This window comes from Streptomyces sp. NPDC058051, assembly GCF_042885475.1.
Lineage (GTDB): Bacteria > Actinomycetota > Actinomycetes > Streptomycetales > Streptomycetaceae > Streptomyces.
Genome location: NZ_JBHVRW010000011.1, coordinates 1 through 110,311, shown reverse-complemented (window position 1 = coordinate 110,311; position 110,311 = coordinate 1). Strand labels below are relative to the sequence as shown.

Annotated in this window: 110 protein-coding genes and 4 tRNA genes (1 of these 114 cut by a window edge); 73 read left to right on the top strand and 41 right to left on the bottom strand. The window is 69.3% G+C overall.

All coding sequences use genetic code 11. From position 1 onward, the window contains the following. Positions 1–207 carry the beginning of a TetR/AcrR family transcriptional regulator gene (locus ACFVUT_RS19175; RefSeq protein WP_389652475.1) on the bottom strand. It extends 396 nt beyond the left edge of the window, so only the first 207 of its 603 coding nucleotides appear in the window; its start codon is at positions 205–207; its stop codon lies off the left edge, out of view. Positions 208–290: 83 nt separating this feature from the next. Between ACFVUT_RS19175 and ACFVUT_RS19170 the strand changes: the two genes are divergently transcribed. Then, on the top strand, positions 291–1,028 hold the full coding sequence (locus ACFVUT_RS19170) for an SDR family NAD(P)-dependent oxidoreductase (protein WP_389652473.1): 738 nt from the start codon (positions 291–293) through the stop codon (positions 1,026–1,028). Between the two features lie 103 nt (positions 1,029–1,131). After that, entirely contained in the window at positions 1,132–1,611 is a 480-nt protein-coding gene (locus ACFVUT_RS19165; protein ID WP_389652470.1) for a hypothetical protein, read from the top strand. A gap of 210 nt (positions 1,612–1,821) precedes the next feature. On the opposite strand, the gene ACFVUT_RS19160 is transcribed toward ACFVUT_RS19165, so the two are convergent. From ACFVUT_RS19160 to rarD, 8 genes are all read right to left on the bottom strand, one after another. After that, positions 1,822–2,616 (bottom strand): ABC transporter permease, encoded by a 795-nt coding sequence (locus ACFVUT_RS19160; protein ID WP_389652467.1) that lies wholly within the window; start codon positions 2,614–2,616, stop codon positions 1,822–1,824. Beyond that, entirely contained in the window at positions 2,613–3,659 is a 1,047-nt protein-coding gene (locus tag ACFVUT_RS19155) for an ATP-binding cassette domain-containing protein (protein ID WP_389652947.1), read from the bottom strand. Before ACFVUT_RS19155 ends, ACFVUT_RS19160 begins: the two co-directional genes overlap by 4 nt. Positions 3,660–3,740: 81 nt before the next feature. Beyond that, on the bottom strand, positions 3,741–4,586 hold the full coding sequence (locus ACFVUT_RS19150) for a DUF4097 domain-containing protein (RefSeq protein ID WP_389652464.1): 846 nt from the start codon (positions 4,584–4,586) through the stop codon (positions 3,741–3,743). 82 nt (positions 4,587–4,668) lie between these two features. Next, positions 4,669–5,208: a hypothetical protein gene (locus tag ACFVUT_RS19145; protein ID WP_389652461.1), complete on the bottom strand. Its 540-nt coding sequence runs from the start codon at positions 5,206–5,208 to the stop codon at positions 4,669–4,671. 499 nt (positions 5,209–5,707) lie between these two features. After that, the gene (locus ACFVUT_RS19140) at positions 5,708–6,157 is read right to left on the bottom strand and encodes a VOC family protein (RefSeq protein ID WP_389652458.1); all 450 of its coding nucleotides are present in this window, start codon (positions 6,155–6,157) and stop codon (positions 5,708–5,710) included. Positions 6,158–6,343: 186 nt separating this feature from the next. Further along, the gene (locus ACFVUT_RS19135) at positions 6,344–6,589 is read right to left on the bottom strand and encodes a hypothetical protein (protein WP_389652456.1); all 246 of its coding nucleotides are present in this window, start codon (positions 6,587–6,589) and stop codon (positions 6,344–6,346) included. A gap of 58 nt (positions 6,590–6,647) precedes the next feature. Then, positions 6,648–8,285 carry an FAD-dependent monooxygenase gene (locus tag ACFVUT_RS19130; protein WP_389652453.1) on the bottom strand — a complete coding sequence of 546 codons (1,638 nt, stop codon included), beginning with the start codon at positions 8,283–8,285 and terminating at the stop codon, positions 6,648–6,650. A 131-nt stretch (positions 8,286–8,416) separates the two neighbouring features. Continuing rightward, a complete protein-coding gene (gene rarD, locus ACFVUT_RS19125; protein ID WP_389652450.1) occupies positions 8,417–9,556 on the bottom strand; it encodes an EamA family transporter RarD in 1,140 nt (379 codons plus the stop codon). Between the two features lie 387 nt (positions 9,557–9,943). On the opposite strand from rarD, the gene ACFVUT_RS19120 reads away from it, so the two are divergent. Next, positions 9,944–10,480, top strand: a complete 537-nt coding sequence (locus ACFVUT_RS19120) for a protein kinase (protein WP_389652447.1) — start codon at positions 9,944–9,946, stop codon at positions 10,478–10,480. Between the two features lie 90 nt (positions 10,481–10,570). Here ACFVUT_RS19120 and ACFVUT_RS19115 read toward each other — a convergent pair whose 3' ends face one another. Then, positions 10,571–11,431: an SDR family oxidoreductase gene (locus ACFVUT_RS19115; protein WP_389652444.1), complete on the bottom strand. Its 861-nt coding sequence runs from the start codon at positions 11,429–11,431 to the stop codon at positions 10,571–10,573. Positions 11,432–11,537: 106 nt separating this feature from the next. On the opposite strand from ACFVUT_RS19115, the gene ACFVUT_RS19110 reads away from it, so the two are divergent. Continuing rightward, on the top strand, positions 11,538–11,936 hold the full coding sequence (locus ACFVUT_RS19110; RefSeq protein ID WP_389652441.1) for a winged helix-turn-helix transcriptional regulator: 399 nt from the start codon (positions 11,538–11,540) through the stop codon (positions 11,934–11,936). Here ACFVUT_RS19110 and ACFVUT_RS19105 read toward each other — a convergent pair. The 6 genes from ACFVUT_RS19105 to ACFVUT_RS19080 all read right to left on the bottom strand — a co-directional run bounded on the left by ACFVUT_RS19105 (position 11,924) and on the right by ACFVUT_RS19080 (position 21,151). Beyond that, complete coding sequence (locus ACFVUT_RS19105; RefSeq protein WP_389652438.1) at positions 11,924–13,879, bottom strand: APC family permease; 1,956 nt, start codon at positions 13,877–13,879, stop codon at positions 11,924–11,926. The genes ACFVUT_RS19110 and ACFVUT_RS19105 overlap by 13 nt on opposite strands. Before the next feature lie 127 nt (positions 13,880–14,006). Continuing rightward, positions 14,007–15,065, bottom strand: coding sequence for a 2-oxoacid:ferredoxin oxidoreductase subunit beta (locus tag ACFVUT_RS19100; protein WP_389652435.1), 1,059 nt, complete (start codon positions 15,063–15,065; stop codon positions 14,007–14,009). Next, entirely contained in the window at positions 15,058–17,019 is a 1,962-nt protein-coding gene (locus ACFVUT_RS19095) for a 2-oxoacid:acceptor oxidoreductase subunit alpha (protein ID WP_389652433.1), read from the bottom strand. The genes ACFVUT_RS19100 and ACFVUT_RS19095 overlap by 8 nt, the downstream gene beginning before the upstream one ends. 318 nt (positions 17,020–17,337) lie before the next feature. Beyond that, the gene (locus ACFVUT_RS19090) at positions 17,338–18,012 is read right to left on the bottom strand and encodes a LuxR C-terminal-related transcriptional regulator (RefSeq protein WP_389652430.1); all 675 of its coding nucleotides are present in this window, start codon (positions 18,010–18,012) and stop codon (positions 17,338–17,340) included. A gap of 184 nt (positions 18,013–18,196) precedes the next feature. Further along, entirely contained in the window at positions 18,197–19,552 is a 1,356-nt protein-coding gene (locus ACFVUT_RS19085; RefSeq protein ID WP_389652427.1) for a sensor histidine kinase, read from the bottom strand. A 315-nt stretch (positions 19,553–19,867) separates the two neighbouring features. Beyond that, complete coding sequence (locus ACFVUT_RS19080; protein WP_389652424.1) at positions 19,868–21,151, bottom strand: sensor histidine kinase; 1,284 nt, start codon at positions 21,149–21,151, stop codon at positions 19,868–19,870. Positions 21,152–21,320: 169 nt separating this feature from the next. Here ACFVUT_RS19080 and ACFVUT_RS19075 point away from each other — a divergent pair, with 169 nt between their 5' ends. The 12 genes from ACFVUT_RS19075 (at position 21,321) to htpX (ending at position 33,190) form a co-directional block, all read left to right on the top strand. Next, positions 21,321–21,722, top strand: a complete 402-nt coding sequence (locus tag ACFVUT_RS19075) for an NADH-quinone oxidoreductase subunit A (protein WP_389652422.1) — start codon at positions 21,321–21,323, stop codon at positions 21,720–21,722. Then, complete coding sequence (locus ACFVUT_RS19070) at positions 21,713–22,459, top strand: NADH-quinone oxidoreductase subunit B (RefSeq protein WP_389652419.1); 747 nt, start codon at positions 21,713–21,715, stop codon at positions 22,457–22,459. Before ACFVUT_RS19075 ends, ACFVUT_RS19070 begins: the two co-directional genes overlap by 10 nt. Next, positions 22,456–23,709: an NADH-quinone oxidoreductase subunit C gene (locus tag ACFVUT_RS19065; RefSeq protein WP_389652417.1), complete on the top strand. Its 1,254-nt coding sequence runs from the start codon at positions 22,456–22,458 to the stop codon at positions 23,707–23,709. The genes ACFVUT_RS19070 and ACFVUT_RS19065 overlap by 4 nt, the downstream gene beginning before the upstream one ends. After that, complete coding sequence (locus ACFVUT_RS19060; protein ID WP_389652415.1) at positions 23,706–24,674, top strand: NADH-quinone oxidoreductase subunit H; 969 nt, start codon at positions 23,706–23,708, stop codon at positions 24,672–24,674. Before ACFVUT_RS19065 ends, ACFVUT_RS19060 begins: the two co-directional genes overlap by 4 nt. Next, a complete protein-coding gene (locus ACFVUT_RS19055) occupies positions 24,674–25,396 on the top strand; it encodes a NuoI/complex I 23 kDa subunit family protein (RefSeq protein WP_389652412.1) in 723 nt (240 codons plus the stop codon). Before ACFVUT_RS19060 ends, ACFVUT_RS19055 begins: the two co-directional genes overlap by 1 nt. Further along, positions 25,393–25,956 (top strand): NADH-quinone oxidoreductase subunit J, encoded by a 564-nt coding sequence (locus ACFVUT_RS19050; protein ID WP_389652409.1) that lies wholly within the window; start codon positions 25,393–25,395, stop codon positions 25,954–25,956. Before ACFVUT_RS19055 ends, ACFVUT_RS19050 begins: the two co-directional genes overlap by 4 nt. After that, entirely contained in the window at positions 25,956–26,369 is a 414-nt protein-coding gene (gene nuoK / locus ACFVUT_RS19045; RefSeq protein ID WP_389652406.1) for an NADH-quinone oxidoreductase subunit NuoK, read from the top strand. The genes ACFVUT_RS19050 and nuoK overlap by 1 nt, the downstream gene beginning before the upstream one ends. Then, positions 26,366–28,366, top strand: coding sequence for an NADH-quinone oxidoreductase subunit L (locus ACFVUT_RS19040; RefSeq protein ID WP_389652403.1), 2,001 nt, complete (start codon positions 26,366–26,368; stop codon positions 28,364–28,366). Before nuoK ends, ACFVUT_RS19040 begins: the two co-directional genes overlap by 4 nt. A 27-nt stretch (positions 28,367–28,393) precedes the next feature. Then, positions 28,394–29,944: a NuoM family protein gene (locus tag ACFVUT_RS19035; protein WP_389652944.1), complete on the top strand. Its 1,551-nt coding sequence runs from the start codon at positions 28,394–28,396 to the stop codon at positions 29,942–29,944. Next, positions 29,941–31,572: an NADH-quinone oxidoreductase subunit N gene (locus tag ACFVUT_RS19030; protein WP_389652400.1), complete on the top strand. Its 1,632-nt coding sequence runs from the start codon at positions 29,941–29,943 to the stop codon at positions 31,570–31,572. The genes ACFVUT_RS19035 and ACFVUT_RS19030 overlap by 4 nt, the downstream gene beginning before the upstream one ends. A gap of 97 nt (positions 31,573–31,669) precedes the next feature. Further along, positions 31,670–32,134: an MscL family protein gene (locus ACFVUT_RS19025; protein ID WP_389652397.1), complete on the top strand. Its 465-nt coding sequence runs from the start codon at positions 31,670–31,672 to the stop codon at positions 32,132–32,134. 192 nt (positions 32,135–32,326) lie between these two features. Further along, complete coding sequence (htpX, locus tag ACFVUT_RS19020; RefSeq protein ID WP_389652394.1) at positions 32,327–33,190, top strand: zinc metalloprotease HtpX; 864 nt, start codon at positions 32,327–32,329, stop codon at positions 33,188–33,190. A gap of 350 nt (positions 33,191–33,540) precedes the next feature. Here the strand turns inward: htpX and ACFVUT_RS19015 are convergent, their stop codons facing one another. Further along, complete coding sequence (locus ACFVUT_RS19015) at positions 33,541–33,942, bottom strand: YccF domain-containing protein (RefSeq protein WP_389652391.1); 402 nt, start codon at positions 33,940–33,942, stop codon at positions 33,541–33,543. A gap of 157 nt (positions 33,943–34,099) precedes the next feature. On the opposite strand from ACFVUT_RS19015, the gene ACFVUT_RS19010 reads away from it, so the two are divergent. Both ACFVUT_RS19010 and ACFVUT_RS19005 read left to right on the top strand, forming a co-directional pair. Then, positions 34,100–34,390, top strand: coding sequence for a hypothetical protein (locus tag ACFVUT_RS19010; RefSeq protein WP_389652388.1), 291 nt, complete (start codon positions 34,100–34,102; stop codon positions 34,388–34,390). 106 nt (positions 34,391–34,496) lie between these two features. Continuing rightward, positions 34,497–34,769, top strand: a complete 273-nt coding sequence (locus tag ACFVUT_RS19005) for a GlsB/YeaQ/YmgE family stress response membrane protein (protein WP_389652385.1) — start codon at positions 34,497–34,499, stop codon at positions 34,767–34,769. 50 nt (positions 34,770–34,819) lie between these two features. Here the strand turns inward: ACFVUT_RS19005 and ACFVUT_RS19000 are convergent, their stop codons facing one another. The 3 genes from ACFVUT_RS19000 to ACFVUT_RS18990 form a co-directional block, all read right to left on the bottom strand. Further along, positions 34,820–35,494: an alpha-ketoglutarate-dependent dioxygenase AlkB family protein gene (locus ACFVUT_RS19000; protein WP_389652382.1), complete on the bottom strand. Its 675-nt coding sequence runs from the start codon at positions 35,492–35,494 to the stop codon at positions 34,820–34,822. 1 nt (position 35,495) lies between these two features. Further along, complete coding sequence (locus ACFVUT_RS18995) at positions 35,496–36,005, bottom strand: methylated-DNA--[protein]-cysteine S-methyltransferase (protein ID WP_389652379.1); 510 nt, start codon at positions 36,003–36,005, stop codon at positions 35,496–35,498. A 355-nt stretch (positions 36,006–36,360) separates the two neighbouring features. Next, positions 36,361–36,564, bottom strand: coding sequence for a hypothetical protein (locus tag ACFVUT_RS18990; protein ID WP_389652376.1), 204 nt, complete (start codon positions 36,562–36,564; stop codon positions 36,361–36,363). Between the two features lie 454 nt (positions 36,565–37,018). On the opposite strand from ACFVUT_RS18990, the gene ACFVUT_RS18985 reads away from it, so the two are divergent. Beyond that, a complete protein-coding gene (locus ACFVUT_RS18985) occupies positions 37,019–37,762 on the top strand; it encodes a hypothetical protein (protein WP_389652373.1) in 744 nt (247 codons plus the stop codon). An 11-nt stretch (positions 37,763–37,773) separates the two neighbouring features. After that, positions 37,774–38,328, top strand: coding sequence for a GNAT family N-acetyltransferase (locus ACFVUT_RS18980; protein ID WP_389652369.1), 555 nt, complete (start codon positions 37,774–37,776; stop codon positions 38,326–38,328). A gap of 176 nt (positions 38,329–38,504) precedes the next feature. Here the strand turns inward: ACFVUT_RS18980 and ACFVUT_RS18975 are convergent, their stop codons facing one another. After that, positions 38,505–38,993, bottom strand: a complete 489-nt coding sequence (locus ACFVUT_RS18975) for a YajQ family cyclic di-GMP-binding protein (protein WP_389652366.1) — start codon at positions 38,991–38,993, stop codon at positions 38,505–38,507. 215 nt (positions 38,994–39,208) lie between these two features. Between ACFVUT_RS18975 and ACFVUT_RS18970 the strand changes: the two genes are divergently transcribed. Together ACFVUT_RS18970 and ACFVUT_RS18965 are read left to right on the top strand one after the other, a co-directional pair. Beyond that, a tRNA-Tyr gene (locus ACFVUT_RS18970) sits at positions 39,209–39,290 on the top strand. 93 nt (positions 39,291–39,383) lie between these two features. Continuing rightward, positions 39,384–39,833: a DUF523 domain-containing protein gene (locus ACFVUT_RS18965; RefSeq protein WP_389652363.1), complete on the top strand. Its 450-nt coding sequence runs from the start codon at positions 39,384–39,386 to the stop codon at positions 39,831–39,833. A gap of 83 nt (positions 39,834–39,916) precedes the next feature. On the opposite strand, the gene ACFVUT_RS18960 is transcribed toward ACFVUT_RS18965, so the two are convergent. Both ACFVUT_RS18960 and ACFVUT_RS18955 read right to left on the bottom strand, forming a co-directional pair. Beyond that, positions 39,917–40,573 carry an SDR family oxidoreductase gene (locus ACFVUT_RS18960; protein WP_389652360.1) on the bottom strand — a complete coding sequence of 219 codons (657 nt, stop codon included), beginning with the start codon at positions 40,571–40,573 and terminating at the stop codon, positions 39,917–39,919. A 34-nt stretch (positions 40,574–40,607) separates the two neighbouring features. Further along, entirely contained in the window at positions 40,608–41,903 is a 1,296-nt protein-coding gene (locus ACFVUT_RS18955) for an amidohydrolase family protein (protein ID WP_389652358.1), read from the bottom strand. A gap of 318 nt (positions 41,904–42,221) precedes the next feature. Between ACFVUT_RS18955 and ACFVUT_RS18950 the strand changes: the two genes are divergently transcribed. The 8 genes from ACFVUT_RS18950 (at position 42,222) to ACFVUT_RS18915 (ending at position 47,110) form a co-directional block, all read left to right on the top strand. After that, a tRNA-Thr gene (locus ACFVUT_RS18950) sits at positions 42,222–42,294 on the top strand. A gap of 45 nt (positions 42,295–42,339) precedes the next feature. Further along, a tRNA-Met gene (locus tag ACFVUT_RS18945) sits at positions 42,340–42,412 on the top strand. An 89-nt stretch (positions 42,413–42,501) separates the two neighbouring features. Beyond that, positions 42,502–42,666: a 50S ribosomal protein L33 gene (gene rpmG / locus ACFVUT_RS18940; RefSeq protein ID WP_003956487.1), complete on the top strand. Its 165-nt coding sequence runs from the start codon at positions 42,502–42,504 to the stop codon at positions 42,664–42,666. Between the two features lie 103 nt (positions 42,667–42,769). Continuing rightward, positions 42,770–43,222, top strand: a complete 453-nt coding sequence (locus tag ACFVUT_RS18935) for a MaoC family dehydratase N-terminal domain-containing protein (protein WP_389652355.1) — start codon at positions 42,770–42,772, stop codon at positions 43,220–43,222. After that, on the top strand, positions 43,222–43,650 hold the full coding sequence (locus tag ACFVUT_RS18930) for a MaoC family dehydratase (RefSeq protein WP_389652352.1): 429 nt from the start codon (positions 43,222–43,224) through the stop codon (positions 43,648–43,650). Before ACFVUT_RS18935 ends, ACFVUT_RS18930 begins: the two co-directional genes overlap by 1 nt. 204 nt (positions 43,651–43,854) lie before the next feature. Then, entirely contained in the window at positions 43,855–44,403 is a 549-nt protein-coding gene (locus ACFVUT_RS18925; protein ID WP_389652349.1) for a TetR/AcrR family transcriptional regulator, read from the top strand. 74 nt (positions 44,404–44,477) lie between these two features. After that, positions 44,478–45,908, top strand: a complete 1,431-nt coding sequence (locus ACFVUT_RS18920; RefSeq protein ID WP_389652346.1) for a DHA2 family efflux MFS transporter permease subunit — start codon at positions 44,478–44,480, stop codon at positions 45,906–45,908. 146 nt (positions 45,909–46,054) lie between these two features. Then, positions 46,055–47,110, top strand: a complete 1,056-nt coding sequence (locus ACFVUT_RS18915) for a UDP-N-acetylmuramate dehydrogenase (RefSeq protein WP_389656113.1) — start codon at positions 46,055–46,057, stop codon at positions 47,108–47,110. A gap of 104 nt (positions 47,111–47,214) precedes the next feature. Here the strand turns inward: ACFVUT_RS18915 and ACFVUT_RS18910 are convergent, their stop codons facing one another. Next, a complete protein-coding gene (locus ACFVUT_RS18910; RefSeq protein WP_389656091.1) occupies positions 47,215–47,850 on the bottom strand; it encodes an NAD(P)-dependent oxidoreductase in 636 nt (211 codons plus the stop codon). 87 nt (positions 47,851–47,937) lie between these two features. Here ACFVUT_RS18910 and ACFVUT_RS18905 point away from each other — a divergent pair, with 87 nt between their 5' ends. After that, positions 47,938–48,543, top strand: a complete 606-nt coding sequence (locus tag ACFVUT_RS18905; RefSeq protein ID WP_389656088.1) for a TetR/AcrR family transcriptional regulator — start codon at positions 47,938–47,940, stop codon at positions 48,541–48,543. A 67-nt stretch (positions 48,544–48,610) separates the two neighbouring features. On the opposite strand, the gene ACFVUT_RS18900 is transcribed toward ACFVUT_RS18905, so the two are convergent. Then, positions 48,611–49,651 carry an adenosine deaminase gene (locus ACFVUT_RS18900; RefSeq protein WP_389656085.1) on the bottom strand — a complete coding sequence of 347 codons (1,041 nt, stop codon included), beginning with the start codon at positions 49,649–49,651 and terminating at the stop codon, positions 48,611–48,613. Between the two features lie 120 nt (positions 49,652–49,771). Next, entirely contained in the window at positions 49,772–50,998 is a 1,227-nt protein-coding gene (locus ACFVUT_RS18895; RefSeq protein WP_389656081.1) for a pyridoxal phosphate-dependent aminotransferase, read from the bottom strand. Positions 50,999–51,223: 225 nt separating this feature from the next. Here ACFVUT_RS18895 and ACFVUT_RS18890 point away from each other — a divergent pair. From ACFVUT_RS18890 to ACFVUT_RS18840, 11 genes are all read left to right on the top strand, one after another. Further along, positions 51,224–51,296: transfer RNA gene (locus ACFVUT_RS18890), tRNA-Trp, on the top strand. Between the two features lie 106 nt (positions 51,297–51,402). After that, complete coding sequence (gene secE / locus ACFVUT_RS18885; RefSeq protein ID WP_389656078.1) at positions 51,403–51,687, top strand: preprotein translocase subunit SecE; 285 nt, start codon at positions 51,403–51,405, stop codon at positions 51,685–51,687. 72 nt (positions 51,688–51,759) lie between these two features. Continuing rightward, a complete protein-coding gene (nusG, locus tag ACFVUT_RS18880; RefSeq protein WP_389656075.1) occupies positions 51,760–52,638 on the top strand; it encodes a transcription termination/antitermination protein NusG in 879 nt (292 codons plus the stop codon). A gap of 175 nt (positions 52,639–52,813) precedes the next feature. After that, the gene (gene rplK / locus ACFVUT_RS18875) at positions 52,814–53,248 is read left to right on the top strand and encodes a 50S ribosomal protein L11 (protein ID WP_024494105.1); all 435 of its coding nucleotides are present in this window, start codon (positions 52,814–52,816) and stop codon (positions 53,246–53,248) included. An 81-nt stretch (positions 53,249–53,329) separates the two neighbouring features. After that, on the top strand, positions 53,330–54,052 hold the full coding sequence (rplA, locus tag ACFVUT_RS18870) for a 50S ribosomal protein L1 (RefSeq protein WP_389656071.1): 723 nt from the start codon (positions 53,330–53,332) through the stop codon (positions 54,050–54,052). Between the two features lie 162 nt (positions 54,053–54,214). Continuing rightward, the gene (locus ACFVUT_RS18865; protein WP_389656068.1) at positions 54,215–55,114 is read left to right on the top strand and encodes a hypothetical protein; all 900 of its coding nucleotides are present in this window, start codon (positions 54,215–54,217) and stop codon (positions 55,112–55,114) included. 172 nt (positions 55,115–55,286) lie between these two features. Continuing rightward, entirely contained in the window at positions 55,287–56,171 is an 885-nt protein-coding gene (locus ACFVUT_RS18860; RefSeq protein ID WP_389656065.1) for a DUF1396 domain-containing protein, read from the top strand. A gap of 285 nt (positions 56,172–56,456) precedes the next feature. Further along, positions 56,457–56,987, top strand: a complete 531-nt coding sequence (gene rplJ, locus ACFVUT_RS18855; RefSeq protein ID WP_389656062.1) for a 50S ribosomal protein L10 — start codon at positions 56,457–56,459, stop codon at positions 56,985–56,987. Between the two features lie 111 nt (positions 56,988–57,098). Continuing rightward, complete coding sequence (rplL, locus tag ACFVUT_RS18850) at positions 57,099–57,482, top strand: 50S ribosomal protein L7/L12 (RefSeq protein ID WP_389656059.1); 384 nt, start codon at positions 57,099–57,101, stop codon at positions 57,480–57,482. 597 nt (positions 57,483–58,079) lie between these two features. After that, complete coding sequence (gene rpoB, locus ACFVUT_RS18845) at positions 58,080–61,565, top strand: DNA-directed RNA polymerase subunit beta (RefSeq protein WP_389656056.1); 3,486 nt, start codon at positions 58,080–58,082, stop codon at positions 61,563–61,565. A gap of 129 nt (positions 61,566–61,694) precedes the next feature. Then, positions 61,695–65,594: a DNA-directed RNA polymerase subunit beta' gene (locus tag ACFVUT_RS18840; RefSeq protein ID WP_389656053.1), complete on the top strand. Its 3,900-nt coding sequence runs from the start codon at positions 61,695–61,697 to the stop codon at positions 65,592–65,594. A gap of 86 nt (positions 65,595–65,680) precedes the next feature. On the opposite strand, the gene ACFVUT_RS18835 is transcribed toward ACFVUT_RS18840, so the two are convergent. The 6 genes from ACFVUT_RS18835 to ACFVUT_RS18810 all read right to left on the bottom strand — a co-directional run bounded on the left by ACFVUT_RS18835 (position 65,681) and on the right by ACFVUT_RS18810 (position 72,807). After that, entirely contained in the window at positions 65,681–66,772 is a 1,092-nt protein-coding gene (locus ACFVUT_RS18835) for a M48 family metalloprotease (protein ID WP_389656050.1), read from the bottom strand. 22 nt (positions 66,773–66,794) lie between these two features. Further along, the gene (locus ACFVUT_RS18830) at positions 66,795–67,304 is read right to left on the bottom strand and encodes a Pycsar system effector family protein (protein WP_389656047.1); all 510 of its coding nucleotides are present in this window, start codon (positions 67,302–67,304) and stop codon (positions 66,795–66,797) included. Next, entirely contained in the window at positions 67,301–68,899 is a 1,599-nt protein-coding gene (locus ACFVUT_RS18825) for a hypothetical protein (RefSeq protein WP_389656044.1), read from the bottom strand. Before ACFVUT_RS18825 ends, ACFVUT_RS18830 begins: the two co-directional genes overlap by 4 nt. A gap of 38 nt (positions 68,900–68,937) precedes the next feature. Next, positions 68,938–71,130, bottom strand: a complete 2,193-nt coding sequence (locus ACFVUT_RS18820) for a hypothetical protein (protein WP_389656041.1) — start codon at positions 71,128–71,130, stop codon at positions 68,938–68,940. Next, a complete protein-coding gene (locus ACFVUT_RS18815; RefSeq protein ID WP_389656038.1) occupies positions 71,127–71,909 on the bottom strand; it encodes a hypothetical protein in 783 nt (260 codons plus the stop codon). The genes ACFVUT_RS18820 and ACFVUT_RS18815 overlap by 4 nt, the downstream gene beginning before the upstream one ends. 151 nt (positions 71,910–72,060) lie before the next feature. Beyond that, positions 72,061–72,807 carry a Crp/Fnr family transcriptional regulator gene (locus tag ACFVUT_RS18810; RefSeq protein WP_389656037.1) on the bottom strand — a complete coding sequence of 249 codons (747 nt, stop codon included), beginning with the start codon at positions 72,805–72,807 and terminating at the stop codon, positions 72,061–72,063. A gap of 381 nt (positions 72,808–73,188) precedes the next feature. Here ACFVUT_RS18810 and rpsL point away from each other — a divergent pair, with 381 nt between their 5' ends. The 4 genes from rpsL (at position 73,189) to tuf (ending at position 77,552) form a co-directional block, all read left to right on the top strand. Next, a complete protein-coding gene (gene rpsL, locus ACFVUT_RS18805; RefSeq protein WP_003948652.1) occupies positions 73,189–73,560 on the top strand; it encodes a 30S ribosomal protein S12 in 372 nt (123 codons plus the stop codon). Positions 73,561–73,562: 2 nt separating this feature from the next. Continuing rightward, complete coding sequence (rpsG, locus tag ACFVUT_RS18800; protein ID WP_093897234.1) at positions 73,563–74,033, top strand: 30S ribosomal protein S7; 471 nt, start codon at positions 73,563–73,565, stop codon at positions 74,031–74,033. Positions 74,034–74,071: 38 nt separating this feature from the next. Further along, positions 74,072–76,198, top strand: a complete 2,127-nt coding sequence (gene fusA / locus ACFVUT_RS18795) for an elongation factor G (RefSeq protein WP_389656035.1) — start codon at positions 74,072–74,074, stop codon at positions 76,196–76,198. Positions 76,199–76,358: 160 nt separating this feature from the next. Then, entirely contained in the window at positions 76,359–77,552 is a 1,194-nt protein-coding gene (gene tuf, locus ACFVUT_RS18790; protein ID WP_389656033.1) for an elongation factor Tu, read from the top strand. A gap of 159 nt (positions 77,553–77,711) precedes the next feature. Here tuf and ACFVUT_RS18785 read toward each other — a convergent pair whose 3' ends face one another. Continuing rightward, positions 77,712–78,851: a sensor histidine kinase gene (locus ACFVUT_RS18785; protein ID WP_389656031.1), complete on the bottom strand. Its 1,140-nt coding sequence runs from the start codon at positions 78,849–78,851 to the stop codon at positions 77,712–77,714. 449 nt (positions 78,852–79,300) lie between these two features. Here ACFVUT_RS18785 and ACFVUT_RS18780 point away from each other — a divergent pair, with 449 nt between their 5' ends. After that, positions 79,301–85,525: a DNRLRE domain-containing protein gene (locus ACFVUT_RS18780; protein ID WP_389671007.1), complete on the top strand. Its 6,225-nt coding sequence runs from the start codon at positions 79,301–79,303 to the stop codon at positions 85,523–85,525. A 131-nt stretch (positions 85,526–85,656) separates the two neighbouring features. Continuing rightward, positions 85,657–86,139: a hypothetical protein gene (locus tag ACFVUT_RS18775; RefSeq protein WP_389656027.1), complete on the top strand. Its 483-nt coding sequence runs from the start codon at positions 85,657–85,659 to the stop codon at positions 86,137–86,139. A 230-nt stretch (positions 86,140–86,369) separates the two neighbouring features. On the opposite strand, the gene ACFVUT_RS18770 is transcribed toward ACFVUT_RS18775, so the two are convergent. From ACFVUT_RS18770 to ACFVUT_RS18745, 6 genes are all read right to left on the bottom strand, one after another. Beyond that, on the bottom strand, positions 86,370–86,975 hold the full coding sequence (locus ACFVUT_RS18770) for a response regulator (RefSeq protein WP_389656025.1): 606 nt from the start codon (positions 86,973–86,975) through the stop codon (positions 86,370–86,372). A gap of 49 nt (positions 86,976–87,024) precedes the next feature. Then, on the bottom strand, positions 87,025–89,202 hold the full coding sequence (locus ACFVUT_RS18765; RefSeq protein WP_389656110.1) for a PIG-L family deacetylase: 2,178 nt from the start codon (positions 89,200–89,202) through the stop codon (positions 87,025–87,027). A gap of 328 nt (positions 89,203–89,530) precedes the next feature. After that, positions 89,531–89,959 (bottom strand): GNAT family N-acetyltransferase, encoded by a 429-nt coding sequence (locus ACFVUT_RS18760; protein ID WP_389656107.1) that lies wholly within the window; start codon positions 89,957–89,959, stop codon positions 89,531–89,533. Between the two features lie 183 nt (positions 89,960–90,142). After that, positions 90,143–91,027: a hypothetical protein gene (locus tag ACFVUT_RS18755; RefSeq protein WP_389656023.1), complete on the bottom strand. Its 885-nt coding sequence runs from the start codon at positions 91,025–91,027 to the stop codon at positions 90,143–90,145. Positions 91,028–91,061: 34 nt separating this feature from the next. Then, complete coding sequence (locus ACFVUT_RS18750; RefSeq protein WP_389656021.1) at positions 91,062–91,478, bottom strand: hypothetical protein; 417 nt, start codon at positions 91,476–91,478, stop codon at positions 91,062–91,064. A gap of 203 nt (positions 91,479–91,681) precedes the next feature. Next, a complete protein-coding gene (locus ACFVUT_RS18745; protein WP_389656019.1) occupies positions 91,682–92,173 on the bottom strand; it encodes an ATP-binding protein in 492 nt (163 codons plus the stop codon). Positions 92,174–92,337: 164 nt separating this feature from the next. On the opposite strand from ACFVUT_RS18745, the gene ACFVUT_RS18740 reads away from it, so the two are divergent. Both ACFVUT_RS18740 and ACFVUT_RS18735 read left to right on the top strand, forming a co-directional pair. Further along, positions 92,338–93,216, top strand: a complete 879-nt coding sequence (locus tag ACFVUT_RS18740; RefSeq protein WP_389656017.1) for a helix-turn-helix domain-containing protein — start codon at positions 92,338–92,340, stop codon at positions 93,214–93,216. Continuing rightward, a complete protein-coding gene (locus tag ACFVUT_RS18735; protein ID WP_389656015.1) occupies positions 93,213–93,422 on the top strand; it encodes a DUF397 domain-containing protein in 210 nt (69 codons plus the stop codon). The genes ACFVUT_RS18740 and ACFVUT_RS18735 overlap by 4 nt, the downstream gene beginning before the upstream one ends. A 164-nt stretch (positions 93,423–93,586) precedes the next feature. Here ACFVUT_RS18735 and ACFVUT_RS18730 read toward each other — a convergent pair whose 3' ends face one another. Both ACFVUT_RS18730 and ACFVUT_RS18725 read right to left on the bottom strand, forming a co-directional pair. Next, positions 93,587–95,899 carry an RNA repair domain-containing protein gene (locus tag ACFVUT_RS18730; RefSeq protein ID WP_389656013.1) on the bottom strand — a complete coding sequence of 771 codons (2,313 nt, stop codon included), beginning with the start codon at positions 95,897–95,899 and terminating at the stop codon, positions 93,587–93,589. A 162-nt stretch (positions 95,900–96,061) separates the two neighbouring features. After that, the gene (locus ACFVUT_RS18725; RefSeq protein ID WP_389656012.1) at positions 96,062–97,732 is read right to left on the bottom strand and encodes an RNA ligase family protein; all 1,671 of its coding nucleotides are present in this window, start codon (positions 97,730–97,732) and stop codon (positions 96,062–96,064) included. A gap of 571 nt (positions 97,733–98,303) precedes the next feature. Here ACFVUT_RS18725 and rpsJ point away from each other — a divergent pair. The 23 genes from rpsJ to ACFVUT_RS18610 all read left to right on the top strand — a co-directional run bounded on the left by rpsJ (position 98,304) and on the right by ACFVUT_RS18610 (position 110,215). Then, positions 98,304–98,612 carry a 30S ribosomal protein S10 gene (gene rpsJ, locus ACFVUT_RS18720; RefSeq protein ID WP_003948644.1) on the top strand — a complete coding sequence of 103 codons (309 nt, stop codon included), beginning with the start codon at positions 98,304–98,306 and terminating at the stop codon, positions 98,610–98,612. A 13-nt stretch (positions 98,613–98,625) separates the two neighbouring features. Next, entirely contained in the window at positions 98,626–99,270 is a 645-nt protein-coding gene (gene rplC / locus ACFVUT_RS18715; RefSeq protein ID WP_389656010.1) for a 50S ribosomal protein L3, read from the top strand. Between the two features lie 7 nt (positions 99,271–99,277). Beyond that, on the top strand, positions 99,278–99,928 hold the full coding sequence (rplD, locus tag ACFVUT_RS18710; protein ID WP_389656008.1) for a 50S ribosomal protein L4: 651 nt from the start codon (positions 99,278–99,280) through the stop codon (positions 99,926–99,928). After that, positions 99,928–100,251 carry a 50S ribosomal protein L23 gene (gene rplW / locus ACFVUT_RS18705; protein WP_389656006.1) on the top strand — a complete coding sequence of 108 codons (324 nt, stop codon included), beginning with the start codon at positions 99,928–99,930 and terminating at the stop codon, positions 100,249–100,251. The genes rplD and rplW overlap by 1 nt, the downstream gene beginning before the upstream one ends. 50 nt (positions 100,252–100,301) lie before the next feature. Then, the gene (gene rplB, locus ACFVUT_RS18700) at positions 100,302–101,138 is read left to right on the top strand and encodes a 50S ribosomal protein L2 (protein WP_124716938.1); all 837 of its coding nucleotides are present in this window, start codon (positions 100,302–100,304) and stop codon (positions 101,136–101,138) included. Between the two features lie 12 nt (positions 101,139–101,150). Beyond that, on the top strand, positions 101,151–101,432 hold the full coding sequence (gene rpsS, locus ACFVUT_RS18695) for a 30S ribosomal protein S19 (protein ID WP_389656003.1): 282 nt from the start codon (positions 101,151–101,153) through the stop codon (positions 101,430–101,432). Between the two features lie 43 nt (positions 101,433–101,475). Next, complete coding sequence (gene rplV / locus ACFVUT_RS18690) at positions 101,476–101,823, top strand: 50S ribosomal protein L22 (RefSeq protein ID WP_004571827.1); 348 nt, start codon at positions 101,476–101,478, stop codon at positions 101,821–101,823. Then, positions 101,823–102,665: a 30S ribosomal protein S3 gene (gene rpsC / locus ACFVUT_RS18685; protein ID WP_093540760.1), complete on the top strand. Its 843-nt coding sequence runs from the start codon at positions 101,823–101,825 to the stop codon at positions 102,663–102,665. The genes rplV and rpsC overlap by 1 nt, the downstream gene beginning before the upstream one ends. A gap of 5 nt (positions 102,666–102,670) precedes the next feature. Continuing rightward, positions 102,671–103,090 carry a 50S ribosomal protein L16 gene (gene rplP, locus ACFVUT_RS18680; protein WP_072485538.1) on the top strand — a complete coding sequence of 140 codons (420 nt, stop codon included), beginning with the start codon at positions 102,671–102,673 and terminating at the stop codon, positions 103,088–103,090. After that, positions 103,090–103,314: a 50S ribosomal protein L29 gene (rpmC, locus tag ACFVUT_RS18675; protein ID WP_014047786.1), complete on the top strand. Its 225-nt coding sequence runs from the start codon at positions 103,090–103,092 to the stop codon at positions 103,312–103,314. The genes rplP and rpmC overlap by 1 nt, the downstream gene beginning before the upstream one ends. After that, a complete protein-coding gene (rpsQ, locus tag ACFVUT_RS18670) occupies positions 103,314–103,622 on the top strand; it encodes a 30S ribosomal protein S17 (RefSeq protein ID WP_389656000.1) in 309 nt (102 codons plus the stop codon). The genes rpmC and rpsQ overlap by 1 nt, the downstream gene beginning before the upstream one ends. A 100-nt stretch (positions 103,623–103,722) precedes the next feature. Then, entirely contained in the window at positions 103,723–104,091 is a 369-nt protein-coding gene (rplN, locus tag ACFVUT_RS18665; protein WP_003966950.1) for a 50S ribosomal protein L14, read from the top strand. Positions 104,092–104,093: 2 nt separating this feature from the next. After that, complete coding sequence (gene rplX / locus ACFVUT_RS18660) at positions 104,094–104,417, top strand: 50S ribosomal protein L24 (RefSeq protein ID WP_003966949.1); 324 nt, start codon at positions 104,094–104,096, stop codon at positions 104,415–104,417. After that, positions 104,417–104,974, top strand: coding sequence for a 50S ribosomal protein L5 (rplE, locus tag ACFVUT_RS18655; RefSeq protein ID WP_037688009.1), 558 nt, complete (start codon positions 104,417–104,419; stop codon positions 104,972–104,974). Before rplX ends, rplE begins: the two co-directional genes overlap by 1 nt. A gap of 2 nt (positions 104,975–104,976) precedes the next feature. Then, the gene (locus tag ACFVUT_RS18650; RefSeq protein ID WP_003956452.1) at positions 104,977–105,162 is read left to right on the top strand and encodes a type Z 30S ribosomal protein S14; all 186 of its coding nucleotides are present in this window, start codon (positions 104,977–104,979) and stop codon (positions 105,160–105,162) included. Positions 105,163–105,386: 224 nt separating this feature from the next. After that, complete coding sequence (gene rpsH / locus ACFVUT_RS18645; RefSeq protein ID WP_018519291.1) at positions 105,387–105,785, top strand: 30S ribosomal protein S8; 399 nt, start codon at positions 105,387–105,389, stop codon at positions 105,783–105,785. A 21-nt stretch (positions 105,786–105,806) separates the two neighbouring features. Next, positions 105,807–106,346: a 50S ribosomal protein L6 gene (gene rplF / locus ACFVUT_RS18640; RefSeq protein ID WP_030914145.1), complete on the top strand. Its 540-nt coding sequence runs from the start codon at positions 105,807–105,809 to the stop codon at positions 106,344–106,346. A 2-nt stretch (positions 106,347–106,348) separates the two neighbouring features. Further along, the gene (rplR, locus tag ACFVUT_RS18635; RefSeq protein WP_389655996.1) at positions 106,349–106,732 is read left to right on the top strand and encodes a 50S ribosomal protein L18; all 384 of its coding nucleotides are present in this window, start codon (positions 106,349–106,351) and stop codon (positions 106,730–106,732) included. Positions 106,733–106,778: 46 nt separating this feature from the next. Beyond that, positions 106,779–107,384 carry a 30S ribosomal protein S5 gene (rpsE, locus tag ACFVUT_RS18630; RefSeq protein ID WP_389655994.1) on the top strand — a complete coding sequence of 202 codons (606 nt, stop codon included), beginning with the start codon at positions 106,779–106,781 and terminating at the stop codon, positions 107,382–107,384. After that, complete coding sequence (gene rpmD / locus ACFVUT_RS18625; protein WP_018550611.1) at positions 107,384–107,566, top strand: 50S ribosomal protein L30; 183 nt, start codon at positions 107,384–107,386, stop codon at positions 107,564–107,566. Before rpsE ends, rpmD begins: the two co-directional genes overlap by 1 nt. Position 107,567: 1 nt before the next feature. Next, on the top strand, positions 107,568–108,023 hold the full coding sequence (rplO, locus tag ACFVUT_RS18620; RefSeq protein ID WP_018550610.1) for a 50S ribosomal protein L15: 456 nt from the start codon (positions 107,568–107,570) through the stop codon (positions 108,021–108,023). 216 nt (positions 108,024–108,239) lie between these two features. Then, the gene (gene secY / locus ACFVUT_RS18615) at positions 108,240–109,559 is read left to right on the top strand and encodes a preprotein translocase subunit SecY (RefSeq protein ID WP_389655991.1); all 1,320 of its coding nucleotides are present in this window, start codon (positions 108,240–108,242) and stop codon (positions 109,557–109,559) included. Beyond that, positions 109,559–110,215: an adenylate kinase gene (locus ACFVUT_RS18610; protein ID WP_389671005.1), complete on the top strand. Its 657-nt coding sequence runs from the start codon at positions 109,559–109,561 to the stop codon at positions 110,213–110,215. The genes secY and ACFVUT_RS18610 overlap by 1 nt, the downstream gene beginning before the upstream one ends. The last annotated feature ends 96 nt before the right edge of the window (positions 110,216–110,311 follow it).

Below are 110,311 nucleotides of genomic sequence, written 5' to 3'. Positions count from 1 at the left end.
CACCTCTACGACTGAGGCACACCAGTCATCGAAGACGCGATGGAACAGCTCGCCCTTACCGCCGAAGGCACCGTACAAGCTGCCTTTGCCCAGGCCGGTCGCCTGGGCGATGTCATCCATCCGCGTTCCGGCGTAGCCGGTCGCCCAGAACTGCTCCCGGGCCCTGGCCAGGACTTGCTGTTCGTCGAATGCGCGTGGTCTGGGCATGCTCTGAGCCTACCGATTCTTGACTCGATCGTCCATTACTCATACGTTATGGACGATCAATTCCATAACTTGAGGGGTTCGACATGCCGGGTGTGCTGCAGGAGAAGGTCGCTGTGATCACTGGAGGGACCAGCGGAATCGGACTGGCCATAGCCCACCGCTTCGTCCGAGAGGGCGCACGGGTCTTCGTGACAGGCCGGGACACCGACCGCCTCGAAGCGGCGGTCAAGGAGATAGGCCCGGCGGCCATCGGCGTACGGGCGGACGTCTCGGTGCCGGCCGACCTGGACGCCCTCTACGCGCGAGTCCGCGATGAGGCTGGACGCATCGACGTGCTGGTGGCCAATGCGGGAATCGCCGTGGACGCCGCTCTCGGCTCTCACACCGAGGCGAACGTTGATCTGGTCCTCGCTGTCAACGTCAAGGGCCCGCTGTTCACCGTTCAGAAGGCGCTTCCGCTGCTGGCGGAGAACGCCTCCATCCTGGTCATCGGCTCAAGCAACAGCGTGCGGCCCAATGAGGACCTTGAGGTCTACAGCGCCTCGAAGGCGGCGGTGAGCAATCTCGTGCACAACTGGGCCCGCCAGTCACGGGAACGTCAGTTCCGGGTGAATGTGCTCAGCCCGGGATCCACCAGGACCCCTGGCTTGCTGAGCGCCGCAGGGTCGGCTGCCGACCAGTTCGCCGAAGCCACCGTGCCACTGGGGCGGCTGGCCGAGCCCGAGGAAATCGCCGATGCTGCCCTGTTCCTGGCCTCGGACGCCTCGTCATTCATCACTGGCGCCGAACTCTTCGCCGACGGCGGCTACACCCGGGCCTGAACGACGGCCATATCTGGGGGGACGTGTTCCAAAAGCGTCGGGCACAGCCATTCGTAGCGAAAGGCGCTGGTGCCGGCGCGCCGGTTTGGACAAGCTGCGACACATGGACTGGACGCCCCTGCTCTCCACGCTCACCGGTGCCGTCATCGGCATCGCAGCCACTCTGATCGCCGACCGCAACCGGTGGCGGCGGGAGGAGGCCAGGCATGCTCTGGAAGTACGGCGCGAGGTGTACACGGAGTATGTTTCCGCCCTCAAGGCCGCAGGTGAGGAGATACGGGCCGTCGCCCTGGGCGACCACATGTCCGAGTCGGCACGCGACGCGGCGGTGCGGGAGGCTGTGCGCGGCACCGGCGTCTACACGCTGAGCGAACGCCTCTGGCTCGTGGGCCCGCCCCAGGTCGTCGAGGCGGGGAACGAGGCGTTCCACTGTCTGCGTGCGATGCGCGACGCCTATGCCCGTGGAGCGGCGGTCGGCTCCGCCGACGTCGCGCCCCTGATGGAGCGGCGGCGCAAGGCCATGGCGCAGATGCGTCGCCTCATGCGTGAGGACCTGGGCATCGAGCCCCTCGGAATCGAGTGAGGTGTCATCGGCCCTGAGCTCGTCCCGGCCCCGCGAGGTCCCCGCCACCTGGCCCAGCCGTCCCGACCGCTGATCACAACTCCGGACAGGTCCTGGTGCCCCTCCCGGCACGAGGTTCTGTGCGGAAGCGGATTCACGTGCGGACATGCGAGGGCGGGGTGCTCACTCCCTGCCGGTGAGTGAGCACCCCGCCCTTGTGCGTTCCGGTGTTCAGTGCGTGGTGCCGCGGTTGTACACCGACTTGGACCAGACGTAGCCGAGCACGGCCAGTGCCAGGCACCAGGCCACGGCCAGCCAGCCGTTGTGGCCGATCTCGCTGCCCAGCAGCAGGCCGCGCAGGGTCTCGATGGCCGGGGTGAAGGGCTGGTACTCGGCGATCGGCTGGAACCAGCCCGGCATCGCGTCGACCGGGACGAAGGTGCTGGAGATGAGTGGCAGGAAGATCAGCGGCAGGGCGTTGTTGCTGGCGGCCTCCGCGTTCGGGCTGATCAGGCCCATGCCGACCGCGATCCAGGTGAGTGCCGTGGCGAAGAGCACGAGCAGTCCGAAGGCCGCGATCCACTCCAGGACGGTGGCGTCGGTGGAGCGGAAGCCGATGGCCACGGCGACGGCGCCGACGAGGACCACGCTGATGATCGACTGCAGCACGCTGCCGATGACGTGTCCGATGATCACGGAGCCGCGGTGGATCGCCATCGTGCGGAAGCGGGCGATGATGCCCTCGGTCATGTCGTTGGAGACGGAGACCGCGGTGCCGATCACGGTGCTGCCGATGGTCATCAGCAGGAGGCCCGGGACGAGGTACGCGATGTAGTCGGAGCGGTCGGCACCGCCGCCGCCGATGCCCGCGCTCATCACGTCTCCGAAGATGTAGACGAAGAGCAGCAGCAGCATGACCGGCGTGAGCAGCAGGTTCAGCGTCAGGGACGGGTAGCGGCGCGCGTGCAGCAGGTTCCGCCGCAGCATCGTGGACGAGTCGCGCACGGCGAGGGAGAGAGAGTTCATCGGACGTCCTCCTTGGGCTGGTTGTCGTTGCTGCTCCCGTTGTTCCGGCCGTTACGGCTGTTCTCGCCGGGCTCGCCGGGCTCGCCGGGCTCGCCGGAGCCGGTCAGGGCGAAGAACACGTCGTCGAGGTCGGGGGTGTGCACGGTCAGTTCGTCCGCCTCGATGCCTGCGGAGTCGAGCCGGTCGAGGATGGAGCGCAGTTCGCGCTGGCTTCCGTCGCTGGGGATCTGCAACGACAGTGCCTCGTCGTCGCGGACGGCCTCGCGCAGGGTGGAGGCGGCCGAGCGGTACAGCGCCGGGTCGGAGAGCCGGATGCGGACGTGCCCACCCGGGATCAGCCGCTTCAGTTCCTCGGCGCTGCCCTCGGCGGCGATCCTGCCGCCGTTGAGCAGGGCGATGCGGTCGGCGAGTTCGTCGGCCTCGTCCAGGTACTGGGTGGTGAGGAAGACGGTGACGCCGTCGGAGACCAGCTCGCGGATGATCTGCCACATGTTGTGGCGGGCGCGCGGGTCGAGGCCGGTGGTCGGCTCGTCGAGGAAGATGATCCGGGGGCTGCCGACCAGGGTCATGGCGATGTCCAGACGGCGTTTCATGCCGCCGGAGTAGGTGGAAGCGGGCTTCTTCGCGGCGTCGGTGAGGTCGAAGCGCTCCAGGAGCTCGGCGGCGGTGCGGCGCCCCTCGGGCTTGGACAGGTGGTGCAGGTCCGCCATGAGGAGCATGTTCTCCTCGCCGGTGATCAGCCCGTCGACGGCGGAGAACTGTCCGGTGACACCGATCGCGGCCCGCACGGACTGCGGGTCGGTGGCGAGGTCGTGGCCCGCGACCCGGGCCTCGCCCCCGTCGGCGGAGATGAGCGTCGACAGGATCTTCACGGCGGTGGTCTTGCCGGCGCCGTTCGGGCCGAGCAGCGCGAACACGGTGCCGGCCGGGACGGCGAGGTCGATGCCGTCGAGGACGGTCTTGTCGCCGTACGACTTGCGCAGACCGGTGGCAGAGACGGCGGTGGGCGGCTGCTGGCCGCCGCCCTGCCTGGGCGTGGGCATGACAGATGAAGGCACGGGGCCCTCCCCTTCGAAGGCGTGGTGAGCGTTGAAATGGTGGTCTCTGTCGGCGAGATGGGTGGGTCAGGCCCGGGCGCGGCGGATGTCGATGTTGCCGTAGCGGGTGCGGGCCTTGATCTCGACGGTGTCTTCGGTGGTGTCCGGGCTGTCGGAGGCGGTGAGGGCGTTGTGGACCTGGCCGTGGCCGGAGCTGACGTCGAGCCAGGCGGCGGTGCCCTCGCGGACACCGACCTCGATGGCGCCGTGCGAGGTCTCCAGTTGGACGGTGCCGCGGGCGGCGTCGGTGACGCGCAGCGTGCCGTGGGCGGTGGTGGCGGTGACCGAGCCCTCGGCGTGCTCGATGAGGATGTCGCCGTTGGCGCCGCTCACGCGCAGGTCGCCCATCGCGTCGCCGACGGTCGTGGTGCCGTGCGAGTTCTTCAGGACGGCGGTGCCGTCGGCGGTGCCGACGCGCAGGCTGCCGGAGCTGGTGGTGATCTCGGCGGGGCCCCGGACGTGGTCCACGGTGATGCTTCCGTGGGACGCGGTCAGGTGCAGGGGGCCGGTGGTGTCGAGCCGGACGTCGCCCGAGGAGGTCTTCACGCGGACCTCGCCGAGACGGCCCTCGCCGTGCACCTGGGTCCAGGAGCCGGTCGCCTCGACCTGTGAGCCGGTGGGCAGTTCGACAGTCACGTCGACGCTGCCGGTGGGTCCGACGAGGTAGCGGCCCTTGGGCGTCCTGATGGTCAGCACGCCGCTCGCGTAGGTGACCTCGGTCTGCTCGGCGACCCGTACGTCCTTGTCCTTCTTCGGGTCGCGGGGCCGTACCTCGACGACGGTGTCGGGGCGGTCGCTCGCGGAGAACTGGATGGACCCGGCGGCCACGTTGGCGGTGACCGAGATGGGCTGCGGGGTGTCGAAAGAAGGCATGGCTGTTCCGTCCTCGTGGGTCTCGGTGGCGTCCCTGCTGGTGGGACGTGGTGTGGGTGAAGGCGGTGCGAGCGGGGTGCGGTCAGCGCACCCAGCCCGTGAAGCTCTGTCCGACGTTGCGGGTGGTGCGGGTCTTCTCCGCCGTACGCGGCTGGGTGTTGCCGTCGGCCGCGGCCGACACGGCCCGCACCAGCCATGCGTTGACCGACAGGCCCTCACGGCCCGCGGCCTCCTCGGCGCGCGCCTTGAGGTGGGCGGGCAGGCGCAGATTGACGCGGGCGGTGCCGCCCTCGTCGCCGTCGGCGGGTGTCGGGGCCGGGGCCCTGAGCGGCTCGGCGGGCCCGCCCTTGTCCCCGTAAGCCTCGTACGCCTCGTCGGTCGCCGGCCGCGTCACCACGAAGTCGGGGTCGAGTCCGCGCAGCCGTACGTCGACCGAGCCGGGGGCGAGTTCACGGGTGATCTCGTCCATCGCGGCGGAGAGCACATTGAGCATCGTCAGGCGGGTCGCCGACTCCAGCGGAGCGGTGAGCCGCTCGGCCAGCTCGCGGGCTTCTTCGCCGCCGGCTTCGGCGGCCACCGCGAGTTCGCGGCGGAGGTTGTCGACATACGGGGTGAGGTCCATGACGCCATGATGGCACCATAATGGCGCCATGTGCAAGCCCGTAGGGATGGCTGCTGTCGGTCGGGGTTCGCGCGAGCCCTTTGACCTGCGGAAATGTGTCGACGTCAATGTGTGTCAATGTGGCGCCGCACGGAGTCGTGGACTCTCTGGCGTGTGGGGTGGCGCCATCTGGTGCCATGTGGTGCCACGAGTGGCGTCGTGGTCGGAAGACGTGCTCGTGGCGTCCGGTGTGGTGTGCCACACGGCGGGCGATCGCCCCCGCACGGGACGTACTGGGGTGGTGCCACAACGCGGCCTTCTGACCGTTCGGTGGAGATGTCGCAATCCGCACCGAACCCGGAAGGCTCTCACCCATTCAAGATCCCTCAGGCATTCAAGATCCCTCAGGCGAGACCTGCATCACCCGTCCGCAACCTCCCCGAACAGAACACCTGGGCACCCCCCCCCAGGCGGCCCCGTCCGTGCGCTGCCCCCGTGGCGCACGGACGGGGCCTCCTGCCTACTGCACGCAGAACTCATTGCCCTCGGGATCGGCGAGGACGACCCACGTGCCGCCCGGCTCCTCGACCCTGCGGAGCACCTTCGCGCCCAGGCTCTCCAGGCGGGTCACTTCCGCCTCGCGTCGCTCCGGGCCTGCGTGCACGTCCAGATGAACCCGGTTCTTCGCGGTCTTGGCCTCCGGTACGCGCTGGAACAGCAGCCGTCGCCCGAGGCCCATCCCGCTCTCCTCCTCGTACGGGTCGTCCGGGTGCCGGACCGCGATGAGGTCGCGCCAGGCCCTGCGGCCGTCGACCAGGACGGTCGCCTCCTCGGGGGCCGCCCCGAGGCCCAGGACCCGTTCGATCAGCGCGCTGTTGTCCTCGACCAGGTAGCCGAGGGTTTCGGCCCAGAACGCCGCCTGGGCATGCGGGTCGGCCGAGTCGATGACGACTTTCCAGTTCAATGTCATGGAATCCGTTTATAGTCCCTCCTCGCCCCGGCCGACCCCGACATGGTGAACGCGGCGGGCGCCGAGCCCCCGCTCGTCCCCCGTGCCGACCGTGTCGGCGGTGATTCCTGCGGTTTCGCGTGCACTTCGGGCGCCACCGGGAGCGCCCCGCTGTCGACCGTCGATCGTCGCCGTGACGCGGTGGGATCAAGCGTGCAGGGTGGCCGGCCGGCTGTCCTTCGCTCCGCCGCACGGGAGCGACGCTCCTGCCTCGGACGGCTGACGGACATTCAGGAAGGTGTGCGCGCCCCGGGAACGCGCGCCGTCGCCGGGATGTACGTCGGGGCGGGCGGTGGGTGCGCCGTAGGCGAGGAAGGTCAGCGTGGACAGGGCTGCGGTGACGGTGCGCAGAAGCATCCGGGAGTTCCCGGACGTGTATGCAAGTCGGTTCATAACATGTCAGAAGAATATAAACCGACGGTAGTTACGGGATCACTCGCCGTGGCGCTGCTCAAAGCCGCCTGAATGCCGTACCGCCCGCCCGGCCCAAGTGGTCCACGCGGGCCAGGTAGTCCGTGACGGCCCGGCCGTCGTCGGCCGGTGCGATCAGGCCCACGTGGTTGTCCGGCCGGACCAGCACGAGGATGTCGGTGCCCGCTTCGACGCCGTACGCCGAGCGGGCGTGGCCCGCGTCGTCGGTCAGGTCGTGACGGGCTCCCGCGTCCACTCCGTCCGCCCCGTCCGCCCTGTCCCCCTGCGTCGTGTCGTCGTGCGCGTCCACCCCGTACGCCCGCAGCGTGTCGCCGTACGCGTCCGCCGCCGCCCGCAGCGTGTCCGTCGTGCCGGGGCCGAAGCCCAGCAGGGTGAAGTGGGGTCCGGCGAACGTCTCGAACAGGCGGGTTGCCAGACCTGTTCCGGTGTGGCGGCAGGGTGCGTCCGGGGCGCGGTCGCCCGCCCGCAGGCGGGAGGTGGAGCCGCTGGGGGAGAGTGGGCTCCAGTGGTAGCCCAGGCCGAGTCCCATGGTTTCGCCGGTGACCGCCGAGTCCAGGCCGCCGCCCGGCCGCGTGATCGCGTCGAGCGTGGCCCGCAGCCGCTCGGAGCTGATGTCCAGCGCCCAGGAGGCCACGGGCAGCCGCTCCTCCTCGTACGTGTCCAGCAGGCCGGATTCCGCCCGGCCGGTGACGACCCGGGCGAGTTTCCAGCCCAGATTGAACGCGTCCTGGATCCCGGTGTTCATCCCCAGCCCGCCCGCGACGGAGTGCACGTGCGCGGCGTCCCCGGCCAGCAGCACGCGGTCCACCCGGTATCGCTCGGCCAGGCGCTCGTTGACCCGGTAGGTGGACAGCAGGGTGGCGTGCGACAGGCGGGCGCCCGGGAGTCCGGTGTGCCGGGCGAAGAGCCGCCGGAAGCTCTCCAGCGAGGGGGGTACGGGGGCTCCCGCCGGGTCTCGTTCCGGCCCCGCCTGGAACCACCAGCCCGATTCCGTACCCGGGATCGGGCACAGCATCACGGCGCCGTCCTCGTCGAACCACTGGTGCCAGCGACCGCGGTCGAGGCCGTCCACCTCCACGTCACCGCAGACCATCACCTGCTCCTCGTGCGTCTTTCCCTCGAACGGGACGCCGAGCAGCTTGCGCACCGGGCTGTGGCCGCCGTCGCAGCCCACCACGTACCGCGCGCCGATGCTCCGGCCGTCGGCGAGACCGACGGTCACCGCGTCGGGGCTCATCGTCAGCGCGTCGGCCTCCGAGCCCAGCTCGACCCGCACGCCGTACTCCCCCAGGCGGTCCCGCAGGATCTCCTCCAGCCGCCACTGGGCGATCAGCCGAGGTCGGTCGTACGGAGTGTCCGGCGTCGGGTGCGACGCCCCGAACGGGTCCGCGTCGGCAACCGGCAGCCCGTTCCGGTACTTGCGCATGGGCAGCGGGGCCGAGCTCGCGGCCAGCACCCTGTCGACGACGCCCAGGTCCTCCAGGACCTCCAGGGAGCGGGGGTTGGGGCCCTTGGCCCGTGAACTGCGCGGGAACGCGGGGGACTTGTCGATGATCCGTACGTCGATGGAGCGCCGGGCCAGATCGCAGGCCAGGGTCAGGCCGGTCGGACCCGAGCCGACGATCAGTACCTGAGTGAGGGGTGCGGTGGTGGGCATGGAGACTCCTCGGTCGCGGTCCGTGGACATCCAGAGAAACGTAACCGAGTTAAAAAAGCAACCGAGTAACTAAAGCTGAGTGCCGATGGCCGGCCGGTGGTGTTCGTCGCCCCGGGGTGGTGGAGCGCCGCTCAGGGGGTCGGAGTCGCGGCCGAGGAAGGTGAAGCGGAATCCGTGGCCGATGCCGAGCCCCCGGCCGACGGCGAGTCTCCGGCCGATGCCGAGCCCCCGGCCGACGGCGAGTCTCCGGCCGATGCCGAGCCCCCGGCCGACGGCGAGTCTCCGGCCGAAGGCGAGTCTCCGGCCGGCGGCGAATCCGCAGCCGACGACTTCCGCTGGGCCGTCGCCTGTGCCGCCGCTGTCGTACGGGCCTGCACCTGCGCCTTCGTCCGTCGAGCCGTCCGGAACACGTCCCAGGTCAGCAGGGTGAGAGCCAGCCACACCAGGGCGAACCCGGCCCACCGCTCCGGCGGCATCTCCTCGTGGAAGTACAGGATGCCGAGGATGAACTGGAAGACGGGCGCCAGATACTGCAGCAGGCCCAGCGTGGAGAGCGGAACGCGGATCGCCGCCGCCCCGAACAGGACGAGCGGCGTGGCCGTGACGACCCCCGTCGTGGCCAGCAGGGCCGCATGGCCGACGCCCTCGGAGGCGAAGGTCGCATCGCCCTGCGCGCCCAGCCACAGCAGATAGCCGAGCGCGGGCAGGAACAGGACGGCGGTCTCGGCGGTCAGCGACTCCAGGCCGCCCATGTTGACCTTCTTCTTCGCCAGCCCGTACGTCGCGAAGGAGAACGCCAGCGCCAGCGAGATCCACGGCGGCCGTCCGTAACCGATCGCCAGCACGAGCACCGCCACGACAGAGGTGCCGACCGCCACCCACTGCGCGGGGCGCAGCCGTTCGCCGAGGAGCAGGACGCCCATGGCGATGGTGACCAGCGGATTGATGAAGTAGCCGAGCGACGCCTCGACGACATGGCCGTTGTTCACGGCCCAGATGTACAGACCCCAGTTGACCGTGATCACGGCCGCCGCGATCGATATCAGGCCGAGCTTCCGCGGCTGCCGGACCAGCGCGCCGATCCAGGACCAGCGGCGCAGTACCAGCAGCGCGATGCCGACGACCCCGAGCGACCAGACCATGCGGTGGGCCAGGATCTCGATCGCGCCGGCGGGCTTCAGCAGCGGCCAGAACAAGGGGACGACGCCCCACATGCTGTAGGCGCCGATGCCGGACAGCAGTCCGGCCCGCTGTTCATTCGTCCCCTTCACGGACCCTCCCGGCTCGATCGTGTCAACTGCCGCGTCGACTGCACGACGGTAGCGCCGGGAGGGCCCGGTGTCATAGCCGTATCGCCATACGGTCATGACATGAGGTGCCGCCGGCCCGGCCGGCCCGCCCGGCGCGGATCCAGTGTCGAGGTGGACGGCGGTGACCGGGTGAACTCCCCTTCGGTATCCGGGAGTTCACGTCGGACAGATCAAGCGACGGCGGTACGGGCACCGGGGGACAGCTTCTGTTCGAATCGGTAAGGTCGCTGCCGCGCAGAGCGAGCTGACGCACACGGGGGAGAGCGGGGCACGGATGCACGTCCTGGAGCCGGGGGATCCGCGGCGGATGGGGACTTCACGCTGATCGGCAGGCTGGGTGCCGGTGGTATGGGCCAGGTCTTCCTGGGACGTTCCGCGGGCGGGCGGGCCGCGGCGGTGAAGGCGGTCAAGGCGGCGCTGGTCGAAGACCCCGAGTTCCGGGCCCGGTTCCGCCAGGAGGTCGCCGCGCTGCACCGGGTGGGCGGTGAGTGGACGGCGTCGGTGCTGGGCGCCGGCACCGAGGCCGCGGCACCCTGGGTGGCCACCGAGTACGTGCCCGGACCCTCACTGCACCAGGTCGTCGAGTCGGGCTACGGGCCACTGCCCGAGGCCACACCGCAGTCCCTGGCCGGGCGGCTCGCCCGGGCGCTGCGCGCCATCCACGGCGCGGGCCTGGTGCACCGTGACCTCAAACCGTCGAACATCCTGCTGACCGTCGACGGCCCGCGCGTCATCGACTTCGGCATCGCCCGGGCGCTCGACACCGTCGCGCGCTGCAGTACAGCATGGACGCGACCGCGGAACCGGCCGAGTACGTACGGAAGTCCTGACCGCCGCTCCGGACGGCGACGTCACGCGACGCCGGGGCGAGGGATACGACGGTGAGACGGCCGTCGCCCCGGTATCGGCCCCGCCCCCGGCGTCGCTCCCGATGCGGGGCGATGCGGGGGGCGGGGCGACATGCGAGGACACCGCCTACGCGGCAGCCACCGCCGCGGCGACCGTCTCGGCGAGGGGCGTCGTCGGGCGGCCGATCAGCCGGGCGAGGTCGCCACTCGTGCCGGCGAGCCGCCCCCGCTCGATGGCGGCGTCGACGCCGACGAGGATCGCCGCGAAGCCCTCGGGCAGACCGGCCCCCACGAGGATCTCCTGGTGCACGGCGGCCGGGACGTTCTTGTACACGATCTCCTGGCCGGTGGCCTCGGCGACCAGCGCGGCGTACTCCTCGAACGACCAGGCGACATCGCCGCTCAGCTCGTAGACCGCGCCGATGTGGCCCTCGCCGGTCAGCACGGCCGCCGCCGCGGCGGCGTAGTCGGCGCGGGTGGCGGAGGCGACCCGGCCGGCGCCCGCGTTGGCGACCACGGCGCCGTGCTCCAGGACGGGGGCGAGGTTGGCGGTGTAGTTCTCGGTGTACCAGCCGTTGCGCAGGAACGTGTACGGCAGCCCGGAGTCGAGGATCAGCTGCTCGGTGGCCCGGTGGTCGTCGGCCAGCTCGAAGTCGGCGTCGGGACCGCCGAGCACGCCGGTGTACGCGAGCTGCGCGACGCCCGCCGCCTTCGCCGCGTCGATGACGGCGGTGTGCTGCGGTACGCGCCTGCCGACGTCGTTGCCGGAGATGAGCAGCACGCGGTCACCGGCGCGGAAGGCGTCCTTGAGGGATTCCGGGTGGTTGTAGTCGGCGAGGCGGATCTCGACGCCGCGAGCGGCGAACGGGGCGGCCTTCTCCTCGTCGCGGACGACGGCGACGACCTCGCTCGCGGGCACGGCGGCGAGGAGCTGGTCGATGACGAGACGGCCGAGCTCTCCGGTCGCTCCGGTGACAACGATGCTCATGGGGGTTTCTCCTCGTGGGTGGCTCTTGTCCTCATGCGGGCTTGGAACTCACTGTACGAGGTGCACTAACCAATCGAAAGTACCCACCTTGAAGTAAGGTACTGGCATGAGCGTGAGTGACGTGAGTGGAAAGCCCGATGTGAACCGGCCGATGTGCCCCTCGCGGCTGGTGCTCGAACATGTCACCAGCCGCTGGGGCGTACTGGTCCTCGCCGCCCTGCTGGACCGCTCCTACCGCTTCAGCGAACTGCGCCGCGAGGTCGGCGGCGTCAGCGAGAAGATGCTGGCGCAGACCCTCCAGACGCTGGAGCGCGACGGCTTCGTCCACCGGGACGCGAAGCCGGTGATACCGCCGAGGGTGGACTACTCGCTCACCGGTCTGGGCCGGGAGGCCGCCGAGCAGGTGTGGGCGCTGGCCCGCTGGACGGAGCGGAGCCTGGACGCCGTGCAGGCGGCCCGCGAGGTGTACGACGCGGAGAAGAGCGGGCGGGCTCAGTCCGGCTGAGGCGCGTGCCCCTCCTCCAGCGACCGCAGCGCCCGCGAGACGTCGAACGGCAGGATCGTCACCGCCACATGCGGCAGTTGCGCCAGCGTCTTGGCCATCTGCTCACCCGTGCCCCGGTGCAGCATCTTCCCGAGGGTGTTGCGGTACGTCCGCCGGGGCACCAGCACCGTCAGCCATGTCTCTCCGTCCTCCGTGATGCGGGACGCGAGCTCCTTCATCGCGTGGCGCAGCCGCCGGTCCGGGCAGTCCACCAGGTCCAGGGGCACGGACGTGGCCGCGGTCGCCTCCCAGCGGGCCGCCAGCCTTCTGCCGTACGCCTCGTCGATCGCGAAGTGCACCGCGCGGATCCGGTCCGGGTGCAGCTCGTGGGCGTACCGCAGGGCCTTCAGCGTTGCCAGGTCGAGCGTCTCGACCAGGACGATGACCAGATGGCGGCGGGTCTGCGGCCGGTCGGCGCCGGGAGCCTGGATGCTCTCCAGCGCTGCCGCCTCACGCCGGTACTCGCGGTTGATCCGCGTCAGCGCCCACACCCCGAGCGGGAAGACCACCACGACCAGCCAGGCGCCCTCGGTGAACTTGGTGACGGCGAAGATCAGCACCACCGCGGCCGAGATGACCGCGGCGGTCCCATTGACCGCGATCTTGAGCCGTCGGTGCCGTTCACGGCGCCGCAGATGGTAGGCGGTGAGCCCGGCCCCGGCCATGGTGAAGGCGGTGAACACGCCGATCGCGTACAGCGCCACCAACTTGTCCACGCTGGCTCCGGTCACCACCAGCAGCGCCAACGAGACGACGGCCAGCGCCATGATGCCGTTGGAGAACGCCAGCCGGTGCCCGCGCCGGGTCAGCACCCTGGGCAGGAACCGGTCCTTGGCGACAAAGCTGGCGAGGTACGGAAAGCCGGTGAACGGGGTGTTGGCGCCCGTGTAGAGGACCAGCGCGGTCGCCAGTTGCACGAAGACCAGCCCGATCGTCCCGAGCGGTCCGCCGCCGAACGCGAGATGGGCCTCCTGCGCGATCACGGTCGGAGTGCCGTCGGTGTACGGGACGGCATGGGTGAAGTGCGCCAGCGTGGAGACGCCGAGCACGAGGACGCCGAGGATCGCGGACATGGCGATGAGGGTGCGGCGGGCGTTGCGGCCCTGGGGTTCACGGAACGTGGAGATGCCGTTGGAGATCGCTTCGAGCCCGGTGAGGGACGAGCCGCCGTTGGCGAACGAGCGCAGCACGATGAAGAGCGAGGCGCCGTAGAGCCAGCCGTTGCCCGGGGTGCCGAGCGGTACGACCCCGTCGGCGTGCAGGTCGGCGTGGGGCAGTTCGCCCGTGAGCGCGCGCAGCGCGGCGACGACGAGAATCAGGCCGACGGCGGCCATGAAGAGATACGCGGGCAGCGCGAAGGCCCGGCCCGCCTCCCGGACCCCGCGCAGGTTCCCGTAGGCGAGCAGCACGATGACGGCGACGGAGACCGGGAGCTGCACATGGTCCAGCCCGGTGAAGTTCTCGCCGATCAGATGGGCGAGCGAGATCAGGGCGTTGGTGCCGGCCGAGACCTGGACGGCGACGGTGACGATGTAGTCGACGAGCAGGGCCACGGCGGCGATCTGCGCGATGTTCGGCCCGAAGTTCTCCCGGGCGACGACATAGGACCCGCCCGCCCGGGTGTAGATCATCACGACATCGCTGTAGCAGAGCGTGAGCAGGATCAGTACGAGCAGAATCGCGCCCGTCACCGGCATGAGCAGCGTGAACGCGGCGGCTCCGACGACGGGTACGAGGACCCGGAGCATTTCCTCGGAGCCGTACGCGGACGAACTGATGCAGTCGGAGGCGAGCACCCCGAGCGCCGTCCGGTTGTTCAGCTTCTCCTCGCTGATGCGCTCGGTGGTGAGCGCTCGGCCGAGCAGACGCCGCTTGATGCGGTAGGCGGGGCGGTCCAGGGTCATGGCCACATGGTGCGTGGTGGTCGGCCGCACCCCGGAGCGCAATCGCCGGACGGGCCGAAAAACAGCCCGTCCGGCGACACGGAAGCGCTACCGGGTGCCGCGGGCCGGAGAGGGTCACCGACAGCCCTCAGCCGACGACCGTCCAGTTGTCGTTGCCCGCGAGCAGCGCGGCCAGGTCGCCCTTGCCGTTCCGCTCGACGGCGGCGTCGAGCTGCTCGGCCATCTGCGTGTCGTAGACCGGCCGGTCGACGCTGCGCAGCACCCCGATGGGGGTCTGGTGCAGTGTGTCGGGGTCGGCGAGCCGGGACAGCGCGAAGGCCGTGGTCGGGCTGGCGGCATGGGCGTCGTGGACGAGGATCCGCGACCGGTTCTCCTCGGTGACCGCGACGACCTCCAGATCGCCCGTCGCCGGGTCGCGCACGACCCCCTTGCCGTTGTCCGTGCCGAAGAGGATCGGCTGCCCGTGCTCCAGCCGGATGACCGCGTCCTGCGCCTGCTCCTTGTCCTTGAGGGCCTCGAAGGCGCCGTCGTTGAAGATGTTGCAGTTCTGGTAGATCTCCACGAGCGCCGTGCCGGGGTGGTCGGCCGCCGCGCGCAGCACGCTCGTGAGGTGCTTGCGGTCGGAGTCGATGGTGCGGGCGACGAAGGACGCCTCCGCGCCGATGGCCAGGGACACCGGGTTGAAGGGGGCGTCCAGGGAGCCCATCGGCGTGGACTTGGTGATCTTGCCGACCTCGGAGGTCGGGGAGTACTGCCCCTTGGTGAGCCCGTAGATCCGGTTGTTGAAGAGCAGGATCTTCAGGTTCACATTGCGGCGCAGCGCGTGGATGAGGTGGTTGCCGCCGATGGAGAGGGCGTCTCCGTCGCCGGTGACGACCCAGACGGACAGATCGCGGCGGGAGGAGGCGAGACCGGTGGCGATGGCCGGGGCGCGGCCGTGGATGGAGTGCATCCCGTAGGTGTTCATGTAGTACGGGAAGCGGGAGCTGCAGCCGATGCCGGAGACGAAGACGATGTTCTCCCTCGCCAGTCCGAGGTCGGGCATGAACCCCTGGACGGCGGCGAGGACGGCGTAGTCACCGCAGCCGGGGCACCAGCGCACTTCCTGGTCGGACTTGAAGTCCTTCATGGACTGCTTGGCCTCGGCCTTGGGCACCAGCTGGAGCAGTTCGTTGGTGTCAGGCATCGATGGCCTCCTTGAGGGCCGTCGCCAGCTGCTCGGCCTTGAACGGCATACCGTTGACCTGGTTGTAACTGTGCGCGTCGACCAGGTACCTGGCCCGGATGAGCGTGGCCAGCTGGCCGAGGTTCATCTCCGGCACGACGACCTTGTCGTAGCGCTCCAGCACCTCGCCGAGATTCGCCGGGAAGGGGTTGAGGTTGCGCAGATGGGCCTGGGCGATGGGGTGTCCGGCGGCGCGCAGCCGGCGGACGGCGGCGGTGATGGGGCCGTAGGTGGAGCCCCAGCCGAGGACGAGGGTGCGCGCCTCGCCGGGGTCGTCGACATCGAGGTCGGGGACCGTGATGCCGTCGATCTTGGCCTGGCGGGTGCGGACCATGAAGTCGTGGTTCGCGGGGTCGTACGAGATGTTGCCGCTGCCGTCCTGCTTCTCGATGCCGCCGATGCGGTGTTCGAGACCGGGGGTGCCGGGGACGGCCCACGGGCGGGCCAGGGTCTGCGGGTCGCGCTTGTACGGCCAGAACACCTCGGTGCCGTCGGCCAGTTCATGGTTGGGGCCGGTGGCGAACTGGACGCGCAGGTCGGGGAGCTCGTCGATCTCGGGGATCTTCCACGGCTCGGAGCCGTTGGCGAGGTAGCCGTCCGAGAGGAGGAAGACCGGGGTGCGGTACGTCAGTGCGATGCGGGCCGCGTCGAGTGCGGCGTCGAAGCAGTCCGCCGGGGTCCGCGGGGCCACGATCGGGACGGGGGCCTCGCCGTTGCGCCCGTACATCGCCTGGAGCAGGTCGGCCTGCTCGGTCTTGGTGGGCAGACCGGTGGACGGGCCGCCGCGCTGGATGTCGATGACGATCAGCGGCAGTTCGAGGGAGACGGCGAGCCCGATGGTCTCCGACTTCAGGGCCACCCCCGGCCCGGACGTCGTCGTCACCGCGAGCGATCCGCCGAACGCGGCACCGAGCGCGGCACCGATGCCCGCGATCTCGTCCTCGGCCTGGAAGGTGCGCACGCCGAAGTTCTTGTGCCGGCTCAGCTCGTGCAGGATGTCGGAGGCCGGTGTGATCGGGTACGAGCCCAGGTAGAGCGGCAGTTCCGCCTGCCGGCCCGCGGCGATCAGCCCGTAGGACAGCGCCAGGTTCCCGGAGATGTTGCGGTACGTACCCGTCGGGAAGGCCTGCGCGGCGGGCGCCACCTCGTAGCTGACCGCGAAGTCCTCCGTGGTCTCCCCGAAATTCCATCCGGCGCGGAACGCGGCCACGTTCGCCTCGGCGATCTGCGGCTTCTTCGCGAACTTGGCGCGAAGGAACGTCTCGGTTCCCTCCGTCGGCCGGTGGTACATCCAGGAGAGCAGCCCGAGCGCGAACATGTTCTTCGAGCGCTCGGCCTCCTTGCGGGAGAGCCCGAACTCCTTCAGCGCCTCGATCGTGAGCGTGGTCAGCGGCACCGGATGGACGTTGTACGCCTCCAGCGACCCGTCCTCCAGGGGGCTGGTCGCGTAGCCGACCTTCGCCATCGGGCGCTTGGTGAACTCATCGGTGTTGACGATGATTTCGGCGCCGCGCGGCACATCGCCGATGTTGGCCTTGAGGGCGGCCGGGTTCATCGCGACCAGGACATTGGGCGCGTCGCCCGGCGTCAGGATGTCGTGGTCGGCGAAATGCAGCTGGAACGACGAAACCCCCGGCAGGGTGCCTGCGGGGGCGCGGATCTCGGCGGGGAAGTTCGGCAGCGTGGAGAGGTCGTTCCCGAAGGACGCGGTCTCCGAGGTGAACCGGTCACCGGTGAGCTGCATACCGTCTCCGGAGTCACCTGCGAAGCGGATGATCACCCGGTCCAGGCGGCGGATCTCCTTCCCGTTCGCGCGGGCGTCCGTGTGATCGGGACGGGGGGCACGCTGTCCCCCGACGAGCGCCTCGCCGGCCTCATCGGCCTGATCGGCTGGGCTACTGACCTGGCTGGTCACTGAACTGGACCTCCCTCGGGGCGGCGGCTCGGGACCGGCCGGCCCGCCGGCGGTCCCGAGGTCCACCCTACGTCGGTAAGGGTCGCCTTCCCTTGACCGATCGCATGGTGGACGTCATCGTGAGACGCGATTTGATACCGCTTTGTCATGTTTCGCAAGCCCCCCGGTCATTCGACGAAGACGCTGTGTGCTCATTCTTTGGTTCTAGGACCCCGGTCGGCCCTCGAACCGGGCCCATGTCACCCCGGCGGCCGTCACCGGCCCGCCGTGATGGCCCCGGAACGGCTTTCATCAGGCAACTGACAGGGTGTCAGGTCATCAGGAGTTCAGATAGGTCAGCACCGCCAGCACGCGGCGGTGGTCCCCGTCACTGGGGGACAGGCCCAGCTTCAGGAAGATGTTGCTGACGTGCTTCTCCACGGCGCCGTCGCTCACCACCAGCTGCCGGGCCACCGCGGAGTTCGTCCGCCCTTCCGCCATCAGGCCGAGCACCTCGCGCTCGCGCGGCGTCAGCCTGGCCAGGACGTCCTGCTTACGGCTCCGTCCCAGCAACTGCGCCACCACCTCCGGGTCCAGCGCCGTTCCGCCCTGCGCCACCCGGACCACCGCGTCCACGAACTCGCGGACCTCGGCGACCCGGTCCTTCAGCAGGTACCCCACACCACGGCTGGATCCGGCCAGAAGTTCGGTGGCGTACCGCTCCTCCACATACTGCGAAAGGACCAGCACCCCGATCCCGGGATAGTCCTTGCGCAGCCGCACCGCGGCCCGCACGCCCTCGTCGGTGTGGGTGGGCGGCATCCGCACGTCGGCGACCACCACATCGGGCAGCGCGTCCTGTCCCGCGAGATCGCGCACCGCCTTGATCAGCGCCTCGCCGTCCCCCACCCCGGCGACGACGTCATGCCCGAGATCGGTCAGCAGCCGGGTCAGCCCCTCCCGAAGCAGTACCGAGTCCTCGGCGATGACCACCCGCACCCTGTCCTCCACCATGACGCTGTCTTCCCCCACTGCTCGCTGATCCCACCTGTACGCCTACGACACCCAGCATCCCAGTATCGGCCGCCCTGTGTCCCGGCTCCGTGAGTGCGGTCAGTCGGCATGCCTTCGCAGGCGTGGTCAGCGGGTCGGCGCGGCTCCGTGGGTACGGTCGGCCGCGCCGGGGCAGCTCGCGCGGTCAGCCGCGCCAGGGCAGCTCGGCGGTGATCCGCGTCGGGCCGCCCTGCGGGGAATCCACGACGAGTACGCCGTCCACGGCCTTCAGCCGCTCGGTCAGCCCGGCCAGCCCGCTGCCCGAGGACGTGTCGGCGCCGCCGCGCCCGTTGTCGCTGACCTGGAGCAGCAGCCGGTCCGCGGTCCGCCACACCTCAATGGACGCGTGGGTCGCGTGCGCGTGCTTGCTGACGTTCTGCAGCAGCTCGGAGACCGTGAAGTACGCGATGCCCTCGATGGCCTGCGCCGGCCTGGAGGCCAGGTCCACGCCGACGGTGACGGGGACGGTGCAGCGGGAGGCGATCGCGGAGAGTGCGGCGTCGAGTCCTCGGTCGGTGAGGACGGCGGGGTGGATTCCGCGGGCGAGGTCGCGGAGTTCCTGGAGGGCGACCTTGACCTCGCCGTGGGCCTCGTCGACCATGCGGGCCGCGGCTTCCGGATCGTCGTTCAGCTTCTCCTTCGCCAGCCCCAGATCCATGGCGAGGGCGACGAGGCGGGCCTGTGCGCCGTCGTGCAGGTCGCGTTCGATGCGGCGCAGGTCGGCGGCGGCCGTGTCGACGACGACCCCGCGGTCCGACTCCAGCTCCGAGACGCGCGTCGCCAGCCGGGACGGGCCCAGCAGCCCGGCCACCATCAGCCGGTCCACGCACGCCAGACCACGGATGATCCACACGGTGATCACGACGAGCACCAGCCCGCACACGCTGGTCGCGGCCAGCTCGACGGGCGAGTCGAGGTAGGCCTGATGGTTCTTGTCCCCGTACAGCTGAACGCCGTCGACGCCCACGTACGCGGGGAAGACCCAGCGCCACAGCGGGTAGGTGAGGGCCGCCCACCCGTTCGCCCAGAGCGTCACCGAGACGATGAAGGCGAAGACCGCCCACGGGAAGTGCAGCAGCGCGTAGAGCAGATGCCGCCAGGACACCCCGCTCTTGAGGGCCGCCCCCACCCAGGACATCAGGCCGCCGGTACTGCCGCGCACCGGCGCCGGGTCTGCCACGTCCAGCCCGAGCAGCACCCGTGCCCGCGCCCGCTCCATCGCGCCGAAACCCCGGCAGAGGGCCAGCGTGCCCGCCAGGATCGGAACGCCGAGAAAGGTGATCAGCATGCCGATGCTCAGCGACGTCAGGGCGATCGAGAGGCTGAACATCACCGTGCTGATCGGCAGGCTCAGCAGCAGATGGCCGAACTCGCGCCAGACCCTTCCCTCGAAAGGCGCGCGCAGCACGGCCGGGAGGAAGCGCTTCGCCGGAGGATGGTTCCCCGAACCCGCTCCGGACCGCTGGTGGTCCCGAGTGTCCGGTCCGTATGCCGTGGCCATGGGTGCAGTCCGTTTCGTCTCGTGTCCTGCTCAGGGAGCCGGTCTCTCCGGTGGTGCCGGAGCGCGGTATCGGGGTTCCGGCCGGTACAGCAAGGGTGCTGGGCCGCAGGCCGGCGCACCATGAGGCCGGTATCCCTCTTGGGCCGGGGGTTTTCCCTACCCAGTGGCGTGGTGGCGTGGTGGCGTGGTGGCGTGGTGATGCGGTGGCGCGGTGATGCGGTGGCGTGGTGTCGTGGTGGCGTGGTGACGCCGGGCCGGGCGGACTGGGCGGTCCGGGGGACTGGTGCCGGGTCCGGGCGGGCCGAGCGCGAGGCCCTACGGGTGCCTGGCGGCCCCGGTGCGGTTCGGCGCCTTCTTGTTGTCGCGGTCGCGCTTGTTACCGGAGTCGCGCTTGTTCTCGGGGGCGCGCTTGTTCATGTGGTCCTGCCTGTTCTCGCGGTCGCGCCAGGGCAGCTCCGCGGTGACCGTTGTGGGGCCGCCGGCCGGCGAGTCGAGGACGAACAGCCCGTCGACGGCGTTCAGCCGCTCGGCCAGCCCGGCCATGCCCGTACCGCCGTCCATCCGGGCGCCGCCGCGCCCGTTGTCGCTGACCTGGAGCAGCAGCCGGTCCGCGGTCCGCCACACCTCGACGGACGCGTGGGTCGCGTGCGCGTGCTTGCTGACGTTCTGCAGCAGCTCGGAGACCGTGAAGTACGCGATGCCCTCGATCGCCTCCGCGGGGCGCGTCGGCAGGTCCACCGCCACCGTGACGGGGACGGTGCAGCGGGAGGCGATCGCGGAGAGTGCGGCGTCGAGTCCTCGGTCGGTGAGGACGGCGGGGTGGATTCCGCGGGCGAGGTCGCGGAGTTCCTGGAGGGCGACCTTGACCTCGCCGTGGGCCTCGTCGACCATGCGGGCCGCGGCTTCGGGGTCGTCGTTCAGCTTCTCCTTCGCCAGGCCGAGCCCCATGGCGAGGGCGACGAGGCGGGCCTGTGCGCCGTCGTGCAGGTCGCGTTCGATGCGGCGCAGGTCGGCGGCGGCCGTGTCGACGACGACCCCGCGGTCCGACTCCAGTTCGGCGATCCTGCGCTCCAACTCGTCGGAAGGGGAGAGCAGGCCGCGGGCCATCGCCCGGTCGGCGTTGGCGAGGAGCCGTGCGATGTAGGGGAGCACCGGCCACAGCACGAAGAGGCTCACGAGCGTCACGGTGAAGGTGAGTATCCCCCAGGGCAGCCGCATGAAGGAGTACAGCACCGTCCGCCAGCCCACCGGGTCCGAGATGCTCGCCCACAGCCAGGGGAAGAACCCCTGTTCCTTGCGGGAGTGGGCCACCGGGCTCGGTTCGTCGATCCGTACCCCGAGCATCGCCCGCGCCCGGGCCCGCTCGCTCCTGCCGATCACCCGCGCCCCATGAAGCCCGGCGGCGAGCAGAGGCAGACCGATCACCGTGACCGCAAGCCCCACGCCGAGGCCGATCATGAACACCGTGTAAACAAACCAGGCAATGGACAGGGGGAGATTCGCCAGGAGATGGGCGATCTCCTTCCATGTCCACCGATCGAAGGCGAAGCGGGCGGGCGGTGGCCGGTCGTTGTCGGGCACCGAGGGGCTCATGGTCATACGCCCAGCCTGCCGGGCGGAACCCGCGCACGCCATGGGGCTCGTGGGTGGGGGGAAGTAGGGATATCCCCACCCGCTGCCCGACGCGGCTGCTTACCCTCTCTTTAACAGGGCCTAGACTCCCGTGCGTACAGATCGTCGAACAGGTTCGAGGGAGCGGGGGACGGACATGGCGGAACTGCCGGAACCGACCGTTCTCGCGTCGGACTACTTCCACAGCTATTCAGTGGTCGGACTGCTCGCCGTGATCGGCGTGCTGTTCGTCGCCGTCGCCTTCGGGGCCGGCCGGCTGCTGCGCCCCGTGGTTCCCACGCCGGAGAAGCTCCTGACGTACGAGTGCGGCGTGGACCCCGTGGGTGAAGGATGGGCACATACCCAGGTCCGTTATTACGTCTATGCCTTCCTGTACGTGATCTTCGCCGTTGACTCGATCTTCCTGTTTCCGTGGGCGACCGTATTCGCCGCACCCGGATACGGGGCGACGACTCTGGTGGAAATGTTCATCTTCCTCGGTTTCCTGGCCGTAGGACTGCTCTACGCATGGAAGAAGGGCGTCCTCGAATGGACGTGACGAGCCCGCCGCCCCCCGGGAACCGGCCCGCGAAGCAGCCGGAACAGGGGCCCGCAGCGGCGTCCGCACCGCTGCCCGAGGGGGGATCCGCACCGCTGTCCCGGGAGGGATCCGCACCGCTGCCCGGGGAGGGATCCGCACCGGAGGTCGTTCCGACGTTCCTGCCGGAGCCCAAGCGGCTCGGTGTCCTCTCGCGCCTGGCTCCCGAGCCGATGAAGGTGGTCCTGAACTGGGGCCGTCGCTACAGCCTCTGGGTCTTCAACTTCGGGCTCGCCTGCTGCGCGATCGAATTCATCGCCGCCTCCATGGCCCGGCACGACTTCATCCGGCTCGGAGTGATCCCGTTCGCCCCCGGCCCGCGCCAGGCCGACCTCATGGTCGTCTCCGGCACGGTGACGGACAAGATGGCCCCGGCCGTGAAGCGGCTGTACGAGCAGATGCCCGAGCCGAAGTACGTCATCTCCTTCGGCGCCTGCTCCAACTGCGGCGGCCCGTACTGGGACTCGTACTCCGTGACGAAGGGCGTCGACCAGATCATTCCGGTCGATGTCTACGTCCCCGGCTGCCCGCCCCGGCCCGAGGCGCTCCTCCAGGGCATCCTCAAGCTTCAGGAGAAGATCGCCCGCGAGTCGCTGGGCGAGCGGTACACGACGGGCGGCGGCAGCCGTCCCTCCACCGCCGCCCTGCGCAGCGGCCTGGTCGCCGCCCCGCCGACACCGGGGGAGGACGGCACATGACCAGCACCCCTGCCGCGGACGCCTACGACCGGCTGCCGGACGCCGTCACCGAACTCTTCGGCGACGACGCCACGGCCGAGTACGCGTACGACCTGCTGACCGTCGACGTGCCGGCCACCTCCTGGATCGCCGCCCTCGAAACGGCCCGCGACCGGCTGGGCTGCACCTACTTCGACTGGCTGAGCGCGGTCGACGAACCGGGGACCGGCTTCCGGGTCTGCGCCCACGTCGCGGCCCCCACCCGGGGCAGGGTCCGGCGGCTGCTGATCCGTACGACCGTTCCGCACGAAGAGGCGGTGCTTCCCACCGCCGTCGACGTCTACGCCGGCGCTGCCTGGCACGAGCGCGAGACGCACGAGATGTTCGGCATCGGCTTCGAGGGACACCCGCATCTGGTGCCGCTGCTGCTGCCCGAGGGGTTCGAGGGGCACCCGCTCCGCAAGGACTTCGTACTGGCGGCACGCGTCGCGAAGGCATGGCCGGGCGCGAAGGAACCGGGCGAGTCGGAGCACGGCGGCCCGAAGCGGCGCACGATGCTGCCGCCCGGCGTCCCCGACCCGAACGAATGGGGCCCCCTGAAGGGCCAGCTCCCGCCCGCCCCCTCCCGCCCGGCCCGCACCCCGCGCGCGGCGGGCGACCGCCCGGTACGCCGCACCCGCAGCGTGAGCGAGGGCTCGACGAGTCAGCAGCCGGAGGCATCCGCACCCTCTGCGGGGTCCGCACCCTCTGCCGGGTCCGGGCCTGCGGTGTCGCCGCGTCGTGCGCGCAGCGCGTCCGAGGGCTCGACGAGTCAGCAGCGGGAGGCGGCGGCACCGGGAGCGGCGCCCGCCGAGGCACCGGGAGCGGCGCCCGCCGAGGCACCAGGACGGACCGGAGCGGGCGCGTCGGAGAAGGAGACGGGGACGGGGGCGGCCCAGCCGGGCCCCGGAAGCGCCGACGCCCCCTGGCACCACGCCCGCCCCGCCTTCGACGCCACCCCGGAGCGGGACAACGACCGGACTCGCGACAACGACCGGACTCGCGACAACGACCGGACCCGCGACACCGACCGGACCCGCGACACCGCCGATGGTGAGACGCGTGCCCGCCGGCCATCCGCCACCTCTCCCGAAACCGAGACCGAGCCCCCCGCGGACACCTCAGAGGGCACGGCTCCCGACCGACCCGCCACTCCGATCCCGGACTCCGCTTCCGCGGACTCCGCTCCCGAGTCGGCCCCCGACCACCCCGCCGGAGGCGATTCCGCGTGAACGACGCACTGGACATCGCCCTCCGGCTCGTCATCGTCTTCGCCGTGTTCATGGTTCTGCCCCTCGTCGTGGGGCAGACCGAGCACAAGGTGATGGCCCATATGCAGGGCCGTCTCGGTCCGATGTACGCGGGCGGCTTCCACGGCTGGGCGCAACTCGTCGCGGACGGCGTGAAGTTCGCGCAGAAGGAAGACATCGTCCCGGCCGGCGCCGACCGCCGCATCTTCCAGCTCGCGCCGGCCGTCGCGCTGCTCCCGTACCTCCTCGTGCTCGTCGCCGTACCGATCGGCCCCAGCGAGGGCGCCGTCGGACAGGTCGTGGACGCGGGCATCTTCTTCGTGCTCGCCGTGATGGGCGTCGGAGTGCTCGGCTCGCTGATGGCCGGCTGGGCCTCGGCCAACAAGTTCTCCCTCCTTGGGGGACTACGGACCGCCGCCCAACTGCTCGCGTACGAACTGCCGATGCTGCTCGCCGCCGCCTCCGTCGCGATGGCGGCAGGCACCGTCTCCCTCCCGGGCATCCTCAACGCCTTCGAGTGGTGGTGGCTGCCCTGGCAGATCGTCGGCGCCCTGGTCTTCTTCGTCGCCGGACTCGCCGAACTGCAACGCCCGCCGTTCGACATGCCGATCGCCGACTCGGAGATCATCTTCGGTGCGTACACCGAGTACACCGGCCTCCGTTTCGCCCTGTTCCTGCTCGCCGAGTACGCGGGCATCGTCGTCCTGTGCGGACTGACCACCGTCCTCTTCCTCGGCGGCTGGCACGGCCCGTTCGGCGCCGACGGACTCGGCTGGGTCTGGACGCTCCTCAAGTCCGCGGTCCTCGCCTTCGTCGTCATCTGGCTGCGCGTGAGCTATCCCCGGCTCCGCGAGGACCAGCTGCAGAAGCTCGCCTGGACCACCCTCATCCCGCTCGCTCTCGCGCAGATCGCGCTCACCGGCATCGTGAAGGTGGCGATCAACTGATGGCTGCGTCGCTCCCGTCCTCCCGGCCGCGCATCCCCGGTTCCGGCCTGGCCAAGGGACTGGCCGTCACACTGCGGACGATGACGAGGAAGTCGGTCACCGCGCAGTACCCGGACGTCCAGCCCGAACTCCCGCCCCGCTCCCGCGGCGTCATCGCCCTGTTCGAGGAGAACTGCACGGTCTGCATGCTCTGCGCCCGTGAGTGCCCGGACTGGTGCATCTACATCGACTCCCACAAGGAGACGGTGCCCGCCGCCGCCCCGGGCGGTCGCGAGCGCAGCCGCAACGTCCTCGACCGCTTCGCGATCGACTTCTCGCTCTGCATGTACTGCGGAATCTGCATCGAAGTGTGTCCCTTCGACGCGCTGTTCTGGTCACCGGAGTTCGAGTACGCGGAGACGGACATCCTCGAACTCACCCATGAACGCGACAAGCTCCGCGCATGGATGTGGACGGTGCCCGAACCGCCCGCGCTCGACCCGGGCGCCGAGGAGCCGAAAGAGCTCGCCGCCGCCCGCAAGACGGCGGAAAAACTCGAAGCCCAGCGCGCCAAGGAGGCGCAGGAAGCCCAGCAGGCCCAGCAGGCCCAGCAGGCCCAGCAGGCCCAGCAGGCCCAGCAGGCCCAGCAGGCTCAAGAAGCCCAAGAGACTCAGCCGGCACCAAAGACCCAGCAGCCCGAGCAGCCTCAGCAGACCCAGCAGGAAAAGGAGGGGGAGGAGTGACACTCGCAGGCGCGGCGGCCCACTCCGCCCACCCCGGCTTCCTCTCCCCGACCGGCATCGAGATCGTCTTCGTCCTCGTCGGTATCGCCACCCTCGGCGCGGCTCTCCTCACCGTCACGACCAGGCAACTGGTCCATGCCGCCCTGTGGCTGGTCGTGGCGCTCGGCGGCCTCGCGGTCGAATACCTCCTGCTCACGGCGGAGTTCATCGCCTGGGTGCAGGTACTGATCTACGTCGGTTCCGTGGTCGTCCTCCTCCTCTTCGGTCTGATGCTCACCAAGGCCCCCATCGGCCGCTCCCCGGACGCCGACTCGGGCAACCGCTGGCCGGCGCTCGGCGTGGCCGTGGCCGCCGCCGGCACACTCGTCTGGGTCGTCGTCGACGCCTTCCGTGCCACCTGGATCGACCTCGGCGGACCGGCCCAGGGCTCCACCGAGGTGACCGGAGCCTTCCTCTTCCGGCACTGGGTGCTGCCGTTCGAAGCACTCTCCGTCCTGCTGCTCGCCGCCCTCGTCGGCGCGATCGTCCTGTCCCGCAAGCACGGTAAGGAGCAGAGCTGATGCACCTCGCCTATCCCGCCGTGCTCGCCGCCCTCCTCTTCTGCGTCGGGCTGTACGGAGTACTCGCGCGCCGCAACGCGATCCTGGTCCTGATGTCCGTCGAGCTGATGCTCAACGCCGTCAACCTCAACCTGGTCGCCTTCGATGTCTGGCTGCGCGACGCCCTGCACTCCGGTCAGGCCCTCGCCCTCTTCACCATCGCCATCGCGGCGGCGGAGATCGGTATCGGCCTGGCGATCGTCCTCGCCGTCCATCGCAACCGCGGCACCTCGGACGTGGACCGCCTCCGCGACACCGCCGAGACCGACGCCGCCGAAAACCTCCCCGGCGACGAGGCCGACGAGACCCACGGCACCGACGACCAGGCCACTGCTGCGGCAGGGAAGGCAAAGAAGGCAGAGGCCACCGCGTGACCACCCCGACCCTCGCCGTCCTCGTCCCCCTCCTTCCGTTCCTGGGCGCCGCAGCCGGCCTCCTCCTGGGGCGCACGGCGCCCGGCTACGTACGCCCCCTCGCCGTACTGCCCACCTTCGCCGCCTTCGTGCTCGCCGTCGTGGTCGCCTCCGACCAGGGCGGCGGCCGCGCCATCGACGCGGCGACCCGCCTCACCCCCACCGGCTCCGTACCGATCGACCTCGCCCTGCACCTCGACGGCTTCGCGGTCCTCGTCGCCGTCCTGGTCGGGCTCGTCGCGACCTGCGTGCAGATCTACTCGACCTCCTATCTGCGCGACGACCCCCGCTACCCCTCGTACGCGGCCCTCGTCTCCCTCTTCACCGCCGCGATGCTCCTCGTCGTCTACTCCGGCGACCTGATGGTGCTCCTGGTCGGCTGGGAGATCATGGGCATCTGCTCGTACTTCCTCGTCGGCCACTACTGGGAGACGCCCGAAGCCCGCGCCGCCTCCCTCAAGGCCTTCCTGGTCACCAAGCTCGGCGACGTCCCCTTCCTGATCGGACTGTTCGCGCTGGCCGCGGACACCGGAACGTTCCGCATCACCGGCATCCTCGGTGCCGTCGCGAACGGCGGCCTGGACCACCCCACCGTCATCGCCCTGCTGCTCCTCGCAGGCGTCGCGGGCAAGTCCGCCCAGTTCCCCCTGCACACCTGGCTGCCCGACGCGATGGCCGGCCCCACCCCCGTCTCCGCGCTGATCCACGCCGCGACGATGGTCGCCGCCGGCATCTACTTCGTCGCCCGGCTCCTCCCCGTCTTCGCCCAGTCCGGCGCGGCCCTCGTCGTCCTGGCCGTGATGGCGGCCGTCACCATGATCGGCTCGGGACTCGCCGCCCTCGCGCAGGACGACATCAAGCGCGTCCTCGCCTACTCGACGATCGGACAGCTCGGCTACATGGCCGGCGCACTGGCCGTCGGCGACCGGGGTGCCGCCGTCTTCCACCTCCTCTCGCACGGTGCGTTCAAGGCCGTCCTCTTCCTCGCGGCGGGCGTCGTCATCCACGCCGCCGGGACCAACTCACTGGCCGCCATGTCCCGCATGAGCGGCCTGACGAAGCGCATCCCGGACGCCTACTGGACGATGACCGTCGCCCTCCTCGCGCTCGCCGCCATCCCGCCGTTCTCCGGCTTCTTCTCCAAGGAAGCCGTCCTCGTCGCCGCCGAGCACACCGCACTCGGTGACCGGCACGTCGCCCCGTCCGCCGCCGGCTGGATCGTCCTCGTCGGCGGACTGCTGGCCGCCGTCCTCACCGCCGCGTACGCCACCCGCCTCTGGCTCCTCGCCTTCCGGGGCCGCGGCGCAGAGGCCCCCGACCACGGCAGGCAGCCCGTCGCGATGACCGCGGTCCTCTGGGTCCTCGCCGTCCCCACCATCACCTTCGGACTGACCGTCGGCGTGATCACCGACTGGTTCGACGGCCACGCCCTCACACCGTCCCTGACCACCGCCGTCCTCTCCACGGGCGTCGGCCTCGTCGGCGGACTCGTCACCTACGGCGCCTGGCGCCACACCTCGGCACTCGCCGCCCGCACGCCCGTCGGCACCGTCGTCGCCCACCCCGACGCCGAACCCGCCCTCGTCGAGGCCCAGGCCCTGTCGGCACACACCGCCGCCTACGGCACCGACGGGGACGCCCCCGACCCGGCGGACCCCGGCCGCCTGCTGCTCGGCCCGCTCCACCGCCACGCCGCCACCGGCTTCCACCTCGACGCCCTGTACACGACGCTGTTCGTCCGCCCCGTCCAAGCCGCGGCGAGCCTCGTCCGCTTCCTCGACCGCGAGGTCGTCGACACGTACGTACGCGGCTCCGGCACCGGCGCACGCTGGCTCGGCACGGCAGTCCGCCGCGCCCAGACCGGCAATGTGCAGACCTACCTCAGCGCGCTGCTCGCCGGTTCCCTGGTCCTGGCGATCGCCGCCCTCGTATTCGCCAACGTCAACGCCGGGTCGTGAGCCGTGATCGATATCAGCGCATCCGTGATGCAGTTCCTTCTCGCGTTCATCGTCGTGATCCCGCTCATCGGGGCCGCTGCGGCTCTCCTGCCGGCCCCGCCCGGACTGAAGGGAACCGGCCCCGACCAGGCCGTGCTCCGCCACGGCGTGACCGTCACCGGCGCGATCCTCCTCGCCACGCTCGTGCTCGCCGCAGGCTTCGACCACGACCACCCGTCGAAGATGCAGGCGACCACCGACATCAGCTGGATCCCGGCGCTCGACGTCCGCATCCACCTCGGCATCGACGGCATCTCGCTCCCCCTTCTCGTCCTGACCGCGCTGCTGACCTTCCTCTGCGCGCTCTACAGCTACTTCAAAATGCCCCAGGGCCCCTCCCCGAAGGGCTTCGTCGCACTCGTCCTCCTCCTGGAGTCCGGCACCCTCGCGACCTTCGCCGTCCTCGACCTGCTGCTGTTCTTCCTGGCGTTCGAGATGGTGCTCATCCCGATGTACTTCCTCATCGCCCGCTGGGGCGGTGCGCAGAAGCAGGCCGCCGCCTGGAAGTTCATCCTCTACACGCTGCTCGGCTCGGTGATCATGCTGCTGGGTCTGCTCCTCATCGGACTGAAGAGCGGCACCTTCGACATGGTGGCACTCGCCACTGACAACGGCCGTGGGCTCACCTCGTCCGTGCAGGTCATCGCCGTTCTGGCGATCGGTGTCGGGCTCGCCGTGAAGACCCCCATGTGGCCACTGCACAGCTGGCTCCCCGACGCCCACACCGCCGCCCCGACCGTCGGCTCGGTCCTCCTCGCGGGCGTCCTGCTGAAAATGGGCACGTACGGATTCGTCCGCATTCTGCTCCCCGTCGCCCCCGACGGGATGCACACCTTCGCGCCCTACCTCGCCGCCTTCGCGGCCGTCGGCATCGTCTACGGATCACTCGCCTGCCTGGCGCTGGCCCGCCCCGGCTCCAAGGGCGACCTCAAGCGCCTGATCGCGTACTCCTCCGTCGGGCACATGGGCTTCGTACTCCTCGGCATCGCGAGCATGACCCCCACCGGAGTCAACGGCGCACTCTTCGCCAACATCGCCCACGGCCTCATCACCGGCCTGCTGTTCTTCCTCGTCGGCGCGGTCAAGGACCGGTACGGGACCGCTGACCTCGACACCCTCTCCGGCGCCACCGGCGCCGGACTCTACGGCCGGGCGCCCCGCCTCGGCGGCCTCCTCGCCTTCGCCGCCGTCGCCTCGCTGGGCCTCCCCGGGCTCGCCGGGTTCTGGGGCGAGATGCTCGCCCTGTTCGGCTCCTTCGACCCCGCCGACGGCCTCAGCCGCCCCGCCTTCCTCACCTTCATGTCGATCGCCGCGTTCGGCACCCTGCTCACCGCCGCGTACATGCTGATCGTCGTACGCCGCGTCTGCATGGGCGAGAAGCGGCCGGAGCCGCAGCAGATCGCCGATGTCCAGACATACGAGTTCGCCGCCTGGACCCCGCTCGTCGCCCTCACCGTCCTCGCCGGTCTGTGGCCCGCCGTCCTCCTCGGCCTCACCGATCCGGCCGTGCAGAAGCTCCTCGCAGGAGGCAAGTCGTGACCACAGCCGTCGTCACCCCGGGCGTCGTCACCGCAGCGGCCGAGAGCACCACCAGCCTCGTCCAGTCCATCGACTGGCTCGCGATCGCGCCCCCGGTCGTCGTCGCCGCCGTCGCCGTGATCGTGCTGGTCGCCGACCTCTTCCTCACCGAGCGACGCAAGCCCCTCCTCGGCTGGGTCACCGTGGCCGCCCTCGTGGCCGCACTCGCCCTCCTCGTACCGCTGCGCGCCGGAGACCGCTCCACCTTCTGCGTCACCGCGGCCACCACCGGGACCGGCACCACCGGGGCCTGCAGCTACACCGCCGACCACTTCGCCCTCGTCATCCAGGCCCTCGTGCTCGGCGGTGCGCTGATCACCGCCCTGCTCTCCTTCGGCGACACACGCAGACTCCCCGCGGGCGAGTTCTGGTTCCTGCTGCTGTCCTCCGCGTCGGGCGCCGCACTCCTGCCCGCCGCCCGCGACCTCGCCACCCTCGTCGTCGCCCTCGAAGTCGCCTCGCTGCCCGCCTTCGCCCTCGTCGGCATCAAGCGCGGCGACCGGCGGTCCTCCGAAGCGGCACTGAAGTTCTTCCTCTCCTCCGTCGTCGCGACCGCCGTGATGCTGCTCGGCGTCAGCTTCGTGTACGCCACCACCGGCACCCTGCACCTCACGGAGATCGCCGCCCGGCTCGACGACGTACCCGGCCGGCTCGACACCCTCGCCGAGGCGGGGGTCGTCCTCACCCTGGTCGGCTTCGCCTTCAAGACAGCCGCGGCGCCCTTCCACTTCTGGGTTCCCGACACGTACGTCGGCGCACCCCTGCCGGTCGCCGCCTACCTCTCGGTCGTCGGCAAGGCAGTCGGCTTCTCCGGCCTCATCCTCGTCACCGTGATCGCGTTCCCGGCGTACGCCGACGTCTGGGGACCGGCCCTCGCCGTCCTCGCCGCGCTCACCATGACGACCGGCAACGTCGCCGCGCTGCGCCAGAACTCCACCCGCGCCCGCAGCGCCGTACGCCTGCTCGCGTGGTCGTCCGTCTCCCAGGCCGGCTACCTCCTGGTGCCGATCGCCGCCGCCGCGTACTCCAGCGACCGGCACGTCGGTTCCACCGTCGCGTACGCCCTCATGTACGCCGTCGTGAACCTCGGCGCGTTCGCGGTCGCCGCGCTCGTCGCCCGTACGAACCCCGGAAACCGGATCTCCGACTACCGCGGCCTGTACGCCACCCGTCCCTTCGCCGCGCTCGCGATGGCCTTCTTCCTGCTCTGCCTGGCGGGCCTGCCACCCGGCATCATCGGCCTCTTCGCCAAGGTCACGGTCTTCTCGGCGGCCGTCGACGCGGGACTCGGCTGGCTCGCCGTCGTCATGGCCGTCAACGTCGTGATCGCGCTCTACTACTACCTGCGGTGGACCGCGGTGCTCTTCCGCGCCCCGGAAGAGGCCCCGGCGGGGGCAGCCACGGCGGAGAAGCCGCCGACCGGCAAGGCCCCGGCGGAGGAGCCGCCGACCGCGGCGACCCCCGCTCCCATCAGGCATCGCGCCCCGGCCTCCCTCACCGCTGCGATCGCCCTCACCGCCGTCCTCGGGGTCGTCCTGTCCGGCGCCCCGCAGACCGTCCTCAGGTTCGCCGCCGTGAATCTCTTCTGATGTGCGCAAGATCGGTTTGCCCGGGACGGCCCGCACAGTGCATGGTCGTGGCCGAGCATCTCCACACGCGTACGCATGTCCCAGAGGAGCGAGAGCAGTGCTGAACGGGTTCAAGGACTTCATCCTGCGTGGAAACGTCGTCTCCATGGCCATCGGACTGGCCGTCGGGGCCGCGTTCACCGCAGTCGTCACCGGATTCAGCACCGCCTTCATCACGCCGCTGATCGGTCTCGCGACCGGTTCCGTCGGCGACTTCAGCTCCGCGCGGTTCTCGGTCGAGGGCACCATCTTCCCGTACGGGAAGTTCCTGGCCGCCGCCATCGCCTTCCTGATCACCGCAGCGGTGCTCTACTTCGGCGTCGTCGTCCCCATGAGCAAGGTCCAGAACCGGTTCGCCAAGGCGGACGACAAGGACAAGGTCGACATCAAGGCCGCCGTACGCGACTGCCCCCGCTGCTACACCGAGATCCCGGCCATCGCCTCCCGCTGCGCCCACTGCACCAGCGAGATCAAGCCGGACCCCGAGGCCCTGACGCTCGCCGGCCTCCCCGCCCAGCGCTGACCCGTACGCGCCGGTCCGTACGGCCTGCCCGGGGCCCGATGCGGCCACGGTCCGCCGTGCGGACCGCCATCCTGTGGCGGCAGTCACAAGGGAACTAGCTCTCCCCGCCTGGCGTTGACCAGTACGGGAGGCTCCACTGAGGAGTGGAGACCACCAAAGGGTTCCCCTGCCGCACCACTTGGAGGGCGTACCGTGCACCGTCGGCACAACGGGCTGAAAACCGCCGTACTCCTCGGGGGCCTGTCCGCACTCATCATCGTCATCGGAAGCTTCTTCGGACGTACGGGCCTGATCATCGCGCTCCTCGTAGCCGTCGGCACCAACGCCTACGCGTACTGGAACAGCGACAAGCTGGCCCTCCGGGCCATGCGCGCCCGCCCCGTCAGCGAATTCGAGGCGCCACAGCTCTACCGCATGGTCGGTGAGCTCTCCACCACCGCACGCCAGCCCATGCCCCGGCTGTACATCTCTCCGACACAGGCGCCCAACGCCTTCGCCACCGGCCGCAACCCGCGCAACGCCGCGGTCTGCTGCACCGAGGGCATCCTCCAGATCCTCGACGAGCGGGAGCTGCGCGGCGTCCTCGGCCACGAGCTGAGCCACGTCTACAACCGCGACATCCTGATCTCGTCCGTCGCCGGGGCCCTCGCCTCCGTCGTGATGTTCCTCGTCAACTTCGCCTGGCTGATCCCGGTGGGCCGGTCCGACGACGACGAGGGCCCCGGCATCATCGGCATGCTGCTGATCATGATCCTCGGTCCGCTCGCCGCCTCCGTCATCCAATTGGCCGTAAGCCGCTCCCGCGAGTACGCGGCGGACGCCTCGGGTGCCCAGCTGACCGGCGACCCGCTGGCCCTTGCCAGTGCCCTGCGGAAGCTCGACGCGGGAACGAAACAGCTCCCGCTGCCCCCCGAGCCGAGGATCGAGACCGCGAGCCACATGATGATCGCGAACCCGTTCCGCCCCGGCCAGGGCATGTCCAAGATGTTCTCGACGCACCCGCCGATGGCGGAGCGCATCGCCCGGCTGGAGCAGATGGCGGGGCGCCGCCCCTGAGGGCGGCCGAGAGGGCCTGAGGGCGGCCAGGGGAAACCACGGGGCCCGAGGGACAGCTGGCGGAGCCGTGAGACACGGCTCCGCCTTCGCTGACCCCCCTCGGCCGGAGCTTCGCCCGGGCAGCGGGAATCAGCCGTCACGCAGGCCGGGCCGGGCGGATCAGCCGTCGCGCAGGCCGGGCCGGGCGGATCAGCCGTCGCGCAGGCTGGGCCGCGCGGATCAGTCGTCGCGCAGGCCGGGCCGCGCGGATCAGTCGTCACGCAGGCCGGGCCGGGCGGATCAGCCGACCGCCGAACCGCCCGGCCGGGCTGCCTGACCCGAGCGGGCCGACCGGTGCGGGACGTTCTGCGTCACCGGCTTCCGAACGCCTCGTCGGTCGTGACCACCTCACGCCCCAGCGGCATGAGGGAGATGGGGATCATCTTCAGGTTCGCCCAGCCGAAGGGGATGCCGATGATCGACACGAACAGCGGGATGCTGGTGAGCAGGTGCCCCAGCGCGAGCCACCACCCGGCGAAGACGAGCCAGATCACGTTGCCCACACAGGAGGGCGCGCCCGCGTCGGGCCGTTCCACGGTGGTCCGGCCGAAGGGCCACAGGACGAAGCCCGCGATCCGCAGGGACGCGATGCCAAAGGGAATCGTCACAATCAGGATGAAGCAGATGAGTGCCGCGACCGCGTAGCCGAGGGCCATCCAGAAGCCGCAGAACACCACCCACAGGATGTTGAGGATCAACTGAAGAGGCTTCATGATCACTACGCTCCGTCTCGTACGTCCGTCGGCCCCGCCCGGTGCCAGTATCAGGCCCGGACGCCGCGAGCCGGAACCGGAGAAGGCCGGAGGGGCGGTCGTGGTCCCGGCGCACGGACCGACGGGGATTGTCAGTGCCGTCGTCCACTATGAACGCATGAACGACACCGAGCAGTTGCTCGCAGCCGCGCAGAAGACGGCACACACTGCGCCGCGGTGGGCGGAGTACCCGTTCGACGCCTTCGGCGGACGGCGGGGCAGCGAACGCACCACGGTGCTGCTCTTCGAGCCGAACGCCGACGAACCCGAACACGCCTGTTATGCGGACCGGTCCGACCGCGCCTCGTGGCTGCGCGGTTGGCTGGACGACACCGCGTGGTACTCCGAGGAGTCCGAGGACGAAGAGGCCGGCCTGCAGCCCTGGCCGGATTTCAGCGCCCGCGTATGACCCGGGGCGAGCGGTGTGCGGATTGTTCGCGGACCGCGCGCTGCAACCGCCCGACCGCCGGAAACGTCTTGGATTCCAAGAACGAGTGACGGGTAGGTTCGCACGCATGAGCATCATTGGTTGGATCATTCTTGGACTGCTTGCCGGAGCCATCGCCAAGTTCCTGCTCCCGGGGCGTGACCCGGGCGGCCTGATCGGTACCACCGTCATAGGAATCATCGGCGCCTTCCTCGGTGGCTGGATATCGTCGCGCTTCCTCGACCGCCCGATCTCCAACGACTTCTACGACACCGCCACTTGGGTCGCGGCCATCGGCGGTTCGCTGGTCCTGCTGATCCTCTACCGGCTGCTGTTCGGGAATTCCCGCGAACGCCACTGACGCCGGTCGGCTCCCGGGGTGCCCGGCCCGGTCCCGCCGGAGGTGCCCCGTCAGGTCTCGCCCGGGGCACCCAGGCCGGTCTCGCGCAGGGTGAGATTGAGCCGGCCACGGCTCAGCCCTGTCGCGGGGTCAGCCGTCCCGGGGAGAACCTTCGGCACACCGTGGAACGCGAAGCGTGAAGGGCCGCCGAACACGAACAGATCGCCGGAGGCCAACTCCACGTCCGTGTAGGGCTTTGTACGGTTCTCCGTGTTCCCGAAGCGGAAGACACAGGTGTCGCCGATGCTGAGCGACACCACGGGAGCACCGGACCGCTCCTCCTTGTCCTGATGCATCCCCATCCGCGCGTCACCGTCGTAGAAGTTGATCAGAGCGGTGTCCGGCGCATACGACCGGGCCAGGCTTGCGTCCTCCCCGTACGCCTCGGCCAGCGCCTCCCGGCCCAACTCCGCCAGCCATGGAGGGAACGCGGCGACCCGCGCACCGTTCACGTCGTCGGCCGTGCGCGAGTACCGGTACGGCTGCCAGTGCCACCCCAGGCAGACCGTCCGCACGGACATCACCCCGCCGCCCGGCAGCACCGTGTGGCGCAGGGGCACAGGCCCCCGTGCCCACTCCCGGCAGGCCGCGACCAGCTCCCGCTGCCGTTCCTGCGAGAGCCACTCGGGCACGTGCACGGCCCCCGGCGCGACGACGGCCCGCGGCCGCGGAAAGAGTCCGGACATCTCAGCGCACCGCCAGGGCGCTTTCCAGCTCCAGAAGCTGTTCCTTGCGCTCCACACCGCCCGCGTAACCCCGCAGGGCCCCGTCCGCGCCGATCACCCGGTGGCACGGGCGCACGACCAGCAGGGGATTGCGGCCGATCGCCGTCCCCACGGCCCGCACGCCCGCTCCCGGTGTACCGATCCGTTCGGCGATCTGCCCGTAGGACACGGTCTGCCCGTACGGGACGGTGTCCAGCGCCGCCCAGACCCGGCGCTGGAAGGCGGTGCCCGTGCCCTGCGCGTACGCGATGTCGAAGCGGGTCCGCCGCCCCGAGAAATACTCCTGCAACTGCGCGGCGATCCCCGCGAAGGCCCCCGGTGCGTGGACCCAGCCCTCCCCGACGACCGCGGCGCCCTTCTGACCAGGCAGCGAGAGCGAGGCGAGCGCGACTGCGCCATCGGTGCCGATGACTTCCTCGCCCACCAGCAGCAGTTCACCCAGCGGGCTGTCGACCGTTGCGTACATGGTCATGACGCGTCCCTCTCCTCGCCCCTCGTGCCGGAAGCCGACCGAATCGTCGTCCGACACGAACAAGTCTGCGCCCCCCGCCGCACCACGACCGGCGGTATTCGGACATCACATCCCGGGTGCGGGCAGGGCAGCACATCCCGCGCCACCCCGCCCCCGCCCGGAAGGCACAGGACCTGACGGGGTTCGCCGAAGACCTACCGGTAGTTCGCGAACTTTCGCCTGCGCCCTGACCTCTTGGGAAGACTCGCCCATGTCTCGGCCCGACGTCTCCCTGCCGGACCAGTCTGCCCCTTCGCCCTGCCTCGGGGAGGGGCAGGGCAGGGCAGGTTGGTCAGTGGCACTTCGGCCCCTGCCGCTATGGCCCGGCCTCGTGGGGGCGGCGGCGGATGAGCACGTAGCAGTCGCTGAAGACGGTGCCCCGGTCCGGGCCGGTGGCGCCGTGACCGCGCGCGACCAGCCGGGCGCACTCGGCGCAGCCGGGGGCCGCGTACCGGTCGAGGCGCCGCCGTGGGAACAGGGCGTCGGCCGAGGTCTCGGCAGGTTCGTGCATCGTGGCCATGGGCTGTCGCCCTTCACCTGGAGTCGGACGGAGTGGTGGGCGTCGAGGTCGGGACACAGCGGGCACACCGGCACGCCGGAAAGACATCCGTCAGGGGCGCCGGGGGACGCTCCGCATCGGTCGGGACCGGTACGTGCAGCCGGCCCCGCTCCCTGGTGACCCGCCCGGTTCGCGCCTCCCCATCGCGTGACCGTGGCCGCGCCGATCGGCCACCTTGGTGACGTGAAGAGGAGAACCTTCGTCGCCGACGCGGGCGCCCTCGCCGCCGGGGCGATGATGCCCGCCGCCCAGGCAGGGCCGCGGGTGGGGGCTGCTGATCTCGGGCGGCTGCGGAAGCGGCTGGACGGGCTGTATCAGACAGACCACACCCAGGGCAGCCTGCCGGCGCGCGCAGGCGGATCGCATCGAAACGGAGATCACCAACGCGTTGGGGCGCGCGTCGTACATTTCGGCGGTGGGGCGGGAACTGCAAAGGATGCTCGCCGAACTGCACGGTCATCGGGCCTGGTACGACTACGACGGCGGTCGGATCACCGAGGGCAGGGCGGCCTGCATGGAAGCCCTCGCCGCCGCGCAACTCGTGGACGACCCGTTGCTACAGGTCTCCGTGCTGGAAACCCTCGTTCTCCTGGCGGTCACGGCCGATCGGGCGTGGGAGGCGGCGAGTGCCGTCGAGAACGCGTTCCGCCTGGCGACGCGGGCCGGGGCCGGGGCGACCGTTCACCTCGTGATCGCTCTCCGGGGCGCCAACGTGGCTACCCATGCCGGTGATCTGACCGGCGCACGCCGGGCACTCAGCCGGGCGGTCCAGTACCAAGGGCGCACCGACTCCGACACCGATGTGCCCCATTGGGCCCGGTTCGCGGGTCCGTTCGAGGTCGATTACGCGACGGCCGACATGTACGTACGGGCGGACAGGCCGAAGCAGGCCGTGCCGTTTCTGCGGGCCGCCGTGGGCGGCATCGGCGGCGGCCTGGCGCGGAACAGCGCGTCGTACCGGGTCCGATTCGCCGGTGTGCTGCTCGCCGCAGGGGAGGTTGAAGAGGCGTGCGCCGAGGTAGACGGTGTGCTGGACACGTGGGGCGGTATCGCCTCGCCCCGCTTGCTCGGCAAGGTGCGCGATTTTCAGTGCGCGGCGGCCAACCTCGGCAGTGGGGCGGCGCGTGAGTGCGTCGCGCGCATCCACGCGACCATCTGAGAAGGCACTGGATGAGCCAATCACCCGCGATCACCGTCCGCCGGCTCGACGGCCGGGCCGCCGCGGAGGCCGAGGCGGCATTCCGCACGGTCTACGCCGAGGCGTTCGCGGAACCGCCGTACGAGGAGACCGAGGCGCAGGTGTCGGCTGCGTTCCGCCGCTTCTGCTCCCAGACCCGCAAGGAAACGTTGACGGGCGCCCTCGCGGCCACGGAGGGCAGCGAACCCGTCGGCATGGCCTACGGCTACCCCCTCAGCCCGCAAACGGGATGGTGGGACCGGCTGACCGCCCCGGTTCCCGAGGACCTGCGCCGCGAGGACGGGCACCGCACCTTCGGCCTCATGGAACTGGCCGTGCGCGTCGCCTGGCGCCGACAGGGGATCGCCCGCCGTCTGCACGACACCCTGCTGGCCGGTGTCGAGGCCGAACGCGTCCTGCTCAACGTCCACCCGGACAGCAAGGCGGCCGCTGCCGCGTACCGAACCTGGGGCTACCGCAAGATCGGCGAGGCCCAGCCCTGGCCCGGAGCGGACCCCCACGACGTGATGCTCCTCGACCTGCGCTGACAGCTTCCCGCGCGGCGGGGGCATCGACCGGTCGATCACCTCGACACGTCCACCCACCTGTGGCCGGACGAGGAGGACGCAACGAGGGCAGCCGCCGAGGCGGGTCTCGGCGATGTGCCCCCGTTGTGCCCTGCCGAGCTCGCCTGGAGCTGTTTCCGCAGGTCAGAGATTTATGCTCAGCGGTAGTTCGCGAACTGCACGGCGAAGTCGAAGTCCTGGCTCTTCAGGAGTGCCTGCACGGCCTGCAGGTCGTCGCGGCTCTTCGAGCTGACCCGCAGTTCGTCACCCTGGACCTGCGCCTTGACGCCCTTCGGGCCCTCGTCGCGAATGATCTTCGCCACCTTCTTGGCGTTCTCCTGGGAGATGCCTTCCTCGATGGTGGCGAAGATCTTGTACTCCTTGCCGGACAACTGCGGCTCGCCCGCGTCCAGCGACTTCAGCGAGATGCCGCGCTTGATCAGCTTGGACTGGAAGATGTCGAGGATCGCCTTGACCCGCTCCTCGCCGTTCGCCTCCATCAGGATCTTCTCGCCGGACCAGGAGATCGAGGCGCCGGTGCCCTTGAAGTCGTAACGCTGCGAGATTTCCTTGGCGGCCTGGTTGAGGGCGTTGTCGACCTCCTGCCGCTCGACCTTCGAGACGATGTCGAAACTGGAGTCGGCCATGACGTGTGGCTCCTTGTATCGGGGGTGCTGGGAAACGGGGTGCATACGGGCGGTTGCGGGCCTGTCGGCCCCGCGTCGCCGATCAAAGCCTAGCCACCCACGCCCGATCGAGCCGCTGATCAATCCAGTGGCGTAGCACCCCCGGGCATCAGGTATCGTTTACGTCGTTGCCAGGGAGCGCCGCCGAAAAAGTGGTTCTCATGGCAGCAATCCCCGGCGGTGTGCCCGAGTGGCCAAAGGGAGCAGACTGTAAATCTGCCGGCTCAGCCTACCCAGGTTCGAACCCTGGCGCCGCCACATAGCAAGGCCCTTGTCCCCAGGACAGGGGCCTTCTCTGTTTCCGCCGTGGGAGCCGTTGTTTCTGCCGGGATCGTGAAGAGGCTCGTGAACATGGAACCCGTACTCGTCAGCGCCTGTCTGCGCGGCGTTCCCTGCCGCTTCGACGGTCGGGGCAAGGCGTCTGCCGCGGTGGCCGAGGCCGTCGGGGACCGTCGGCCCGTCCCTTTCTGCCCCGAGGTCGCCGCCGGGCTGCCCACCCCGCGGCGCCCCGCCGAGATGGTCGGCGGTGACGGCCACGACGTGCTGGACGGCCGGGCCCGGGTCGTCGACGACACCGGGCACGATGTGACGGAGGAGTTCGTGGACGGCGCCCGGAGGGCGCTGGAGGCCGCGCGCCGGACCGGATGCACCGAGGCGCTGCTGATGCCGCGCAGCCCATCCTGCGGGCGCGGCACGGTCCATGACGGTACGTTCACGGGCGAACTCCACGCGGGCGACGGCGTCACCGCCGCCCTGCTGGAGCGCCACGGCATCACGGTCCGCCCGGCGCCCGGCGTCTGAAACCATTGCGCGCCTCGCCGCGCCGCCAAGCCCCGCCCGCGCCCCGATCTGCCCCGCGCGCCGTACCGCCGCCCGGACCGGCTTCAGTTCCCCGCGACGTCCTTCACGGCGACCGCCAGCGGTACGTTCCCCGAGATCAGTTCCAGGGTCAGTCCCGCCGTCGCCGGGGTGTCCAGCAGCTCCAGCAACGCCGCCGCCACGTCGTCGCGCGGCACGGGGCCGCGGCCGGTGGAGGCCGTCAGGAGGACGCTCCCGGTGCCCGCGTCGTTCGTCAGCATGCCGGGGCGCAGGATCGTCCAGTCGAGCGCGGACCTGGAGCGCACGTCCGCGTCCGCGGCGCCCTTCGCCCGCAGATAGGCGTCGAAGACCTCGTCGCCCGGGTGGTCGGGGTCGGCGCCCATCGACGAGACCACCACATACCGCCGTACGCCCGCCTGTTCCGCCGCGTCCGCGAACAGCACCGCCGCGCCGCGGTCCACCGTGTCCTTCCGTTCCGAGCTGCTGCCCGGGCCCGCGCCGGCCGCGAAGACCGCAGCGTCGGCGCCGCGCAGCACCTGCGCCACCTCCTCGGCGGAGGCCGATTCGAGGTCCAGGACGACCGGCTCGGCGCCTGCCGCCCTCAGGTCCTCGCCCTGCTCCGGATTCCGGATGACGCCTACGGCTTCGTCCCCTCGCGCGGCGAGCAGCCGCTCCAGCCGCAGTGCGATCTGACCATGTCCACCTGCGATGACAATGCGCATGCTCACGACCGTACGCCGCAACGCGCCGTGGCGCTCAGGGCCCGCCGCAGGGGCCGGAATCCGGTCGGCCCTGGCGCGGCAGGCCGAGGGCGACCACCGTCTCCGAATCGCAGTACTCGCGCACCGCGCTCGTCCGCGTGACCACCCGGCCGCGATGCACCACGACCCGGCTGTACGCGAGTGACAGCACACCCGAGAGCTGCTCTCCGCGGACGGCCAGCAGCTCGGCCGGGAAGCCCGCCTCGACCCTGACCTCGGGCAGCCCCATCGCCCTCCTCGCGGCCGAGGAGACCGTCTCGTACGCCTCGTCGGCCCGCAGCCCGTTCTGCGAGGCCAGCAGGTAGGCGGCCTCCAGCGGATCCCCCCGTCCTACGGGGTTCGCCACGTCCCGCAGCGCTCCGCTGCCCGCCGCGACCCGCACCCCGGCCGTGCGCAGCAGCCGTACGGGGGCGGTGCCCCGGCCCTCCACCCCGCAGCAGCCGCCCTGGGGGAGGCAGATCACCGTCAGTCCGGCCGCGGCGACCTGGTCGGCGACGCGGGCCGCCGCCTGCGGGGGGAGCCGGGAGAGGCCGGCGCACGGGCCGATGGAGACGCCGGGCCGCAGCCCTCCCGCCATGGCGGCCAGCCGGCCGAGCCTGGCCGGGTCGTCACCGTCCGTGTGCAGATCGACGGGGCAGCCCTGTTCGGCGGCGATCTCCAGGACGGCTTCCGTGTACCCCGCCGGATCCGGATCGAGGTCGGGGCAGCCGCCGACGGCGCCGACTCCCATCTTCACCGCGTCACGCAGCATGGCCAGGTTGTCGGCGCCCGCGACGCCCGTGAGGAGCCGGGGCACGGCCACGGGGATCAGCTCGGCGAGCCCGCGCAGCGACCGGCGGGCCTGCAGCACGGCTTCGAGCGCGGTGAGGCCCCGCACGTCTCCGATCCGTACGTGCGCGCGCAGTGCGGTGGCGCCGTGCCCGAGCTGCAGCAGGGCCGCCTCGACGGCGCGGCGCTGGATGTCCTCCGGACGGTGCGACACGGGCCCCGGACTGTCGGGGCCCGCGCCGTGCGCGGTGAGCGCGGTGTCGCTGTGGGCGTGGGGCTCGGCGGGGGCGGGGAGCAGCAGATAGCCGCGCAGGTCCACCCGGGATCCGGGCGTGGCCAGACTGCCCGCGGTGCCGACGGCCTCGATACGGCCGCCACCGAGCCGCACGTCCACGACGCGGCCGTCGGTGAGGCGGGCGCCGCAGAGCACCAGGGAGCCGGACTCGGCGGTGGCGGGTCCGCCGGTCGCGTCGGCCGCGTCGGCGGCGTCGTCGTCCGGCTGCCGCGGCTGGCTGTCGGGCATCGCGCTCGCTCCTGGGAAGGGGGAGAAGATCACACAGAGTGAGTCGAGCCTAGGGGCGTGTTCGGTCCGGTTCGAGGAGGAGCGAAATAGTCGTACCGGCGTGGCCCTGAGGGGTGCCCGGGGTACGCGTGTACGGCTGGGGCTGTGGCGGCCGGTGTGAGTGCCGAGGCGCGGTTCACTCGGCTGGTGAGCGGCCTGGTGAGCGGCCTGGAGGGAGGCCGGCCCAGGGATCGGCGGCGTCTCGGTCGAGGGTGCCGTCCGGGGCCCCGAAACGGATTTGGGCGAACGGCGACCAACCGTGTAATGTCTTCATCGCTCGCCCCAATAGCTCAGTCGGTAGAGCGTCTCCATGGTAAGGAGAAGGTCTGCGGTTCGATTCCGCATTGGGGCTCTGGTGATCGGGAAACCCCGCTTCGGCGGGGGGATCCGTCATCAAAGCGGTGTAGCTCAGTCGGTAGAGCAAGCGGCTCATAATCGCTGTGTCACCGGTTCAAGTCCGGTCACCGCTACTTACGGTAGCCGATTGTGGGGTCGGTCCTTCGATCGGCTACTCTTTTTTGCGTTCATCCGTCCATCCGTCCGTCCAAGGAGCACTCACGTGGCTGCCACCGACGTCCGCCCGAAGATCACGCTGGCCTGCGTGGAGTGCAAGGAGCGGAACTACATCACCAAGAAGAACCGGCGCAACAACCCGGACCGTCTTGAGATGAAGAAGCATTGCCCGCGCTGCAACTCGCACACGGCGCACCGCGAAACGCGCTGAATCAGGCTCGTACACGAGGCCGTCCCCACTGGGGGCGGCCTCGTGTCGTTGTATGGGGGCTGTCCTTCGGCCTTTTCATCTTTCATCAGGAGGTTGCGAGCACATGGCGCTCGACCAGTCCTTCGTGGGGCGGATCTATCCGCCCACCCCGCCGTACGAGGTCGGCCGGGAGAAGATTCGCGAGTTCGCCGAGGCGGTGGGCGACGCCAATCCGGTGTACGTCGATCCCGAGGCCGCCAAGGCGCTCGGCCACAGTGACGTGATCGCGCCGCCGACGTTCGTCTTCTCGATCACCTTCCAGGCCGCCGGCCAGGTGATCCAGGACCCGCAGCTGGGCCTGGACTACAGCCGTGTGGTGCACGGTGACCAGAAGTTCACCTACGTGCGCCCGGTCCGGGCGGGGGACCGGCTGACGGTCACCTCGACGATCGAGGGCATCAAGTCCCTGGCGGGCAACGACGTCCTGGACATCCGTGGCGAGGTCCACGACGAATCCGGTGAGCATGTCGTGACCGCGTGGACGAAGCTGGTGGCGCGCGCCGCCGAGGAGGCGTGATGACGGCGAAGGTCGCTTACGAGTCGGTCGAGGTCGGTACGGAGCTGCCGCCGCAGTCCTTCCCGGTGACCCGGGCGACGCTGGTGCGGTACGCCGGTGCCTCCGGTGACTTCAACCCGATTCACTGGAACGAGAAGTTCGCCCAGGAGGTGGGACTGCCGGACGTGATCGCGCACGGCATGTTCACCATGGCCGAGGCCATCCGGGTGGTCACGGACTGGGTCGGTGACCCCGGTGCGGTCGTCGAGTACGGGGTGCGGTTCACCAAGCCGGTCGTCGTGCCGAACGACGACAAGGGGGCCCTGATCGAGGTCAGTGCCAAGGTGGCGGTTCTGCTGGACGACAAGCGGGTGCGGGTGGATCTGACGGCCATGAGCGAGGGCAAGAAGGTGCTGGGCATGTCCCGCGCCGTGGTGCGGCTCGGCTGAGACCGCCGGGCAGGGGTAGGGGGCGCTGTCCTCGCCAGGGGCGCTGTCCTCGGGGCGGAGCCCTCACCCCGCTCGCCCGTCGAAGGGGCTCCTTCGTCCGTGTGGCTCCCTCGTTTGTACGGCCCGCCGCTCGACTTTGTACGGCCCGCCGCTCGACGCTTGACCAAGTTAGTGATTGAGTACTAACTTCAGCGCATGGTGAGGATGAGTGCAGAAGAGCGGCGCGAGAGCGTCATCCGTGCGGCGATCACCGAGTTCGCGCGCGGCGGTTACGCCGCCACCTCCACCGAGGTGATCGCCAGGCGCGTGGGGGTCTCGCAGCCGTACCTCTTCCGCCTCTTCCCGAACAAGCAGGCCATGTTCCTCGCCGCCGCCGAGCGCTGCCTCACGGACACCCGGAAGGTCTTCTCCGACGCGGCCGAAGGCCGTGAGGGCGACGAGGTGCTGCACGCCATGGCCGAGGCGTATCAGCGCCTGATCGTCGACGACCCGGACAAGCTGCTGATGCAGATGCAGATGTACGCGGCCATCGCGGCGGCCGAAGCGGCGGGGGACCACGAGTTCGGCGAGTCGGTCCGCGCCGCCTGGCTGCGGATGTGGGACGAGATCCACCTCGCGCTCGGCGCCGATCTCGACGAGACGACGTCATTCCTCGCGTACGGAATGCTCATCAACACCCTGACCTCGCTCGGCTTCCCGGTCGACCATCGGATCTGGTCAGGGTTCTACGACTCGGCCAAACCGGCTGACTGAACAGTGCGACCCGGGTTCCGCCCGGTTTTCTGCCCAGAGAACTTAGTAACTGATAACTAACTCCAGGGGGAGCAGTGAACCAGCGCACAGCGGGCCGCTCAGGAGCGGTCTGGGCCCTCGTCATCACCAGCGTCGCCGGATTCATGGCGGCCCTCGACAACCTCGTCGTCACCACCGCCCTGCCCTCCATCCGCACGAGCCTCGGCGGTGAACTGGCGGAGCTGGAGTGGACGGTGAACGCGTACACCCTCACCTTCGCCGTCCTGCTGATGTTCGGCGCGGCCCTCGGCGACCGGTTCGGCCGACGCCGGCTCTTTCTTGCCGGGCTCGCCGTCTTCACCGGCGCCTCCGCCGCGGCGGCGCTCTCGTCCGGGATCAACGAACTGATCGCCTTCCGGGCCGTCCAGGGCGTAGGTGCGGCGATCATGATGCCGCTCACGCTCACCCTGCTCACGGCCGCCGTGCCGCCCGCCCGCCGCGGTGCCGCGCTCGGAATCTTCAGCGCCGTCACCGGCCTGGCCGTGGCCAGTGGGCCGCTGATCGGCGGCAGCCTCACCGAGCACCTGTCCTGGCAGTGGATCTTCTGGCTGAACGTCCCGGTCGGTCTGGCCCTGCTGCCGCTGGCGCGACTGCGCCTGACGGAGTCGTACGCGCCGGACTCACGGCTCGACATACCCGGCACGCTCCTGGTCAGTGGCGGGCTCTTCGGCATCGTCTACGGCCTGGTCAACGCCAACTCCGACGGCTGGACCAGCCCCACGGTCCTCACCGCCCTGTTCGCCGGCGCCGCACTCATCGCCGGGTTCGTCCTCCACGGCTTTCACGCGAAGAACCCGATGCTGCCCATGCGGCTCTTCCGCAGCCGTGCGTTCTTCGGGATCAACATGGCCGGTCTGCTGATGTTCCTCGGGATGTTCGGGTCGATCTTCCTGCTCAGCCAGTACTTCCAGGGCGTGCTGGGCTACTCGCCCACCGAGGCCGGTCTGCGGATGCTGCCCTGGACCGGAATGCCGATGCTGGTCGCGCCCGTCGCGGGGATGCTCTCCGACCGGTTCGGCGGCCGGCCCGTGGTCGTGGCCGGGCTCGTTCTCCAGGCCGCCGGCCTCGCCTTCTTCGCGATGGCCCTCGGCCCCGACGCCTCGTACGCCTCGCAACTGCCCGGCCTGATCGTCGGTGGCGTCGGCATGGCCCTGTACTTCGCGCCCGCCGCCAGCCTCGTGATGTCCAGCGTCCGCCCCGCCGAGCAGGGCATCGCCTCCGGCGCCAACAACGCCCTGCGCGAGGTCGGCGGAGCCCTCGGGGTCGCCGTGCTCGCCACGGTCTTCTCCTCGCAGGGCGGTTACGCATCCCCGCGGGCCTTTACGGACGGGACTGTTCCGGCGGTGTGGATCGGCGCCGGCGCGGTGGCGCTGGCCGCTCTCGTCGCCCTGCTGATCCCCGGCCGCCGCAGCGTCTCGGCCACGCCGCCCGAGCCGGCCGGGGAGCGTGCCCTGGCCGCAGCCTGAGCCGCGGTCCCGTGTGCACGGTCCGCGGATCTGTCTGAGTCGCGGACCTGTGTGCACGGTCCGCGGGCCTGTCTGAGCCGCGGCCCCGTGCGTACGGTCCGCGGCCCCGCCCGAGCGGCGGGGCCGCGGACCGTACTCTTGTCCCCGTGCAGGAACTCCACGACGCCCCCCTCGCCCCCCTGACCACCTTCCGGCTCGGCGGCCCCGCCGCCCTCCTCCGCACGGCGACGACCGACGCCGAGGTGATCGAAGCCGTCCGCGAGGCCGACGAGAACGGCACCCCGCTCCTCGTCATCGGCGGCGGCAGCAACCTGGTCATCGGCGACAAGGGCTTCGACGGCACTGCCCTGCGCATCGCGACCAAGGGTTTCGCCCTGGACGGTACGACGCTGGAGCTGGCCGCGGGGGAGGTCTGGACGGACGCCGTCGCCCGTGCCGTCGAGGCCGGGCTCGCGGGAATCGAGTGCCTGGCCGGAATCCCCGGATCCGCGGGTGCGACGCCGATCCAGAACGTCGGCGCCTACGGCCAGGAGGTGTCCTCCACCCTCACGGAGGTCGTCGCCTACGACCGGTACACCCGCGAAACCGTCACCATCCCGAACGCCGCGTGCGCCTTCTCCTACCGGCACAGCCGCTTCAAGGACGAACCCGACCGCTTCGTGGTGCTGCGTGTCCGCTTCGAGCTGGAGGACGCGGGAGGTATGTCCGCCCCCCTGAAGTACCCGGAGACGGCCCGCGCCATGGGCGTCGGACACGGCGAGCGCGTGCCCGTCGCGGCGGCCCGCGAAACGGTGCTCAGGCTCCGCGCCGGCAAGGGCATGGTGCTGGACCCGGAGGACCACGACTCCTGGTCGGCGGGCTCCTTCTTCACGAACCCGATCCTGGAGGAGGCGGAGTACGAGGCGTTCGTCGCCCGCGCCAAGGACCGGCTCGGTCCCGAGGCGACGCCCCCCGCCTTCCCCGCGGGCGGGGGACGCACCAAGACCTCCGCTGCCTGGCTCATCGACAAGGCCGGTTTCACCAAGGGGTACGGCACGGGACCGGCCCGTATCTCCACGAAGCACACCCTCGCGCTCACCAACCGCGGCGACGCGACCACCGAGGACCTTCTCGCGCTCGCCCGGGAGGTCGTCGCCGGGGTCCAGGAGGCATTCGGCGTCACGCTCGTCAACGAGCCCGTGACGGTCGGCGTGAGCCTGTAGCGGGCGCGCCGCTCGCCACGCCCACGCCCTGCCGCCCCGCCCGCTCGCCACACCTCCGCCCTGTCGCCCCGCCCGTACGCCGTGCCCCCGCCCTGTAGCGCCGATCAGTACGCCACGCCCACGCCCTGCTTCACCGCCGCCGGATCGTCGATGAGTGCCAGCATCGCGTGCGCCACATCGGCCCGGGAGATGGAGCGGCCGCTGCGCGGGTTTCCGCCGTGGACCGTGCGGTACTTCCCGGTCAGCGGACCGTTGGTGAGCTTCGGGGGCCGCACGGACGTCCAGTCCGTCGCGCTTCGGGCCAGCGCGGCCTCCATCCGTGTCAGGTCCGCGTAGACCTCCTTGAGGATCGCGCCGATCCCCTTCCGCACGATCCGGTCCAGCAGTGGATCGTCCGCGCACGCGGGACCGACCGGAGCGGCACTGACCACCAGCAGCCGCCGCGTCCCCTCGACCTCCATCGCCCGCAGCACCGACCGGGTGAGCCGCTCGGCGATCCCGTCGGCCTTCCGGCCGTGCGAGCCGAGCCCGGAGAGCACCGCGTCCCGCCCCGCCACCGCCTCGCGCAGCGCCTCCGGGTCGTCGACACACGCGGCCGTGTGCACCTGTACGTCGGAGAGCGGTACGGGCAGCCGCGCCGGATCGCGGACCACCGCCGTCACTTCATGGCCGGCCGCCACTGCCTGGCGGACGATCTCCTGACCGATGCCGCCCGTCGCACCGAACACCGTGATCCTCATTGCGCACCCTCCCGGGGTGGGTAAGTATTCACTCACCCCTAGAGTGAGTGGATACTCACCATCGCGTCAAGCTTCGTTGGAGTGCACATGGAGCAACGGCCGGCCCGCGTCCGCATCATCGACGCCGCCCATCGGCTGATGCTCACCATCGGCCTGGCCCGCGCCACCACGAAGGAGATCGCCAGAGCCGCAGGCTGCTCGGAGGCCGCGCTCTACAAGCACTTCCCGAGCAAGGAAGAGCTGTTCGTGGCCGTGCTCAAGGAGCGGCTGCCCAGGCTCGACCCGCTGCTGAAACGCCTTCTCGTGTCCCCGGGGGCGGGGGAGCGGACCGTCGAGCAGAACCTCACCGAGATCGCCCGGCAAGCCGCCCTCTTCTACGAGCAGAGCTTCCCGATCGCCGCCTCCCTGTACGCCGAGCCGCGGCTCAAGGAACGTCACAACGCGGTGATGAGGGAGCTGGGCACCGGACCGCACATGCCCCTCCGCGGTCTCGACGCGTATCTGCGCTCCGAGCAGGCCGCCGGGCGGGTGAGGGCCGACGCGGACACCTACGCGGCCGCGTCACTGCTCCTGGGGGCCTGCGCCCAGCGGGCCTTCGCCTACGAGGCCACGGAGAGCGGCGGGCCGCCGCAGACCCTCGACGACTTCGCGGCGTCCGTGGCCGGGGCGCTGATACGGGGGATCGGGGCGTAGCCCGCCCCTGTGCGGCGGCCGGGGTCAGGCCCGGGGCGGCCACCGACCCTGTGCGGAGCCCCGGGGGTCACGCCCGGAGCGGCGCCCGGCCCGCCGGTGCGGACAGCCAGTCGTCGATGCCCTCCAGGAGCCGTGTCCGTACCGCGTCCGGCGCCGCGGAGCCGCGTACCGACTGGCGGGCCAGTTCCGCCAGCTCCTCGTCCGTGAACGCGTGGTGGCGCCGTACGAGGTCGTACTGCGCGGCCAGGCGCGAGCCGAAGAGCAGCGGGTCGTCCGCGCCGAGCGCCATCGGCACCCCGGCCTCGAACATGGTGCGCAGGGGTACGTCGGCGGGCTTCTCGTAGACGCCCAGCGCCACGTTCGACGCCGGGCAGACCTCGCAGGTCACCCCGCGCTCCGCCAGTCTGCGCAGCAGCCGCGGGTCCTCGGCGGCCCGTACACCGTGCCCGATCCGGGACGCGTCCAGGTCGTCCAGGCAGTCCCGCACGCTCGCGGGGCCGGCCAGTTCACCGCCGTGCGGGGCCGCCAGCAGACCACCCTCGCGGGCGATGGCGAAAGCCCGGTCGAAGTCCCGCGCCATTCCGCGGCGCTCGTCGTTGGAGAGCCCGAATCCGACGACGCCCCGGTCCACGTACCGCACCGCGAGACGGGCCAGGGTGCGTGCGTCCAGCGGATGCTTCATCCGGTTCGCCGCGATCACCACCCGTATCGGCAGACCGGTCTCGCGCGACGCGCTGTCCACGGCGTCCAGGATGATCTCGATCGCCGGGATCAGCCCCCCGAGCAGCGGGGCGTACGAGGTGGGATCGACCTGGATCTCCAACCAGCCCGAGCCGTCCGCGACGTCCTCCTGGGCCGTCTCGCGCACGAGGCGCTGGATGTCCTCGGGGGCCCTCAGGCACGATCGGGCGATGTCGTAGAGCCGCTGGAAACGGAACCATCCGCGTTCGTCCGTGGCACGCAGACTGGGCGGCCCGCCGCCGGTCAGGGCCTCCGGCAGATGCACGCCGTACTTGTCGGCGAGTTCGAGCAGGGTCGTGGGCCGCATCGACCCGGTGAAATGCAGGTGCAGGTGGGCCTTGGGCAACAGCCGTACATCACGCTCCATTCCAAGATCCTGCCGCACGCGGGGGGTCCAGCGGTAGCCGCTTTCCCCATTGAGTTGACCCTCGAACACACGAGCGACCCCCGGCCGGGGCCGGGGGTCGCTCGTGGAACGCGGGAGGTGCTACGCCTTGGCCTCGGCCAGCAGCTTCTGGAGCCGCGAGACGCCCTCGACGAGGTCGTCGTCGCCCAGGGCGTACGAGAGCCGCAGGTAGCCCGGCGTGCCGAAGGCCTCGCCCGGAACGACCGCGACCTCGGCCTCGTCCAGGATGAGGGCCGCCAGCTCGACCGTGGTGGCGGGGCGCTTGCCGCGGATCTCCTTGCCGAGCAGCTCCTTCACCGAGGGGTACGCGTAGAACGCGCCCTCGGGCTCCGGGCACAGCACGCCGTCGATCTCGTTGAGCATGCGGACGATGGTCTGCCGGCGCCGGTCGAAGGCGGTGCGCATCTCGGCCACCGCGTCCAGGCTGCCGGAGACGGCGGCCAGCGCTGCCACCTGGGCGACGTTGGAGACGTTGGACGTGGCGTGCGACTGCAGGTTGGTCGCGGCCTTGACGACGTCCTTGGGGCCGACGATCCAGCCCACCCGCCAGCCGGTCATCGCGTACGTCTTGGCGACACCGTTGACCACGATGCACTTGTCACGCAGCTCGGGCACGATCGCGGGCAGCGAGGTGAACGTCGCGTCGCCGTAGACCAGGTGCTCGTAGATCTCGTCGGTCAGCACCCACAGACCGTGCTCCACGGCCCAGCGGCCGATCGCCTCGGCCTCGGCCTCGCTGTACACGGCGCCGGTCGGGTTCGACGGGGAGACGAACAGGACGACCTTCGTACGCTCCGTGCGGGCCGCCTCCAGCTGCTCGACGGAGACCCGGTAGCCGGTGGTCTCGTCGGCCACGACCTCCACCGGGACGCCGCCGGCCAGCCGGATCGACTCGGGGTACGTGGTCCAGTACGGAGCGGGGACGATGACCTCGTCGCCCGGGTCGAGGATCGCGGCGAACGCCTCGTAGATGGCCTGCTTGCCGCCGTTGGTCACCAGGATCTGGGCGGGGTCGACCTCGTAGCCGGAGTCGCGCAGCGTCTTCTCCGCGATGGCGGCCTTGAGCTCCGGGAGCCCTCCCGCCGGGGTGTAGCGGTGGTACTTCGGGTTGCGGCAGGCCTCGACCGCGGCCTCGACGATGTAACCGGGGGTCGGGAAGTCGGGTTCACCGGCACCGAAGCCGATCACCGGACGGCCGGCGGCCTTGAGGGCCTTGGCCTTGGCGTCGACGGCGAGGGTGGCGGACTCGGAGATCGCACCGATGCGGGCGGAGACCCGGCGCTCGGAGGGAGAAGTTGCAGCGCTCATGGCGCCCATGGTCCCAGACGGCGTTCCCGGTCGGCACACGGGTTTCAGTGACCGGACACGACTCCGACAGCATGCGGACACCGAGCGACCGCGAGCGGTCACGAGCTTTCTGTTCGACGCCGGGCCGAGGAACACGTACACTCACCTGTCGTTGGCCTTCACCAGCCGCACCGTTCCTGCACCTGGATCATCGGGAAAGATGCGGTAGGTTGGTGGAAACCACAAAGGGTCGTAGCTCAATTGGTAGAGCACTGGTCTCCAAAACCAGCGGTTGGGGGTTCAAGTCCCTCCGGCCCTGCTACACACTCCTTCGCCAGGATGTGTGCGCATGTACGTACTTAAATGCACAGCCGTGCGGCTCCACCGGGCGCGGCACGGCCATGACCCGGAATCAGGTGAGAAGCGTGACGGACGCCGTGGGCTCCATCGACATGCCTGATGCCGATGATGAAGTGCCCGAGTCGAAGAAGACTCGGAAGGGCGGCAAGCGCGGAAAGAAGGGCCCTCTGGGCCGTCTCGCGCTGTTCTACCGCCAGATCGTCGCCGAGTTGCGCAAGGTTGTCTGGCCGACTCGTCATCAGCTGACGACATACACCTCAGTGGTGATTGTTTTCGTCGTCGTCATGATTGGTCTGGTGACCGTGATTGACTTCGGATTCCAGCGGGTCATCAAGTACGTCTTCGGCTGATCCCGCGGAGGGCGCCTCCGGGCGCCTCTTTCGCATGTTCCACCCATATGTATCCAGGAAGAAGCAGCCACCGTGTCTGACCCGAACCTGAACGACGCCGTCGAGCCGACGGCGGGCGCCTTCGAGTCCGCCAAGGACGAGCTCGACATCGTCGAGGGAGCGGACGCCGAGGAGCCGGACCAGGCTGAAGCTGCCGATGCCGCCGCGGGTGAGCCCGCCGAGCAGGCCGCCCTGCACACCGAGGACGACGAGGCTGACGAGGCCGCCGACGCCGACGCCGGTACCGAGGGCGACGAGACCGACGACGAGGAGGAGGCCGAGCCGGCCGCCCCCGTCGACGCCGTCACGGCCCTGCGTGAGGAACTGCGCGGCCTTCCCGGCGAGTGGTACGTCATCCACACGTACGCCGGCTACGAGAAGCGCGTGAAGGCCAACCTGGAGCAGCGCGCCGTCTCGCTCAACGTCGAGGACTTCATCTACCAGGCCGAGGTGCCCGAGGAAGAGATCGTCCAGATCAAGAACGGCGAGCGCAAGAACGTCCGCCAGAACAAGCTCCCGGGTTACGTCCTGGTGCGCATGGATCTGACGAACGAGTCCTGGGGCGTCGTCCGCAACACTCCCGGTGTCACCGGCTTCGTGGGCAACGCCTACGACCCGTACCCGCTGACCCTGGACGAGATCGTCAAGATGCTCGCCCCGGAGGCCGAGGAGAAGGCGGCCCGCGAGGCCGCCGAGGCCGAGGGCAAGCCGGCTCCGGCCCGCAAGGTCGAGGTGCAGGTGCTCGACTTCGAGGTCGGCGACTCGGTCACCGTCACCGACGGCCCGTTCGCGACGCTGCAGGCGACGATCAACGAGATCAACGCCGACTCGAAGAAGGTCAAGGGTCTCGTCGAGATCTTCGGCCGCGAGACCCCGGTCGAGCTCAGCTTCGACCAAATCCAGAAGAACTGACCTCGTCCGCCAGCTTCTGGACACATGCCTACCCAGCAGGTCAGACCGGCCCCGCAGCCGGTCTGACCTGCTCGGTTTTTGGACGCGCAGCCATACCCGTTATCGTTGTGCGGTATGCCTCCATCCGGATGACCGGACGGCGGCGAAAAACTCTCACTAGGACCCGGAGAGAGCAATGCCTCCCAAGAAGAAGAAGGTCACGGGGCTCATCAAGCTCCAGATCAACGCCGGTGCGGCCAACCCGGCCCCGCCGGTCGGCCCCGCGCTCGGCCAGCACGGCGTCAACATCATGGAGTTCTGCAAGGCCTACAACGCCGCGACCGAGTCGCAGCGTGGCATGGTCGTGCCGGTGGAGATCACGGTCTACGACGACCGTTCGTTCACCTTCATCACCAAGACTCCGCCGGCCGCCAAGCTGATCCTCAAGGCCGCAGGTGTGGACAAGGGCTCCGGCGAGCCGCACAAGACCAAGGTTGCCAAGCTGACGGCCGCCCAGGTCCGCGAGATCGCCACGACGAAGCTCCCCGACCTGAACGCCAACGACCTCGACGCCGCGTCGAAGATCATCGCTGGCACCGCCCGTTCCATGGGCATCACGGTCGAAGGCTGATTCAGCCCCTCACGTCCTCAGTGGTAGGGCCAAGCGCTGGCCCGCACCACGACTCCACACCCTGAAACCACAGGAGCAGAAGTGAAGCGCAGCAAGAACCTCCGCGCTGCGGACGCCAAGATCGACCGGGAGCGCGTCTACGCCCCGCTCGAGGCCGTCCGTATCGCCAAGGAGACCGCGACCACCAAGTTCGACGGCACTGTCGAGGTCGCCTTCCGTCTGGGTGTCGACCCGCGCAAGGCCGACCAGATGGTCCGTGGCACCGTGAACCTCCCGCACGGCACCGGCAAGACCGCCCGGGTCCTGGTCTTCGCGACCGGTGACCGTGCTGCGGCCGCGGAAGCCGCGGGCGCCGACATCGTCGGCGCCGACGAGCTCATCGACGAGGTGGCGAAGGGTCGTCTGGACTTCGACGCCGTCGTCGCCACGCCGGACCTCATGGGCAAGGTCGGCCGCCTCGGCCGGGTGCTCGGTCCGCGTGGTCTGATGCCGAACCCGAAGACCGGCACCGTCACCCCCGATGTCGTCAAGGCTGTCAACGACATCAAGGGCGGCAAGATCGAGTTCCGCGTCGACAAGCACTCGAACCTGCACTTCATCATCGGCAAGGTCTCCTTCGACGAGACGAAGCTGGTCGAGAACTACGCCGCGGCGCTGGAGGAAGTCCTCCGTCTGAAGCCGTCCGCCGCCAAGGGCCGCTACATCAAGAAGGCCGCGCTGGCCACCACGATGGGCCCCGGCATCCCGCTGGACGCCAACCGCACCCGTAACCTCCTCGTCGAGGAGGACCCGGCCGCCGTCTGAGCCCCAGCGCTCGGCAGCAGGCCGCGTCACGCGTGACATGGACGGGCCCCGCAACCTTTCGAGGTGCGGGGCCCGTCCTCGTATCCGTACGGATCCGGTGGCTGTGTCGGGACTGTGCGTTAGCGTGAGTCTCCGATAGCCGAACGAGGGGTGGAAGCGGACATGAGGACCAGTACCGTGCGACGCGTGAGTCTGTCGATAGCGGTGGCGGCGGCGCTGACGTCGGTCGCGGCCTGCGGGCAGTCGGACGACAAGGGCGCCGACCGCGGCAGCGCCGTGGTGAAGGCTGATCCGATCGCCGCGCTGCGCGACGTTCAGACGAAGACCGGTGGGAAGAGCTCGGCCAAGGTCGAGGGCACCACCGAAATGGGCACCACCATGTCCATGAAGCAGAGCGGCACCATCGACTGGACCGACGGTCTCACCGGCACCATGGAGATCACGTACACCGGCGGCACCGTGGCGGAAGCCATGAAGCAGAACGGTGCCAGTGGCACGATGCAGGCCCGCTATTTCAAGGACGGCTACGCCGTCAACATGGGCGACGCCTTCGCCAAGCAGGTCGGCGGCCAGCACTGGATCAACTACGGCTACGCCGATCTCGCGGAGCTCTCGGGTGCCTCCGGCGAGGCGATGAAGCAGCAGATGGAGAACACCACCCCCGACCAGGGCGTGAAGTCCCTGCTGGCCTCCGGTGACGTGACGATGGTCGGCCAGGAGGACGTACGCGGGGTCTCCACGACGCACTACTCCGGCACCGTCGACGTCGCCGAGCTGACCGCGAAGAACTCCGCGCTCGACGCCGACCAGCTCGCCCAGCTGAAGAAGCAGCTGGGCGACGCCGGGATCACCACCGAGAAGGTCGACATCTGGGTCGACGAGAACGACCTGCTGGTCAAGAAGACCGAGCGCGGCCAGATGAAGACCGGCGAGCTGAACTCCACGGTGTACTACAGCGACTACGGCACGAAGGTCTCGGTCGAGAAGCCCCCGGCCGGTGACACGGTCGACTTCACCGATCTCGTGAAGAAGCAGCAGGGGAGCGGTTCGGGCGCGTCCTGAATCGTCCTGGGCCGATCGGTCTCGGCGCCTGCACCCGGCCCCCGCGCCTCCCCCGAGGAGGTGCGGGGGCCGGGTCGTTGCGTGGACCATGTTTATTGCCTGCGCGTTGTCCGAGCCGGGCGGTAGTGTCACAGGAACTTGACGAATATTTTCATATCCCATGGGGGGGATCATGAGTTTGAGCTACCGGAAGGCTGCTGTGGCCGTGCTGGCCGGTGCGCTGCTGTGCGGAACGGCGGCGTGCACGGGGGAGAAGGACAGCCCGGCGCCGGCCGCCGGCGCGTCCCGGCCGGCGCAGAAGCCGGTCGAGGTGACGCCTGCCGCAGCCGTGGAGAAGGCCGCCGAGAACACCCGGAATATCACGTCGTTCACGTACCGCATGAGCGGCAAGGTCCAGGGGCAGACCGTGGACGGCACCGCGGCGATGTCCTTGAAGCCTCCGGCCATGCAGATGCACATGAAGGGCGGTTCCGCGGGGGAGACCGGCGAGGTCGAGATACGGCTCACCGGCGACGCCATGTACATCAACGGGGGCGCGGAAGCGGCTGCCGAGATGGACGGCAAGACCTGGTTGAAGCTCGACATGGCCGAGCTCAAGAAGTCCACGGGTCAGGACCCGCTGGGCGGTCTCTCCGCCCAGGCCGACCGCAACCCCGCCGCGGACTCCCTCTCGATGAGTGCCTCCAAGGACCTCAAGAAGGTGGGTACGGCCACGATCGACGGCGTACAGACCACGCACTACATCGGCACGGTGCCCCTGGAGGCCATGCGGGCGTCGCTCGCCGACGAGGACGCGGCGACCCGCGAGCGGCGCGAGGAGGAGCTGAAGCGGTACGAGGACCTGGGCGTCGAGAAGCTCTCGATGGACATGTGGATCGACGGCAGCGACCGCACCAAGCAGGTGCGCACCCGGGCCGTCACGGACGAGGATCCGCTCGACCTGACCATCACGTTCCTGGACTTCGACAAGCCGCTCACGGTCAAGGCTCCGCCGGCCTCCGAGACCATGGATCTGGCCGAGATGATGGAGGGTGTGGGGGCCGCCGACGCCGCCTGATCCCCCGGACGGGCCCGTGCGGTGTCCGCGTCGGGACGGATTTGCTCGGCGCGACACCGGTCGCGTACTCTCCTACAGAAGCCAAAGACCGCTGGTCGTTGCTGTGCTCTCGCAAGAGGGTCAGCGACCGAAGGATCCGTTGAGTACGGGCGACCTGCGCAGGTGACTGTGGAAAGCTCCCGGATTCTGTCCGGTCGAGCTACGCCCTGGCGCCTGCGCCGGGGCGTTTCGTCTTTCCCGGCCCCTTCTGAGCGGTCCTCATCACCCGGAAGGAGGCCGACGCTCATGGCAAGGCCCGACAAGGCTGCCGCGGTAGCCGAGCTCGCGGACCAGTTCCGCAGCTCGAACGCCGCTGTGCTGACCGAGTACCGGGGTCTCACCGTGGCGCAGCTCAAGACGCTGCGTCGTTCGCTCGGTGAGAACGCCCAGTACGCCGTGGTGAAGAACACGCTGACCAAGATTGCGGCCAACGAGGCCGGGATCGACGCGCTGGACGACCTGTTCGCAGGCCCGACGGCGGTTGCCTTCGTCACCGGTGACCCGGTGGAGTCGGCGAAGGGTCTTCGTGACTTCGCCAAGGACAACCCGAACCTCATCATCAAGGGCGGTGTCCTTGATGGTAAGGCGCTGACCGCGGATGAGATCAAGAAGCTCGCGGACCTCGAGTCCCGCGAGGTTCTGCTCGCCAAGCTGGCGGGCGCCATGAAGGGCAAGCAGACTCAGGCTGCTCAGGTCTTCCAGGCGCTCCCGTCGAAGTTCGTCCGCACCGCGGAGGCGCTTCGTGCCAAGCAGGCCGAGCAGGGCGGTGCCGAGTAATTCGGCTCGCGCAATGATCGTCGCCTGACTGGGCGACGGTCGCAGCGGGCCGAACGTACGCCCGCCTACATGTAACTCCGGCACCTGCCGAATTAGTGGAAGGACGCCATCATGGCGAAGCTGTCCCAGGACGACCTGCTCGCGCAGTTCGAAGAGATGACCCTCATCGAGCTCTCCGAGTTCGTGAAGGCCTTCGAGACGAAGTTCGACGTCACCGCCGCCGCCGCGGTCGCCGTTGCCGCCCCGGGTGCCCCCGGTGCCGCCGCTGAGGCCGTCGAGGAGCAGGACGAGTTCGACGTCATCCTCACCGGCGCCGGCGAGAAGAAGATCCAGGTCATCAAGGTCGTGCGTGAGCTGACCTCGCTGGGCCTGAAGGAGGCCAAGGACCTCGTCGACGGCACCCCGAAGCCGGTCCTCGAGAAGGTCGCCAAGGAGGCCGCCGAGAAGGCTGCCGAGTCCCTCAAGGCCGCCGGCGCTTCCGTCGAGGTCAAGTGACTCAGGGAGTCTCCTGACTCCTTCTGACGTCCGTCCCGTGCGGTACGGATGTCAAAACGCGAAGGGCGATCACCCATACGGGTGGTCGCCCTTCGGCGTACCTGCGGCGGCTGCCTTGCTCTTCCGGTGGCGACGAGTATGGTGATCTTCGCCGTTGCCTCTAGAGGCCGGCGGCCGGGCGCCGGGAGGCAGCCGGGTGAGGGCGGCAGGGCGCAGTCCATGCAGGGGGGCCTTGACGAACCGCACGCGGCGCGCAATTCTCAGGACGCGTCGTCACATCGATCCGAATCCGAGGCATGGATCGTGGGCGAAGAGGGCAGTAAAGAAGAGCGCACCGTGCGCACGAGCTAGTCATAGGTGTTGAGAACAGCTGTTGAGAGCAACGTGGGTCTCTGAGAACCCCGACTGGACATCAGTGTGCCGTTTGGCTACACTGTCCCTTTGCGCTGCCTGTTAGCTGCCTCCTGCCCGTCACCAGGGGCATGCCCACGCTTGAGCACCGATGACCGAAAGTCTCTGACCTGGGATTTCTGTCTCCGTGTACAACTTGGGACCGGTACGCGCGTAGTGAGTCCGAGCCCTCGGAAGGACCCCCTCTTGGCCGCCTCGCGCAACGCCTCGACCGCGAATACGAACAACGGTGCCAGCACCGCCCCGCTGCGCATCTCTTTTGCAAAGATCAAGGAGCCCCTCGAGGTTCCGAACCTCCTCGCGCTGCAGACCGAGAGCTTTGACTGGCTCCTCGGCAATGCCGCCTGGAAGGCTCGCGTCGAGGCTGCTCTGGACAGTGGACAAGACGTCCCCACCAAGTCCGGCCTGGAGGAGATCTTCGAGGAGATTTCACCGATCGAGGACTTCTCCGGGTCGATGTCGCTTACGTTCCGCGACCACCGCTTCGAGCCCCCGAAGAACTCGATCGACGAGTGCAAGGAGCGCGACTTCACGTTCGCCGCCCCGCTCTTCGTCACGGCCGAGTTCACCAACAACGAGACCGGCGAGATCAAGTCCCAGACGGTCTTCATGGGCGACTTCCCGCTCATGACCAACAAGGGCACCTTCGTCATCAACGGCACCGAGCGTGTCGTCGTGTCGCAGCTGGTCCGCTCGCCGGGTGTCTACTTCGACTCCTCCATCGACAAGACGTCCGACAAGGACATCTTCTCCGCCAAGGTCATCCCGTCCCGGGGTGCCTGGCTGGAGATGGAGATCGACAAGCGCGACATGGTCGGTGTCCGCATCGACCGCAAGCGCAAGCAGTCCGTGACCGTTCTGCTCAAGGCGCTCGGCTGGACGACCGAGCAGATCCTTGAGGAGTTCGGCGAGTACGAGTCCATGCGCGCCACCCTGGAGAAGGACCACACCCAGGGCCAGGACGACGCGCTGCTCGACATCTACCGCAAGCTGCGTCCGGGCGAGCCGCCCACGCGCGAGGCCGCGCAGACGCTGCTGGAGAACCTCTACTTCAACCCGAAGCGCTACGACCTGGCAAAGGTCGGCCGCTACAAGGTGAACAAGAAGCTCGGCGCGAACGAGCCGCTGGACGCCGGCGTGCTCACCACCGACGACATCATCGCCACCATCAAGTACCTGGTGAAGCTGCACGCCGGTGAGACCGAGACGACCGGCGAGTCCGGCCGTTCGATCATGGTCGAGACCGACGACATCGACCACTTCGGCAACCGCCGTATCCGTAACGTCGGTGAGCTGATCCAGAACCAGGTCCGTACGGGTCTTGCCCGCATGGAGCGGGTCGTGCGCGAGCGCATGACCACTCAGGACGTCGAGGCGATCACGCCGCAGACCCTGATCAACATCCGGCCGGTCGTCGCCTCCATCAAGGAGTTCTTCGGTACCAGCCAGCTGTCCCAGTTCATGGACCAGAACAACCCGCTGTCGGGCCTGACGCACAAGCGTCGTCTCAACGCCCTCGGCCCGGGTGGTCTCTCCCGTGAGCGGGCCGGCTTCGAGGTCCGTGACGTGCACCCGTCGCACTACGGCCGCATGTGTCCGATCGAGACGCCCGAAGGCCCGAACATCGGTCTGATCGGTTCGCTGGCCTCGTACGGCCGGATCAACGCGTTCGGCTTCATCGAGACGCCGTACCGCAAGGTCGTCGACGGCCAGGTCACCGACGAGGTCGACTACCTGACCGCTGACGAGGAGGACCGCTTCGTCATCGCGCAGGCCAACGCCCCGCTGACCGACGAGCTCCGGTTCGCCGAGTCCCGCGTGCTGGTCCGCCGCCGTGGCGGCGAGGTCGACTACGTCCCCGGTGACGACGTCGACTTCATGGACGTCTCGCCGCGCCAGATGGTGTCCGTCGCCACCGCGATGATCCCCTTCCTGGAGCACGACGACGCCAACCGTGCCCTCATGGGCGCGAACATGATGCGCCAGGCGGTGCCGCTGATCAAGTCGGAGGCCCCGCTCGTCGGCACCGGCATGGAGTACCGCTGCGCCACCGACGCCGGTGACGTGCTGAAGGCCGAGAAGGACGGTGTGGTCCAGGAGGTCTCCGCGGACTACATCACCGTGACCAACGACGACGGCACGTACACCACGTACCGCATCGCCAAGTTCACGCGCTCCAACCAGGGCACCTCGGTCAACCAGAAGGTTGTCGTCTCCGAGGGCGACCGGGTCGTCGCCGACCAGGTCCTCGCCGACGGTCCGGCCACCGAGAACGGTGAGATGGCCCTCGGCAAGAACCTGCTCGTGGCGTTCATGCCGTGGGAGGGTCACAACTACGAGGACGCGATCATCCTGTCGCAGCGCCTCGTGCAGGACGACGTCCTCTCCTCGATCCACATCGAGGAGCACGAGGTCGACGCCCGTGACACCAAGCTCGGCCCGGAGGAGATCACCCGGGACATCCCGAACGTCTCCGAAGAGGTCCTCGCCGACCTCGACGAGCGCGGCATCATCCGTATCGGTGCCGAGGTCGTCGCCGGTGACATCCTCGTCGGCAAGGTGACGCCCAAGGGCGAGACCGAGCTGACCCCCGAGGAGCGTCTGCTCCGCGCGATCTTCGGTGAGAAGGCGCGCGAGGTGCGCGACACCTCGCTGAAGGTGCCGCACGGTGAGATCGGCAAGGTCATCGGCGTCCGCGTCTTCGACCGCGAAGAGGGCGACGAGCTGCCGCCGGGCGTGAACCAGCTGGTCCGCGTCTACGTCGCGCAGAAGCGCAAGATCACCGACGGTGACAAGCTCGCCGGCCGTCACGGCAACAAGGGCGTCATCTCGAAGATCCTCCCGATCGAGGACATGCCGTTCCTGGAGGACGGCACCCCGGTCGACATCATCCTCAACCCGCTGGGTGTCCCGTCCCGAATGAACCCGGGACAGGTCCTGGAGATCCACCTCGGCTGGCTCGCCAGCCGCGGCTGGGACGTCTCCGGCCTCGGTGACGAGTGGGCCAAGCGCCTGCAGGCCATCGGCGCCGACCAGGTCGCCCCCGGCACCAACGTCGCCACGCCCGTCTTCGACGGCGCGCGCGAGGACGAGATCTCCGGTCTCTTCGGGGCCACGATCCCGAACCGCGACGGCGACCGGCTGGTGCAGCCCTCCGGCAAGGCCCAGCTCTTCGACGGCCGCTCCGGCGAGCCGTTCCCGGAGCCGGTCTCGGTCGGGTACATGTACATCCTCAAGCTGCACCACCTGGTCGACGACAAGCTCCACGCGCGCTCGACCGGCCCGTACTCCATGATCACGCAGCAGCCGCTGGGTGGTAAGGCGCAGTTCGGTGGGCAGCGCTTCGGTGAGATGGAGGTGTGGGCCCTTGAGGCTTACGGCGCCGCATACGCCCTCCAGGAACTGCTGACGATCAAGTCCGACGACGTCACCGGCCGCGTGAAGGTCTACGAGGCGATCGTCAAGGGCGAGAACATCCCCGAGCCCGGCATTCCCGAGTCCTTCAAGGTGCTCATCAAGGAAATGCAGTCGCTCTGCCTCAACGTGGAGGTGCTGTCCTCGGACGGCATGTCCATCGAGATGCGCGACACGGACGAGGACGTCTTCCGCGCGGCGGAGGAGCTCGGTATCGACCTGTCCCGGCGCGAGCCGAGCAGCGTCGAAGAGGTCTGACGGGTTGGCCGGCCGGATCCCCGTGATCCGGCCGGCTCTCCCCGGACCCGTTCAGACCATTGCTGAAGTGCCCCGATTTCTCGCGTGACGCGAGGGGGCTCGAACCCCCGAAAGAGGGATTGACGACAAGTGCTCGACGTCAACTTCTTCGACGAGCTGCGGATCGGCCTTGCCACCGCGGACGACATCCGGACCTGGTCCCACGGCGAAGTGAAGAAGCCGGAGACCATCAACTACCGCACGCTCAAGCCCGAAAAGGACGGACTCTTCTGCGAGAAGATCTTCGGTCCGACCCGGGACTGGGAGTGCTACTGCGGCAAGTACAAGCGTGTGCGCTTCAAGGGCATCATCTGTGAGCGCTGTGGCGTCGAGGTCACGCGCGCCAAGGTGCGCCGTGAGCGCATGGGCCACATTGAGCTCGCCGCTCCCGTCACCCACATCTGGTACTTCAAGGGCGTCCCGTCGCGCCTCGGCTACCTGCTGGACCTCGCGCCGAAGGACCTGGAAAAGGTCATCTACTTCGCCGCGTACATGATCACGTTCGTGGACGACGAGCGCCGCACGCGCGACCTGCCCTCGCTGGAGGCGCACGTCTCCGTCGAGCGTCAGCAGATCGAGAACCGTCGCGACGCCGACCTGGAAGCCCGCGCCAAGAAGCTTGAGACCGACCTGGCCGAGCTGGAGGCCGAGGGCGCCAAGGCCGACGTGCGCCGCAAGGTGCGCGAAGGCGCCGAGCGTGAGATGAAGCAGCTGCGCGACCGCGCGCAGCGCGAGATCGACCGCCTCGACGAGGTGTGGAGCCGCTTCAAGAACCTCAAGGTCCAGGACCTTGAGGGCGACGAGCTGCTCTACCGCGAGCTGCGTGACCGCTTCGGCACGTACTTCGACGGCTGCATGGGCGCCGCCGCTCTGCAGAAGCGCCTGGAGTCCTTCGACCTCGACGAGGAGGCCGAGCGCCTCCGCGAGATCATCCGTACCGGCAAGGGCCAGAAGAAGACCCGTGCGCTCAAGCGCCTCAAGGTCGTCTCCGCGTTCCTGCAGACCAGCAACAAGCCCAAGGGCATGGTGCTCGACTGCGTGCCGGTCATCCCGCCGGACCTGCGTCCGATGGTGCAGCTGGACGGTGGCCGCTTCGCGACCTCCGACCTGAACGACCTGTACCGCCGTGTGATCAACCGCAACAACCGCCTCAAGCGTCTTCTCGACCTCGGTGCCCCCGAGATCATCGTGAACAACGAGAAGCGGATGCTGCAGGAGGCCGTCGACGCGCTGTTCGACAACGGCCGCCGCGGTCGCCCGGTCACCGGTCCCGGCAACCGTCCGCTCAAGTCCCTCAGCGACATGCTGAAGGGCAAGCAGGGCCGTTTCCGTCAGAACCTTCTCGGCAAGCGTGTGGACTACTCCGCGCGTTCCGTGATCGTCGTCGGCCCGCAGCTCAAGCTGCACCAGTGCGGTCTGCCCAAGGCCATGGCGCTGGAGCTCTTCAAGCCGTTCGTGATGAAGCGCCTGGTGGACCTGAACCACGCGCAGAACATCAAGTCGGCCAAGCGCATGGTCGAGCGCGGTCGCACCGTGGTGTACGACGTCCTCGAAGAGGTCATCGCCGAGCACCCGGTGCTGCTGAACCGTGCACCGACCCTGCACCGCCTCGGCATCCAGGCCTTCGAGCCGCAGCTGGTCGAGGGCAAGGCCATCCAGATCCACCCGCTCGTCTGCACCGCGTTCAACGCGGACTTCGACGGTGACCAGATGGCCGTGCACCTGCCGCTCTCCGCGGAGGCGCAGGCCGAGGCCCGCATCCTGATGCTGTCCTCGAACAACATCCTGAAGCCGGCCGACGGTCGTCCCGTCACCATGCCGACCCAGGACATGGTGCTGGGCCTGTTCTTCCTCACCACGGACGAGGAGGAGCGCAAGGTCGTCGGACAGGGCCGTGCCTTCGGTTCCACGGCCGAGGCGATCATGGCCTTCGACGCCCGCGAGCTGTCGCTCCAGGCGAAGGTCGACATCCGCTTCCCGGTGGGTACCATCCCGCCGCGTGGCTGGGTGCCGCCGGTCGCCGAGGAGGGCGAGCCGGAGTACCAGCAGGGCGACACGTTCCGGCTGCGTACGTCCCTGGGCCGCGCGCTCTTCAACGAGCTGCTGCCCGAGGACTACCCGTTCGTCGACTACTCCGTCGGCAAGAAGCAGCTCTCCGAGATCGTCAACGACCTCGCCGAGCGCTACCCCAAGGTCATCGTGGCGGCGACGCTCGACAACCTGAAGGCGGCGGGCTTCTTCTGGGCGACCCGTTCCGGTGTCACCGTGGCCATCTCCGACGTCGTGGTCCCCGAGGCCAAGAAGGCGATCGTCGCCGGCTACGAGGCCCAGGACGAGAAGGTCCAGAAGCAGTACGAGCGCGGTCTGATCACCAAGGACGAGCGCACGCAGGAACTCATCGCGATCTGGACCAAGGCGACCAACGAGGTTGCCGAGGCGATGAACGCGAACTTCCCCAAGACGAACCCCATCTTCATGATGGTTGACTCGGGTGCCCGAGGAAACATGATGCAGATGCGTCAGATCGCCGGTATGCGTGGTCTGGTGTCCAACGCCAAGAACGAGACGATCCCGCGTCCGATCAAGGCGTCCTTCCGTGAGGGTCTCACCGTTCTGGAGTACTTCATCTCCACGCACGGTGCCCGTAAGGGTCTGGCCGACACCGCCCTGCGTACCGCCGACTCGGGTTACCTGACCCGTCGTCTGGTGGACGTCTCGCAGGACGTGATCATCCGCGAGGAGGACTGCGGCACCGACCGCGGCCTCAAGCTGAAGATCGCCGTCAAGGGCGCGGACGGTGTGCTCCGCAAGACGGAGGACGTCGAGACCTCGGTCTACGCCCGCATGCTCGCCGAGGACGTCGTCGTCGACGGCAAGGTCATCGCGCCTGCCAACGTCGACCTCGGTGACGTCCTGATCGACGCCCTGGTGGCCGCCGGCGTCGAGGAGGTCAAGACCCGTTCGGTCCTGACCTGTGAGTCCGCGGTCGGCACCTGTGCCTTCTGCTACGGACGTTCGCTCGCCACCGGCAAGCTGGTCGACATCGGTGAGGCGGTCGGCATCATCGCCGCCCAGTCCATCGGTGAGCCCGGTACCCAGCTGACGATGCGTACCTTCCACACCGGTGGTGTGGCCGGTGACGACATCACCCAGGGTCTGCCCCGAGTCGTCGAGCTCTTCGAAGCCCGTACGCCCAAGGGTGTCGCCCCGATCTCGGAGGCGGCAGGCCGCGTCCGTATCGAGGAGACCGAGAAGACCAAGAAGCTCGTCGTCACCCCGGACGACGGCAGCGACGAGACGGCGTTCCCGATCTCGAAGCGTGCCCGTCTGCTGGTGGGCGAGGGCGACCACGTCGAGGTGGGCCAGAAGCTCACCGTGGGTGCCACCAACCCGCACGACGTGCTGCGGATCCTCGGTCAGCGCGCGGTCCAGGTCCACCTGGTCGGCGAGGTCCAGAAGGTCTACAACTCGCAGGGTGTGTCGATCCACGACAAGCACATCGAGATCATCATCCGGCAGATGCTGCGCCGTGTGACGATCATCGAGTCCGGCGACGCGGAGCTGCTGCCGGGCGAGCTCGTCGAGCGCTCGAAGTTCGAGACCGAGAACCGTCGTGTGGTCACCGAGGGCGGACACCCCGCCTCCGGCCGTCCGCAGCTGATGGGTATCACCAAGGCCTCGCTGGCGACGGAGTCCTGGCTGTCGGCCGCCTCCTTCCAGGAGACGACCCGAGTGCTGACGGACGCGGCGATCAACGCCAAGTCCGACAGCCTCATCGGCCTCAAGGAGAACGTCATCATCGGTAAGCTCATCCCGGCCGGTACGGGCCTGTCCCGCTACCGCAACATCCGGGTCGAGCCGACCGAGGAGGCCAAGGCCGCGATGTACTCGGCCGTCGGCTACGACGACATCGACTACTCGCCGTTCGGCACGGGCTCCGGCCAGGCCGTTCCGCTGGAGGACTACGACTACGGTCCGTACAACCAGTAAGTAGTTGTTCCGAAGGGCGGCCACCCCGTTGCGTACGGGGTGGCCGCCCTTCGGCGTGTTCCGATGTGCCGTACCGGTGGCCGTGGCTACAGGTAGTGCCGCAGATGGTGCAGCCGGGTCGGGGGGTCGGGGTGGGTGGAGAGCAGCCGTGCGGGCATCGACTCGCGTTCCTTACGTTTTCCCACGGCGGCGAGCGCCTCCTGCCGTGCCCGGACCTCGTTCGTGTGCATGGTCTGGAGCACCTCGGCCAGCTTCGGCGCGAATCCGAGCGCGGCGGCGTGGCGGTCGGCACGCAGCTCCGCACGGCGTCCCACCGCTGCCGACAGATACGGCAACACGAGGAGCAGCGGCAACCCGTACAGGACCGCGGTGGCAGTGGAAGCGAGCCCGCCGAGCGCCAGGAGGAGAGCGCCGACGGTCAGGTAGACGGCACATCTGGCCGGTGTGACGAGGGCGCGTGCCATCGCGCGGAGGGCGTACCAGGTCGCCCGGCCCGGTAGCCCGTACCAGTGGACCAGCAGGGACGACCACGCGTGACCGCCGGTGTGGTGACCGAGTTCATGGGCGAGTACGGCGGCCAGCTGGCCGCTGGGCAGCCGTTCCAGTGCGAACCGCGTGACGGCCACAATGTGACCCGCGGCGGCGTAGGCGTTGAGTTCGTCGCTTTCCTCGATCCAGAGCTGAAACAGCGCTCCGTCGACCCCGGCGATGGCCGTCACCTCCCGCCAGACGGGTTGCAGCCGCGCGGTTTCCTGGGGCATCGGGCGCCGGAGCCTGAGCAGGTAGCGGGCGAGGAGGTCCTCCGTGGGCCGGTGGAAGACCAGGGCGCCGGATGCCGGCCAGAGCAAGGCCGGTATCCAGAACGGGAGCCCGAGGCAGCCTTCCAGGACGGCGCTCACGAGCAGTACCACCAGCGCGCTCACCAGGAAGGCGGGCAGTGCCAGTGCCAGGCGTCCGAGCGCGGTGACGTCCACGCGCCGCTGGTGCGCGGTGTAGTACACGCGCCGGCCCGGCCCGTGCGTGTAGACCAGGTCATCGGGTGCGGGGGGTGGGGTGGCGGTCGGGTGCGGGTCCGGGCCATGGGCCGGGACGCCCTTGGGCGGCAACGGCCCATGACCGCGAGCTGCCGATACGGGACCGTCGCCCGGGTCCTGGGGCTCAGGTACGGGTCGGGACATGGTCATCCTTTGCGTGAGAGCGTCAGCCGAGGAGCAGCGAGGCGGGGAGCAGGACGGCGCCCACGGAGTAGGCGAGCAGCCCCACCCGTATCCACTGGTGCTTGCGTACGGCGATCCGGCTGGTTTCGGTCAGGGCCGTGACGTGCCCGGCGGCCGGGGCGCTGTCGGTGGCGTCGAGTGCTTCCGCCAACCGGTTCTGGCGGGCTGCGCGGTGGATGTCCGCGAAGTAGGTGAGCGGGGCCCCGGGGGCCCAGGTACTGCCGCGGTAGCGGGGGAGCACGGCCATCAGCAGGGAGAGCAGCGCCATCGCCAACCCGCCGATGCCTGTCCACCACAGGGCCGAGCCGGGGCCGGAGAGCGCGCTCGGGCGCCACTCGCTGCCCGCCAGCCATCCGCTGATCACGCCCGCGGTCATGCCGAGCGCGGCGACGAGCACGGACGCTTTGCTGTCGGCCCGTGCGATCTCGGACCGCAGATCGAGGAGGAGTCGCGTACCGGCGTCGGCGCTCCCGGTCGGCGGGATGCCGGTCATGCGCTGTCCTCCTGGTCCGGCGTTCCGGCCACGTCCATGGGCCTGGGCGCGTTCGCAGCCGCGGGAGTGTCCGCTGGCCGCGCGTCGGCCGCTCCGCTCAGGTCCGCCGCTCCGGCGGCATCCGGCTTCGTGTCCAGGGCGGGGACGGGGGCGGGGGCCGACGGCCGGGGGAGGGGAGAGGAAGCCGCCGCCCTGGCCTTGGACACACCGGTGCCGTCTACTGATTCGCGCACATCCTGCGCACCTGGTGATCGCGTGGCCGTGTCCGTCGGACTCAGGGGAGTGCTGCCATAGCCCGGCGGCGGGCGCCAGCCGGGGAAGGCGCTCGAAAGAGAGACCTCCTCCGGTTCGGTCTTGCGGATCGGTGTCGCGTCGAGCCGGTGCATGTCCCAGGTGTCCATGTCCGTGCCGTCGGTTCGGTCGGCGTTCGGCCGGGATACACCCCGCATGCCCGCTTCCGCATGTGGCGCGTCCTCCGGCATCGACACAGTCAGCCGACCTGCGGCCGAGCTCTGCGCCGTGACTCCGGGCAGATATTGGTCCAATACGTCGATGACCGCCTGGAACGCCATCTTCTTCGGCGTCTCCATCTCATGGTTCTCTGCGCTGTCACCGTTCAGAAGTTCGCCGGCCAGTGCCAATTTTGCTCTGATCGCCTGGAGTTGGTCCTGGCGCAGGCTGTTCACCACCAGCTTGGTATCTTCGGGATGGTCGGCCAGATGGAGCGCCCACGCTCGGACCCCGCCCTGTTCCAGGTGCTTTTCGTAGAAGGCGATCTTCTCCGCGTTGACCTGCTGGAGCTCCATCTGCCGACGGGCCTGGTCGACCGCCTCCGCGTGCTGCCACTTCTGCCGTCGCAACGTCAGCGCGTGCTGCTCCTCGCCGAAGGCGGCCGCCCGCTTCCACTGCAGCGCGTCCTGCTCCCTGCTGCGCCGGTCGACCGCGGCATCGTGCTCCCTGCCGCGCCGCTCGGTGTGGATCTGCTCGGTGGCCGTGTGGTCGATGGACCTCATGCGTCGCACGTGGTCGATGGCGCCCTGGTCCCCGTGCAGCCGTACGGTCCAGGTCACCGCGAGCCCGGCCCCGGTGCCGAGCGCGCCCCGCGTGCTCACCTCCCGCAGCAGTGCCTGCTCGGCGTCCGCGCTTCGGGAGATGGCGTAGCGGCGGGTGACAGGGCGGGCCGCCTGTTCCAGCTCGCTGATCAGCAGCCGTGGTACGTCACGGTGCCTGCTCATCACGAACCGCGCGGGATCGACGACCTGCCACGACAGTTCGACAACCACGCCGAACTCGAAGGCGTCGTCGTCGCTCGGCAGGCCGATCTCCTCGCGCAGGGGATGGACGCCCATGTCGACCTCGTACACCGAGGTGTACCGTTTCGCGGCGGCCCCGGCCCGGGTCGGCCGGACCGGCGGGAGGTAGGTGTCGTACGAGCCGTCCTGGGCCGAGAAGACCAGGGCGTGGTCGATGCGGGTGAGCGGCCGACGGGCGAAACCGAAGCGGGACAACTGCCGGACCGTGACCACAGGGTCGATCAACCGCGTGCCGCGGTCGGCGTGCTGGTCCCAGTCGGGCGCTCGGCGGAACTCGGGCATGGTGCACTCTCCTGTCGCTGTGGACGAATGCGTTCAGGTCAGGGATGTGGCAGGACGACCAGCAGCCGTGCCGCCACGGGTGGGGGACCGCTGCCGTCCTCGCCGGGCATGGTCCGCAGGAGGTGGCTGAGCCGCTGGTACTCCGACGGCGTGGTGACGAGCGAGGGCAGCAGCGCGGCGAGAGCCCACTCCGTGCCGGAGTCGTGGTCCGCCGACAGCACCCAGAGGCGCAATACGTCCAGGGCTTCCCGGGTGTGGCCGCGGCTCCCCAGAGCAGTGCGCCACAGCGTGACGATGCCGGTGGCGGCGGGCGTCCGCGCGGCCGAGGCCCGTGCGTACCAGGACAGTACGCGCGGCTGCGTGTGGCGATCGTCCTGCTCGGTCCGACGGCAGGCGCTGATGAAGCCGCCGAGCGCGAGTTCGGTCGCCGGACGGTCGTCGTGCAGCGTTTTGACCAGCCCGGCGAGCACGTCGTCGCCCGCCGGTGACAGCAGTAACAGCTCCACGGACTCGGCCAGCTGTCCGGACAGGTCCTCATCGGGTTCCTGCCGTCCGGCTTGGAGCCGGGCCGCCGCACGCAACGCCGCCAGGGTCTCGGAAGGGCGCTTCGGACCCATCAATCCGTGGGCGCGGATGGCCACCCAGCGCAGCGGTGGCTCGTCGCTCTCGCACCAGGCGTCAAGGATGCGCGGCACGTTGGGAGTGCCCAGGAAGTGGGTGAGTGTGAGCGCGTTGACGGCGACGAGGCGGTGTCGGTAGAGGTGGGAGGAAGCCCACGGCTCGATGACCAGTGCCATGGCGGACGGCAGGTCGGTGTAAGCGAGGACAGCGACGGTGGAGGCGGCGCGGGTGCGGACGAACGGCCGCCCGTCCCCTGCCAGTCGTTGCAGCCAGCGCACGAGCGCGGGCCGCGCCGAGGGGTGCCCGGTCCACACCTCGCGCAGCAGGACGAGCGAGGCCCGCTCGTCCTGGTAGGCGGCCTTCACCTGCCGGACCGGGCCCCACTCGGTGGGCTCCTCGGCCTCGAACCGACGGGCGCGGGCCAACTGGAGCCGCTTGCCGATATGTGTGCCGAAGACGGGGACGGCGGGGAACCGCATACCGTTCTCGGTCTCCTGGAGGAAGGCGTAGAGCAGATCGCTCAGTTCCGCCGTGAGGGCGTACGGGCCCTCGTCGAAGGCGGCCAGGGCGACGAGGAACGCTTTGTCCCGCAGGTGCAGTACGGTCCCGTCGTCCTCGAACCACTCCTGGACCTGGTTCTCCAGCGTGACCAGGGAGAATTCCTCCAGATGTGCGGCGTCGGCCTCACCGGCCGCGTACTTCGCCAGGAGCCGGGCGAACTCGGCGGCCTCGCGCGGCTGATGGCTGTGTTCGAGGAACGCGGCCACCTCAGGCAGGGACAGCAGCTCCGCCACGTTGTCCTCGCCCACCAGCACGCCCAGGTGCGCGGTGAGGACGTCACGCGACGGGGGAGCCTGCCAGCTGACCACCGGTACGTCCTCCAGCAGGGCCGTAGGCCCCACGGTGATCACCAGATACGCGTCCTTGCCCAGTTCCTGGCGGGCGGCCAGCAGGTCCGCCTCGCGCAGCGGCCGGCCGGGCTCGGTGATCAGATCGCAGAGGACATGTCCGGTTCGGCCGTCCCGTGTCTCGCCGCCGCCGAGACCGGCCGTGAGCTGTTCGGGGGTGGTGTCCCGGCCGATCGCACGGACCGGATGGGCGCCGACCCGGTGCAGCAGCATCAGCGCGGCGGTTCGCCGGCCCGCGAAGTACGGGCCCGAGAGCACCAGGACGTGCTCCTCGCGCAGCCGGTCGGCCAATGCCTCGAAGTCGATGGCTGCGGGTACGAAACAGGCGGACAGCTCCTCCAGGGTGGACCGCGCGATCTCGCCCGAGGCGTGGAGTGCGGAGGGCGTGCCGAACTGGTAGATGATCTCGGTCTTGTCGAGCAGGACGTTCCCGTAGAAGGTGCCGCCACCGATGCCGTGGTTGGTCCCGCCGAAGACGCCCCCGTCGACCCGGGCGCTGTCGCCGAATCCCATGGTCCGAGGGGTGTGGTTCTCCAGATCCCGCAGGGCCGCCCAGGCGGGCTGCGGCTGGTCGGTCTCCTCGGCCGCCTCCCCGTCGGCCTGACGGCTGTCCTGCGCCTCGGGGATCTGGTCGCCGCCTGCCGGTGCCTGGTCGCCCCCTGCCGGGGGCTGGGGGCCGTGTGGCTGTTCCGCCGCGCTCACCGGCGGTCCTCCCGGCCGCTGCCACCGAGGTGGATGTCCCCGGAGAAGGTGCCGCCGCCGATGCCGTGATTGGTTCCGCCGAAGACGCCCCCGGTGACCGCGGCGCCGCCGAAGTCGAAGGCCTGGGCCGGCGCCTGCGGGGCGTGCGGGTCAGGGCTGGAGGCCGACGGGGCACCCGTATGCCCGTTCGCGGGGCGCGGGTGCTCACGCGGTATCGGACCGTGCAGCCATGCGTCGAGTGGGCCGTTCTTGCTCTCCACCGTGACGGAGTGGAACTCCTCGGCCGGTACACCCGTGTGGCTGTGCCGCACGATCCCCCGGTAGACCGGATCGGACACACACAGGGCGAAGTCGTCCGGGCGCTCGCGCAGCGCGCTCTTCAGTAACTCCGCGTCCAGCAGTCGGCACGCGTGGTTGAGATCGCTGCCGACCCATCCGTCGAGCCGGTCCACGGCGACGTACCCCGAGGCGACCACTCCACGCAGCCGCATCTGAGCCGAGGTGGAGGCACGCCGGTTCTGGCTGCGCAGCTCGGCCGGTACCTCGCTCAGCAGCGCTCGCAGCAGGGCGATCACCGAGCAGTTGGCGTCGATCAGCTCCATCACGGAGTCACCGCGGTCCGCCCGCCTGCGGCGGGTCTCGTCGATTCCGGCTGCCAGCAGCGCCCGGTCGCTGAGGTCGTAGAGCATGCGGCGCAGATACGCCTGCTCGACATCGTCCCGCTCGCTGTACTTCTCGATGTCGAGCAGCAGGATCGTGCTGTTCACGGGATCGTGCATGAGGTGCCTCTCGCTCGGGCCTTCGTGGGGAAGACACGAGCGTGGGGCCGATGGGGCTGTGGTGGTGAGGACGGATGACTCACTCGCAGTGTGACCGCGTGCACAGAGTCATGCGTGGCCGCATTCCCTCCAGGGAGCGCGCGGGCCTGCTCTACGGAGTCTGTGGGGCCTCGTGATGGGCGACCGGTCGGACGGAGTCCTGTGCCCGGGCGATCCTGCGGAGCGCGTCCGGCCGCACGATCACCATCGCGCGCCGGCCCGTCAGGACGATGCCCCGCTCGCGCAGGTCCTTCAGCAGCCTCTGGACCATTTCCCTGGATGCCCCGACCGCCCCGGCCAGCTCCTGTTTGCTGAGGGGTATGTCGAGTTCGATGCCGTCACGGGTACGGCCGCCGTGGGTGTGCGCCAGGTCCAGCAGCAGAACGGCGAAGCGCTCCCGTACGGTCATTGCTGCGAACTCCAGGCTGCGCCGGTCCGCGGCGCGCGTCCGGTCGGCGGTCAGCGCCAGGAGCGTGAGGGAGACCTTGGCGGAGCCGGTCACGAACGCGCGGAACTTCTCGTGCGTCACGACCACGGCCCGCACGGGGGAGAGCGCCGTCACCGTTGCCGACCGCGGCCTGCCGGTCAGCGCGGCCGACTCGCCCACGATGTCGCCGGGGCCGCGCAGGGCGTGCAGCGCCTCGTAGCCGTTCGGCGCGGATGTGGTGACCTTCGTCCATCCGTTGACGATCAACAGGATGTACGCCGACGGCTCGTCCTGCCTGAGCAGTGGAGTCCGGGAGGCGAAACTGAGTTCACGGCCCAGTCCGAGCAGGGACAGCCGGTCCTCCCGCTCCAGGCGAGCCAGGAAGGGTACCCGGTCGTCGAGTCCGTCGCCATCGGGTATGTACGCCGCCATCCCGTCCCCCGATCGTCCGCCGCGCGGTTCAATGTACTGATAACGCGTATGGCCGGACCGCCAAGGTCGTTTTCCTGCCGTGCCTCCGCGGCGGGCTGTCTCAATCCCGTCGGCCGTGAGCTGCGGAACCCGGCGTGTCCCGGTGGACAGGATTTGTTTTGACCGGAGTCGACGAGGTAGGTACGCTCAGACCTTGTGCCTGGGGTGTGCCTGGGCTCCTGTGCGTGTCTTCAACCGCATGGCGAGTCCGTCAGTAGCCACCGCAATCTGCGCTCCCTTCTGCCTTGCGGCAGGGACTTGCAGTATTCGACACACCCGACCGCGTGGGTCGGTGACGTTCCAGGTTAGTTTCACGAACGGCACACAGAAACCGGAGAAGTAGTGCCTACGATCCAGCAGCTGGTCCGAAAGGGCCGGCAGGACAAGGTCGAGAAGAACAAGACGCCCGCACTTGAGGGTTCGCCCCAGCGCCGCGGCGTCTGCACGCGTGTGTTCACGACCACCCCGAAGAAGCCGAACTCGGCACTCCGTAAGGTCGCGCGTGTGCGTCTGACCTCCGGTATCGAGGTCACGGCCTACATCCCGGGTGAGGGACACAACCTGCAGGAGCACTCCATCGTGCTCGTGCGTGGTGGCCGTGTGAAGGACCTGCCGGGTGTTCGTTACAAGATCATCCGCGGCTCCCTTGACACCCAGGGTGTCAAGAACCGCAAGCAGGCCCGCAGCCGCTACGGCGCCAAGAAGGAGAAGTAAGAATGCCTCGTAAGGGCCCCGCCCCGAAGCGCCCGGTCATCATCGACCCGGTCTACGGTTCTCCTCTTGTCACCTCGCTGATCAACAAGATCCTGCTCAACGGCAAGCGTTCCACTGCCGAGCGGATCGTGTACGGCGCCATGGAAGGCCTCCGCGAGAAGACCGGCAACGACCCGGTCATCACGCTGAAGCGCGCGCTTGAGAACGTCAAGCCCTCGCTTGAGGTCAAGTCCCGCCGTGTCGGTGGCGCCACCTACCAGGTGCCGATCGAGGTCAAGCCCGGTCGCGCCTCCACCCTCGCGCTGCGCTGGCTCGTGGGTTACTCCCGCGCCCGCCGCGAGAAGACCATGACCGAGCGCCTCATGAACGAGCTGCTCGACGCCTCCAACGGTCTTGGCGCTGCCGTCAAGAAGCGCGAGGACACTCACAAGATGGCCGAGTCCAACAAGGCCTTCGCGCACTACCGCTGGTAGTCGCTACCCACATCGAGACCGAGAGAAGATTGAGCCTTATGGCCACCACTTCGCTTGACCTGGCCAAGGTCCGCAACATTGGGATCATGGCCCACATCGACGCGGGCAAGACGACCACCACTGAGCGGATCCTGTTCTACACCGGCGTCTCGTACAAGATCGGTGAAGTCCACGACGGCGCTGCCACGATGGACTGGATGGAGCAGGAGCAGGAGCGCGGCATCACGATCACGTCCGCCGCGACGACCTGTCACTGGCCGCTCAATGATGTTGACCACACCATCAACATCATCGACACCCCCGGGCACGTCGACTTCACCGTCGAGGTGGAGCGTTCGCTCCGCGTCCTCGACGGCGCCGTCACCGTGTTCGACGGTGTGGCGGGCGTCGAGCCGCAGTCCGAGACCGTCTGGCGTCAGGCGGACCGCTACGGCGTGCCGCGCATCTGCTTCGTCAACAAGCTCGACCGCACCGGTGCGGACTTCTTCCGCTGCGTCACCATGATCACGGACCGCCTCGGCGCGACCCCGATCGTGATGCAGCTCCCCATCGGTGCCGAGGCGGACTTCACGGGTGTCGTCGACCTCGTGACGATGAAGGCGTTCGTCTACTCCGCCGAAGCCACCAAGGGTGAGGCCTACGACATCCTCGACATCCCGGCCGAGCTGGCCGAGGCTGCCGAGGAATGGCGTGGCAAGCTCCTGGAAGGCGTCGCGGAGAACGACGACAAGCTGATGGAGCTGTACCTGGAGGGCGTGGAGCCCACCGTGGAGCAGCTCTACGACGGGATCCGTCGTATCACCATCAACTCGGGCAAGGGCGGCGAGACCACCGTCACCCCCGTGTTCTGCGGCACCGCGTTCAAGAACAAGGGTGTTCAGCCCCTGCTCGACGCCGTCGTGCGCTACCTCCCCTCCCCCCTGGACGTCGAGGCCATCGAGGGCCACAGCGTCAAGGACCCGGAGGAGGTCGTCAAGCGCAAGCCGTCGGACGAGGAGCCGCTCGCGGCCCTCGCCTTCAAGATCATGAGCGACCCGCACCTCGGCAAGCTCACCTTCGTCCGGGTCTACTCGGGCCGCCTGGAGTCCGGCACCGCGGTGCTGAACTCGGTCAAGGGCAAGAAGGAGCGCATCGGCAAGATCTACCGCATGCACGCGAACAAGCGTGAGGAGATCGACTCGGTGGGCGCCGGCGACATCATCGCCGTGATGGGTCTGAAGCAGACCACCACCGGTGAGACGCTGTGTGACGACAAGGCCCCGGTGATCCTGGAGTCCATGGACTTCCCGGCTCCGGTCATCCAGGTCGCCATCGAGCCCAAGTCCAAGGGTGACCAGGAGAAGCTGGGTGTCGCCATCCAGCGTCTCTCGGAGGAGGACCCCTCCTTCCAGGTGCACTCGGACGAGGAGACCGGCCAGACCATCATCGGTGGTATGGGCGAGCTTCACCTTGAGGTGCTCGTCGACCGGATGAAGCGCGAGTTCCGCGTCGAGGCCAATGTCGGCAAGCCCCAGGTCGCGTACCGCGAGACGATCCGCAAGGCCGTCGAGCGCATCGACTACACCCACAAGAAGCAGACCGGTGGTACCGGTCAGTTCGCCAAGGTGCAGATCGCGATCGAGCCCATCGAGGGCGGCGAGTCGACGTACGAGTTCGTCAACAAGGTCACCGGTGGCCGCATCCCCAAGGAGTACATCCCCTCGGTGGACGCGGGTGCGCAGGAGGCCATGCAGTTCGGCATCCTGGCCGGCTACGAGATGACGGGCGTTCGCGTCACCCTTCTCGACGGTGGCTACCACGAGGTCGACTCCTCCGAGCTGGCGTTCAAGATCGCCGGATCGCAGGCGTTCAAGGAGGGTGCCCGCAAGGCGTCCCCCGTGCTCCTGGAGCCGATGATGGCCATCGAGGTCACCACGCCCGAGGACTACATGGGCGATGTCATCGGTGACATCAACTCCCGCCGTGGCCAGATCCAGGCCATGGAGGAGCGCAGCGGCGCTCGCGTCGTGAAGGGCCTCGTGCCCCTCTCGGAGATGTTCGGCTACGTCGGAGATCTCCGCAGCAAGACCTCGGGTCGCGCAAGCTACTCGATGCAGTTCGACTCCTACGCCGAGGTTCCGCGGAACGTCGCCGAGGAGATCATCGCGAAGGCCAAGGGCGAGTAACTCTCCCGAGCTCACGCTTTAGGCTTGTCACCGGAGCCTGGTGGGGCATTCGCCGCAGAGCGCAAGCAATGCGGTGAATGCCCCCGGCCCCGGCATCCCAGCAAAGATCACCTGGCGCCGATGAAGCAAGGCGTACAGAACCACTCCACAGGAGGACCCAGTGGCGAAGGCGAAGTTCGAGCGGACTAAGCCGCACGTCAACATCGGCACCATCGGTCACATCGACCACGGTAAGACGACCCTCACGGCCGCCATTACCAAGGTGCTGCACGACGCGTACCCGGACCTGAACGAGGCCTCGGCCTTCGACCAGATCGACAAGGCTCCCGAGGAGCGCCAGCGCGGTATCACGATCTCGATCGCGCACGTCGAGTACCAGACGGAGTCGCGTCACTACGCGCACGTCGACTGCCCGGGTCACGCGGACTACATCAAGAACATGATCACCGGTGCCGCGCAGATGGACGGCGCCATCCTCGTGGTCGCCGCCACCGACGGCCCGATGCCGCAGACCAAGGAGCACGTGCTCCTGGCCCGCCAGGTCGGTGTTCCGTACATCGTCGTCGCCCTGAACAAGGCCGACATGGTGGACGACGAGGAGATCCTGGAGCTCGTCGAGCTCGAGGTCCGTGAGCTCCTCTCCGAGTACGAGTTCCCGGGCGACGACCTTCCGGTCGTCAAGGTCTCGGCGCTCAAGGCCCTTGAGGGCGACAAGGAGTGGGGCCAGACCGTCCTCGACCTGATGGCGGCCGTGGACGAGTCGATCCCGCAGCCCGAGCGTGACGTCGACAAGCCGTTCCTGATGCCGATCGAGGACGTCTTCACGATCACCGGTCGTGGCACCGTCGTCACCGGTCGTATCGAGCGTGGCATCCTCAAGGTCAACGAGACCGTCGACATCGTCGGTATCAAGACCGAGAAGACCACCACCACGGTCACCGGCATCGAGATGTTCCGCAAGCTGCTCGACGAGGGCCAGGCCGGTGAGAACGTCGGTCTGCTCCTCCGCGGCATCAAGCGCGAGGACGTCGAGCGCGGCCAGGTCATCATCAAGCCCGGTTCGGTCACGCCGCACACCGAGTTCGAGGCCCAGGCCTACATCCTGTCGAAGGACGAGGGTGGCCGTCACACCCCGTTCTTCAACAACTACCGCCCGCAGTTCTACTTCCGTACCACGGACGTGACGGGCGTGGTGACCCTTCCCGAGGGCACCGAGATGGTCATGCCGGGCGACAACACCGTCATGAACGTCTCGCTGATCCAGCCGGTCGCCATGGAAGAGGGCCTGAAGTTCGCCATCCGTGAGGGTGGCCGGACCGTGGGCGCCGGCCAGGTCACCAAGATCGTCAAGTAATCACCTGACTGTCTGACCTGGTTGCTCCGCACAGAGCACCAAGAAGGGCCCCGGCCCGCCGCACACGCGGTGGGCCGGGGCCCTTCGGCATGTGACGACGTCGCACAGACTCCGAGCCGGTCGAGGGGGTCTCGTTGGGGTGCGGGATCCCGGGGCGTTTCATGTGGTCCGGCTATTGCTCGGCAGTGGCAGCCGGACCAGGAGGTGGAAGTGCCCCGGTGACGGTCGCTCGGCAGTCAGCGTTCCGCCGAGTGCGGCGGCGCGGTCGGCGAGGTTGCTGAGGCCGGTGCCGGGAGCGGTCGTATCCGTGGGGCCGGGGGCGTCGTTGCCCACCGAGAGTTCGACGGACCGGTCGGTGGGTGTCATGTGGACGATCCTGAGGGAGATCGAGCAGTGGGTCGCACTGGAGTGGCGCAGGACATTGGCGACGGCCTCCCGCGCGACCACGGCGAGACAGTGGTCGACGGCCCGGGGCAGTTCGACGGGGGTGATCGGCGCCATGTCGCTGCGCACGGTGATCCCGGCGGTGGCGAGGACGTGGACCGCCTGGGCGAGCTCCGCGGCGAGTGACAGGGCGACGTTGTCGCGGGAGACGGCTCGGAGCTCGGCGAGGGTGCGCCGGGCGATCCGGGCGATCTCGTCGAGGGCGTCGGCGGGCTCGTCGTCCTCCATGCCCAGGGAGGCGCGCGTCGCGATCAGGGTGAGTGCCGAACCGAGGACGTCGTGCAGGTCGCGGGCGACTCGGTCGCGTTCCGTCTGTACGGCGGCGCGGGCGGCGTGGTTCTGGGCGGCATGCAGCCGGGCGACGAACAGGGAGAGATGGGCGATGCCGTAGACGCTGCCTGCGGTGATCAGGGTGGCGAGCAGAACGCCCAGCCCGCTGCGGTTGTCGAAATCGAGGCTGTTGACCAGGAGCGGACCGCTGGCACAGACCGCCGCGGCGACGATCAGGGAGGCGGGGCGCGGAACGGTCAGCAGGACGGCTCCGGCCAGGAATCCCAACAGGCTCAGCCAGGGCAGTTCGAGCAGCAGTACCGGTCCGTAGGTGAGCGCCGCCTGGATGATCAGGAGCAGCCAGCGGGACCGGTAGCGCAGACGGTATGGCGGGGGAGCGTACTGCCCGAGGAGTACGGCGGGCAGGAGGATCAACAGGATCAGGGCGGTCACGGCCGACCGGCGACTCAAGGGGAGCGTGACCAGGTCCATAGCGAGCAGCGCAATGGTTCCGCCGACCAGGAGAACAAGCGTGCTGCCGGCGGTGAGGGCGTGGCGCGGGGAAGGGGGACGGAAACGGAACATCGACTTCCAAGACGTGGGAGGGGTGCGGAGGGTTGTACGCCGGTCTGTGACCGACGCCGGGAACTCAAGGCGCACGAGGCGGATCCCCCTGGTCTGAGGGGCGGGCGCGGTGCATGGCTGTGCCGCCGAGTGCTGTTCCGGGGCTCGGTCCGCGGTGGCTGCCGATGGCGGGATACGCGCCTGTCGCACGTATCCCGGGACCGATCGCCAACGGGCCTGCGCGCCGTAGTGGTTGACGCCGGGTCGGGCCGGGTGGTCGTGGTCTGTGGTGATCCCGACGTGAGGCCGTATTCGTGACGTGGTCACTTCACAAGCCATGACGCGGACATTTGACTCGTCGGCGATGTGATCGTCGAACGAGGGAGTCACGCCCTGTGAAAAGTCTGTGGAACACGAGACGAGGCCCTTGTACGGGCAGAAAGAGACGGGCCCTGCCCCGGATCGCCCTGGTGCTGGCCGGCCTGCTGGTCGCGGAGGTGGCGGTCACCGTGGCCACCACCGGCGAGGCCCTCAGCCTGCCCGCCGGAAGGGAGGCGGTGGCGCTCCGCGACGCCCCTGCACCTGCCAAGAAGGTCACCGAGGCCGCCGACGTGAACGCGGCGCGGGTCGCGGCCCGGCTCTCGGGCAACCGCGTGGAGGTCCTGTCCGAGCGGACCGAGACCTCGACCACGTACGCGGAGCCGGACGGGAGCCTGTCGGCCGACTTGTTCCAGGCGCCGGTCCGCACGCGCGAGAGCAATGGCGTGTGGGCTGACATCGACACCGGACTGGAGCGGGTCGGTCGGGACTACGAACCGCGAACGGCACTCGCCGACATCACGGTGTCCGGCGGAGGAGGCGCCGAGCCCGGCTTGCTGGCCTCCGTCGAGCGCGGCGCGAAGTCGTTCGGTATGGGCTGGCAGGAGGCGCTGCCCAAGGCCGAGGTCGACGGTGACACCGCCTCCTACGACCTGGGTGGCAGCCAGACCCTTACGGTGCGGGCGCTGGCCGACGGGTTCGAGCAGAACGTTGTTCTCGACGAGGCACCGGCCCAGCCACCCGTCTACCGCATTCCGCTGCGGTTGAAGGGACTTGTGCTGTTCCGGGACGACGAGACCGGAAGGCTGCTGCTCAAGGACGGGGCGGGGAAGCTGACCGCCGAGGCGCCGGCGCCCGTGATGTGGGATTCGGCCATCGATCCCGCGTCCGGCGAGTCTCGGCATCTCGCCCAGGTGGACACCAGCATCGAAACGGCGAAGGACGGCGCGCAGACGCTGGTGCTCAAGCCCGACCCGGAGTACTTCCGGACGTCCGGGCTCACCTACCCCGTAACCGTCGACCCGACCTCGACACTGGCGGCGTCCACCGACACCTGGGTAGCGACCAACTATCCCGACTCGCAGTCGTCGTCCAAGGAACTGAAGTCCGGTACGTACGACGCGGGCTCGACCAAGGCGCGGTCATATCTGAAGTTCGACGTCGCCAAGTTCGGTGGGCAGAAGATCCTCTCGGCGAACCTGTCGCTGTACTCGTACTGGTCCGCGACCTGCGCGACCAGCGGCTCCGGTACGCAGATACGCCGGGTCACCTCGTCGTGGACGAATTCCGGACTGACGTGGGGAGCTCAGCCGTCCACCACCGCGACCGGCGCGGTCACCAGTACCAAGGCGCTCGGATTCTCGTCGGCCTGCCCGGCCGGCACCGTCAACTTCAACGTCGCGGGCATTGTGCAGGCGTGGGCGGACGGGGCCGCCAACTACGGCGTGCAGGTGCGTGGCGTCACGGAGACGGATTCCACCACCTGGCGCCGGTACCGCTCGTCGAAGTACGCCGCCGGGGACAACGCGGTGGAGCCGCATCTCACTGTGAAGTACAACTCGTACCCCGCGAAGCCGACATCGGTGGCTGTCGCGCCGTCGCAGGTGAACGCCTACAACGGCAAGCGGTACGTCACTTCCCTCACCCCGCAGCTCTCTGCCAAGGTGACCGACGCGGACGGCGACACGGTCAAGGCGCAGTTCGAGATCACCCCGGACCCCCAGTACACCGACGGGGCCGGATACGCGTACACCGCCACGAGTGCCGGTGTCGCCTCCGGCGGGACCGCGAAGATCACGATCCCGGCGGCGAACGCCTTCCCGTCCGGCTCGCACTTGCGCTACCGGGTGCGGGGCCATGACGGCTCGCTGTACGGGGCATGGACCGGCTACACCGTCTTCGTGCTGAACACGGCGAAGCCCGCCGCGCCCGGCGTCAGTTGTGTCCCGTACACCAAGGACACCTGGACGGAGACGAACGCCGACGGTGCCCAGTGCACCTTCTCCACCACCTCCACCGACGGCCAGGGGTCCCTGTACGGCCTGAACGACCCGGCCACCCCGAAACGGATCGACGACACGGCCAAGGGCAGCGGCGGCATCCCGCTGACGGTCACCCTCAAGCCGGGCGACGGCTGGCACACCCTGTACGCGCGGACGATCGACTCGGGCGGCAATCTGTCCAACGCCACCACCGCGTACGAGTTCGGCATCGGCGACGGCGCGGCCCTGCTGACGCCCCGTGACGGCGACCGTCCGGCCCGGCGGCTGAGCCTCGGCGCGAAGGGCAAGCCCACCTACTCCGGTGTCACTTACCAGTACCGGCGTGGGGAGACCGACGCCTGGGCGAACGCCCCGTTCGCCGCCGTCACCAAGGACGCCGACGGATCGAAGGTGACCGCCTGGCCTCTCGCCACCAGCGCCGGTGTGTCGCCGAAACTGACGTGGAACATCACCGACAGCCTCGCCGAGGACGGCCCGGTCGACATCCGGGCGGCCTTCACGGACGGCTCGGTGACCCGCTACTCCCCGGTGGCGACCGTGACGGTCGACCGCAACGCGGGCACCGCGCCCAGCGAGTCGACAGGTCCCGGCACGGTAAATCTGCTGACCGGTGACTTCACACTTTCCGAGACCGACGCCTCGGCCTTCGACCTGTCGGTCACGCGCACCGCCTCCTCGCGCAAGCCCGACGCCGGCGTCGCACAGAGCGGCCAGTTCCCGATCTACGGCAAGGAGTGGAGCGCGGGCACGGTCGCCGAGCTGACCGAGTCGGACTGGTCGTACCTCAAGCAGTCGACCGCGACCTCGGTTGCCCTGGTGGATGCCGACGGCGAGGAGCTGGGCTTCACCAAGCTCAGCAACGGCGGCTGGAAGCCGGAGCCGGGGGCCGACGATTACACCTTGACGGGTTCGCTCACCGGCTCCTTCACAGTGAAGGACACGGAAGGCATGACCACGGTCTTCACCAAGCCGTCGGGCGCCACCACCTGGCAGGTCGCCTCCTCCGCCATGGACGGGCTCACCAACTCGACCACCACCGTGGTCTCCGAGACGCTGACCGTGGGAACGGACAAGCTCGTCCGCCCCGCCCGGATCATCGCGCCGACCACGGCCGCGTCCGCAAGCACCTGCACGGCGACGCCGTCCACCAAGGGGTGTCGCTCACTGGAGTTTGTTTACGCGACGTCCACGACGGCCACGGGGAGCACACCGGGCGACTTCAAGGACCAGCTCCGCGAGATCCGTCTCTGGGCCACGACGCCGGGCGGGTCGGAGGCCACCGCGAAGGCCGTCCAGATGTTCGGCTACGACAGCGCGGGCCGGCTGCGGCAGGCCTGGCACCCGCAGATCTCGCCCGCTCTGAAGACGGAGTACGTGTACGACGGCGCGGGTCGCATCACCCAGGTGACGCCGCCGGGTGAGCTGCCCTGGACCATGACGTACGGCAAGGCCGGCAATGCGGCGACCGCCGGCGACGGGATGCTCCTGAACGTGTCGCGTGCGGCCCTGAAGCAGGGCACGACCGCGACGCCGGAGGGTACGGCCACCACGAGCATCGTGTACGACGTGCCGTTGACCGGCACCAGGGCGCCGTACGCGATGGGCTCGTCGGACACCGCGGCCTGGGGACAGAACGCGGCGCCGACCGACGCGACCGCGGTCTTTCCCGCAGATGCCGTTCCCCCCTCCCACGCCGGCGGAGCGCTGGACTCCGGCGACTACGGGCGCGCCACCATCACCTACACCGATGCCTCCGGCCGCCAGGTCGACACCGCGCAGCCCGGCGGGCATCTGTCCACCACCGACTACGACCAGTACGGCAACACCGTGCGCGAGCTGACCGCCCGCAACCGGGAGATCGCCGTGGGCAGGACGGCGGCGGCGAAGGGCAGCCTGGCCGATCTCGGCCTTGACGGACTGTCTTCGGCGGCGCGCGCCGAACTGCTCGCCACGCGCACCGTCTACGACGACAAGGGCATCAAGGAACTGGAGGAGTTCGGCCCGGCCCGCCGCGTCGACCTGACCACGTCCGTCACCTCCGGTTCGACCACGCTTCCGGCAGGTGAGTCGGTGGTGGCCCGCACCTGGACGAAGAACACCTACGACGAGGGCCGTCCCACCGACGGAACCGCGACGGTGGAGAACCAGATCACCAAGGTCGTCACCGGAGCCCAGCTCCTGGACTTCCCGGCGACCCACGCCGAGCAGCGGGTGACACAGACGACCTACGACTGGGTCAAGGGCCTGCCGACGAAGACGATCAGCGATCCGACCGGCCTCGCCCTGACCACCAGCAAGGAGTACGACGCCCAGGGCCGTGTCACCAAGGAGCTGCTGCCCGGCGCCACCGGCACCGACGCGGCCACTCGCGTCACCGCCTACTGGACGGCCACCGGCACCGGCGCCTGCGCCGGGCACCCGGAGTGGGCAGACCTGCTGTGCTCGACCGGACCCGGTGGCACCATCACGGGAGGCGGAAGCAACCCGAGCGGTCTCCCGGTGACGACCACCGAGTACGGCCGGCACGGGACGCCGGCCAAGGTGACCGAGACGGCGAACGGCGTCACCCGCACCACGACGACCACGTACGACGACGCCGGGCGTGCCCTCAGGACGGTGACGACGGGCGGTGTCGGGGCGGCGGTGCCTGACGCCACGACCGAGTACGACCCGAAAACCGGTCAGGCAGTCCGCACGGTCTCCACGACCGGCGGCACGATCACCAAGGCGTTCGACGAGCTGGGCCGTGAGGTGTCCTACACGGACGCGGACGGTGGGGTGACCACCACCGAGTACGACCTGCTGGGTCGCCGGACGAAGGTCGCGGACTCCGTCCCCTCGACGGTGACGTACACCTACGACCACAGCGCCGAGCCCCGCGGCCTGGCCACGAAGACGGTGGACTCGGTGGCGGGCGCCTTCACGACCGCGTACGACGCGGACGGCGGGGTAGCCACCGAGCGGCTGCCCGGCGGTTATACCCTCACCGTCGACCAGGACACCACCGGCACCACGGTGGGCCGCACCTACACGCGGGACAGTGACGGTGTGCTGGTGGCCTCGGACACGGTCTCCGAGTCCGTCCACGGGCAGGTCACGTCGCACACTGGCTGGTCGGCGCAGGAGTACGCGTACGACAAGGTGGGCCGGCTGACGTCGGTCGACGACATGGTGGGCGAGGTGTGCACGCGTCGCGCCTACACCTTCGACAAGCGCACCAACCGGACCCGGCTGACATCGTCCGCCGCGCCGGAGGGCGCCGACTGCACGGGCACGGGCACGGGCACGGTCACGACGACGTCGCACGCCTATGACAGCGGCGACCGGCTCGTGGACACGGGGTACGCGTACGACGTGTTCGGCCGCACCACGGCCATGCCGGGCTCGTCCTTCGCCTACTACGCCAACGATCTGGTCCACACCCAGAGCACGGACGACCAGCGCCAGACCTGGACGCTGGACGCTGCGCGCCGCTTCCGTTCCTGGACCGTCGAGACCAGCATCGACGACGAGTGGATCCGCAGTTCCGCAAAGCGCAACCACTACGACGATGCCGGGGACAGCCCGCGTTGGACGGAGGAGGACACAGCCGCGGGGACGAGTGGCGCGGTGAGCCGCAATGTCGAGTCCGCGTCGGGTGATCTGGCCGCGACGACGGGTTCTTCGGGTGGCACCGTTCTGCAACTCACCAACGTCCACGGCGATGTGATGCTCGCCCTCCCGCTTACCGACGGGGACGACATCGTCGCGCTCGACAACGACGAGTACGGCAATCCGCGGGCCGGCCAGATGCCGGCACGCTACGGCTGGCTCGGCGGAAAGCAGCGTTCCGCGGAGACGCTCACAGGGGTGACCCTGATGGGCGTGCGCCTCTACAACCCGGTCACCGGGCGGTTCTTGTCCGTGGACCCGGTGTACGGAGGGAGCGCGAACTCCTACGACTATGTCCACGCCGACCCGCTCAACCGCTATGACCTCGATGGCAAGTGGTGGAGCTGGGCCAAGAAGAAGGCGAAGAAGGCATGGAGAGGAACGCGCAAGCATTTCAGGAACAACTGGCGCACCTATGCCGCCGCCGGGATAGGAGTGGCTGGATTCGTGGGAGGGGCCTTCTGTGCGGCGAGCGTCGTCTGCGGCGTCGCGGTGGGAGCGGCGGCCGGAATGGGAGCGTACGCAGCATCGAACGCCGGTACGCGGAACTGGCGTTGGGGGCAGTTTGCCCTGGCGGGCGGGGTCGGGGCCGTCGGCGGCGGCCTTGCCGCGAGGATCGGCCAGGGGACATCGTTCGGCACCAGGGCTGCCATGTGGCGGCTGAGCGCGAAGGTGCGCGTCGCGAGGTGGCGGATGAACTGGAAGTGGCGAAAGCTCCGCTGATCTGAAGCCACCCAAGCATCTCCACAGCAGAAGAATCCGACAGCAGACAACGGAAGGACGGACAGGCCGTGCACAAACCGGAGCGAGGCGTGATGTTGATGTGGGGCGCCGGCGCCGGCGCCGGACTCGTCGTGGCGGCTGTAGCGGCCGGGTGGGGCAGCGGATGGGTCATCGCCCTGGCCGCGGTCCTGGCCGTCATGGCCGGGATTCTCTGCCGGGGACTCCTCGGAAGCCGTGACGGGAACACGGAAGGGATTGAGGAAGGGGGTGAGGGAGTCGGACGGATCGGTGAACTCTATGAGGTCCCACCGGAAAGCGGAGCGAAAATCGCAGAGCTGTCCACCGTCCGTCTCGCTCCCTCCGACATCCGCTACGTGCTCACGACCAAGAGGCAGCGCGGCGGATTCCTGAAATCGATCGTGATGATCGAATCGACGGACGACGGGCCGGTCGTGATGGAGATGCCGATGCCCGCCGACACGGTCGCAGGGCTGCGACGAGTGGCGGACACACCGGAAAGAGACCGGATCCTCACGCGCTACCTCGATTCGCCGGTCCATTTCGCCGACCGAACGCACCGGGATCCCGGTCGGGGTGGGCGGAAGCACGGATGACAGGGGTGCGGCGCATGCGACCGGCAGCCAAGGATGCAGGGAAATCCCGTAGCCATCTTCGGAACGCGTGCCGCCCTGGGCCGGAGCCTGCGGAACAACCGGCGTCGCTGAGCGACTGACGCCCGGGAGGAGAGGGCCGGTGTCTTCCGTCCCTCTCCTCCGGAATCACCTTTCCGACCGGACCGGGAACCCTGACGCGGCCTTCTTGCCGCGCGGGTTCAGGACGGATGTCATATCCATCCGTGCCGCTCCCCGATGCGCACCGCGTCGACAAGAGTGCGTGCGTGCAGTTTGCCCGTGGCGAGGGAGAGATGGTTGCGGACGGTGCGTACGGAGAGGAACAGCGCAGCCGCTGTCTCGGCTGCCCCCATGCCCAGGGCGGCCAGGCGCAGGATGTCGGTCTCGCGTGGGGTGAGCGGGGAGGCGCCGGCCGTGCGCTCCTCGGCGAGCAGGTCGGGGTCGTACGCGTCGCCGCCCGTTGCCACCCCGCGGATCGCGGCCAGCACCTGCCTGGCCGAGGCCGACTTCAGCAGATAGCCGGACACCCCCGCGTCCCGGGCTGCCCGCAGATGTCCTGGCCGGTCGAGCACGGTCAGGATGAGCGTGCGGCATGACGGCAGGCGCTCGGCGAGCTGACGGGCCGTGGTGATGCCGTCCTGGCCCGGCATGGCCACATCCAGTACCGCCACGTCGGGCCGGGCGGCCAGCGCGGCGGCGAGGACCTCGTCGCCGCGGGCGGCCTGGGCCACGACCTCGATGCCGGGCTCCCGCGCCAGCACGGAGACCAGCCCTTCGCGTACGACCGTCATGTCCTCGGCGATCAGCACCTTGAGCATGATCAGAGGATGACAGCTGCGGCCCTTCGGCATGTGCGCACCCGCGGCCTCAGACCGACCCGGGACGCCAGAGCCACGGCAGGGCGTCGACGCCCACGGCCACCACTGTCGGCCGCCCGTGCTCGTCGGCATGGAGCACGGGACCGTCCAGTGCCACCGGACCGTGCTTGCGTACGGAGAGTCCCTGGGACGTACGGAGCTGCATCAGGCCCTCCTCGGTGCGGCCGAGCAGCACCGGGGCGCCGGGTGACCCGGTGGCGGACACCGGACCGTATCCGCCGAAGCCCGCCCGGTCCTTGATCAGCCGCCCGTATCCGTCGATGCCGGTCTCGTCGGCCGTCTCCCCGGTCCGTACCGTCGTCAGGGCCGCCTTCGCCGCCGCGCGGTAGAACAGGTCGACGGTGCCGTCCGTCCCGGGCAGCGCGGCCGGTCCGTCCCCTGGCACGGGCACACCGCTGATCTGGGTGCGCGCGGTGACGGGCTCCCCGGGCGCGTCCTGCGTCCAGTGATGCACCGCGAAACGGCCCGCCGCGAAGACATGGACGCACCCCGCGTCGTCCACCACGGCACTCAGCCCGTCCTGGACCTCGCCCCCGCCCATGTCCCGCCATCCGCTCCACAGCCCGGCCGTGTCCCGTACCCGTGTACTGAGACCTTTCTCCGCGTTCCGCACGAAGAGATGGACCCGGCCGTCGGGCGCGGTGACCGCGACCGGGACTCCGATCCGGCGCCCGCCCTCGTGATCCCGCACGGGGTTGCCCAGCCCGCGCCAGGCGTGGAAGCCGCCTCCGGGGAGGCGTTGTTCCAGGATGACGATCTCGCGCTCGTTGTCCGCCCCGCGCCCGCCGAGTGCGGAGAACCGCAGCCCGAAGAGCACGTGCCGCCCGTCCGGCAGGGTCGCGCTTCCCAGGACCGGTGCGAGCGGGCCGCCGCCGAGGTCCTCCGGGCTGTCCCACACCCCGCTGCCCGGCGCGCTCTCGGACCAGCGCACCGCCCGCAGCCCCAGCACCCCGTACGCGACGAGCCGGCCGTCCGGGTCCGAGGCGACGGCGGTCCGGGGGCCGGGGTAGCGGTAGTGCGTGGACCGTACCCAGCCCTTCCGGTTGGTCAGCGGCCGGTTGCCGCCCACGTTGTAGTCGCCGCAGCCCGCGGAGTTGCCGCAGCGCCAGTCGACCGAGCCGCCGTACGGCACCAGATGCGACGCCTTCTCCGCCAGCACGTCGGGCGGCAGATTCTTCGGCCAGTGCCGGTTGTAGTAGCCGCGGTACGCCGCGGTCGCGAAGCTCGGTACCGTGCCGCCGTTCCTCCCGGTGGCCCGTGGCGGAGTGCCGCCGTTCTCCGCGGTCCGAGGCGCGTCGCCGTCGCCGTCGTCTGTGGTTCGTGGCGCCGTGCCGCTGCCCTCCGTCGTCCGCGCCACCCACCGGATCAGCGCCGCCCAGGTGAACAGCGCGGTCGCGGTGTGGTCCGGGTGGTCGGAGTACCCCTGCTGCTCGCTGTCGCGGCGGCGTACGAGCTCGCTGCTGTGCTGGACGTCGGGATCCGGGTCCATGGTGTGCACGGTGGTGGGCCGGTACTCGTCGAACAGCCCGACGAGGACGTCGATCAGCCCGTCATAGGTGTAAGAACCCGCCTGCTTCAGCGGCGAGGCGTCGGCAACGACGGTCGGCAGGACGAGCCGGCGGTCCTGCCAGAGGCTGGGCAGCCCGAGACGCCCGTACGTGGTGTGCATCGCGGTGTTGAGGAAGATCAGCTCGACCGTACGGCCGGCGTTGCCGAGGCGGTTGATCTCGGCGCGGTGACCGCCGTGCAGGCCGATGACGGACTTCTGCCACTGAGTGAACGGGCCGAGGCCGAGGAGTGTCGCGTACGCCTGCCGGAGTCCCTGGTGACGGGCCGAGGAGTACGCCGCCTTGTCGGGGACGGGCAGGGGGCGGCCGGGCACCCGGTTGACGCCGGTGGCCTCTCCCGCGGTCAGGTAGACGCAGACCAGCGGCGTACCGGCGTCGAGGGCCTGCTGCGTGTCCGGGTTCATGAAGTACAGGTCGTCGTCCGGATGGGCGAGGACCTGCATCATCAGGGCCCTGTGCGAGGTGCTGATCGGCAGGCCGGGCAGCGGGTCCGCGGTGGGGTTGCGGTGGCGGCGGGGCGGCGGAGGCGCCGTACAGGCGCCGAGGACCGCCGGACCCAGCACACCGGCGGCCACCGAGATCAGAGCGCGCCGGGGCACTCCCGTGAGAGATGCGTACAACGCGGGTCCGTCCGTCACACCGTGCTCCGTCCACTTCCCCACAGCGGGCGGCCGTGCGGCCCCGTGCCGCGTGCCGAATTCCGAGCAGGCGGCGGGGGTGAGCCGCTGCCGCGGGGGGATAGACGGAGATTTCCGGGGGCGGGTTGCCTGGGTTTCTACGGGTGTGGGCCGCGCGGGCCCGGACGGCCGCACGCCGGGCCCGGACGGACCCGCCTGGTTGCGGACGGACCCGTGCCGGGCCCGGACGGACCCGCCTGGTTGCGGACGGACCCGTGCCGGGCCCGGACGGACCCGTGTGGTCGCAGTACTAGCGGGCGGGTGGGCGCACCATGAACACGTCGATCGGGTCCTGTCGTTCCTCGGTGAACCCGTGGCGTTCGTAGAGCGCGCGGGCGGCGCTGCCCTGCAACACGTTCAGGCGCACGGTCACGTCTTCCTCGTCGGCCCGCGCGAGCAGCGAACCCAGCACGGCGGTACCGATCCCGCGCCCCTGGAGGGCGGGGGAGAGGTAGAAGCTCTCCAGCCGCCACCCGTTCTCGACCGGCCGCAGGGTGACGCAGCCCGCGAACGCGCCGTCCGCGAGGACGACCGAGGTGTGCTCCGGTGCGTAGACGTCCCGCAGCCGCTGTCGGACACGGTGTTCGTCGTACCGCCCGAGCCGCTCCAGGTCGGGACGCATCACGATGGCCCTCAGCTCGGCTATGACCTCGACGTCCTCGGGCTCGGCGGGGCGCAGCGCCCAGGCCGTGGCAGTGCTCTCGTTCACGGCTGGATTCTCGCAGCGTGGGGTGTGGGGTGTGGGGCGTGGGGCGTGGGGCGTGGGGCGTGGGGCGTGGGGCACGGCGTTCGGCCTCGGGCCTTGCGGAGCATCGGGCGCAGCTGTACGCAAGCTGCTGTACGCCCTGGCTCTGGAATGGGGCTACTTCTCGGCGAAGATCTCCTCGGCAGAGGTGGCGGTGACGGCTCGCATGAGCCACTGGCGCAGAGTCTCGGGGTCGCCGCAATCGATGATCCGCCCGCGAACATCGTCGGGAACGGCGATGCCGCGCTGTTCCAACACGAGCAGGATGTCCTCGGCGCGGCCCTGGGCGCGGCCCTGAGTTCGGCCTTCGTCCCGGATCTCTTCGGACATGAAGGACTTGTAGAAAGAGAGGTCCACGGCCACCAGATTCCTCCACTGTTGTGCGGCCGGGCGGTTGCCCAGGCCCTGTGCGGTGAGTTCGACGATGGGGTCGGCGATTGCTTCCGGTGTGTCCCGCAGTGCGGCGGACAGGGTTTTCAGTATGGCACCGACGTCCGGATTGTCGGCGTGTGTGATGGCGGCCAGGGTGGCTAGTGCGAAGTCTTTGCGGGCTTCGGCCACGTCGGTGATGACCGGCATGTTGTGCGGACCCGCGACGAGAGGGTTCAGGGCGAGTGTCTGCCATTGGCGGACGCCGATGGAGATGGGGCGTGCGGCCCAATCGGCGGTGGCGTGGTCCTGGCAGACGACCAGTAACAGGACGGGCAGTCCGTACCTGTTGTGGAGATAGCTGACGTAGTACGGCCAGCTGACGGTCTTGCGCGGGTCCTTCTTGCCCTGGGCTTCGATGGCGAGGAGGAAGGGCCCGTCGTCCTCGGTTTCGATCCGCAGCAGGGTGTCCACGCGGCGTTCGACCGGCCGGGCCTCGGTGAGGTCGGTGGGCATGAGGGTGACCGAGGTGGGTGGTGGGATGGCGACTCCGAGTACGTCGGAGACGCGGGAGAAGAGGCCGGGGTACTCCTGGAAGATGCGGTGCATTGCTTCGTGGGGCGAGCTGACCATGCAGGGTCCGTTCGGGTTGTGGGTGATGGTCCGGTCAGGCGGCTGTGCGCAGGTCTGAGCGGCAGTCGCGGCAGTGGCCGGGGTGGTGGGAGCGGAAGGCGCGGTCGCAGCGGTCGCAGTCCTGGAGCGGGATGACGACGGTGTTGCGCCGTGGGAGTGCGAGCTCCTCGGTCCCTGGCAGCGGTGGTGGCAGGAGCGTCGTGATCCGGTGGCGGAGGAGCTTGGCCGGGTGTTTGATGCCGATTCTGGCTCCGGTGGGGAGCGACTGGATGTGGGCGGCGAGCCCGATCGCGGTGAGGGAGAGTCCGTGGTGCTGGGTGAGGTGGTTGCCGATGACGGTGAAGCCTGCGGCATGCCGGGAGTTGATGTGGATGACACCGGATGAGGGTGTGGCGTCTCCGGGTACGGGGGACGGGGCGCGCGGGGGCGCGCTAACCTGCGGGGTATCCATCGGGAAGCTCCTACTTCCTCGGTGGTCAGGCCCTCGACTGAGATTGGCGTCTCGTCGGGGGCCGTCGCATGTCTGGAGTTGTCGCGGCGAGCATATGCCTGTCAACCCGTATGAAATCCAGCCCGGTTGCCCTATTTCACCCGCGTGAGTGACGGGGGTCGGGTTTGGGTGGGGAGGGTGTTTTCCCCAGGTCCCTTAAAGCTTTATGCGTCGTGGAATGCGGGGGCGTGGTGCACCGGGTCGTGGGTTTCCGCGACCCGGTGGAACGGTCGTGGTGCGAGGTCGAGTTCGGCCCAGACGGTCTTGCGCGGGACGGGTCCGACCTCGATGCCCCAGCGGTCGGCAAGCGCCTCGACGATCAGCAGGCCGCGCCCGCTCTCCGCGTGCCGGCCGGGGGTGGACACGACGGGCAGTTGCTCGCCCCGGGTGTCGGTCACCTCGATCCGCAGGAGCTCGTCGCGGCGGGCGGTGAGGCCGAGTTGGAAGTCCCGGCCCGGTACGCGGCCGTGGACGGCGGCGTTGGCGGCCAGCTCGGCGACGATGTGCGCGGCCGGTTCGCAGACGATCCCCCAATCGCCCAGATGCGCCACGGCCAGGAGGCGGGCGAGCCTGGCGCCCCGGCGGGTGGGGGAGAGCAACACGGTGAACTGCCGGACGGGAGCGGAATGTTCGGTTCGGGTGAGGTGTTGGTTCACGTCACTCAGCGTGGCCGTGCCTGCGTACCGTGAACAGCAACAAGCCCCTTACGTACGGTGATTGTCCCGTGGTTGTCCAGTGCTGTCCTGGCTGTCCGGGGTGACGTGTCGGGGAGACCGGGGGTTGAGTCGAGACGGCAGAACGCGTCGGAAGTGGGGCACGGATGAGCGTGGATGGGACCGGTACGGAACGCGGTGACGCCGGGGCGGACGAGCCGGGCTGGGACGTCGATCCCGATGACGAGTCGGGGGCGGCCGTGGTCGCGGCGGTGGGGCGTCAGATCAAGGCGTGGCGGGAGGCGGCGGGGCTGCGGGCCGGCGAGTTCGGGGCTGCGATCGGGTACGGGGAGGACCAGATCTACAAGGTGGAGGGCGGCCGTCGCATCCCCCGCCCGGAGTTTCTGGACAGGGCGGACGACGTGCTCGGGGCGGGCGGGAAGATCGCGGCGATGAAGCAGGACGTGGCGGAGGTCCGGTACCCGAAGAAGGTGCGGGATCTGGCGAAGCTGGAGGCCAAGGTCGTCGAGCTGGAGGCGTATCACCACCACAATATCAATGGCCTGTTGCAGACCGAGGAGCATATGCGGGCCCTGTTCGCGTCGTGGTTGCCTGCCTACACGCTGGACGAGATGGACCGCGTGGTGGCCGCTCGCATGGCCCGACGGTCCATCTTCGAGCGAGATCCCCTTCCGTCGCTGAGCTTTGTCCAGGAGGAGGTGACGCTTCGGCGTCCGGTCGGAGGCGCAATGGTGTTGCGCCGACAACTCGAACGCCTCTTGGACGTAGGGCGGTTGCGAAATGTGTCGATCCAGGTGATGCCGACCAACCGCGAGGAGCATCCTGGGACAGGCGGACTGATCGAGGTGCTGAAGTTCCCCGACGGCAGTGCGGTGGGGCGTTCCGAGGGAGCGTTCGGTGGCCGTCCGGTCTCCGACCCGAAGCAGCTCAGGATCCTTGGGTTGCGCTATGGGATGATCCGGGCCCAGGCTCTTACGCCACGGGAGTCGCTGGCCTTCATCGAGCACGTGCTGGGAGAGACATGATCAACAACCCCTCTGCCGGGGACGCTTCCGAGCTGGAGTGGTTCAAGAGCAGCTACAGCAGCAGTGGCGACGGCAACGACTGCGTCGAGGTCGCGTCCATCCCCGACGCGGTGCTCGTGCGCGACTCCAAGAACGCGCAGGGGGCCCGGCTCGCTTTCGCCTCAGGTGCTTGGGCGGGCTTCGTCTCGTACGCTGCCGGGCACTGATCCCACACGCACGCGCGCCCCCGAGCCCGGTTGATGCCGGACCGGGGGCGCGTTGCTGTCAGAAGATCCTGTCCTGGATGCCGACCTCGGCCCTGGGTTCCGCTTGGGTCGGAGGGGCGGAGGGGTCGGAGGCGTTGGTACGGGAAGGGGCGCCGACCAGTCCGTCAGAGGGCGAACGCCGGGTCTCCGGTCGACCGGAGAGCGGACAGTTCCACCGGGGCCAGCGAGGCGTCCGGGATGCCGCGCAGGATCTCCGCCCCGATCTCTGCCAGCCGGTGCCCGTCGGGTGGCGTAGCACCCAGGCCGATCGCGTATCCCGCCAGATCGTCGGCGGTGAGGGGGCGGGGCCAGATACGGGAATCCGGGGCGCCCGCCTCCGCGAGGGCGGCGGCCAGGGCGAGCAGGCGTCCGCGCAGCCGCCCCTCGTCGGGGCCGGGCCGTACGGAGGCCAGGGCCCAGGCGGTGTGCTGCGCGTGCAGCGGCGGCGGGGCGCAGAGCAGGGCGTGCGGTACGGGGCCGGAGTCGGCGGCGGATTCCAGGATCTCCCAGGCACGGAAGAGCTCCTCGGCGACGAGGTCGCGGCCGGCGGCGGACACCTGTGCGGTGCAGGAGCGGACCGGGGCGGTCGGCGTCAGCACCGTGAGCGGGAGGCTGCCCGCCTCCCCGTCACCGACCGCGCTGTCCCAGTCCCACGTGGCCCACGTCGCGAAGAAGTGCCGGAGCAGGGGGAGCGGCGCCAGGTCGCCCGACTCGTGTGCCGTGCGGGCGGCCAGTACGGACCAGGCCAGGCCCGGCAGCCCGCCGCACGGTGCGGAGTCCAGGCCGCGCGCCCCGGCCCACGCCTTCACCTCGCGCGCGAGGCCGGTGAACGCCGCCCGGTGCGGGTCCGCCGCCGCGAGCACCGCGTCCGCGTCGCTCACCGCGCTGAGCGCCACGCCCGCCGCCTCGCCCAGTTCGGTGCGGCGGGCGACCGCCTGTGCCGGGGGAAGGACACCCGTCGCGACGGTCACCAGGTCCACCCGGAGTCCGCCGAGGCGGAGACGCAGACCGGGCACGCGCGCACCGGTCACCTCACGCAGACCGGCGGCCTCCGGCAGCGCGGCGGCCAGCCGCGCCCGTACTCCCGGCAGATCCCCGTCCCCGGGCAGCGCCGCCACCAGGTCCACATCGGCGCCGGGCCGCGCACAGCCCATCCGCCGCGAGCCGGCCAACTGGACACACCCCTCGGGCAGAGCGGCGGCCACCCTGCGCACCACATCCGCTGCGACTGCCGCCTCCGCCTCCGCCCCTGCCGCTGCCCCTGCCTTCTCCGCCTCCACCACCCCGGCCCCCGCCCCGGCCAGCTCCACCCGGACCCCGAAGTGGTCCGAGGCGTACAGCCCGTCCGGCGTCGGGACGTCGCCCAGCAGCGTCGCCGACACGGGCCGCAGCCCCTCCGAGCGGACCAGCACCCGGTCCAGCCGGGACACCCGCCCCGTCAGGGAGGAGACGGCGGCCAGCGGGTTGACGGACGGATCGAAGGTCGGCGTCCGGTCGTCCGCGCCGTGCACCCGGCTCCAGGCGTCCGGCATCCCCAGCCGGTCCTGCGGGGTGCTCCCCCCGTCGTTGAAGTCGCCGAGCAGCATCACATCGCCCTCGACCGCCGCCAACCCGGTTGCGAGATCGGTCAGTTCGGCGTCGCGTCGAGCAGCGCCGTCCGCCGAATGGTCGCTGCTGAGATGGGTGACCGCCACCGTCACCGGCCCTGCCGCTGTCTCCACGACCACGGCGGCGACCGCCTTGTGCGGGCCGAGGACATGCAGACCCGCCTCCCGCACGGGGAGTCTGCTGAGCAGCAGCAGACCGCAGTCCGCGACGTCCCGGCCCGCCGGGTCGGCCCAGAACATGTAGCCCTCACGGACCCAGGGAGCCGACAACAGGAGTCCGAGCAGGGCGGGTTCGGCCTCCTGGAGGGCGATGACATCGGCATCCGCGGCGCGCAGGACGTCGAGGAGGAGCGGGCGGCGGCGGGCGGTGTCGATGCGGTCGCTGTCATAACGGTCCCAGAGGGTGTTCCAGGTCAGCAGCGTCAGGGGACCGGACAGAGCGGGCATGGACTCGGGCATGGACTCGGGCGCGGGCGCGGGCACGGGCACGGGCACGGACTCGGGCACCGGCGTCCAGGCGGCGTCCGGTACGGAGTACGTGTGCGGCGCGCGGGAGGTGAAGTACGGCGACGGCAGCCGCCGCGGCGCGCGTACCCGTCCGGCGTCCGTCGCGTCGATCCGGTCCACCCCCGAGGACCGGTCCCACACCACCTCGCCGTCCGCCTCGAAGAACAGCACCCGGTGCCAGGGAATGTCCCCGCCGGGCGTGAACCGAGGCAGCGGCACCCTCTTCGGCACGGTCCCGCGCTGCGCCACGCCCATCACGAAGCGTGCCGGGTCGAACCGCGCGTCCCAGCGGACCCGGTGGTAGATCTCCTCACTGGTACGCATTCAGGGCCTTCCGTCCGGATCGTGCCGGGCTCGCGTGCCCGGGTGCCGCGCCTCGCGGCGTTGTCGTCACTCGCCATGGCTCCGCCATGGCTCCCTCCTCCGCCCTGCGATCCACGGCACCGGACCCCGCTCCCTGATCCGGCCCGATCCGGACGGAAGGCCCTACGCGCTGTCCTCCACGGTTCCGCTCGCTCCGATGTACCAGGTCCGGTGGGCCTGGCCGGGGTACGGGGGCACGAACCGGTGCAGTTGCGAGGTCAGCACCTGCGAAGGCACCGGATGGGTGCGGCGTTCGTTGCGGCGGATCAGTTCCGCCTCGTCGACCAGGGCGACGGCGTGGGTCAGCAGCGCGTCCCTGCGCCGGGCGACCGCGTGCACCAGGGAACGCTGGTGCGCGTTGAGCGAGGTGGCGTCCCAGACGACCGTGGAGCCTGCGGTGAGCGCGGCGTCCAGCCGGTCGAGCCCTTCGCGCAGCACCTCCCCGTTGGCCTTCTGGTCCGCGCGCGAGCCCCGGGCCTGCCGCAGGTCGTCGAGCGAGAGATACGTGTCGACACCGGGCAGGGCGCGCGCGAAGGTGCTCTTGCCGCTGCCCGAAGGACCGACGAGATGGACCAGGCGCGGGAAGTCCCCCGTGCGCCACCGCCAGGTCGCGGCGACCGCCTCCTGCGCGGTGGTGACCCGGCCCAGGGCGTACGCCTCACGGGCCTGCGCCAGGCAGCGGTCGGCCGCCGCCGGGTCCAGGTCCGTGAAGGCCGCACGCAGTCCGGCCGGCTCCCGTACGTCCTGTGCGTGCAGCGCCGACCACTCCACCTGTTCACGTGCCTCGCCGCTGTCCGCCACGGTCGCGGCCAGCGCGTGCAGCAGTCCGAGATCGGCGGCGGAGGACAACCGGGCCAGGCCGGTCGGGCGCTCCTCGTCCGGGTACGGGCGGTGCAGCGCGGGATGCAGTCCGACGAGATCCGCGACGCGCCGGGCCGACGGCATCCCCAGCGTCCGCGCCAGCGCGGGCGCGAGCTCGGCGCGCCGTCCGCGGTGCAGCAGCGCGGCCAGCACGCCGGTCAGCCGGTCGTCGCCCGTCCGGCCCAGGGCGTCGAGGGCGTCTCCCATCGCGGCAGCGGCCCCCGCGTCCCACCCGGCCGCGCCCGTCGCCCCGGCCAGCGCCACCGGGTCGACCGGTGCCCCCGACCGTACGGCCCACAGGGCGGCGGCCGGGCCGAGCCCGTTCTCCACGACGGAGGCGTGCATCCAGTGCGTGTCGGTCCGCACGTGGCCGGGCCGCACCCACTTCGCCACCCGGCGCCCGAAGTCCGCCGCGCCGAAACCGTCGGCCGGCCGTACGACGTACCCCTCCTGCCGCCCCGTGTCCGGCCGCAACGCCCGCAGCGCCCTTTCGGCCCGCGCGTCGAACACCCCGCGCCACAGCACCGGCGGCACCGGAATCCCCAGCCCGCGCAGGAACACCACCGTCCGGTCCCAGTCCAGGCAGCGGTCCCCGTCCCAGACGGAGAAGCCGTAGAAGAAGCTCTCCAAGCCGTCGTACGCGATCGAATGGCGCGCAAACATGTTCTCTCCGCACACCCGCCACCCCTCGGGGACACGGGCCCCGATCCGGCCCTGGAGCGCCTTCACCCAGCCACGCGAGGGGTGGTGGGCGGAATCGAGCGAGCGGGCGTGCAGACCGTCGGCGTAGAGCGTGGTGTTCTCGCCGTCCAGCTTCTCGGTGACGACGACCTCGCGGCCGGTCAGCCCGGAGAGGTCCGCCATCCGCACATCGTCCGAGGTGGCCCCGGGCGACCACGGCAGGTGTGCGGTGCGCGGATAGTGCGTACGCATGATCGATGCCCCTGGTGACGACGGCGTGCCCGGCCGGTCACTGTAGGGGGGAGGGTCCGCGGCCCTCGAACGAATTACGAGGGGCGGCACCGGCGCTTCGGCGGCCGTCCGTGAGCGGGTCCGGCGGTCCGCCGGATGACGTCGAGCGGTGCCCCGCGCTGCTCCCGACGCGCGCCCCCGTTTGACCGAAGGGCCACGGGGGGTAAGATCCTCCACCCGATTGGCCAGGCTCGCGCCGCGTATGGCACACTGACCAGGTTGCTCGGTTGAGTGTCAATGCTGCGCGCCTCCCGCCGGGAGGACCGGAAGCGAGTCCCACAGTACTCGTCGACCCCCTGCGGGTCGGACGTACGGGAATCTTCCGGGAAGCGTCAGTGGGGCATCGGCCAGGCGCCCGGCGGGTGTTCCGCCCCCGGTCTCGCGGTCCTCGGGCCCGCACCCCCTTGGTTGGGAAATCCTTCGGGAGATCTGCGTAGAGGGGATGCGACACGCCCGACCGCGTGGGTCGGAGACGGAGTCTTGAGAACTCCCGGGTTCCAGAGCGTTACGAGAGACAGGACTACTAGTAGCCATGGCGGGACAGAAGATCCGCATCCGGCTCAAGGCCTACGACCACGAGGTCATCGACTCCTCGGCGAAGAAGATCGTCGAGACGGTGACCCGCACTGGTGCGTCGGTCGCGGGCCCGGTGCCGCTGCCCACTGAGAAGAACGTGTACTGCGTCATCAAGTCGCCGCACAAGTACAAGGACTCGCGCGAGCACTTCGAGATGCGCACGCACAAGCGCCTCATCGACATCCTCGACCCCACGCCGAAGACGGTTGACTCGCTGATGCGTCTCGACCTGCCGGCGGGCGTCGACATCGAGATCAAGCTCTGAGGTGACGCGCGAGATGGCTAAGAACATTAAGGGCGTCCTGGGCGAGAAGCTCGGCATGACCCAGGTCTGGGACGAGAACAACCGGGTCGTCCCGGTGACCGTCGTCAAGGCCGGGCCGTGCGTCGTCACCCAGGTCCGCACCAACGACAACGACGGCTACGAGGCAGTCCAGATCGCCTTCGGCGAGATCGACCCCCGCAAGGTGAACAAGCCCCTCAAGGGCCACTTCGCCAAGGCCGACGTGACCCCGCGCCGCCACCTGGTGGAGCTGCGCACCTCCGACGCCAGCGAGTACACGCTGGGTCAGGAAGTCACTGCCGAGGTGTTCGAGTCCGGCGTCAAGGTCGACGTCACGGGCAAGAGCAAGGGCAAGGGCTTCGCCGGTGTCATGAAGCGTCACAACTTCAAGGGCCTCGGCGCCGGTCACGGCACCCAGCGCAAGCACCGCTCTCCCGGTTCCATCGGTGGCTGCGCCACCCCGGGCCGTGTGTTCAAGGGCCTCCGCATGGCGGGCCGTATGGGCAACGAGCGAGTCACCACCCAGAACCTGACCGTTCACGCCGTTGACGCGGAGAAGGGTCTGCTCCTCATCAAGGGCGCAGTCCCCGGTCCGAACGGCGGCCTCGTCCTGGTCCGTACCGCGGCCAAGGGGGCTTGAGGAACCGATGAGCACCATTGACATCCTTTCGCCGGCAGGCGACAAGGCCGGGACCGTCGAGCTCCCCGCGGAGATCTTCGACGCCAAGACCAGCGTTCCGCTGATCCACCAGGTCGTTGTCGCACAGCTGGCAGCTGCCCGTCAGGGCACGCACAAGACCAAGACCCGCGGCGAAGTCCGTGGCGGTGGCCGCAAGCCGTACCGCCAGAAGGGCACCGGCCGCGCGCGCCAGGGTTCGACCCGTGCGCCGCAGTTCGCCGGCGGTGGCGTCGTCCACGGCCCGCAGCCGCGTGACTACTCGCAGCGGACCCCGAAGAAGATGAAGGCCGCCGCCCTGCGCGGAGCCCTCTCGGACCGGGCCCGTCACTCCCGCATCCACGTCGTCACCGGCGTGGTCGAGGGTGCTGTCTCCACCAAGGCCGCCAAGACGCTGTTCGGCAAGATCTCGGAGCGCAAGAACCTGCTCCTGGTCGTCGACCGCTCGGACGAGGCCGCGTGGCTGTCCGCCCGCAACCTGCCCCAGGTGCACATCCTGGATCCGGGTCAGCTGAACACGTACGACGTGATCGTCTCTGACGACGTGGTCTTCACCCAGGCCGCCTTCGAGTCCTTCGTGTCTGGCCCCCAGACCGCTGAGACCGAAGGGAGCGACGCCTGATGAGCGAGGCGACCGTTACCAGCAAGACCTACACGGACCCGCGCGACATCCTCGTCAAGCCGGTCGTGTCCGAGAAGAGCTACGCGCTGCTCGACGAGAACAAGTACACGTTCATCGTCGCGCCCGGCTCCAACAAGACCCAGATCAAGCAGGCCGTGGAAGCGGTCTTCTCGGTCAAGGTCACCGGGGTCAACACGATCAACCGGCAGGGCAAGCGCAAGCGGACCAAGACCGGCTTCGGCAAGCGCGCCGACACCAAGCGCGCCATCGTGACCCTCGCCGAGGGCGACCGTATCGACATCTTCGGCGGCCCGACCTCCTGACGGAGGTCGAGACGTCCAGGATCCGGAATTCTTCCGAGGACTGAGAAATAATGGGTATCCGCAAGTACAAGCCGACGACGCCGGGCCGTCGTGGCTCCAGCGTCGCCGACTTTGTCGAGATCACGCGGTCCACGCCGGAGAAGTCGCTGGTCCGCCCCCTGCACAGCAAGGGCGGCCGTAACAACGCCGGTCGTGTGACCGTTCGCCACCAGGGCGGTGGCCACAAGCGCGCCTACCGAGTGATCGACTTCCGTCGTCACGACAAGGACGGCGTGCCGGCCAAGGTCGCGCACATCGAGTACGACCCGAACCGCACCGCGCGCATCGCGCTCCTGCACTACGCCGACGGCGAGAAGCGCTACATCATCGCGCCGCGTGGCCTGACGCAGGGCGACCGTGTCGAGAACGGCCCGGCCGCCGACATCAAGCCCGGCAACAACCTGGCGCTGCGCAACATCCCGGTCGGTACGACCATCCACGCCATCGAGCTGCGGCCCGGCGGCGGCGCGAAGTTCGCCCGCTCCGCGGGTGCCTCCGTGCAGCTGCTGGCGAAGGAGGGCACCATGGCCCACCTTCGTATGCCGTCGGGTGAGATCCGCCTGGTCGACGCCCGCTGCCGCGCCACCATCGGTGAGGTCGGCAACGCCGAGCAGTCGAACATCAACTGGGGCAAGGCCGGCCGCATGCGCTGGAAGGGCGTTCGCCCGACCGTCCGCGGTGTCGCGATGAACCCGGTTGACCACCCGCACGGTGGTGGTGAGGGCAAGACCTCCGGTGGTCGCCACCCGGTCTCGCCGTGGGGTCAGAAGGAGGGTCGTACTCGTTCTCCCAAGAAGGCGAGCAACAAGTACATCGTCCGCCGCCGCAAGACGAACAAGAAGCGCTAGGAGCGGGTTTAGATGCCGCGCAGTCTCAAGAAGGGGCCCTTCGTCGACGGCCACCTCATCAAGAAGGTGGACGTACAGAACGAGGCAGGCACCAAGAACGTCATCAAGACCTGGTCCCGTCGCTCGATGATCGTCCCGGCCATGCTGGGTCACACCATCGCGGTGCACAACGGCAAGATCCACATCCCGGTGTTCGTCACCGAGTCGATGGTCGGCCACAAGCTCGGCGAGTTCTCGCCGACTCGCACCTTCCGCGGCCACGTCAAGGACGACCGGAAGTCGAAGCGCCGCTAAGCGCGGGGTGGAAACGACTATGACTTACACCGAAGGGACAACCATGGAAGCCAGGGCCCAGGCGCGGTACATCCGCGTCACGCCCATGAAGGCCCGCCGCGTGGTGGACCTCATCCGTGGCATGGATGCCACGGAGGCTCAGGCGGTCCTGCGTTTCGCCCCGCAGGCCGCGAGCGTGCCGGTCGGCAAGGTGCTGGACAGCGCCATTGCCAACGCCGCACACAACTACGACCACACCGACGCCTCTTCGCTGGTCATCAGCGAGGCGTACGTGGACGAGGGTCCGACCCTGAAGCGGTTCCGTCCGCGTGCTCAGGGTCGTGCCTACCGGATCCGTAAGCGGACCAGCCACATCACCGTGGTCGTCAGCAGCAAGGAAGGAACCCGGTAATGGGCCAGAAGGTAAACCCGCACGGGTTCCGGCTCGGCATCACCACGGACTTCAAGTCCCGTTGGTACGCCGACAAGCTGTACAAGGACTACGTCAAGGAAGACGTCGCCATTCGTCGCATGATGACGAAGGGCATGGAGCGGGCCGGCATCTCGAAGGTCGAGATCGAGCGCACCCGCGACCGCGTCCGCGTTGACATCCACACCGCCCGTCCGGGCATCGTCATCGGCCGCCGTGGCGCCGAGGCCGATCGCATCCGTGGCGAGCTGGAGAAGCTGACCGGCAAGCAGGTCCAGCTGAACATCCTTGAGGTCAAGAACCCCGAGGTGGACGCTCAGCTGGTGGCCCAGGCCGTCGCCGAGCAGCTCTCCTCCCGCGTCTCCTTCCGTCGTGCCATGCGCAAGAGCATGCAGAGCTCGATGAAGGCCGGCGCCAAGGGCATCAAGATCCAGTGCGGTGGCCGCCTCGGCGGCGCCGAGATGTCCCGCTCGGAGTTCTACCGCGAGGGCCGCGTGCCCCTGCACACGCTCCGCGCGAACGTCGACTACGGCTTCTTCGAGGCCAAGACGACCTTCGGCCGCATCGGTGTGAAGGTCTGGATCTACAAGGGCGACGTCAAGAACATCGCCGAGGTCCGCGCCGAGAACGCCGCTGCCCGCGCCGGCAACCGCCCGGCCCGTGGCGGCGCTGACCGCCCGGCCGGCCGTGGTGGCCGCGGTGGCGAGCGTGGCGGTCGCGGTCGCAAGCCGCAGCAGCAGTCGGCTCCGGCTGCCGAGGCCCCCAAGGCCGAAGCTCCCGCCGCTGCCGCTCCGGCTGCTGAGAGCACCGGAACGGAGGCCTGACCGAAATGCTGATCCCCCGTAGGGTCAAGCACCGCAAGCAGCACCACCCGAAGCGCAGCGGTATGTCCAAGGGTGGCACGCAGGTTGCGTTCGGCGAGTACGGCATCCAGGCGCTGACCCCGGCGTACGTGACGAACCGTCAGATCGAGGCAGCTCGTATCGCGATGACCCGCCACATCAAGCGTGGCGGCAAGGTCTGGATCAACATCTACCCGGACCGTCCCCTGACGAAGAAGCCCGCCGAGACCCGCATGGGTTCCGGTAAGGGTTCTCCCGAGTGGTGGATCGCGAACGTCAAGCCGGGTCGGGTGATGTTCGAGCTGTCCTACCCGAACGAGAAGATTGCTCGTGAGGCGCTTACCCGCGCTGCTCACAAGCTTCCGATGAAGTGCCGCATCGTTCGGCGCGAGGCAGGTGAGGCGTGATGTCGGCCGGAACCAAGGCGTCCGAGCTGCGCGAGCTGGGCAACGAGGAGCTGCTCAACAAGCTCCGCGAGGCCAAGGAAGAGCTGTTCAACCTCCGCTTCCAGGCGGCGACGGGACAGCTCGAGAACCACGGTCGGCTCAAGTCCGTCCGTAAGGACATCGCCCGGATCTACACCCTGATGCGCGAGCGCGAGCTGGGCATCGAGACGGTGGAGAGCGTCTGATGAGCGAGAAGACTGTGACTGAGACGACTGACAAGAAGAGCGGCTCGTCCGCGGGCGACCGCGGTTTCCGCAAGACCCGTGAGGGTCTGGTCGTCAGCGACAAGATGGACAAGACCGTCGTCGTCGCTGTCGAGGACCGTGTCAAGCACGCGCTGTACGGCAAGGTCATCCGCCGTACGAACAAGCTCAAGGCACATGACGAGCAGAACGCCGCCGGCGTCGGCGACCGCGTCCTCCTGATGGAGACCCGGCCGCTGTCCGCCACGAAGCGGTGGCGCGTCATCGAGATCCTCGAGAAGGCCAAGTAATTCCTGAGAGGCATTCCCCTCAGGCAAGTTCCGCCAGGCTCGGCGGGGGCTCCTTCACCGGAGCCCCCGCCGGGAACCGGCAGACGATCAGGAGATAGACGTGATCCAGCAGGAGTCGCGACTTCGTGTCGCCGACAACACGGGTGCGAAGGAAATCCTCACCATCCGTGTTCTCGGTGGTTCGGGTCGCCGCTACGCGGGCATCGGTGACGTCATCGTCGCCACCGTCAAGGACGCGATCCCCGGTGGCAACGTGAAGAAGGGTGACGTCGTCAAGGCCGTCATCGTTCGCACCGTCAAGGAGCGTCGCCGCCAGGATGGCTCGTACATCCGCTTCGACGAGAACGCCGCTGTCATTCTGAAGAACGACGGCGACCCCCGCGGCACCCGTATCTTCGGCCCGGTGGGCCGTGAGCTGCGCGAGAAGAAGTTCATGAAGATCATCTCGCTCGCGCCGGAGGTGCTGTAAGCATGAAGATCAAGAAGGGCGACCTGGTTCAGGTCATCACCGGTAAGGACAAGGGCAAGCAGGGCAAGGTCATCGTGGCCTACCCGGCTCAGGACCGCGTCCTCGTCGAGGGTGTCAACCGGGTCAAGAAGCACACCAAGGCCGGTCAGACGGCTCGCGGTTCGCAGACCGGCGGCATCGTCACCACCGAGGCCCCGATTCACGTCAGCAACGTTCAGCTGGTTGTGGAGAAGGACGGCAACAAGGTCGTCACCCGCGTCGGCTACCGCTTCGACGACGAGGGCAACAAGATCCGCGTTGCCAAGCGGACCGGTGAGGACATCTGATGACTGCCACCACTGCGCCGCGTCTCAAGACGCGCTACCGCGAGGAAATCGCCGGCAAGCTGCGTGAGGAGTTCTCGTACGAGAACGTCATGCAGATCCCCGGCCTGGTCAAGATCGTGGTCAACATGGGTGTGGGCGACGCCGCCCGCGACTCCAAGCTGATCGATGGCGCCGTGCGCGACCTCACCACGATCACCGGCCAGAAGCCGGCCGTCACCAAGGCCCGCAAGTCCATCGCGCAGTTCAAGCTGCGTGAGGGTCAGCCGATCGGCTGCCACGTCACCCTTCGTGGTGACCGGATGTGGGAGTTCCTGGACCGTACGCTGTCGCTCGCGCTGCCGCGTATCCGTGACTTCCGTGGCCTGTCGCCGAAGCAGTTCGACGGCCGTGGCAACTACACCTTCGGTCTCACGGAGCAGGTCATGTTCCACGAGATCGACCAGGACAAGATCGACCGGGTCCGGGGCATGGACATCACCGTGGTCACCACGGCGACCAATGACGACGAGGGTCGTGCCCTCCTTCGTCACCTCGGCTTCCCGTTCAAGGAGAACTGACCGTGGCGAAGAAGGCTCTGATCGCTAAGGCCGCCCGTAAGCCGAAGTTCGGCGTTCGCGCGTACACGCGCTGCCAGCGCTGCGGCCGGCCCCACTCCGTCTACCGCAAGTTCGGCCTGTGCCGCGTGTGCCTTCGTGAGATGGCTCACCGTGGCGAGCTGCCGGGCGTGACCAAGAGCTCCTGGTAATTCTCCTTCGCCCTTTGGGCGTTGGGAATCACCGGAGACTCTCGGTAAGCATCTGGTCGGCAGGAACCCGGCCTCACATGCCGTAGGCTTGTGGGGTTGGGCGCCTGCCGCCCAAGACCGACTTACTACGCCGTAGGTCCCCGCACCGCACCCGTCCTGCCTCTGAGTAGGGAGAGGGATGGCGCATACAGGAAACCCCGGCGAGAGAGGCCGAAGGCCAACTCATGACCATGACTGATCCCATCGCAGACATGCTCACGCGTCTGCGTAACGCGAACTCGGCGTATCACGACGACGTCACGATGCCGCACAGCAAGATCAAGTCGCACATCGCGGAGATCCTCCAGCAGGAGGGCTTCATCACCGGCTGGAAGGTCGAGGACGCCGAGGTCGGCAAGAACCTCGTCCTGGAGCTGAAGTTCGGCCCGAACCGCGAGCGTTCGATCGCCGGCATCAAGCGCATCTCCAAGCCGGGTCTGCGTGTGTACGCAAAGTCCACCAACCTGCCGAAGGTCCTCGGCGGCCTGGGCGTGGCGATCATCTCCACGTCCCACGGTCTCCTGACCGGCCAGCAGGCCAGCAAGAAGGGCGTAGGTGGGGAAGTCCTCGCCTACGTCTGGTAGTCGGGAACGGAGGAATAGCTCATGTCGCGAATCGGCAAGCTCCCCATCCAGGTTCCCGCCGGTGTGGACGTCACCATCGATGGCCGCACGGTCGCGGTGAAGGGCCCCAAGGGCACCCTCTCGCACACCGTCGCGTCGCCGATCGAGGTCACCAAGGGTGAGGACGGCGTCCTGAACGTCGTCCGCCCGAACGACGAGCGTCAGAACAAGGCCCTTCACGGCCTGTCCCGCACGCTGGTGGCGAACATGATCACCGGTGTGACCCAGGGATACACCAAGGCGCTCGAGATCAGTGGTGTCGGTTACCGCGTCCAGGCGAAGGGCTCCAACCTGGAGTTCGCCCTGGGCTACAGCCACCCGATCCTGATCGAGGCCCCGGAGGGCATCACCTTCAAGGTGGAGTCCCCCACGAAGTTCTCGGTCGAGGGCATCGACAAGCAGAAGGTCGGCGAGACCGCGGCCAAGATCCGCAAGCTGCGGAAGCCTGACCCGTACAAGGCCAAGGGCGTCAAGTACGCCGGCGAGGTCATCCGCCGCAAGGTCGGAAAGGCTGGTAAGTAGCCATGGCATACGGCGTGAAGATCGCCAAGGGCGACGCCTACAAGCGTGCCGCCCGCAAGCGTCGTCACATCCGCGTCCGCAAGCACGTCTCCGGTTCGCCGGAGCGTCCCCGCTTGGTCGTGACGCGTTCCAACCGCCACATCGTGGCTCAGGTCATCGACGACATCGCGGGCCACACGCTCGCGTCGGCGTCGACCCTGGACACGTCCATCCGTGGTGGCGAGGGCGACAAGAGCACCCTGGCCAAGCAGGTCGGCGCCCTGGTCGCTGAGCGTGCCAAGGCCGCAGGCGTCGAGGCCGTCGTGTTTGACCGCGGTGGTAACCAGTACGCCGGGCGGATTGCCGCTCTGGCTGACGCCGCCCGTGAAGCCGGGCTGAAGTTCTAGCCCCGGTTCCTACGCACAGCGGACGTAACAGAGAGAGGTAAATCCAATGGCTGGACCCCAGCGCCGCGGAAGCGGTGCCGGTGGCGGCGAGCGGCGGGACCGGAAGGGCCGTGACGGCGGCGCAGCTGCCGCCGAGAAGACCGCGTACGTCGAGCGCGTCGTCGCGATCAACCGCGTCGCCAAGGTTGTGAAGGGTGGTCGTCGCTTCAGCTTCACCGCGCTGGTCGTGGTGGGCGATGGTGACGGCACCGTCGGTGTCGGTTACGGCAAGGCCAAGGAAGTTCCCGCGGCCATTGCCAAGGGCGTGGAAGAAGCCAAGAAGAGCTTCTTCAAGGTTCCGCGTATCCAGGGCACCATCCCTCACCCGATCCAGGGCGAGAAGGCTGCGGGCGTCGTCCTGCTGAAGCCTGCTTCCCCCGGTACCGGTGTGATCGCCGGTGGCCCGGTGCGCGCCGTCCTGGAGTGCGCCGGCGTTCACGACATCCTGTCGAAGTCGCTCGGCTCCGACAACGCGATCAACATCGTGCACGCGACCGTGGCGGCCCTCAAGGGCCTGCAGCGTCCCGAGGAGATCGCGGCCCGCCGCGGTCTGCCGCTTGAGGACGTCGCCCCCGCGGCTCTGCTCCGTGCGCGTGCGGGAGCGGGTGCGTAATGGCTCGCCTCAAGATCACGCAGACGAAGTCGTACATCGGCAGCAAGCAGAACCACCGCGACACCCTTCGTTCGCTCGGGCTCAAGCGCCTGCACGACGTGGTTGTCAAGGAGGACCGCCCCGAGTTCCGCGGAATGGTGCACACCGTCCGCCACCTCGTGACGGTTGAGGAGGTCGACTGACATGGCGGAGAACAAGCCGCTGAAGGCCCATGACCTCCGGCCCGCCCCGGGCGCCAAGACCGCCAAGACCCGTGTGGGTCGTGGTGAGGCGTCCAAGGGTAAGACCGCCGGTCGTGGCACCAAGGGCACCAAGGCCCGCTACCAGGTTCCGGAGCGCTTCGAGGGTGGGCAGATGCCCCTCCACATGCGTCTCCCGAAGCTCAAGGGCTTCAAGAACCCGTTCCGCACCGAGTACCAGGTCGTGAACCTGGACAAGCTCGCGACGCTCTACCCCGAGGGTGGAGAGGTCACCGTGGCCGACCTGGTCGCCAAGGGTGCGGTGCGCAACAACCACCTCGTCAAGGTCCTCGGACAGGGCGAGATCTCCGTGGCGCTGCAGGTTTCGGTTGACGCCGTTTCCGGCTCCGCCAAGGAGAAGATCGCCGCCGCCGGCGGCACCGTCACCGAGCTCGTCTGAGACAACTCGATGGCCTGAACATCCGACCGGGGATGCCTCTCATATGGGGCATCCCCGGTTGGTCGTTCCTAGGGGGGCATAGTCGCCGGTAAGGTGGCGTGCGTTGTTGTGTGGTAACCCCTCGGGCACCCGCCCGCGGGCCTTTTGACCGTTACGTATTCGTCGATCCTCAAGACCGTCACCTCTACGCATTGCGCGGGGGTCGCAGGAGGCACCGTGCTCACCGCGTTCGCCCGGGCGTTCAAGACGCCCGACCTGCGCAAGAAGCTGCTCTTCACGCTCGGCATCATCGTGATCTACCGGCTCGGGGCACACGTCCCCGTACCGGGAGTGAGTTACGAGAACGTCCAGACCTGTGTTGATCAGGCCAGCAAGGGCAACAACAGCCTCTTCGGCCTGGTGAACATGTTCAGCGGTGGTGCACTGCTGCAGATCACGATCTTCGCGCTCGGCATCATGCCGTACATCACGGCCAGCATCATTCTTCAGCTGCTGACCGTGGTGATTCCCCGACTTGAGGCGCTCAAGAAGGAGGGGCAGTCCGGCCAGGCCAAGATCACGCAGTACACGCGTTATCTGACCGTCGCGCTCGCCATCCTCCAGGGCACCGGCCTGGTGGCCACCGCCACCAGTGGCGCACTGTTCAGCGGCTGCCCGGTCGCCGACCAGATCGTGCCGAACCAGTCGATCTTCACGACCATCATCATGGTGGTCACCATGACCGCGGGCACCGCGGCCGTCATGTGGCTCGGTGAGCTCATCACCGACCGCGGCATCGGCAACGGCATGTCGATCCTGATGTTCATCTCGATCGCCGCCAGCTTCCCCGGCGCCCTCTGGGCCATCAAGACCAGCGGCAAGCTGGCCGATGGCTGGATCGAGTTCGGCACCGTCATCCTGATCGGCTTCGTGATGGTGGGTCTCGTCGTCTTCGTCGAGCAGGCCCAGCGCCGTATCCCGGTGCAGTACGCGAAGCGCATGATCGGCCGCCGGTCGTACGGCGGTACGTCGACGTACATCCCGCTGAAGGTGAATCAGGCGGGTGTGATCCCCGTCATCTTCGCTTCTTCGCTGCTCTACATCCCCGCCCTGATCGTGCAGTTCTCCAACTCCACTGCCGGCTGGGCGACCTGGATCAAGGACAACTTCGTCAAGGGCGACCACCCGTACTACATCACGGCGTACTTCCTGTTGATCGTCTTCTTCGCCTTCTTCTATGTGGCGATTTCGTTCAACCCCGAGGAAGTCGCCGACAACATGAAGAAGTATGGTGGCTTCATCCCGGGTATCCGGGCTGGTCGACCTACTGCCGAGTATCTGAGCTACGTGCTCAACAGGATCACTTGGCCGGGCTCGCTGTACCTGGGGCTGATCGCTCTCGTGCCGACGATGGCGTTGGCAGGCTTCGGTGGCGCGAACCAGAACTTCCCGTTCGGCGGGACAAGCATCCTCATCATCGTGGGTGTGGGTCTGGAGACCGTGAAGCAGATTGAGAGTCAGCTCCAGCAGCGCAATTACGAAGGGTTCCTCCGCTGATGCGAATCGTCCTCGTCGGGCCGCCCGGTGCCGGCAAGGGAACGCAGGCTGCGTACCTTGCCAAGAACCTGTCGATTCCGCAGATCTCCACGGGCGATCTCTTCCGCGCCAACATCAGTCAGGGCACCGACCTTGGCAAGCAGGCCCGCGCGTACATGGATGAGGGTCAGTTGGTTCCGGACGAGGTCACCATCGGGATGGCCAAGGACCGCATGTCCCAGCCGGACGCCGAGAACGGCTTCCTGCTGGACGGCTTCCCGCGCAACGTGGGTCAGGCCGAGGCTCTTGACGACATGCTGAAGGACGAGGGCACCAAGCTGGACGCGGTCCTGGACCTGGAGGTCCCCGAGGACGAGGTGGTCAAGCGCATCGCCGGCCGCCGCATCTGCCGGAACGACGGCTCGCACGTCTTCCACGTGACGTACAACCCGCCGAAGACCGAGGGTGTCTGCGACACCTGCGGCGGCGAGCTGTACCAGCGCGACGACGACACCGAGGACACGGTCCGCACTCGGCTGGAGGTCTACCACACGCAGACCGAGCCGATCATCGACTACTACAGGGCCCAGGACCTGGTGGTCACCATCTCCGCGCTCGGCAAGGTCACCGATGTGACCGAGCGGGCGATGGAGGCTCTCAAGTCCGCCAAGGACTGAGAGGGAAACACCCGCAGTACTTCCGCAGTCGGGCGCGGCGGCCAAGGGGGCCGCGGCCGCCAGCGTGCGCCGGATAGGGGGGTGCGGCCGTACCAG

Excerpts from the sequence above, each read along its gene's own strand:
- ACFVUT_RS19100 (WP_389652435.1), bottom strand. The coding sequence starts at position 15,065 with ATGCCTGACACCAACGAACTGCTCCAGCTGGTGCCCAAGGCCGAGGCC.
- ACFVUT_RS18865 (WP_389656068.1), top strand. The coding sequence starts at position 54,215 with ATGAGGACCAGTACCGTGCGACGCGTGAGTCTGTCGATAGCGGTGGCG.
- ACFVUT_RS18810 (WP_389656037.1), bottom strand. The coding sequence starts at position 72,807 with ATGGCGGCGTACATACCCGATGGCGACGGACTCGACGACCGGGTACCC.
- ACFVUT_RS19035 (WP_389652944.1), top strand. The coding sequence starts at position 28,394 with ATGCAGTTCCTTCTCGCGTTCATCGTCGTGATCCCGCTCATCGGGGCC.
- ACFVUT_RS19110 (WP_389652441.1), top strand. The coding sequence starts at position 11,538 with ATGAGCGTGAGTGACGTGAGTGGAAAGCCCGATGTGAACCGGCCGATG.
- rplP (WP_072485538.1), top strand. The coding sequence starts at position 102,671 with ATGCTGATCCCCCGTAGGGTCAAGCACCGCAAGCAGCACCACCCGAAG.
- rplL (WP_389656059.1), top strand. The coding sequence starts at position 57,099 with ATGGCGAAGCTGTCCCAGGACGACCTGCTCGCGCAGTTCGAAGAGATG.
- rplK (WP_024494105.1), top strand. The coding sequence starts at position 52,814 with ATGCCTCCCAAGAAGAAGAAGGTCACGGGGCTCATCAAGCTCCAGATC.
- rplR (WP_389655996.1), top strand. The coding sequence starts at position 106,349 with ATGGCATACGGCGTGAAGATCGCCAAGGGCGACGCCTACAAGCGTGCC.
- rpsE (WP_389655994.1), top strand. The coding sequence starts at position 106,779 with ATGGCTGGACCCCAGCGCCGCGGAAGCGGTGCCGGTGGCGGCGAGCGG.
- ACFVUT_RS18740 (WP_389656017.1), top strand. The coding sequence starts at position 92,338 with ATGAGCGTGGATGGGACCGGTACGGAACGCGGTGACGCCGGGGCGGAC.
- rplV (WP_004571827.1), top strand. The coding sequence starts at position 101,476 with ATGGAAGCCAGGGCCCAGGCGCGGTACATCCGCGTCACGCCCATGAAG.
- ACFVUT_RS19115 (WP_389652444.1), bottom strand. The coding sequence starts at position 11,431 with ATGAGCATCGTTGTCACCGGAGCGACCGGAGAGCTCGGCCGTCTCGTC.
- rplB (WP_124716938.1), top strand. The coding sequence starts at position 100,302 with ATGGGTATCCGCAAGTACAAGCCGACGACGCCGGGCCGTCGTGGCTCC.
- ACFVUT_RS18610 (WP_389671005.1), top strand. The coding sequence starts at position 109,559 with ATGCGAATCGTCCTCGTCGGGCCGCCCGGTGCCGGCAAGGGAACGCAG.
- ACFVUT_RS18910 (WP_389656091.1), bottom strand. The coding sequence starts at position 47,850 with ATGAGGATCACGGTGTTCGGTGCGACGGGCGGCATCGGTCAGGAGATC.
- ACFVUT_RS18895 (WP_389656081.1), bottom strand. The coding sequence starts at position 50,998 with ATGAGCGCTGCAACTTCTCCCTCCGAGCGCCGGGTCTCCGCCCGCATC.
- ACFVUT_RS18975 (WP_389652366.1), bottom strand. The coding sequence starts at position 38,993 with ATGGCCGACTCCAGTTTCGACATCGTCTCGAAGGTCGAGCGGCAGGAG.
- ACFVUT_RS18900 (WP_389656085.1), bottom strand. The coding sequence starts at position 49,651 with ATGGAGCGTGATGTACGGCTGTTGCCCAAGGCCCACCTGCACCTGCAT.
- rplO (WP_018550610.1), top strand. The coding sequence starts at position 107,568 with ATGGCGGAGAACAAGCCGCTGAAGGCCCATGACCTCCGGCCCGCCCCG.
- rpsQ (WP_389656000.1), top strand. The coding sequence starts at position 103,314 with ATGAGCGAGAAGACTGTGACTGAGACGACTGACAAGAAGAGCGGCTCG.
- ACFVUT_RS19010 (WP_389652388.1), top strand. The coding sequence starts at position 34,100 with ATGAACGACACCGAGCAGTTGCTCGCAGCCGCGCAGAAGACGGCACAC.
- ACFVUT_RS18860 (WP_389656065.1), top strand. The coding sequence starts at position 55,287 with ATGAGTTTGAGCTACCGGAAGGCTGCTGTGGCCGTGCTGGCCGGTGCG.
- ACFVUT_RS18990 (WP_389652376.1), bottom strand. The coding sequence starts at position 36,564 with ATGGCCACGATGCACGAACCTGCCGAGACCTCGGCCGACGCCCTGTTC.
- rplE (WP_037688009.1), top strand. The coding sequence starts at position 104,417 with ATGACTGCCACCACTGCGCCGCGTCTCAAGACGCGCTACCGCGAGGAA.
- ACFVUT_RS19075 (WP_389652422.1), top strand. The coding sequence starts at position 21,321 with ATGGCGGAACTGCCGGAACCGACCGTTCTCGCGTCGGACTACTTCCAC.
- rplJ (WP_389656062.1), top strand. The coding sequence starts at position 56,457 with ATGGCAAGGCCCGACAAGGCTGCCGCGGTAGCCGAGCTCGCGGACCAG.
- ACFVUT_RS18955 (WP_389652358.1), bottom strand. The coding sequence starts at position 41,903 with ATGCCCGACAGCCAGCCGCGGCAGCCGGACGACGACGCCGCCGACGCG.
- ACFVUT_RS18725 (WP_389656012.1), bottom strand. The coding sequence starts at position 97,732 with ATGCGTACGCACTATCCGCGCACCGCACACCTGCCGTGGTCGCCCGGG.
- ACFVUT_RS19085 (WP_389652427.1), bottom strand. The coding sequence starts at position 19,552 with ATGGCCACGGCATACGGACCGGACACTCGGGACCACCAGCGGTCCGGA.
- ACFVUT_RS18965 (WP_389652363.1), top strand. The coding sequence starts at position 39,384 with ATGGAACCCGTACTCGTCAGCGCCTGTCTGCGCGGCGTTCCCTGCCGC.
- ACFVUT_RS18835 (WP_389656050.1), bottom strand. The coding sequence starts at position 66,772 with ATGTCCCGACCCGTACCTGAGCCCCAGGACCCGGGCGACGGTCCCGTA.
- rpmD (WP_018550611.1), top strand. The coding sequence starts at position 107,384 with ATGGCTCGCCTCAAGATCACGCAGACGAAGTCGTACATCGGCAGCAAG.
- ACFVUT_RS18980 (WP_389652369.1), top strand. The coding sequence starts at position 37,774 with ATGAGCCAATCACCCGCGATCACCGTCCGCCGGCTCGACGGCCGGGCC.
- ACFVUT_RS18995 (WP_389652379.1), bottom strand. The coding sequence starts at position 36,005 with ATGACCATGTACGCAACGGTCGACAGCCCGCTGGGTGAACTGCTGCTG.
- ACFVUT_RS19135 (WP_389652456.1), bottom strand. The coding sequence starts at position 6,589 with ATGAACCGACTTGCATACACGTCCGGGAACTCCCGGATGCTTCTGCGC.
- rplX (WP_003966949.1), top strand. The coding sequence starts at position 104,094 with ATGAAGATCAAGAAGGGCGACCTGGTTCAGGTCATCACCGGTAAGGAC.
- ACFVUT_RS19055 (WP_389652412.1), top strand. The coding sequence starts at position 24,674 with ATGGCTGCGTCGCTCCCGTCCTCCCGGCCGCGCATCCCCGGTTCCGGC.
- ACFVUT_RS18750 (WP_389656021.1), bottom strand. The coding sequence starts at position 91,478 with ATGGATACCCCGCAGGTTAGCGCGCCCCCGCGCGCCCCGTCCCCCGTA.
- ACFVUT_RS18830 (WP_389656047.1), bottom strand. The coding sequence starts at position 67,304 with ATGACCGGCATCCCGCCGACCGGGAGCGCCGACGCCGGTACGCGACTC.
- ACFVUT_RS19160 (WP_389652467.1), bottom strand. The coding sequence starts at position 2,616 with ATGAACTCTCTCTCCCTCGCCGTGCGCGACTCGTCCACGATGCTGCGG.
- ACFVUT_RS18815 (WP_389656038.1), bottom strand. The coding sequence starts at position 71,909 with ATGCACGATCCCGTGAACAGCACGATCCTGCTGCTCGACATCGAGAAG.
- ACFVUT_RS18770 (WP_389656025.1), bottom strand. The coding sequence starts at position 86,975 with ATGCTCAAGGTGCTGATCGCCGAGGACATGACGGTCGTACGCGAAGGG.
- ACFVUT_RS19005 (WP_389652385.1), top strand. The coding sequence starts at position 34,497 with ATGAGCATCATTGGTTGGATCATTCTTGGACTGCTTGCCGGAGCCATC.
- ACFVUT_RS19170 (WP_389652473.1), top strand. The coding sequence starts at position 291 with ATGCCGGGTGTGCTGCAGGAGAAGGTCGCTGTGATCACTGGAGGGACC.
- rpsJ (WP_003948644.1), top strand. The coding sequence starts at position 98,304 with ATGGCGGGACAGAAGATCCGCATCCGGCTCAAGGCCTACGACCACGAG.
- ACFVUT_RS19000 (WP_389652382.1), bottom strand. The coding sequence starts at position 35,494 with ATGTCCGGACTCTTTCCGCGGCCGCGGGCCGTCGTCGCGCCGGGGGCC.
- ACFVUT_RS19090 (WP_389652430.1), bottom strand. The coding sequence starts at position 18,012 with ATGGTGGAGGACAGGGTGCGGGTGGTCATCGCCGAGGACTCGGTACTG.
- rplC (WP_389656010.1), top strand. The coding sequence starts at position 98,626 with ATGGCTAAGAACATTAAGGGCGTCCTGGGCGAGAAGCTCGGCATGACC.
- ACFVUT_RS19155 (WP_389652947.1), bottom strand. The coding sequence starts at position 3,659 with ATGCCCACGCCCAGGCAGGGCGGCGGCCAGCAGCCGCCCACCGCCGTC.
- ACFVUT_RS19130 (WP_389652453.1), bottom strand. The coding sequence starts at position 8,285 with ATGCCCACCACCGCACCCCTCACTCAGGTACTGATCGTCGGCTCGGGT.
- ACFVUT_RS19015 (WP_389652391.1), bottom strand. The coding sequence starts at position 33,942 with ATGAAGCCTCTTCAGTTGATCCTCAACATCCTGTGGGTGGTGTTCTGC.
- ACFVUT_RS19150 (WP_389652464.1), bottom strand. The coding sequence starts at position 4,586 with ATGCCTTCTTTCGACACCCCGCAGCCCATCTCGGTCACCGCCAACGTG.
- rpsH (WP_018519291.1), top strand. The coding sequence starts at position 105,387 with ATGACCATGACTGATCCCATCGCAGACATGCTCACGCGTCTGCGTAAC.
- ACFVUT_RS18730 (WP_389656013.1), bottom strand. The coding sequence starts at position 95,899 with ATGCGTACCAGTGAGGAGATCTACCACCGGGTCCGCTGGGACGCGCGG.
- ACFVUT_RS19065 (WP_389652417.1), top strand. The coding sequence starts at position 22,456 with ATGACCAGCACCCCTGCCGCGGACGCCTACGACCGGCTGCCGGACGCC.
- ACFVUT_RS19120 (WP_389652447.1), top strand. The coding sequence starts at position 9,944 with ATGGGCCAGGTCTTCCTGGGACGTTCCGCGGGCGGGCGGGCCGCGGCG.
- rplW (WP_389656006.1), top strand. The coding sequence starts at position 99,928 with ATGAGCGAGGCGACCGTTACCAGCAAGACCTACACGGACCCGCGCGAC.
- ACFVUT_RS18935 (WP_389652355.1), top strand. The coding sequence starts at position 42,770 with ATGGCGCTCGACCAGTCCTTCGTGGGGCGGATCTATCCGCCCACCCCG.
- rpsG (WP_093897234.1), top strand. The coding sequence starts at position 73,563 with ATGCCTCGTAAGGGCCCCGCCCCGAAGCGCCCGGTCATCATCGACCCG.
- ACFVUT_RS19165 (WP_389652470.1), top strand. The coding sequence starts at position 1,132 with ATGGACTGGACGCCCCTGCTCTCCACGCTCACCGGTGCCGTCATCGGC.
- ACFVUT_RS18905 (WP_389656088.1), top strand. The coding sequence starts at position 47,938 with ATGGAGCAACGGCCGGCCCGCGTCCGCATCATCGACGCCGCCCATCGG.
- rpsC (WP_093540760.1), top strand. The coding sequence starts at position 101,823 with ATGGGCCAGAAGGTAAACCCGCACGGGTTCCGGCTCGGCATCACCACG.
- ACFVUT_RS18785 (WP_389656031.1), bottom strand. The coding sequence starts at position 78,851 with ATGTTCCGTTTCCGTCCCCCTTCCCCGCGCCACGCCCTCACCGCCGGC.
- ACFVUT_RS19140 (WP_389652458.1), bottom strand. The coding sequence starts at position 6,157 with ATGACATTGAACTGGAAAGTCGTCATCGACTCGGCCGACCCGCATGCC.
- ACFVUT_RS19080 (WP_389652424.1), bottom strand. The coding sequence starts at position 21,151 with ATGACCATGAGCCCCTCGGTGCCCGACAACGACCGGCCACCGCCCGCC.
- ACFVUT_RS18925 (WP_389652349.1), top strand. The coding sequence starts at position 43,855 with ATGAGTGCAGAAGAGCGGCGCGAGAGCGTCATCCGTGCGGCGATCACC.
- ACFVUT_RS18930 (WP_389652352.1), top strand. The coding sequence starts at position 43,222 with ATGACGGCGAAGGTCGCTTACGAGTCGGTCGAGGTCGGTACGGAGCTG.
- ACFVUT_RS18755 (WP_389656023.1), bottom strand. The coding sequence starts at position 91,027 with ATGGTCAGCTCGCCCCACGAAGCAATGCACCGCATCTTCCAGGAGTAC.
- ACFVUT_RS18825 (WP_389656044.1), bottom strand. The coding sequence starts at position 68,899 with ATGCCCGAGTTCCGCCGAGCGCCCGACTGGGACCAGCACGCCGACCGC.
- ACFVUT_RS19145 (WP_389652461.1), bottom strand. The coding sequence starts at position 5,208 with ATGGACCTCACCCCGTATGTCGACAACCTCCGCCGCGAACTCGCGGTG.
- rpsS (WP_389656003.1), top strand. The coding sequence starts at position 101,151 with ATGCCGCGCAGTCTCAAGAAGGGGCCCTTCGTCGACGGCCACCTCATC.
- nuoK (WP_389652406.1), top strand. The coding sequence starts at position 25,956 with ATGCACCTCGCCTATCCCGCCGTGCTCGCCGCCCTCCTCTTCTGCGTC.
- rplD (WP_389656008.1), top strand. The coding sequence starts at position 99,278 with ATGAGCACCATTGACATCCTTTCGCCGGCAGGCGACAAGGCCGGGACC.
- rplF (WP_030914145.1), top strand. The coding sequence starts at position 105,807 with ATGTCGCGAATCGGCAAGCTCCCCATCCAGGTTCCCGCCGGTGTGGAC.
- ACFVUT_RS18960 (WP_389652360.1), bottom strand. The coding sequence starts at position 40,573 with ATGCGCATTGTCATCGCAGGTGGACATGGTCAGATCGCACTGCGGCTG.
- ACFVUT_RS19070 (WP_389652419.1), top strand. The coding sequence starts at position 21,713 with ATGGACGTGACGAGCCCGCCGCCCCCCGGGAACCGGCCCGCGAAGCAG.
- ACFVUT_RS18735 (WP_389656015.1), top strand. The coding sequence starts at position 93,213 with ATGATCAACAACCCCTCTGCCGGGGACGCTTCCGAGCTGGAGTGGTTC.
- ACFVUT_RS19105 (WP_389652438.1), bottom strand. The coding sequence starts at position 13,879 with ATGACCCTGGACCGCCCCGCCTACCGCATCAAGCGGCGTCTGCTCGGC.
- rpmC (WP_014047786.1), top strand. The coding sequence starts at position 103,090 with ATGTCGGCCGGAACCAAGGCGTCCGAGCTGCGCGAGCTGGGCAACGAG.
- fusA (WP_389656035.1), top strand. The coding sequence starts at position 74,072 with ATGGCCACCACTTCGCTTGACCTGGCCAAGGTCCGCAACATTGGGATC.